Below are 84,261 nucleotides of genomic sequence, written 5' to 3'. Positions count from 1 at the left end.
ACGCCGTGCGCGGCTTCGACGGCCAGATGACCCTGGCTGCGGAAGACGGCTGGACCCTGCGCAATGACCTGTCGCTGAACCTGGGCAACCTGGGCCAGCAGCTATACGCGGGCCTGGATGCGGGCCGCGTCGGCGGCCCGGCGGCGCAATACCTGGCCAGCCGCACCCTGGTGGGCGCGGTGGCCGGCCTGCGTGGGCGCATCGCCATGCCGTACGTCAACGCCAGCTACGACCTGTCGGCCGGCTGGCCGCTGAAAAAGCCCGAAAACCTGAAGACCCAGAGCACGGTCTTCGCCGCCACGCTGATGTTCGAGTTCTAGGCCGGACGGGGCCTGTGAGTCCCGTCCGCCGTCCGATACGTTGCTTCACGCTTACCGAGAGTTGCCTCGCCATGTCCAAGCTTCGCTCCGCAGTTGTCTGGTTGGTGCTGACCACGCAGATCTGGACGCCCGTGCTGGCGCAGACTCTGCCCATCTCCGTCGACAAGAACGTGTCGGGCCAGAAGCCCGTGGTGGGCGTGACCAACGGCGTGCCGGTGGTCAACATCGCGCCGCCGTCGGCCGGCGGGGTGTCGAACAACCGCTTCACCCAGTTCAACGTCGGCCCCTCGGGCGTGGTGCTGAACAACAGCGGCGCGGCCAGCCAGACGCAGGTGGCCGGGCAGGTGGCGGGCAATCCGATGCTGGGCAACCAGCGCGCCACCACCATCCTGAACCAGGTGACGGCGCCCAATCCGTCGCAGCTGATGGGCATGCTGGAAGTGGCCGGCAACCGCGCCAACGTCATCGTCGCCAACCCGGCTGGCATCACCTGCAACGGTTGCGGCTTCCTCAACGCCAACCGCGCCACGCTCACCACCGGCAAGCCGGTCATCGGGCCCGATGGCGCGCTGGGCTTTGACATCACCGGCGGCCGCCTGGGCATCGAAGGCGCCGGCCTGTACGGCGCCAACCTCAGCCAGCTCGACCTGATGGCGCGCACGCTGGAACTGAATGCACAGGTCTGGGCCAACAACCTCAACGTGGTGGCGGGCGCGGCCCGCGTGGGCTATGACGGCATCGACGTCTCGGCGCTGACCGGCGCCGGGGCCGGCACCGGCGTGGCGCTGGATGTGGCCGCGCTGGGCGGCATGTACGCCAACAGCATCCGCCTGATCGGCACGGAAGCCGGGGTGGGCGTGAACATCGGCGGCAACCTGGCGGCGTTGACCGGCACGCTGACGGTCAACGCCAACGGTGACGTCAGGATCCTGCCCTCGGGCCGCCTGCAGGCCGCCACCGGCCTGACGGTGCAAAGCGCGCGCGACATCGTCAACGACGGCACGGTCGCCGCGGGCGGCGCGCTCGGCTTGAACGCCGCCGGCAACGTCGCCAACAACAACGCCATGTCCTCGGCCGCCACTGTCAGCATCGTGGCGCGCCAGTTCGAGAATCGCGGCGGCCTCACGGTCGGCCTGCAGGCCGACGGCTCGATCAGTCCGCTCGGCGCATTGAGCGCGCAGGTGGACCAGTTGCTCAATCCCGGCACCTTGGTGGCTGGCGGCGATGCGACCATCACCGCGAAGGCGTTGGGCCTGTCGGGCGGCAAGTTCGTCGCCGGCGGCGCCTTGAGCGTGGACGCCACGGGCGCCGTCACTAATCGCGACGGCTCGGTATATGGCGGCTCGGTGGCGCTGCGCGCGGGCAGCCTGGACAACACGGGCGGCAAACTCACCGGCGGCGTGGCGCTCGTCGGCCAGGTGACGGGCGCCATCGACAACACCGGCGGCACGCTGGCCGGCGCCGGCGCGGTGGACCTGCGCGGCCGGTCCGTGGTCAACGCGGCGGGCGGCGTGGTCTCGGGCCAGAGCGTGGCGCTGCGCGGCGCCGACGGCATCGACAACCAGGGCGGCTCGGTGCAGGCCAACGACGCCTTGCGCGTCGAGACGGCCGGCGCGATCGACAACCGTGGCGGCAAGCTGCTCGGCGGCAGCGCCGACCTTCAGTCGGCCAGCCTCGACAACCGCGGCGGCATCGCCCAAGCCGACGGCAAGCTCGCCGTCACCAATAGCGGCGCCTTGCAGAACGAGGGCGGCGGCCTGTATGGCGGCACGGCCGACCTCAAGGCGGCCAGCCTCGCCAACACCGACGGCAAGATCGCCAGCGGCGGCGCGCTGGATGTCACCACCCCCGGCGCGATCGACAACACCGGCGGCACCATCGCCGCCCAAGGCCTGGCCTCGCTGGACGCGCAGCGCCTCGTCAACCGTCGCGGCATCGTCGCCGCCAGTGGCCTCACGCTCAAGACGCAGGGCCTGCTGGATAACAACGCCGGCCTGATCCAGGCCGACAACGCGCTGATCCTCAACGCCGGCAGCCTGAGCAATCGCGATACCTTCGCCAATGGCGTCGCCGGCGCCCTCGGCCTGATGGGCAAGCAGGTCACGCTGAACGCCGGTTCCATCGACAACCAGGACGGCCGCATCGGCGCCGGCCAGGACCTCGGCGTGACCACGGGCGCGCTCGACAACGCGCGCGGCAACGTGTCGTCCGACGCCAACGCCAAGCTCGCGTTCGGCAGCCTGGCCAACACGGGCGGCGCCCTGACCGCCGGCACTTCGCTGGAACTGGTCACCGGCAACCTCGACAACGATGGCAAGATCCATTCGGGCCAGGACCTGAAGATCACCGCCGATACGCTGACCAATCGCGCCAGCGGCGAACTGATCGCGGTACGCAACAACGAGCTGGTCATCGGCGGCCTGCTGGCCAACGCGGGCCTGATCGACGGCGGCTACACCCGCATCAATGCCGGCAATCTTCTCAACACCGGCCGCATCTACGGCGATCGCATCGGTATCAAGACGCCGCTGCTGCAGAACGAGCCCAACGCCGTCATCGCCTCGCGCGGCGACATGGACCTGGGCGTGGGCACGCTGACCAACCGCGAACATGCGCTGATCTACGCGGCGGGAGATCTGCGGATCGGCGGCACGCTGGACGCCGGCGGCAAGGCGACCGGACAGGCCGCGCTGCTGTCCAACGAATCGGCCACCATCGAAGTCGAGCGCAATGCCGACATCGCCGCGGCCAGCATCCAGAACCGCAACCTGCACTTCGCCAGTGAAAGCGTCGAGGTCAGCCGCGAAGCCAAGTGGTTCTATCGCCTGGACGGCACCACCGACATCGTCGACGGCGAAGGCATGTGGTTCTGCAACACCGTCAAATCCATCTGCGGCCGCGACCCGAGCTGGATGGGCCAGTACGACGAGCGGCGCCTGTTGATGCCGTCGGCGCGTTATCCGGAAAGCCAGTACGGGCCGCCGTTCGACTACAGCAACATCCAGGAAGACCAGCAGGGGCGCGCGGGTGTCAGCGCGCCGATCGGCCTGGCGTATATCCCCGAGTATTCCGGTTGCAGTGGCGGAGATGCGGGCGAGTGCTACACCAATCCTCCTCAGTTCCTGTACAAGCCCGACGCCAAGATCTGGTCGGTCTTCGAGGTCGAGCGCCCCAGCGGTATCCGGCGGCCGCCATCGCCCGACGACTGCGGCTGGCGCTGCCCCGCGGATCTGGCCCAGCAGCAGGCCCAGTACGACCACGACCTGGTGCTGTACGACACGCTGAACGAGAAGATCAAGGACTTCAACGCCGACTTCCGCAACAACCGCATGATCAAGGATTTCACCTTCTACGAGGTGACCCAGATCACGCGCGAGACTCGCATCACAGAGAGCGATCCGGGCAAGATCATCGTCGGCGGCAACGCCCGGCTTGCCGGCAACATCGTCAACGACAAGAGCCGCATTCTCGCCGGCGGCACCTTGAAAACCGAGGGTGGCACGCTGAGCAACGTCGGCGCCGAGGGGCTGCGCACGGTCGACCGTGTCGGCACCATGGCCTACACCTACGAGAAGAACGACTCCCGAAAGTACAACCGTTCCGACTACAACGCCACCGTACTGGCCGAACGCATCGAGACCGGCCTGGGCGACGCGAAGGGCGGCGCCGCGGTCGCGCCGTCTGGCCAGACGCCGGGCGCCAGCACCGTCGTCCAGGCGTTGCCGCCGGCAACGCTGACGCGTATCACGCTGCCCGGCAACCAGACCATTGCCGTCGTCGTGCTGCCGCCGACCCTTCCGACCAGCAAGCTGTACCAGGTCGTCACGGCGCCCAGCGCGCCTTACCTGATCGCCACCGACAGCCAGTTCATCGGCTCGCGCACCGTGGTGTCCAGCGATTTCCTGCTGGAGAAGCTGAACCAGGACCCTAGCCACATCCTCAAGCGCCTGGGCGATGGCTTCTACGAGCAGAAGCTGGTCGCCGAACAGGTCATGCTGGCGACTGGCCAGCGCTTCGTCGGCGACTACACCGACAACGAAACCCAGTACAAGGCACTGCTTTCCGCCGGCGCAGACTTCGCCGAAAAATACGGCTTGGCGCTGGGCACCGCGCTGACCGAAGAGCAGATGCGCCACCTGACCAGCGATATCGTCTGGATGGTGGAGCAGACCGTCACGCTGCCCGACGGCACGCAGCAAAAGGTGCTGGCGCCGCAGGTCTACCTGGCCGTCAAGCCGGGCGACCTGCGCGGCGATGGCACGCTGATTGCAGGACGCGACACGCAGATCAGCACGACGGGCGACGTGGTCAACAGCGGCACCATCGGTGCGCGCAACGCGTTGGTGGTCGATGCGCAGAACGTGCGCAACACCGTGGGCACGATCCAGGGCAAGACCGTCAACCTGAATGCGCGCAATGACATCGATAATCTGGCGGGGTTGCTCAAGGGGGATGCGGTCGCGCTGACGGCGGGCCGCGATGTCAACCTGACTTCCAGCACGCAATCGAATGTTCGCGGCGGAATCAGCAACACCATCATTGATGGGGTGGCGCGCGTCGATGCTGGTACGTTGAACGTGCAGGCGGGCCGCGACGTCAACGCGCAGGCGGCGGCCATCGCCGCCACCGGCGACGCCAGCATCCGCGCCGGCAACGACATCAACCTGACCGCCGCCGGCACGAGTTATGGGGAGTCGTTCAACTTCGGCAAGAAGAACCGGTCGGAGATGCGCACCACCGAAGATGTCGGCACCCGTATTGCCGCCGCCGGAAACCTGACGTTGATGGCCGCGCAGGACATCAATGCCATTGCCGCGCAAGTGTCTTCCGACAAGCAGTTGGCGGTGGGGGCGGGGCGCGATATCAATGTGCTGGCGGGGGATTCTAGCGGGTATACGTATAACGAGATTTACTACAAGACGAAGGGGTTCTGGTCCAGCAAGACGACGCATCGAATCAAGGAGGCGTCTTGGACACAGGCGGTGTCTTCCACCTTTACCGGTGATAGCGCCGTGCTGATGGCAGGACGAGACCTTAACGTGGTTGGCTCCAACGTGGCCGCGCAGAAAGACCTGGTCATGTCGGCCGACCGCAACGTCAACATCGTCGCGGAGCAGAACACGGCCAACGACTACCAGTACGAGAAGATCAAGAAGTCGGGTTTTGGCGCGCTGGGTGGCATCAGCTATGGCTCGCGCCAGACGACGGATTGGGTAGATACCAAGCGGGGGCTCAATACCGGCAGCACCATTGGCAGCGTAACGGGTGACGTCCTGATCAATGCGGGCGGCTCGCTGAATGTGCTGGGTAGCGATGTGTTGGCGCGTCAAGGCGACATCACCATGATTGGCCGAGACGTCAGCATCGTGGGCGGCTTCGACACTATGCGTCAACGTGAGGTGCATGAGGTCAAGCAGTCTGGATTCACCATTACGGCAAGCACGCCGGTTGTCAGTGCCATGCAGACTGGTGCACGTATGGCTGAGGCTTCAGGCAAGTCGGGCAACGCCGTCATGGCGGGTCTGGCCGGCGCGACCACGGCGCTTGCGGCCAGCAACGCCTACGATGCGGTGAAGGCGGCCGGCGCTATTGAAAACGCCACCGCTATCGATAAGGCGGGCGGCGGTAGCATCAAAGTCAGTTTTGGCAGCAGCAAAAGCAGCAGCACCACTGATCGAAGTTCCTCCACATCCGTGGGCTCGAACATCGCCGCGGGCAATGATCTGACGATTGTCGCCAAGGGGGCCGGCAGCGCGTCGGATATTACGGTTTCCGGCTCCAACCTGTCCGCCGGCAACAATGCGGTGCTGAAGGCCGATGGGGGTATCCTGCTGCAGGCAGCCAGGAATGTCTTCGAGCAGAAGACGGACAGCAAGAGCAGCGGGTTCAATATCGGTATCGGATACAGCACCGGTACCTCCAATGGGTGGACGCTGGAGTTGGGCGCATCCGTCTCCCGTGGCAACGAGAATGGTCGGGATCAGAGCTGGACCAACAGCTTCGTCACTGCGGGCAACGTGCTTGCCCTGCAATCAGGTGGTGATACGACGCTCAGGGGCGCGTCAGGCAAAGCCGAGCAGATTTTGGCTTCGGTTGGCGGCAACTTGTTGCTGGAGAGCTTGCAAGACACCAGTACTTATACCTCCAAGCAAACTAGCGGCGGCGTGAATCTTACGGTATGCGTCCCGCCCTACTGCTATGGCCAGAGTTCGGTTTCCGGCAACTTCGGCACCGGCAAGATGAACAGCAATTTCAAGTCTGTCACTGAACAGACGGGCTTGTGGGCGGGCGACGGCGGGTTCCTGATCGACGTCAAGAACAACACGACCTTGATCGGCAGCGTCATCGTCAGCAGTGACAAGGCTGTAGCGGAGGGCTTGAACAAGCTCAGCACGGGCACCCTGGTCACGCAGGACATCAAGAACTCCGCCAGCTACAGCGCCAATCAGATTGCGGTAGGCGGTGGCTTCGGGTTTGGCGGCGGGGCCTCGAAAGAAGGTTCGGCGGGTCTGGGCACCACCAAGGGCAACCAGGTGGCCGGCGGCGCGAGCAAGGACGCAGGCACTTCCTTGGCGTCGAGTGGGGGCTTTTCCGCCAATCTACCGACGGTGGTTGCGGCCGGCGGCAATAGCAGTTCCACGACCCAAAGCGCCATCAGTGGCGGCACCATCATCATCCGCGAGGAAGAAAGACAGCGGGCGCTGACAGGCAAGACTGCGGCGGAGACGATTGCGGCGCTGAATCGGGATACGTCGGATACGTTGAACGCGCTGAAGCCGATCTTTGACAAGGAGAAGATCGAGGCGGGGTTTGAGATTGCGTCGGAGGCCAGCCGGCAGTTGGGGCAGTTCTTGACGAATCGGGCTAAGGAAATCCAGGACGCCAAGCAGCGCTCTGAAGACCCGCGCTTGTCTTATGCCGAGCGCATCCAAGCCGCGAAAGAGTATGCAGATCTGGAAGGTAAATGGGGGGCTAGAGGAACGTACAGCCAGTGGGGCACCATCATCCTGGGTGCGGCAAGTGGCAACGTAATGGGAGGCACAGGTCAGTTCGTTCAGGCGGCCGCCGTAAATTACCTGCAGACGCTGGGCGCTGCGCAGATCAAAGAGTTGAGCCGGGAACTAGGTGGCGAAGGCTCGGCTGGGCATGCGGCGTTGCATGCCGTGCTTGGCTGCGCGGGAGCTGCTGCTCAAGGAGCCTCCTGCGGAGCGGGTGGTGTGGGCGCGCTATCAGGCGTGGTGCTGAGCAAACTGCTGGAAAACCTGGAGGGAGATGGTGGTAAGAATCTATCTGCGGAGGATCAGCAGACCCGCGTCAATCTGATAACCAGCATTGTTGCCGGCATTGCCGCGGCCATCGATCCGAATGCGGTCAGTGCCGCCCAAGTCGCGGCACGTATAGAACTGGAGAACAACAGCCGCTACATGAACCGCGATAAGGTTGGGCGGCTGAAAGCCGAACTGACTAACGATCTGTTGAGAACGTGCGGTACCGAGGCTAGCTGCTTTCAGGAGGGGTTTGATCGAGCAGACCGGATGGCGTCGGCCTACGATGTGGCGCTGATGCTCAGCCATTACCCGCAATTGACAAAAGAGAAGGCGGATACGCTTGCTCAGGCAGTGCTGGATCTTGCTCCGGGGGTTTCAAATGCGAGTGCGTTGTATGAACTGGTGACAGGAAGGACGGCGACGGGTGAAGAAGCGAACAGGTTCTTCTCTTCGTTGGGGTTGGTGCCTGTTGTTGGGGGGATGCTGAAGAAGGGGGGACAGGCGCTGCATGTTTTCGCTGATGTGGGGAAGGCGGTTGATGTTGGTAAAGTCGGAGGGAGAGCCGGAGCCGCAGTAGCAAATGGAATTGAGATTGCGCCGGGAAAATTCGATTACCTATTTGGCCGAGTTTCAAGTAATGCGCATAATGCGGCTCGTTCCAATCAGCTAGCACTTGAAATGAAGCGGCTGGGCATTCCGGATACCGCCGCGGGTAGGCAAATGCTCTCCGAACATTTGGCACAGTCAGTGAAATCAGAGGGGAATGTGTCGCGCACATTTTCAAATCAATATGGAAATTTTGAGGTGCGAGAGTCGTTTTTTATAGGGCCCTCCGGGAGTGCGACAAAGTTCGAAAGCACATTTCAAGTGCTTGAGGATGGTACGCGCCGGCTCAGTACGGTTATCCCGTTTAACTAAAGGCATTTAATATGAACTTTCCTAGCGCATTCGATTTCTTGGAGACCTTTGGCCTCGAGCCTATAGAAGAGGATCCTAGTCTCGCCTATTGTAGGTACGTTAAGCAATCGAGTGACGGCCTTCAAGAACTCGATATTTCATTTAGCGGGGTGGCCGAGTCATTTCAGGTAATTTTTCGATGCGGTGGCAAGAGTGTAGTCACGCTTTCGTCGGAGAAAGTTAAAATGGTTCAGGTTCGACGTGATCAATCGGGCGTCGGGCTCCATGTTTCTTTCGATCTCAATGATGTAAGTTCGGAGGCGCTAATTACTCTAGAGCCCGATTTGCATTGCAGGTGGTGGCTCTTGCGCAGTTGAATGGAGTGCCGCGCCGCCTACGGTGGAGTTGGCCGAATTTCGGAAGCGAAGAACGGTAATGCGAAAAATAAGGACTTACGACTGTAATTTGGACTTTCCAGGGATGGAAGAATATTAAATGTTGTGCTCGCTAAATAGAACGCAAGCCTTTAAGGACCAGTAGGCGAGAGATGCGAAGAGTTCTGAAATAATCTCCAGTTACTGCATGAGTCAAGGTGAACGCGTGCTAGAGCCTTTATCACAGAAAGATCATGGGGGAGACACGATTGCTGTTCATCCTACCCGCGGGTTTCAAGGCCAGGGCCTCAGTGAATCGTCATGGGAAAAGTCTGATATCGCCTCCCATCCTCAATTACCTTGCGCCCGCTCAATGCATCCCCCTTCTCGCCGAAGATAAGGCGGCTCATGACGCTCGACAAAGCGCGACCAATCTCGATTCTCTAGGCTTTTTACAAGGGGCAAATCAATCGTTGTCGCCCCAGTTGAAGGAGCCAAGCATGAACCTGGACGAATCGATCCAAAAACACGCCGAGTGGAAACTGAAGTTCCGCGCCGCCATCAGCCGCAAGGAGCAGATTGACGCAGACACCATCGGCAAGGACAATTGCTGCTAGCTAGGAGGCTGGCCCTGGCGGAGAGGGAAATGGGCACGGGAACCGCCTATTCGCAAGCCTCTACCGCGGTCGGCGCGGCGGTCATCGCCTTCAAGCGCCATTTGTAAGGGGTAGCCTCCCCGGGCGCCTGCCGCGAGGCAGGCGCCACCTCGCGTTTACACCGGCCATTCCCCCAACCGATACGCCGAATCCCAGAACATCCACTCCAGCTGCGCCGCATGCGTGTACGCCCGGTGCATCTCATCCCGCGTCTGCGCCGACGCCTTCTCGGCCGCCTGATCCACCGACGCAATCACTTCACGCACCAGCGCGTGGAATTCATCCCCGGCATACGTATCGATCCAGGCCCCATACGGATTCGGACGCGTCGCCCGCGAGTGGATGTCGCGCCCGATCTCGGCATAGATCCAGAAGCACGGCAGCAGCGCGGCCAGCGCCACCGGATACGGCGCGCTCCAGGCCGTGGCGATGAGGAAGCTGGTGTAGTGATGACTGGCGGGCGACAGCGGCGTGCGGGCGAACGTCTCGGCGTCGATGCCGAACTGCTTCATGAAGCCTTCATGCAGGCTGCGCTCGACCACTACGGCGTTCTTGGCGGCGTCGGCGAACTGCACCACGCCGTCGGCGTGGTCGGCCTTGGCGGCGGCGACCGCCAGGGCGCGGCCGAAGGCCAGCAGGTAGTGCGCGTCCTGAATCATGTAGTGGCGGAACGCCTGTTCGCTGAGCTGGCCGTTGGCCAGTTCCTGGTTGAATGGCATGGTGCGCGTTTTCTCGTACAGCGCGGCGTTGCGCGCCCAGGCGTCGGTGCTGAAAGGCATGGCATTCCTCAAGGCAGGGTCGAACGGTGCGCCAGGGCGCGCCGTGGTGGTGGCCCCAAGGGTATCAAGACTGGCGCGCGGGGAGCGTGGCGCGGCGCTGGCAGCGCCCAGGGTATTCATTAATTGAGAATCATTGTTAATATGGCCGTCCTTTTTGCCTTGACGCGACGTTCGGCCCCATGCCTCGCCCCACCAACCCCCTGAAAGGTTGGCTCGCCTATTACGGCGAGCTGGTGGGCTCGTGGGCCAAGCGCAATTCGCGTCCTTGCGACGCCGAGGATGCGGCGCAGGACGTGATGGTGCATCTTTTGAGCGATGGTAATGTGGCGGCGGTTGCACCCAAGTCCTATCTGTACCGGGCGACGCAGAATCGGCTGATCAGCGAGATCCGGCGGCAGGAGCGGCATCCGCAGACTTCGCTGGAGATGCTGGCGGCCGAAGACCATCCACTGCTGCAGGATCCCGAAGCGGGCGTGCGCGCGCGGCAGTTGGCCGAGGCGCTGGAACAGGCGCTGGCGAGCCTGCCGCTGAAGAAGCGGCAGGCCTATGTGTGGCACAGGCTGGAAGGCTATTCGCAGCCGGAAATCGCGCAGCGCATGGGCCTGGCGCTCAATACGGTTGAACGCTATATCATGGACGCCACCCGTGAAATGCGCGAACAGCTCGAACGTTTCTGCCCGGATTGACCCGCCGCGCGATGACTGAATCCCCCTACCCCGACACCCTGCGTGACCCGCGCGATGCCGCCGCGTACTGGTTCGCGCGCGTTCGTTCGGGGCGGATGGATGCCGCGCAGCAACAGCGCTTCGAGGCCTGGCGGCAGGCGGACCCGGCGCATGAGCGGGAATACCAACGGGCCTGCGGCCTCTGGAATGGGTTTGCGTTGGTGGATCCGGCCAGGTTGCGGGCGCTGGCGGCCGAACCGGTGCCGCCGTCCGTGCGCCGGTCCCGGTTACGCAAGCCTTGGGTGGTTGGCCTGGTACTGGCGTGTGCCGTGGTCGTTGCCGGCGTGGCGCTGCCGCAGTGGTTCATGGGGACGCCGGTGTTCAGCCAGCAGTACGCGACGCAACCGGGCCAGCGTATGCAGGCATCGCTGCCGGACGCCTCCGTGGTGGATCTGAACACCGCTACGCGGTTGTCGGTGCGCCTGTTCGAAGATCGCCGCGTTGTCGAGCTTCAGGCGGGCGAGGCCACTTTCACGGTGACGCCGGATCCGCAGCGGCCTTTCTACGTGGAGATGGGCGCGGCCACCGTGCGCGTCACGGGCACGCGCTTCAATGTGCGCCGCGATGGCGAGATGGTGCGGGTGGCGGTGGATTCGGGCACCGTGGCCGTGCAGTCCGGCCACTGGTGGAATCGCAGCCAGGTGGTGCTGACTGGCGGCCTGGGCACGCGCACGCTGGCGCAAGGCGGGTTGTCGCCGTCGGAAAAGGTGGCGGTGTCGGACCTGTTGGCCTGGCATGCGGGCCGGGTGGTGTTCCGCGACCAGGCGTTGGCGGATGCGGTGGCCGAGATGAACCGCTATGGCCGCATGGACATGCGCGTCGCGGACGTGGCCGTCGGGCGCATCCATATTTCCGGGGTGTTCAGCGTGGACGACCCGCAAGCGTTTCTCGATCTCCTGCCCGCGATCGCGCCGGTGCGGGTGCAGATCGCGGCCAATGGCGTCGCGACGATCCTGGCACGTTGATTTGGCTGGCACGACAGCGTGCGCCGGGTTGTCGGCGTGAGGCGCTGGCCGGTGCGGCAAATGCCGTCCGCGAAGCGTTTCATTTAGTTTCAAATGACCGGCGATTTTTCATCAGGGATTGGGCGCGCCACGGCGTCCTGGGGATAGGCGTGTCGATCAGCGCCGCTTCATATCGCCACGTTCGCGGGCCGTTCAGGCCCGCCGGCGCCGATCCCAGGAAAAATCATCAGGAAAGTTCGTTCCGTGAACCGTTCAACCATTGGATTCCACTCATCGCCGCGCAGGTTGGCGTCTGCCCAAGGCCTGGGTGCGCTGGCCTTGTCGTTGTTGCTGGGGGCGGCCTTGTCGCCGGCCGCGGCGCAGGAAGCGGCGCTGCAGCTCAGCATGCCCGCGCAGTCGCTGGAAAGCGCGCTGGTCGATCTGGCCACGCGGGTCTCGTGGGATCTGGCGTATTCGCCGGATGCCGTGCGCAATCTGCGTGCGCCGGCCGTGTCGGGCCGGCTGACGCCGGACGAGGCGTTGCGCGCGTTGCTGGCGGGCTCCGGCCTGGTGTTTGAAAGAACGGGCAACCGGGTCGCCCTGTCGCGCGGAGCCGGCGATGCCAGCGTGGTGATGCAGAGCATCACGGTCGTGGGCAAGGGTAATGAGTTCACGGAAGGCACAGGCTCGTACACCACCGGCGCGATGAACACGGCGACCAAGCTGCCGCTGACCATCCAGGAAACGCCGCAGTCCGTCAGCGTGGTGACTCGCCAGAAGCTGGACGACTTCGCGATGCAGACCATCGATGACGTCGCCAACAGCACCACCGGCGTGACCGTGAACCACTGGAGCAACGATCGCTCGCGTTATTTTTCCCGCGGGTTCACGATCAATACCTTCCTGCTGGACGGGATGCCCGTGACCTACGAGACGGACACGTCCACCTACAGCACGACGGCCATGTACGACCATGTGGAAGTGGTCCGGGGGCCGACCGGCCTGATGACAGGCATGGGCGATCCGTCGGGCGCCATCAACTTCGTGCGCAAGCAGCCGACCGACGTGGCGCAGTTCATCGCCACCGCGCGCGCGGGCAACTGGGATAACTTCTCCGGAGAATTCGATGCGAGCGGCCCGTTGAATGACAGCGGCTCGATCCGGGGGCGCTTCGTCACGTCGCAGCAGTCGCGGCAGTATTTCACGGATGGCTATAGCAGCCGCAAGCATCTGTACTACGGTGTCGTCGATATCGACCTGACCTCGCGCACCACGCTGAGCCTGGGCGGCCATTCCAACACCGAGGACAATCCGGGGTCGGAATGGATGGGGGTTCCCACGGCCCCCGACGGTTCGCCGCTGGATATCCGGCGGTCACGGCGGTTTTCGCCCTCATGGAGCTATTGGGACAAGAAGGAATCGAGCCTGTTCGCCGAGCTCAAACACAAGTTCGACAGCGGCTGGGTGGTCAAGGCCGCCGCCCGCTCCGTCAATGCGTCCTCGGCGCTGGACGGCGCCTATTTCGTCAGTGGCAGCTATGACGCGCAGGGCAATATGCTTTACGACGTGATGGGCGGCCGCTATGACTACGACAAGAAGCAGCAGAGTTTCGACGTGTCGGCGCAAGGGCCGGTCAAGCTGTTCGGCCGCTTCCACGACATTGCGCTCGGGGCGAGCTACCGCAAGGATACGTGGCACGACGACGGCTACAGCTACCTGGATTCGCCGACCGGCTACTACATGCTGGGCGGCGTCAATCCGTACACGTGGAACCCGGATTCGATTCGCCGTTCCGACTTCGTGAAGGACACGCTCTGGAGCCGCGACCAGCGCTCGGCACTGACGTCGGCCTACGCCACCGGCCGTTTCCGCCTGGCGGACCCGCTCAGCATGATCCTGGGCGCGCGGCTGGATTGGTTCGACTTCGACAACAAGCAGTTTCAAGGCGCCTGGAGCAGCCATCGCAAGTTCAGCGAAGACAGGCACTTCACGCCGTACGCCGCGCTGACCTATGACCTGAACGACAACCACTCGGTCTACGCCAGCTATTCCAGCATCTTCAAGCCGCAGTATTACCTGGACACGTCGGGCACGGTGCTCAAGCCGGTGGACGGCACCAACTATGAAATCGGCCTGAAGGGCAGCTATCTGGACGAGCGCATCAACGCCGCCATCGCGGTGTTCTCGACGACGCAGTCCAATCTGCCGCAGGCGGTGACCGATATCGCGTCGTGCTTCGTCGCCACCAATTGCTATCGGGCGGTGGGCGAGGTCAAGAGCGAAGGCGTGGAGATCGACATCAATGGCGAGCTGCTGCCGCGCCTGAACGTGGGTATTGGTTACTCCTACACGCGCGCCAAGGTGTCTTCGGGCGGCATCGACGGCGCCGCGGGTCAGCCCTATGCCAGCTATGTCCCGCAGCATCAGTTGAAAGTCGCCGCCATGTATCACCTGCCGGGGGCGTACGAGAAATGGCGGATCGGCGGCGCGGTGCGGGCGCAGAGCAAGACCTCGACGCAATCGTTGACGAGCGCGGAGGGCTACGTGGTCAAGCAGTCGCCGTTCACGGTGGTGGATCTGGTGGCCGGCTACAAGGTGAACCGGCAGCTGGATATCCAGTTCAACGTCAACAACCTGCTCGACAAGCGCTATTTCGAGTCGATGCAGGGCAACAACGGCGGCAATTACTACGGTACGCCGCGCAGCTTCCTGCTGACGACTCGCTATCAGTTCTAGCGGCATGGCTGGCTGCGCATCGCGACAGCGATGGCGCAGTCAGTTGTGGCGGCATCATCGCCGGCGCAGAGCCTGTCCGCCGGCATTCGCGCGAGGATCAGACGTCGTCGAAATAGAACGCCTTGTCGATCTTCGCTTCGAGCGCCAGATAGGTGGGCGATTCCTGCCAGTTCTGAGTGAAGCCGATCAGCAGCAGCACGCCGACGGCCGCGCCGATGGCGCCGATCCAGCCGAAGCCGAAAGCCAGCATGAGCAGCGGTCCCGCGCAGACCAATGGCAGCCACCATTGCAACAGCAACTTCAGCAGCATGCCCAGGCAGAAATAACCGACGATCAGCGCCACGATGATGGCAATGACGATCAGGAATTCCATGGCTTTCAGGCCGCCAGGATGCGGGCTTTCTGCTCGGCGAACTCCGCCTCGGTCAGCACGCCACGGTCGCGCAGGCTGGCCAGCCGCTCCAGCTTGGCGATGATGTCGTCGTCGGGTCCGGCGGCCCTGGTGGCGGCGGGCTGCTGCATGAAGCGCGCCTTGCGCGCCTCGATGGCCTGCTGCACGCGGTTGGTGAACCGCATGACGGTTTTCTTCCAGACATTGCGGATCTGGTAGCTGCCGGCGCTGTCCTGGATGGAGATGCTGCCGAACATGATGCCGGTTTCGCCGGAGACGGCGTTGACCTTGTCCAGGTCGATCGCGGTCTGGCGCAGACCGTAGACCAGGCCCTTGTCCAGGAAGATGATGCGCCGGTCGGTCAGGGTGATGAGCCAGGTGTTGTTGTTCATCATGCCGCTGGTGAAGGCGAGCACTTCCTCGCCGTCGTGCAGCACGTGGGGCAGGTGATTCAGTTCCTTCTTGGTGAAGAACTGGTCGTCGCCCATTTCCTGGGCGATGGCGTTGTAGCGCGCCTTCAGTTCCTCGGGCGACGCGTTTTTATAGTCAAAGGCCATGCACGTCCTTGCATCCGGTTATGGCATTGGCAGCCAAGAGCGCGCCTATCTTAAGCCAGGGGCGAGGGATGCGGATGCGCGGCAGGGAAAAACCCCCGCACCGGCGGTGCGGCGAGGAGGTTTCGCGCGTGTCGATTGTCGATCCGCGAGGCATCAGGCGCCTTATTGCATGTACCACCCATGGCTGACCACGAACGATTGCCCAGTGAACGCCGCGCTGGGGAAGGTCGACAGGAACAGCGCCGTCTGCGCCACGTCCTCGACGGTGGTGAAGACGCCGTCTACGGTGTCGCCCAGCATCACTTTCTTGACCACGTCTTCCTCGCTGATGCCCAGTTCCTTGGCCTGTTCGGGGATCTGCTTTTCGACCAGCGGGGTGCGCACGAAGCCGGGGCAGATGACGTGCGAGCGCACGTTGTGCTTGGCGCCTTCCTTGGCCAGCACCCGCGCCAGGCCCAGCAGCGCGTGCTTGGCGGCGACGTAGGCGGACTTGAGCGGCGAGGCCTCGTGCGAGTGTACCGAGCCCATGTAGATGACGACGCCGCCGCGGTCGTCCTTGTACATGTGCTTGAGCGCGGCCTTGGTGGTGAGGAAGGCGCCATCGACGTGGATGGCCTGCATCTTCTTCCAGTCGGCGAAGGCGAAGTTCTCGATCGGGTTGACGATCTGGATGCCGGCGTTCGAGATCAGGATGTCGATGCTGCCATAGGCGGCGGCGACGCGGTCGATGCCCTGGTTGACGGCGTCTTCGTTGGTGACGTCCATGGCCACGCCCATGGCCTTGCCGCCGGCCTGTTCGATTTCGCGGGCGACGGCGTCGGCGCCGGCCTGGTTCAGGTCGGCGATGGCGACCGCGGCGCCCGCGCGCGACAGGGTCAGCGCGATTTCCTTGCCGATGCCGCTGGCGGCGCCGGTGACGACGGCGACTTTTCCGTTCAGATTGCTCATGCTGGGAACCTCCGGGTAAGGACGCCGCGAGCCGGGATGCGCCCGCGGATGCGAGGGGCATGACTTCGATGGTAGCGCGCCAAAATGAGAGCGGCCTGAACACGAACAGCCGGTAACCATCTATGTCATTTGCTTCGCGCCGCAAGGGGACATTGCCGATCACGGCCCGCTGCGCGAGAATCCGCGGCAGTCGGTGTCGCCGCGAGGGCGTTTATCCGGATTTCTTACAGAGCGAAGGCAACCGTGTCATCAGTCAAGGCGGGTCGGGTGGGCAGGAACGTAGCGGACAAGTGGGCGCGGCGCATGGCGACGTCCTTGCTGGTCCTGGCGGCAGGCGCGGCGCAGGCCGCCCACGTCGTGGTGGACACCGGCCATACTCCCAAACAGCCGGGCGCGACCGGCGCCAGCGGCCGGGTGGAGTATCTGTACAACCTGGATCTGAGCGGTGCGGTGGCGGCCGACCTGACGGCGCTTGGGAATCGCGTGACACGGGTATCGGCCGACGGCGCCGAGGTGCCGCTGGGCCGCCGCGCCCGGATCGCGCCCGATGCTGATTTCTTCCTCTCGATCCACCACGATTCGATGCAGCAGCAGTACATCGACGCCGGCCGCCAGCGCGAATTCGCGGGGTTCGCCCTGTTTGTCTCGCAGCGCAATCCGCGCTACGAGGACAGCCTGCGCTGCGCCCAGGCGATCGGCGAGGCGTTGCTGGCGGCGGGCGAAAAGCCGTCGCTGTATCACGCCGAACCCATCGCCGGTGAAAACCGGCCGTTGCTGGACCGGCGCCTGGGCGTGCACCGCTACGACGGGCTGGCGGTGCTCAAGACCGCCACCATGCCGGCGGTGCTGGTGGAGGCGGGCGTGATCGTGAATCCGGACGAGGAGGCGCGTCTTGCCAAGCCGGAGACCATCCAGCGGCTGGCGCGCGCGATTGCCGGCGGCGTGCAGGCCTGCCAGGCGCGGTAGCGCCACTCGCGGGCCCCGGAAACTGGTGATGGCCGGCGAGATGGATAAAATCCCGGATTCGAGGGGGCGGGCCGCGCCGCCCAACGCGGGGATGACGGCGCGAACCGGAGGCGATCCGGCCCGTGGCATGTGTTCCGAGGACAAGGACTGATGATGCTGAAAAGAAAACTGACGACCCTGGCCATGGGCCTGGCACTCACGCTGACGGGCCTGTCCATGGCGCCCGCCCAGGCCCAGGCGCCCGCGCAGCAAAAGGAAGAGCCCGAGCGCTATGGCCCGTTCTTCTACCTGCCCAGCGAGCCGAACCTGCTGATCTACGTCGGCGCGGTCAGCGCCAACGACCTGCTGCACATGAAGAAGGCGTTGCGTGAGCATCCGACCATCTCCACCCTGATCCTGCAGAACAACGGCGGCGGCCTGGTGCATATCGGGCTGGTGGTGGCCGAGGAGGTCTACGAGCGCGGACTCAACACGTACATCCCCAAGGACAGCTACTGTGCCTCGGCGTGCGCGTTCGTGTTCTTCGCCGGCCGCCAGCGCCTGGCCGAAGGCCGGCTCGGCGTGCACCAGATCACCGCGCCGGAGATGACGGGCGAACAGGCGCAGTTCGGCGTGTCGGATATCGTCACCACCCTGCCCAAGTATGGCGTGTCTGCCGACGTGTTGGGCATCATGTTCAGCACGCCGTCCAAGGAGATGTATTTCTTCTCGCCGCAGGAGATCATCAAGTACGGCATCAATCGCACCGGCAATGTGAAGACGGCCGCCAACGAGCCGCAGCAGGGCGGGCAGCGTCCGGCGCCGGCGCCCACGCCGGCCGCCGCGCCCGCGCCGCAGGCCCAGGGGCCCGCCGACGACACCCGTCTGCCGCCGCGCAAGCCGGCCGCGCCCGATGCCGCGTCGGCGCCGTCGGGCCCGCCGCCGGTGGCCAATCCCTACATGACCAAGGATCCCGCGCCGGCGCCGCTGTCCGACGAGCAGCGCGCCATCAACGCCGCCACCCTGATGATCCAGGCGGGCAGCGGCACCAATGACGAAGCAATGAATTTCACCCGCGAGTTCTACGCGGATACGGTCGACTACTTCAAGAAGTCGCGCCCGAAGTCGGAGATCCTGGCGGACAAGAAGGCCTATTTCGCGCGCTGGCCGGTGCGGCGTTTCGTGGTCGATCAGAATTCGCTCAGGGCCAAGTGCCAGGACCAGATGTGCATGGTCAAGGGCCTCTACGATTTCAAGGTGTCGAGTCCGGAACGCGGCAAGACCGCGACCGGCACGTCCAATTTCACTTACGTTCTTGACCTGCGCAACCGCTACCGCATCGTCATGGAAGACAGCGAGGTCGTCAGCCGCTGAGGCGGCGGCCCGGGAGCAGCACAATGAGTTTCGGCAAGCGCGCGGCCCAACTGCTGGGTCTGGTCGGGATCAGCGTCGTATCGGCATCCGCGTCGGCGATCAATTGCCAGAAGGCCGGCAACCCGGCCGAGAAGCTGATCTGTTCGGATCGCGCGGCGGTGGCCGCCGACGCCGAGTTGAACCGGGCCTACGCCGCCTTGCTCAAGCAGGCGCCGGACGCGGAGATCCGGACGATGCTGGTGGACAGCCAGCGGCGCTGGGTGGCGGCGCGCGATCTGCGGCTGGAAGGCCTGGCGTCCGATCCCGAATCGTTGCCCGGCGACAAGACGCCGGCCGCGGTCGCGGCCGATCTGATCCGCGCCCGCGCCAGCGAGTTCAAGGAACGCAGCAAGGGCGACAACCTGCCCCGGATGATCCGCGTGGCGTTGGATCAGCGCGAGTTCCGCAAGCAGTTCACCGGCGGCCCGTATTCGGGCTATGACGCTTCCTGCGACGTGCTGCCGCCGGACTACAAGTATTACGCCTGCTTTGCGACGCGCCACTACCAGAACCATGACCGCGTCTGCAGCACGGACGAATACTGGGCCACCGGCTCGGTCTACGTCCAGCGCTACGTGGCGAAGGTAATGGACAACAAACCGGTGCCGGTGGCGTCTTGCTCGTACAACGGCAACGACGAAAACTGCCCGGGTAGCATTGCCGATGATGCGCGCTGGAATACCGGGCCGAAGGTGCGCGCGGCGACTTATCCGTCCAAGCCCTTGCCCCAGGTCGATGGCGAGGTCGACGACAGCGACGATTACGACTGGATCAAGGCTTGCCTGACGGACAGCAACTTCCCGCTGTCCCTTCCGACCTCGCCGGGCCGCTAGCGCGCCGCCCCGCGCGCGGGGCGATCCGCCCAGGCCGCTGCGCGGCGCTGCGGAATGTTGGCGGGCCTAGCCCGCGGCTCGCGACGAGCGCCTGCGGTGGCGCCGGGCGCAGTCCTGTAGCGCGTCGCGCAATACCACCGCCTGGTTGTGCTCGGTATCGCGGGCGCCGTACAGCAGGGTCAGCGGCCGTTCGCCGGCGGCTTCGAGCAGGGCGGCCATGCGGGCCTGCTGGTCGGGTTCAGCCAGTTCGGCCAGGTATTTTTCGCGGAACGTGTCCCAGCGGTCGTCGACGTGGCAGAACCACTTGCGCAGTTCGGCGCTGGGGGCGAGATCCTTGGCCCATTCGTCCAGTTCCAGGTCGGCGCGGCGCAGGCCGCGCGGCCAGAGGCGGTCCACCAGGGCCCGGTAGTGCCCATCGGGCCCGATGCCTTCATAGACGCGTTGCACGGAAATGGCGGACGGCTTCATGGCGGCTCCTGTCACGGATGCCACCAGTCTACCCCGGCCAAGTACCGTCCTAGGCGGCCGCCTTGGCCGCGGGCACGGCGGCGCCGCCGGCGCGCAGCAGCAGGAACCCCACGACCGCCGAGGCCAGCGAGCCGGTCAGGACCCCGATCTTGGTGGCATCGACCGCGGCCGGATCGGTGAAGGCCAGCGCGCCGATGAACAGGCTCATGGTGAAGCCGATGCCGCACAGCAACGCCACGCCGTACAACTGCGTGAAACTGGCGTGGCGCGGCAGGCTGGCGACTCCCGACTTGATGGCCAGCCAGGCAAACCCGAACACGCCCAGTTGCTTGCCCAGGAACAGACCCAGCGCCACGCCCAGCGGCACGGGTTGCGCCAGGCTCGACAGGCCCATGCCGGCGAACGACACCCCGGCGTTGGCGAAGCCGAACAGCGGCACGATCAGCAAGGCCACGGGCTTGTGCAGCGCGTGCTCCAGCGCGTGCAGCGGCGAGTGCGCGCCGGCCTGGCCCTGGTTCTGCGGACGCAGCGGAATGGTCAGCGCCAGCGCGACACCGGCCAGGGTGGCGTGCACGCCAGACTTCAGCACGAAATACCAGAGCACCACGCCGATCAGCAGATAGGGCGCCAGGCGCAGCACGCCGGCCCGGTTCAGGCAGACCAGGCAGGCCAGCAGCGCGCCGGCCATGGCGAGCGCGAACAGATTCAGTTGGGACGTGTAGAACAGCGCGATGATGACAATGGCGCCGAGGTCGTCCAGGATCGCCAGCGCGGTCAGGAATACCTTCAGCGAGGTCGGTACGCGGCTGCCCAGCAGCGCCAGGATGCCGAGCGCGAAGGCGATGTCGGTGGCGGCCGGAATCGCCCAGCCCCGCAGCGTATCGGGGCTACCCAGGTTGATCAGCACGTAGATCAGGGCCGGTAGCGCCATGCCGCCGAGGGCGGCGATGCCCGGCAGCACGATGCGGGCCGCGCCCCGCAATTGGCCGTCCAGCACCTCGCGTTTGATCTCCAGGCCGACCAGCAGGAAGAACACCGCCATCAGGCCGTCGTTGATCCAGTGCAGCACGGATTCCTTGAGCACCACAGACCCGGCCTGGAACCCCAACTTGGCGCCGAGCACCTCGAAATAGCGGGGCGCGAGGGGGCTGTTGGCGATGATCAGGGCGACCACGGCGGCCAGCATCAGGACGTAGCCGCCCAGCGCTTCCGAGCGAAGAAACGCCTGCAGGAAAGAGGTGGGCCGGGACGGGTGCGGGGCCTGCAGGGTCAATATTCGCTCCTTGATTGTTGCGATGCAGCATAAAACCTGGATATTGAATATTACCTGAATTCAGACCAGTCTTACGCATAAAAGGCGTTGATTTCTATAGGATTTGACTCTGTTCGGTGCGCAAGCCGATTCCCGGCTTCCCATTCCGAATCAGTCATTCAGTACCGCTGGAGATCACGCCTTGTCGCCGCTTTATGTCTTGACGTACCACCCGCAAGCGGACGGCCCTGGCCGGATGGTGGAGGTGCGGCTGGAGGCCATGGCGACGCCGGGGCCGGCCTATCGGTTGGCCCATTTGCAACCTAGCAACCAAGTGCGGGACTGGGCAGCCCAGGGGGCGCGGTTCGGCCTGTCCGTTGTCGGGGCCATCCGTGTCTGGCTGGGCGGCAGGCTGGTTGCCGGCGAGGATCCGCGCGATGGCGCTCCGCCCCTGTCGTCCGACGATTGCGCCTACCTGGGGGCGTACCTGGCCTGGCAGCGAGCCACCTGGCAGGAAGGGGGAGCCATGCCCGGGCCCGATGGTGCGCCCGGCGCCGCGCCCGATGGCGCCAGGCCGCGGCTGCGCATCCTGCATACCGAGGCGGCGACGTCATTCGGCGGACAGGAATACTGCATCTACAAGGAAATGCTGGCCATGCGCGAGCGGGGCCATCATCTGGAAGCCGTCTGCCAGCCACGGGCGGAATTGGGCGTGCGTCTGCAACAGGCCGGCTTTCGCGTGCACACGATGCCGATGGACGGCACGGCCAATTTCTGGAGCGCGATCGCCACGATTCGCCGGCAACTGCGCCGCACGCCCTTCGACGTCGTTCATACCCACAGCCGGCGCGACACCGTGCTGGGAGCCATTGCGGCGCGCCTGGCGGGTACGCCGTTGATCGTGCGGACCCGTCACCTGGCCAAGCCGATCCATTCGCTTTATGCCTATACGTGGCTGGCGCACGGCGTGATCGCCGTCAGCGATTTCGTGCGGCGCCAGTTGCTCGACGGCGGCGCTTCGCCGGACCGGATCGCCATGATTCATTCACCGGTCGAACCGCTGAGCGCGGACGACGGCAGCCGCGTCCGGCGCGAGCTTGGCCTGGCGGCCGACACGCCCGTGATTGGCTGCGTCGCGGCGATGCGTGCCGATAAGGGCCTGGCGGACTTGCTGGACGCCTTCAAGCGCATCAGCGCCCGCCACTCGCGGGCGCACCTGGTGGTGGCGGGCGACGGCGAACCGCTGTTGTCGTTGTTGCGGGAGCGCGCCGTGGCGCTGAACCTGGCCGGCCGGGTTCATTTCCTGGGCCGGCGTGACGATGTCGGCGATGTCATGCGGGCATTCGATGTTTTCGCGCTGCCGACCCGCAGCGAAGCGCTGGGTACGGTGTTCATCGAGGCCGCGGCGCTGGGGCTGCCGGTGATCGGCGGCGATGTGGGCGGGGTGCCGGAGACCCTGTTGCCCGGTGTCTCGGGCCTGTTGGTGCCGCCGGGCGAGGTGGTGCCGTTGGCGCGGGCGCTCGATGAGCTGCTCAGCGATGCGCCGCGCCGGCTCGCCATGGGCCGGATGGGCCGCGCTTATGTCGAGAGCGGCCGTTTCAGCCCCGCCGTCACGGCCAGCCAGGTCGAGTATGTCTATCTGCGCTGGCTGGCCACCCGCGGCTGGCGGGCCGGCGGCGGGCGGTGACGCCGGGCCGGCGCGTTTCCTGCCGCTGTCTCAGTGCCACAGTAGCGCGTTCATGGCCTCGACCAGCCGGTCGCGGTAACGCGGCAGCAACGCGCGCAGGCGTGCCTGGCGCGCGTGCCAGTCGGCGGACTCGGCACCCGCGGCGATACGCGGGGCCGCCCAGATCGGGTCGGGGAAATGGCGGTCGCCGCGCCAGCGCGGGATGACGTGCCAGTGCAGGTGCGGCACCATGTTGCCCAACGAGGCCAGGTTGATCTTGTCGGGCGCCAGGATCGCCTGCTGCGTTTCCTCGACCACATACACGGCCCGCATCAGCAGGTCGCGGCCATGGGTCGACAGGCTGGTCATCTCGGCCAGATGGGCGTTCCACACCACCCGGGTGAAGCCCGGGTAGTCGGGGTCGTCGACCTCGATCAGGCGCAGGTGCGGACCGCGCCACAGCAGCGTGCCGCCGTCGGTTTGGCACAGCGGACAGTCCGGATCGCGCGCGCTCACGGCAGCACCTTGCGGTATTGGACGAAGCCGGAGCGGTCGGCGATGCGGTCGTACAGTTGCATGGCGGCGGCGTTGGTCTCGTGGGTCAGCCAGTAGACGCGGGCGCAGTTGGCGGCCGCGGCCTGGGCGTAGACGTGTTCGATCAGCTTGCGGCCCGCGCCGGTGCCGCGGGTGCCGGGCTCCACGTACAGATCCTGCAGGTAGCAGTAGTCGCCGGCCGTCCAGGTCGAGCGGTGGAAGATCCAGTGCACCATGCCGACCGCCTTGCCGCTGTCATAGGCCAGTGCCGCGTGCATCGGTTCGGCCGGGTCGAGGAAACGGGCCCAGGTGTTGCGGGTGACGGCATCGGCGATGTCGACGCGATAAAAGTCCTGGTAGCCCTTCCAGAGCGGCAGCCAGACATCAAAATCGGCGGCGACGGCGGGGCGGATTTCGGCGGAGCTCATGGCTCGGGGCCTCCTGCGGGTCAGAGTTGATTTTCCAGGGTTTCGACGATGTGCCGCAGCACTTGCGGGCGAGCGTAGCGCTTGTCGTTGGCCGACACCAGATGCCACGGCGCGTGCTGCACGTCGGTGCGCGCCAGCATCTCATTGGTGGCGGCGGCGTATTCCTTCCACTTGTCGCGGTTGCGCCAGTCGTCGGGGGTGATCTTGAAGTTCTTGAACGGTGATTTCTCGCGGTCCTTGAAGCGTTCGAGCTGTACGTCCGCGGTGATCGCCAGCCAGAATTTCAGTACCAGCGCGCCGTTGCCGGCCAGTTGCGCTTCGAAATCATTGATTTCGGCGTAGGCGCGGCGCCATTGCGACGGCGGGGTGATTTTCTCGATCCGTTCGACCAGCACCCGGCCGTACCAGGATCGATCAAAGATGGCGATGCGGCCGCGCCGCGGCACATGGCGCCAGAAGCGCCAAAGATAGGGTCGCGACAGTTCATAACTGTTGGGCGCGGCCACCGGCGTGATGTCGAACTGGCGCGCGTCCAGGGCGTGGGTGATGCGGCGGATGGCGCCGCCTTTGCCGGCGGCGTCCTGGCCCTCGAACACCAGCACCAGCGAGCGTTCCTGGAATTTCTTCGAGCGCGCCGCGCGCGCCAGCCGGCCTTGCAGCAGACCGAGTTCGGATTCGTAGTCGTCGCGATCCAGCTTGGCGTCGTAATCCAGCTGGCCGAGCCGGTCGAGGATGCGGGCCGGGCTGGTGTGGGCCACGAACGACGGCGGGATGCGCGGCACGGTCTGCTGGCGCAGGGCGGCCAGGACCGCCTCGGCGGTGCGCGCGGCGCGCATGTTTTCGTCGGCGCTGGGAATCACCACCCAGGGCGCGTGGCCGCTGTCGGTGTGGTTGATGACCACCTGGCCGCTGTTGCGGATGCGATCGTATTTTTTGTGTACCTTGAGATCGATCGGGCTGACCTGCCACGACGTCTCGGGGCTGGCCAGCAGGCGCTCGGCCCGCGCCCGTTGGGCGTCGGACGACAGGTGGAACCAGAGCTTGAGGATCTGCACGCCCTCGGCCGCCAGCATCGCCTCGAAGCGGCGGATGGCCACCGACTGCGCTTCGATGCTGTCCTGGTTGGGTTTCTTGCGGGCGGCTTCGCGGATCAGCGGCGTGTACCAGGAACCGAAGACGATGCCGGTGCTGCCCTTGGGCGGCAGGTCCTTCCAGTAGCGCCACATCGGTGGCCGTTCCAGTTCATCGCCTTCCGGCGGGCCGTAGGCCAGCGTCCGGATATGGCGCGGGTCCATCCATTCGTTGAGCAGGTTGACCGTGGCGCCCTTGCCGGCGCCGTCAATGCCGGCCACCACCACCAACAGGGATTTCTCGGCCTTCCGCAGGCGCTGGTACTGCGCATTCAGCAGCGCCACGCGCAGGCGTGCCTCGAGCGGCTTGAAGGCTTCCTTGGGCAGGACTGGGTCGGCTTCGGCTTCGGCGAACATGGGTTTCCGTCTGATCGGCAATCGGATGACCGGCCGATCTTGCGGGATATCCCGGCGCCGCGCAAGTGCGTTGCCGAGCGGGCCGTGGCAGGCGCCGGCCTAGAGGGCGTTGACCGGGATCTTGAGGTAGCGCACGCCGTTGTCTTCGGCCGGCGGGAAATGACCCGCGCGGATGTTGACCTGGATGGCGGGCAGGATCAGCGTGGGCATGGACAGGGTGGCGTCGCGCCGGGTGCGCATGGCGACGAAGTCGTCTTCGCTGATGCCGTCGCGCACGTGGATGTTGCCGGCGCGCTGCGCGGCCACGGTGGTCTGCCAGGCTGCCTCGCGGCCGGCGGGGGGATAGTCGTGGCACATGTACAGGCGGGTGTCGCCGGGCAGGCTCAGCAGGCGCTGGATGGAACGATAGAGCTGATGCGCGTCGCCGCCGGGAAAGTCGCAGCGCGCGGTACCCACATCGGGCATGAAGAGGGTGTCGCCGACGAACACCGCGTCGCCGATGCGATAGGCCATGTCGGCGGGGGTGTGGCCGGGGACATGCATGGCGCTGGCGGCGAGGGCGCCGATGTGGAATGTTTCGCCGTCGGCAAACAGGTGGCCGAACTGGGAGCCGTCGAGCTGGAATTGCGGCTCGAGGTTGAAGATCTTCTTGAACACGCCCTGCACGGTGCGGATGCTTTCGCCGATGGCGATGGTTCCGCCCAGTTGCCGTTGCAGGTAGGGCGCGGCGGAAAGGTGGTCGGCGTGGGCGTGGGTTTCCAGCAGCCACTGGGGGCGCAGGCCGTGCTCGCGCACATAGGCGACGACGCGGTCGGCGCCTTGAGTGGCGGTGCGGCCCGATTTGGGATCGTAGTCCAGCACCGGATCGATGATGGCACAGGCGCCGCCGGGGGCGGGTTCGTGCACGACGTAGGTAACGGTGGCGGTGACCGGGTCGAAAAAGGCTTGGATCTGTGGCGTCATGGTGGTCGCCTCGGCCGGAGAACGGCGGGGTCGATGGAACAATATATATTTTTCAATAATATTGTTGGATAGTTTATTAGTCAATATAATGATCAAACTCCTTGCCGTCGATTGGCCCCCATCAAATGAATGCTCCCCTTACCCCATGCGAAGTCGCCGCGCTGCGCGCATCCGCCTCGCAGGCCTGCACCTTGCTCAAGGCGCTGGCCAACGAAGACCGCCTGCTCCTGTTGTGCCAACTGGTGCAAGGCGAGCGCAATGTCGGTGAACTCGAGTCCCTGACCGGCATCCGCCAGCCGACCCTGTCGCAACAACTGGGCGTGCTGCGTGACGAGGGCCTGGCCACCACCCGCCGGCAGGGCAAGTACGTGTACTACCAGCTGGCCAGCTTCGAGGTCAGCCAGGTCATGAAGACCCTGTCCAGCCTGTACTGTGGCCGGACCCTGGCGGCGCTGGCATCATGATCGACACCACTGCATTCACGCCCTGGAGCGCGCTGGCCGGCGGCGCGGTCATCGGTGTCGCCGCCGTCCTGATGATGCTGGGCGCGGGCCGCATCGCCGGCATCAGCGGCATCCTCGGCGGCCTGTTGCCGCCCGATCGCAATGCCGCCTGGCGCCTGGCGTTCCTTGTGGGGCTGTGCGCCTCACCCTGGCTGTATCAATTGGGTAGCGCGCTGCCGCCGATCGTGGTGGACGCCGGCAATGGCCGCCTGATCGCGGCCGGCCTCCTGGTGGGGATTGGCACCCGCTACGCCTCGGGGTGTACCAGCGGCCATGGCGTTTGCGGCCTGGCGCGCGGGTCGCGCCGTTCCCTGGTGGCGACCGCGCTGTTCATGGCGGCCGGCTTTGCCACCGTATATGTCGTGCGGCACATGATCGGAGCCTGACATGGTGGCCTTGTTCGCATTTCTCGCGGGACTGGTATTCGGGCTGGGATTGATTGTCTCCGGCATGGCCAACCCCGCCAAGGTGCAGGGGTTCCTGGATCTGGCCGGACGCTGGGATCCGTCGCTGGCCTTGGTGATGGGCGGCGCGCTGGCCGTGACGGCCGCGGGTTTTGCCTGGCTGCGCCGCCGCCGCGTCAGCCTGTCCGGCGAACCGCTGCAATGGCCCACGGCCACGCGCATCGATCCGCGGCTGGCGTTGGGCAGCCTGGCGTTCGGCGCGGGCTGGGGGCTGGCGGGTTTCTGTCCGGGGCCGGCGCTGGTGGCGGCGGCCGCTGGCGTGCGCGAGGCCCTGGTCTTCGTGGCGGCCATGGCGGCCGGCATGGCGCTGTACTCGGTGATCCAATTTATGACGAACCGGCCGCCCCGGACTGGTCGCTAGAAGGGAGACAAGCATGCAGACGGCAGCACAGGCGCGACGTGATTTCGACGTGGTGGTGGTGGGCGGCGGTTCGGCGGGCATCGGCGTGACCGCCAGCCTGTTGCGGCGTCGACCGGATCTGCGGATCGCGGTCATCGAGCCGAGCGATCAGCACTACTACCAGCCGGCCTGGACGCTGGTGGGCGGGGGCGCGTTCGACGTGGCCAAGACCGTGCGGCCGACGCGCGCGGTGATGCCGGCGCGCGCCGCCTGGTTGCAGGGCGCCGCGGCCGGTTTCGAGCCCGAGGCCAACCAGGTCCGGCTGGCTGACGGCAGCGCGGTCGGCTACCAGCAGCTGATCGTGTGCCCGGGCTTGCGGCTGGCCTGGGACAAAGTGGAAGGGCTGTCCGATACCCTGGGCCGCAACGGCGTCAGCTCCAACTACCGCTTCGACCTGGCGCCCTACACTTGGGAACTGGTGCGCGGACTCAAGGGGGGCAAGGCGTTGTTCACCCAGCCCGCGATGCCGATCAAGTGCGCCGGCGCGCCGCAGAAGGCCATGTACCTGGCGTGCGACCACTGGCGCCGCGGCGGCGTGCTGGATCGTATCGAGGTGGAGTTCGACCTGGCCGGCGCGGTGCTGTTCGGCGTGCCGACCTTCGTGCCGCCGTTGATGCGCTATGTCGAAAGCTACGGTATTTCGCTGGCCTTCAATTCGGCGCTGGTGGCGGTGGACGGGCCGGCGCGCAAGGCCTGGTTCGACGTCAAGGATGCCGAGGGCGCGGTCACCCGGGTGGAAAAGTCGTTCGACATGCTGCACGCGGTGCCGCCGCAGGTGCCGCACGACTTCCTGCGCCAGAGCGCGCTGGCCGACGCGGCCGGCTGGTGCGAGGTCGATCCGGCCACGCTGCGCCATGTGCGCTATGGGAATATCTTCGGGCTGGGTGATGGCATCAGCACCCCCAATGCCAAGACCGCGGCGGCGGCGCGCAAGCAGATCGTCACCGTGGCCGAGAACCTGCTGGCGGTGCGCGAGGGCCATGCGTTGCCGGTCACGTACGACGGCTATGGCTCCTGCCCGCTGACGGTCGAGCGCGGCCGCATCGTGCTGGCCGAGTTCGGCTATGGCGGCAAGCTGCTGCCCACGTTCCCGCTGGATCCGACCGTGCCGCGCAAGAGCGCATGGTTCCTGAAGGCGACGATGCTGCCGTGGATCTACTGGAACGGCATGCTCAAGGGCCGCGAATGGCTGGCCCGTCCGCTGGGTAACTGACCTTCGCCGTTGCCGCGGATGAGGCGGTGTCGCGCCCGGGCTTTGCCGGTCCCGGGCGCGCGCCTTTCTTCTTCTTATCCTTGCTATTCGTAGGTGCGGATGTCGTCGATGACCTTGCCGTCGTTCGGCAGGGAACCGGCCTCGGCCCATTCGACGTCGCCGCGCAGCTTGGTCACGTCGCGCACCGATTCGGCGATGCGCGCGCCCAGGTCTTCGCCGCGCACGCGCGATTCCACCCGCAACACCATTTTGTCCGACCCCGTGGTGCCGCTGATCACCAGACGCGCCCGCAGGATTTCGGGATGGCGGCGCACCACGTCGGCCACCTGCGAGGGATGCACGAACATGCCGCGCACCTTGGTGGTCTGGTCGGCGCGACCCATCCAGCCCTTGATGCGGGTGTTGGTGCGGCCGCAGGGCGAGATGCCGGGCATGACCGCCGACAGGTCGCCGGTGCCGAAGCGCACCAGCGGGTAGTCGGGATTGAGCGTGGTGACCACGACTTCGCCCACTTCGCCGTCGGGCACCGGTTCGCCGGTGCCGGGGCGCACGATTTCGACGATGATGTCCTCGCCCAGCACCAGGCCCTGGCGCGCGGGCGTCTCGAACGCGATCATGCCCAGGTCGGCGCTGCCGTAGGCCTGGTAGCCCTCGATGCCGCGCGCCGCCAGCCAGTCGCGCAGCGACGGCGGAAAGGCCTCGCCGGATACCAGGGCGCGGCGCAGTGAATCCAGTTTGACGCCGAGCTCGTCGGCCTTTTCCAGGATGATCTTCAGGAAACTGGGCGTGCCGGTGTAGCCGCTGGGCGCCAGATCCTGGATGGCGCGTACCTGCTGTTCGGTCTGGCCGGTGCCGCCAGGGAACACGGTGCAGCCGACGGCGTGCGCGGCGGTTTCCATCATCGAGCCGGCCGGCGTGAAGTGGTAGGAAAAGCAGTTGTAGGCCAGTTCGCCAGCGCGAAAGCCCGCCGCGTACAGCGCGCGGGCAAAGCGCCAGTAGTCGGCGCGCGCGCTCTCGGGTTCATAGATCGGGCCGGGCGAGGCGAACACGCGCATGGCTTGGCCCCAGCCGATGGCCGAGAAGCCGCCGAAGGCCTTCTGCGCGCCGGCGGGTTGCGCGGCCTGCTCGCGGCTGTGCTGCTGGCGTTCCAGCAGTTCGTGCTTGCGCAGCACCGGCAGCCGCGCCAGCGCGGCGCGCGAGGTGACCGTGGCGGGGTCGATGCCGCGCAACTGCTCGGCAATTGCCGGCGCGCGGGCGATGGCGCGGGCGATGGCGCCGGGCAGGGCCGCCATCAGCTCGCGCTCGCGTTGCTCGGGCGCTCGGGTTTCCAGGACATCGAAAAACTCGGACATGGGATCGCACCCTCTCGTGTGCCGTACTGCGGTGTCGTTGCCGGCGGCGGGCCGGACCGCGCCGGCGTCGCCGCATCAGGGATCAGGCCAGCCAGCGTTTGCGGCGGCGGTAGAACTTGTTGTCGCGGAAACTCTTGCGTTCGCCGCTGGAAATGCCCAGGTAGAACTCTTTGACGTCCTCGTTCTGGGCCAGGTCCTGCGCGGCGCCGTCCATCATCACGCGGCCGTTCTCCAGGATGTAGCCGTAGTCGGCGTAGCGCAGCGCGATGTTGGTGTTCTGCTCGGCCAGCAGGAAGCTGACGCGCTCGCGCTGGTTCAGGTCGCGCACGATTTCGAAGATCTCCTCGACGATCTGCGGCGCCAGTCCCATGGACGGTTCGTCCAGCAGGATCATGTTGGGGTTGGCCATCAGCGCGCGGCCGATGGCGGTCATCTGTTGTTCCCCGCCCGAGGTGTAGCCGGCCTGGCTGGCGCGGCGCTGCTTCAGGCGCGGGAAATACTGGTAGACGCGTTCGAGCGCGGCGCTGGTTTCGCCCCGGCTGAGGTCGCGGGTGTAGGCGCCGGTCAGCAGGTTTTCCTCGATCGTCAGGTGGGCGAAGCAATGGCGGCCCTCCATCACCTGCACCACGCCGCGCTTGACCAGCTCGGCCGGCGACAGCTTCTCGATGCGCTGGTCGCGGTACTGGATGTGGCCCTTGGTGACGTCGCCGCGCTCGCCCTTGAGCAGGTTCGAGATGGCGCGCAACGTGGTGGTCTTGCCGGCGCCGTTGGCGCCCAGCAGGGCCACGATCCGGCCTTCCGGCACCTGCAGGGACACGCCCTTGAGCACCAGGATGACGTGGTTGTAGATCACCTCGATGCCGTTCACATCGAGCAGCACCTTGGGGGTGTCGGCGGTAGTAGCGGTAGTCGTTGCTGCGGTCATGGCGGTTCCTGCGGCTTGGTGGCGGCCGCCGCCCCGTTGGGGGCGCCGGCCGCCGGTTCACATCAGTTCTCGCAAGTGCGGGGCGTGATGTTCTTTTCCTTGGCGTACTTCGCCGCGGCTTCCTTGACCATCGGGTCCAGCAGGGTCTTGTCGGCCTGGTACCAGTCCGAGACGACCTTGAACTTGGCGCCGTCCCACTGCACGATGCGGGCCCAGTCGTCACCCTTGTGGTTGCTGCAGGAAGTCTTGACCGGACGCATGATCTGGCCAAAACCGAGCTGGTTCAGGCGTTCCTGCGTCAGGTTCAGGTTCTCGAAGCCCCAGCGCACCTGGTCGGGCGTGAGCGCCTTGCCCTTGCCGAACTTCTCCTGCGCCGTGCGGATCGCTTCGACCTGCAGCATCGAGATCATCATGCCGCGGGTGTGGGCGATGGTGCCGAGCGTGGTCTTGCCCGTTTTGTCCGAACCCTGACCCTTGTCGTAGACGTACTTCTTCAGGTCGTCATAGACCTTGTCGTGGTCGGCGCCGCTGTTGTGAATGGTGATGGCGTTGTAGCCCTTGGCGACATCGCCCAGGTCTTTCACGTCGCCTTCCGAGCCGGCCCACCAGATCGCGTACATCTTGTCGCGCGGGTAGCCGCTGGCCTGCGCTTCGCGGATGGCGGTGGGCGTCATGATGCCCGCGCTCCACAGCAGCACGTAGGCCGGACGGGCCTGGCGGATCTGCAGCCAGGTGGACTTCTGTTCCACGCCGGGGGCGGTCACCGGATACAGCAGCAGCTCGAAGCCTTCCTTGGCGGCGCGCTTCTGCAGCAGCGGAATCGGTTCCTTGCCGTAGGGCGAGTCGTGGTAGACCAAGGCGATCTTCTTGCCCTTGAGCTTGTCCATGCCGCCTTCTTTCTTGGCGATGTCCTGGATCATCACGTCGGCGGCGGTCCAGTAGGTGCCCAGCAGCGGGAAGTTCCACTCGAACACGCTGCCGTCGACCGATTGCGACAGGCCGTAGCCCATCGTCTCGACCGGCACCTTGTCGACCATGGCCTTGTCGCTGACCGCGAAGGTGATGCCGGTCGATTGCGTGTCGAAGCCCGAGGCGCCGGTGCCCTTGCCCTTCAGGCGCTCGTAGCATTCCACGCCGCGGTCGGTGGCATAGGCGGTTTCGCATTCCTCATAGGTGATCTTGACGCCGTTGACGCCGCCGTCGCGCTCGTTGACCAGCTTCAGGTAGTCGAGCTTGCCGTCGGCCCAGGGAATGCCCAGCGGCGCGAACGACCCGGTCCGGTACACCAGCAACGGAACGAACTGCTCTTCCGCCGCCATTGCCGGCGTGGCCACGGCGCCCACGGCGCCGGCTGCGGCCACCAAGGCTGCCGCCAACTTCAGGTTAAGACGCTTCATCTCCATTTACCTCCTGCGTGGTGTTTGGGTCATAAACCCTCGGACACCGGGGTTGGCCCGGTCTGGAGCCGGGTATTCAGGATGTCGGTCGTGGCGCGCATACCGCTACTGCCGACGTTGATCACAACGGGAGCCAACCCTTCCAGGCCGCGGCGGATCCGGCTTTGCCGGTCGCCAGCGGCGCCCCCTTGAGGGGGAGGCGCCGCAGGCGCTTCGGGGGTGGGCCTTATCATCAGTGGGGGAAGGGCCAGATGCGAAGTTTCTCCTTGCCGATGCTCCACAACCGCGCCAGCCCGTGCGGCTCGGCGATCAGGAAGAACACGATCAGCGCGCCGAACACCATGTGCTCGACGTGCGCGGCGGTGTCCACCGACAACGACAGGCCCAGCATGTGCGGCACGTTGGTCAGCGCCACCGGCACCAGCACGATGAAGGCCGCGCCGAAGAAGCTGCCGATGATGGAGCCGAGGCCGCCGATGATGACCATGAACAGCAACTGGAACGATCGGGTCAGGTCGAAGGCCAGCGGCTCCCACGAACCCAGGTGGATGTAGCCCCACAGCGCGCCGGCCACGCCGACGATGAACGAGCTGACCGCGAACGCGGTGAGCTTGGCGTACATCGGGCGGATGCCGATGACCGAGGCCGCCACGTCCATGTCGCGGATCGCCATCCACTGGCGGCCGATGGCGCCGCGCACCAGGTTCTTGGCCAGCAGGCTGAAGATCACCACCAGAATCAGCACGAACAGATACTTTTCCAGCGCGCTCTGCACCGGCAGGCCGAAGGCGGTCAGCGGCGGCACCGAGACGTTGCCGGACGACGAGTAGTTGGTAAAGAACGGGATGCGCAGGAACGCCCAGTCGACGAAGAACTGCGCCGCCAGCGTGGCCACCGCCAGATACAGGCCGCGGATGCGCAGGCTGGGAATGCCGAAGATGACGCCGACGAGGGTGGCGAAGCACCCGCCCAGCAGGATCTGGATGATCAGCGGCATGCCCGGAAAGCGCACGCCGAAGTTCCAGGCGGCATATGCGCCCACCGCCATGAAGGCGCCGGTGCCCAGCGAGATCTGGCCGCAGTAGCCCACCAGGATATTCAGGCCGACGGCGGCCAGCGACAGGATCAGGAACGGGATCAGGATGGCGCGCAGCAGGTAGTCGCTGGACAGCGCCGGGATGGCGATGAACGCCACCGCCAGCAGCAGCCAGATGAAGACGCGGTCCTGGCGGATCGGGAAGATCTGCTGGTCGGCGCGATAGCTGGTCTTGAATTGGCCGTTTTCGCGATAGAACATGTTTTTATCCCAGAGTGCCTGCGGTCAGACGCGGTCGATGATCTTCTCGCCGAACAGCCCTTGCGGACGGAACAGCAGGAACACCAGCGCCAGCACATAGGCGAACCAGATTTCGATGCCGCCGCCCACCAGCGACCCCAGGTAGACCTCGGACAGTTTTTCGCCCACGCCGATGATCAGGCCGCCCAGGATGGCGCCCGGCACCGAGGTCAGGCCGCCCAGGATCACCACCGGCAGCGCCCGCAGCGCCGCGGTCGAAAGCGTGAACTGCACGCCGAACTTCGAGCCCCAGATGATGCCGGCAACCAGCGCCACCAGGCCGGCGACGCTCCAGACGATGACCCAGATGCGGTTCAGCGGAATGCCGATGGACTGCGCCGCCTGGTGGTCGTCCGCCACGGCGCGCAGGGCGCGGCCGGTGGAGGTGAACTGAAAGAACAGCGCCAGCGCGGCCACCAGCAGCGCGGCGATGACGGCGGCGGTCAGGTCTTCGAGGTTGATGAGCAGGCCGCCTTCGAACACCGAGTCCAGGATCATCAACGGGTCTTTCGGCATGCCGACGTTGATGGAATAGACCGAGCTGCCGAACGCGATCTGGCCCAGGCCGTCAAGGAAATAGCTGATGCCCAGCGTGGCCATGAGCAGCGTGGTGGCTTCCTGGTTGACCAGGTGGCGCAGCACGAAGCGCTCGATCGCCACCGCCAGCAGGAACATCACGATGGCGCTGACGATGAACGCCAGCACGTTGGCCAGGATCATGTTTTCGAAGCCGAACCAGCGCGGTATCCACTCCGAGAAGCGCGCCATCGACAACGCCGCCACCAGCACCATGGCGCCCTGGGCGAAGTTGAACACGCCCGATGCCTTGAAGATCAGCACGAAGCCCAGGCCGATCAGGGCGTAAAGCATGCCGCTCATCAGGCCGCCGAATAAGGTTTCCAGAAAAAATCCCATGTCTCGTCCGCCTTAGTGCGACACGCCCAGATAGGCTCTGATTACATCTTCGTTGGCACGAACCTCGTCCGGCTTGCCGTCGCCGATCTTCTTGCCGTAGTCCAGCACCACCACGCGGTCGGAGATGTCCATGACCACGCCCATGTCGTGCTCGATTAGCACGATGGTGGTGCCGAATTCGTCGTTCACATCGAGGATGAAGCGGCTCATGTCCTGCTTTTCCTCGATGTTCATGCCGGCCATCGGCTCGTCCAGCAGCAGCAGGCGCGGCTCCATGGCCAGCGCGCGGCCCAGGTCGACGCGCTTTTGCAGGCCGTAGGGCAGGCGCCCCACGGGCGTCTTGCGATACGCCTGGATTTCGAGGAAGTCGATGATGTTCTCGACGAACTGGCGGTGCGCGATCTCTTCGCGTTCGGCGGCGCCCAGGCGGAAGGCCTGCGCCAGCAGTCCGCACTTCATGCGCAGGTTGCGGCCGGTCATGATGTTGTCCAGCACGCTCATGCCCTTGAACAGGGCCAGGTTCTGGAAGGTGCGGGCGATACCCATCTCGGCGGCGCGGCGCGGGTTCATGCGCGAGAAGCGCTCGCCGCGAAACTGGATGCCGCCTTGCTGCGGGGTGTAGACGCCATTGATGACGTTCAGCATCGAGCTCTTGCCCGCGCCGTTGGGGCCGATGATGGCTCGGATCTCGTGCTCGCGCACATTGAAGGAAATGTCCGTCAGCGCCTTGACGCCGCCGAAGGACAGCGAGATGTTCTGCATGTCCAGCATCACGTCGCCGATGCGCTGGTCGCGGTCGTTGTTGCTCATGGTCTCTACGCGGCTCGGGCGGTGATGGCGGGGAATGTCTTGACCGGGCGGATCTTCAGGTCGGCGGCGATCTTGCCGCTGCGGCCGTCCTCGAACTTCACTTCGGTCTCGATGAACTGGGATTGCTTGCCTTCGAACAGGGCGTCGATCAGCACGCCGTACTTCTGCGCGATGAAGGCGCGCCGCACCTTGCGGGTGCGGGTCAGTTCGTCGTCATCGGGATCCAGTTCCTTGTGCAGGATCAGGAAGCGGCTGATCTGCGAGGCCGACAGCTTCGGATCGGTGGCCAGGTCGGCATTGACCTGTTCGACGCACTCGGCGATCAGCTGATAGACCTCGTCCTTGCCGGCCAGGTCGGTGTAGCCGGCGTAGGGCAGGCCGCGGCGCTCGGCCCAGTTGCCCACGGCTTCCAGGTCGATGTTGATGAAGGCGCACACGTCCTGGCGGCCGGCGCCGAAGGCCACCGCTTCCTTGATGTGCGGGAAGAACTTCAGCTTGTTCTCCAGGTACTTGGGCGCGAACAGGCTGCCGTCGGCCAGCTTGCCGACGTCCTTGGCGCGGTCGATGATCTTGAGCTGGCCGTCGGTGTCCAGGTAGCCCGCGTCGCCCGTGTGGAACCAGCCGTCGGCGCTGCGCGCTTCCTGCGTGGCGTCCGGGTTGCGGTAGTACTCCTTGAACAGGCCCGGGCTCTTGACCAGGATCTCGCCGTTGTCGGCCACGCGGATCTCCACCCCGGCCACGGGCGGGCCGACGGTATCGTCACGCACCTGGCCGTCCGGCTGCACGCAGACGAACACCGAGGTTTCGGTGGAACCGTAGAGCTGCTTGAGGTTGATGCCGATGGAGCGGTAGAACACGAACAGGTCGGGGCCGATGGCCTCGCCGGCGGTATAAGCCACGCGCACGCGGCTCATGCCCAGCGCATTGCGCAGCGGGCCGTAGATCAGCAGGTTGCCCAGCGCGTAGCGCAGGCGGTCCCAGGCATTGACGGATTCGCCGTCCAGGATGCGGGTGCCGACGCGGCGCGCCAGCTTCATGCAGGCATGGAACAGCTTGCGCTTGAGATAGCCGGCGTCTTCCATGCGGATCATCACATGGGTCAGCAGCCCTTCCAGCACGCGCGGCGGCGCGAAGTAGTAGGTCGGCCCGATGTCGCGCATGTCGATCGAGACGGTATCGGGCGATTCCGGGTGGTTCACGGTGAAACCCGTGACCAGCAACTGCGTGTACGAGAACATGTTCTGCCCGATCCAGGCCGGCGGCAGGTAGGCCAGCACGTCCTCGCGGTCGGTCAGCTTCTCCATGTCGGACACGGCGCGGGCGCGGTCGATCAGCGCGTGGTGCGTCAGCACCACGCCCTTGGGCTTTCCGGTGGTGCCCGAGGTATAGAACATCGCGGCCGCGTCGTGCGGCTGCACCGCGGCCACCGCGCGGGCGAAGAAATCGGGGTGTTGCGCGGCGTAGTCGCGGCCGATTTCCTCCAGCTTGTCGTACGACAGCAGCATCGCATCGGTGTAGTGGCGCAGGCCGCGCGGGTCGTCATACACCACATGCTTGAGCGCGGGGCATTGCTCGCGCACTTCCAGCATCTTGTCGACCTGTTCCTGATCCTCGACCACCGCCACGCTGATCTCGGCGTCCTGCAGCACGTAGACCATTTCCTGGGCCACGGCGTCCTGGTAGAGCGGCACGGGGATCGCGCCGAGCGATTGCGCGGCCATCATGGCCATGTACAGGCGCGGACGGTTCTCGCCGATCACGGCCACGTGCATGCCAGGCTGGATGCCCAGCGCGGCGAGCCCATGGGCGACCTGGCGCACGTGCTCGGCCACTTGCGACCAGGTAAGGGTTTGCCAGATACCCAGGTCTTTCTCACGTATGGCGGGCCGCGACCCGCGTACGTCGGCATGCGCGAACAGCAGCGCTGGAAAAGTATCCAGCGCCGCCGGCATCTGTGCGGATGCGGGCGATGAATGTGCCACGTTGTCTCCTCCGGTTTGGGCACATCGGCCCCGAGCCGCGAGACGCGGCGCGTGGGAGATCGCGCTTGACCAGTTGGTTTTAGATTTACGGCAGCAGTTAAGGTATAAGGTTGGGTTGCTACCAACTGTCACCATCGCGACATTCAAGGAACTTTTAGGGTATTCCCGATGCAGCTATCCGACTCCCTGCAACTGGCCGCGGCCTGGTTTCGCGTACTCGACGCCGAGCAGCAAGCGCGCGTCGAGCGAGACCTTTCCGTGCAGCAGGTTGCCGCCGGGTCGATCATAGAGCGCAAAGGCGAACTCGCCCAGGCATGGATCGGCGTGCTGGCCGGCCTGGTCAAAGTCTCGGTGGGCAATGCCGAAGGCAAGGTCGCCTCGCTGACGGGCGTGCCCGCTGGCGGCTGGATCGGCGAGGGTTCGCTGCTCAAGCGCGAAGTTCGCAAGTACGACATCGTGGCGCTGCGCGATTCCGTCGTCGCGCGCCTGCCGGCCGCCACCTTCGACTGGCTGCTGGATACCAGCATCCCCTTCAACCGCTACCTGCTGCACCAGTTGAACGAGCGCGTCGCCCAGTTCATCGGCAAGGCCGAATACGACCGCCTGCTGGATCCGGACGCGCGCGTGGCGCGCTGCCTGGCGGAACTGTTCAATCCGCTGCTGTACCCCGGCATGGGCATGCGCCTGACGATTACGCAGGAAGAGGTCGGCTATCTGGCGCGGGTCTCGCGCCAGCGCGCCAACCAGGCGCTGCGCAAGCTGGAAGAGGCGGGGCTCTTGAACGTCGAATACGGCGCCGTGCGGGTGCTGGACCTGGACGGCCTGAAGTTGTACGGCTCGGATCGCGGCGCGGTCGAAGGCGAGCACGCCGCCTGAACCCCGCCCAGGGGTAGCCGCGGTTCCTGCCGTGCCGCGGCATCGCCTTCGCAAGCATGCCGCAGGCAACGACGCCGGGCGTGCTCGATCGGCAGTAAAAAAGCTTGACGATAAATAGCGCGCTATTTAATATTGCGCAATGAAATACAGATCCCAGTCCAAAAGCGCGTTCAACCCGCTGCTGCTCGACAGCCAGCTTTGCTTTGCCCTGTACTCGACCTCCCTGGCGATGAACAAGGTGTATCGCAAGCTGCTGCGTGGCCTGGATCTGACGTATCCGCAGTACCTGGTAATGCTGGTGCTGTGGGAACGCGACGAAATCACCGTCACCGACATCGGCGAACGCCTGTTCCTGGATTCGGCCACCCTTACGCCCCTGCTCAAGCGGCTCGAGGCGGCGGGCCTGGTCACCCGGACGCGGGCCGAGGAGGACGAGCGCCAGGTCATCGTCACCCTGACGAAACAGGGGCGGAGCCTGCGTGAACGGGCCGAAGCCGTGCCGCACGCTGTCGCTGCCGCGGCGCAATGCTCGTTCGACGAAGTGCAGGACATCATGCGCGCCTTGCACGAATTGCGCGAAAAGCTGGTCAGCAGTCTTTGATTGTCAGTGTTTGAGGCGGATGATGGCAGCCACCGTCATTCCCGATTAAAGATAGCGCACGATGAAATTGTGTGCTATTTAATTAGTAAAGGCCGCTGCGGGAAGGGTCCCGCCAGCCTGGTAGTCCAACCTTCATCCAAAAGGAACGCACCATGTCGATCGAAAAAGTCCTGTACCGCGCCCACGCCCACGTCACCGGCGGCCGTGAAGGCACCGGCGTCTCCAGCGACGGCAACCTGAACGTCAAGCTGACCACCCCGAAGGAGCTGGGCGGCGCGGGCGCCGCGGGCACCAACCCCGAACAACTGTTCGCCGTTGGCTACTCCGCCTGCTTCATGGGCGCCATGAAGTTCGTCGCCGGCCGCGACAAGATCGCCATGCCCGCCAACGCCACCATCGACGGCTCGGTCGGCATCGGCCCCATCCCCACCGGTTTCGGCATCGAAGCCGAACTGAAGATCTCGCTGCCCGGCATGGACCGCGCCGAAGCCGAAAAGCTCGTCGCCGCCGCCCACATCGTCTGCCCCTACTCGAACGCCACCCGCGGCAACATCGACGTCACCCTGACCATCACCGTCTAAGCAAAGCGCGCGTGCGCGCGCACAAAAAAAGCAAAGGCAGGATTGCGTCAAGCGCAATCCTGCCTTTTTTTAACCGCCCCACTCCCAAGAGCAGGCGACCCATAAACCCACTCTCTACCGCCGCGCAGCGTCATCCGCCAACGCATAAACACCATGTAAGCTCAAAAAGGCCGCCCGCGCGGCCGCCTTTGGGCGGGCCCCGCAAGACCTTTGGCGATAAGCAATCGCGCCATAAAAACGCCAAGCACGCTACCCGTCCCAGCAACGCAGAAACCAAAGTAATCGCGAGCACGGCGGGGCGGCGGCCGGTGGCGGGCGGGGCGTGTAGATGCGCCCGAGGGAAACCGTAGGGAGCCGAAGGCGTACGAGGTTGACGATGGGGCAGTCCGGAGCGAAGGCTCCGGACCGCAATCGTAGCCCCGCCCGCCACCGGCCGCCGCCCCGCCGTGCGTCTCAAGAACTCAACCCATGACGCCAGCAAAAAGCCCTCAGTGCGACCCCCCAAGATAAGCCGCCACCACAGCCGGATCATGCTTCAACTTCTCCGCACTCCCATGCACGGAAATCCGCCCGTTCTCCAACACATACCCATAATCGGCCACATTCAACGCCGCCGCCGCGAACTGCTCGACCAGCAACATCGTCACCCCTTCCTCCTTGAGCCGCGCAATGATCCGGAAAACCTCTTCCACCAGGATTGGCGCCAGCCCCATGGAAGGTTCATCCAGCAACACCAGCTCCGGATTGAGCATCACCGCCCGCGCCATCGCCAGCATCTGCTGCTCGCCGCCAGACAGCGTTCCCGCCAGCTGATCGCGCCGTTCCTTTAGCCGAGGAAACAGATCCATCGCCCGCCCCAGGTCCGCCTGCACGTCGCCCTTGGGCCGGCTCCCCGTCAAACGCGGAAACGCGCCCAGTAGCAGGTTGTCCGTGACGGACAGCGTCGGAAACACCCGCCGTCCTTCCGGTGAATGCGCCAGCCCCAGCCGCGCGATCCGATGCGACTCCAGCCCGTCGATGCGCTTGCCACCCAGCGTGACTTCGCCCGCCGTCGGCCGGATCATCCCCGACAGCGCCCGCATCGTCGTCGTCTTGCCGGCCCCGTTCGAGCCGATCAACGTCACCACCTTGGCCTTCGGGACTTCCATGCTGATGCCATGCAGCACCTTCACCTTCCCGTAGCCCGCTTCCAGATTCTTGATCGATAGCATGTTGTCGTCCTTGGCGTCAGGCGGGCGCGCCGCCCAGATACGCCTCGATAACCTTGGCGTTGCTCTGCACTTCGGTGGGCAGCCCCTCGGCGATCTTCTGGCCGAAGTCCAGCACCGACACGGTGTCGCAGACCCCCATCACCACGTCCATGTGGTGCTCGATCAGAATCAGCGTAATGCCGTGATCGCGCACCTTGCGGATGATGGCCAGCAGCTCGACGATGTCGGGCGCCGTCAGCCCGGCCGCCGGCTCGTCCAGCAGCAGCAACTGCGGGTCCAGCGCCAGCGCGCGGGCGATCTCCAGCAGACGCTGCTTGCCATAGGGCAGGTTGCGGGCCTCTTCGTTGGCCATGCCGTCCAGTCCCACGAACTCCAGCAGCGCCAGCGCGCGGGCGCGGGCGCCTTGCTCCTCGCCCTTCCACTTCGAGGTGCGCAACGCGATGCCCGCCAGCCCCGTGGTGAAAGTGTGGTGCAGGCCCACCAGCACGTTCTCCAGCGCCGTCATCTCCCCGAACAACTGCACGTTCTGGAAGGTGCGGGCGATGCCCGTGGCCGCGATATCGGCCGGCGCCAGGCCCACCAACGATTTGCCCGAGAACTCCACCGAGCCGGCCGTGGGCACATAGATGCCCGTCAGCACGTTCATCATGGTGCTCTTGCCCGAGCCGTTCGGCCCGATCAGGCCGTGGATGGTGCCGCGCTTGACTGTCAGGTCGACCTGGTTCAGCGCCTTCAGGCCGCCGAACTGCATCAGCACCTGCTTGGCCGCCAACAGCGTCTCGCCGTGGCCGCGCGCCGCGTCGGGTACCGCCTCCTGTTCTTTGACCAGTTCCTTCTTGACCGTCAGCGCCGTGCGGCGGGTCGAGAAGAACAGGTTGCGCACGAAGCCGACGATGCCGTCGGGCAGGTAGTACACGACGAACAGGATCATGGCGCCGAAAATGGTCAGGCGCCAGTCGGTCACCGCGTCCAGCCAGTACGAGAAGACCGCCAGCAGAATCGTGCCGATCACCGGCACCGCCACCCGGCGTGCCTCGGTGCGGCCCTTGGAGATGGCGATGGCGCTGCCCACCGTCACCAGGATCGCCACGCCCAGCGCGATCAGGCGGAAGGTCGAGATATCGTCCAGCATCTTGGGCAGCAGCACGATGATCGACGCGCCCAGCAGCGCGCCGGTGCGGCTCTTGCGCCCGCCCATGATGATGGCCAGCAGGAACAGGATGGTCAGTTCGAAGTTGTAGGTGTTGGGCGAGATGTATTGCTCGGAATACGAGTACAGTGCGCCCGCCAGGCCGGCGAAGCCGGCGCTGATGACGAAGGCGAACACCTTGTGCCGGTAGACCGAAACCCCCATGCAGTCGGAAGCGATCGGACTGTCGCGCAGGGCCTCGAACGAGCGGCCCAGGTGCGACTTCAGGATCCGGTGCACCACGATCAGCGACAGCACCAGCAACGCCGCCACCAGCCAGAAGTACTCGCTCTTGGTCAGGATGTGTCCGCCGATCGACGGCTTGGGGATCTTGATGCCGAGCGGGCCTTCGGTCATGAAGGTCATCTCGTTGATCAGGATCTGGATGATGGTGCCGAACGCCAGCGTCACCATCGCCAGATACGGCCCGGTGACCCGCAGCGCTGGCAGCGCCAGCACTGCGCCGAAGGCCGCCGCGATCAGGATGGCCGCAGGCAGCGTCACCCAGATCGGCATCTGCAGGTGGAAGAACAGCACGCCGGCCACGTACGAGCCGATGCCGAACAGGCCGGCGTGGCCCAGCGACACCTGGCCGGTATAGCCCACCACGATATCGAGCCCGAACAGCAGGATCGAGTAAATCATGATGGTTTCGATCAGGTGCAGGTAATACGTGTTGGTCACGCCCAGCGGCACGGCGGCCAGGCAGGCCACGGCCACGATGGAAAGCAGAAGGTGCAGGGGTTTCATCGCTTACACCTTCTTGATCGCGGTCTTGCCGAACAGGCCGGCGGGCTTGAAGGTCAGTACGAGCAGCAGCAGGACCAGTCCCGGCACGTCTTTGTACCCCGTTGAAAGATAGAAACCGGTGGTGGTTTCGGCGATCCCCAGGATCAGCCCACCCACCACCACGCCCATGCCGCTGGACAGGCCGCCGATGATGGCGACCGCGAAGGCCTTCAGGCCCAGCACCGCGCCCATGGTGGCGCCGGTCAGCGTCAGCGGCGCCACCAGCACGCCCGCGAAGGCGGCGGTCAGCGACGACAGGGCATACGAAAAGGTGATCACCATGCCGGTGTTGATGCCCATCAGGCCGGCGGCGTCGCGGTCGTTGGAGGTGGCGACGAAGGCCTTGCCGTAGATGGACTTGCGGTTGAACACTTCCACCAGCAGCATCATGGCCAGCGCGCCGAACACCACCAACAGCTCCATCGGCAGCACGTTGGCCCCCAGCACCTGGATCGGCGCCTCGGGCAGCGGCGAGGGGAAGCGCAGGTCGTCGCGGCCCCAGACGTTCTCGGCCACGTTCTTGAAGATGATGCCCAGCGCGATGGTGGCCATGATCCAGCCGAATTCGGAGCGCGTCTTGATGGCCGGCCGCACGCCGACCCGCTCGACCAGCACGCCCTGCGCGAAGCCGAAGAGGCAGACGATGGGAATCATGACCCAGTAGTTCACGCCCAGGCCGACCAATGTGAGCCCGACCAGCGCGCCCAGCATCAGGGCTTCGCCCTGGCCGAAGTTGAGGGTGCCGGATGTGGCGAAAGTGAGCTGGTATCCGAACGCGATGACGGCATAGATCATGCCTAGCGCGATACCGCTATAGATGAGCTGTAGAAGAATCATGGTGTGTGTCGTGAGGCGCTGTGTTCCGTCCCAACCCCCTTGGGCAGAACGCGGTTGTCAGGCGACTGCATGCCGGCGTCCCCATGCGGGGACGCCGGCGGCGGCGGCCGGGCAGCCGCCGCCGCGCTGCTTCGGACGAGCCTAGTTGGCCTTGACCACGCGGCCGCCCTTGACCTCGCCGATGACCACTTCCTTCGCGGTGATCGCGTCGTGGTTGTCGTGAGTGAAGGGCTTGTTGTAGGTCATCACCACGCCTTCGACGGGCGTTTGCAGGTTCTCGAGCGCTTCGCGGATCTTCGGGCCTTCGGTGGAGTTGGCCTGCTTGATGGCCGCGGCCAGCAGGAAGATCGAGTCGTAGCCCTGGGCCGCCGACACCGGCGAATCGATGCGGTTGTTCTTGGGCTTGAACTTGGCCAGGTAGGCGTCGATGAAGGCCTTGCGCTTGGGCGTGTCCGGGTCCTGGATGAAGGTCTGCGGCATGCGCGCGCCCTCGCCGTTGGCGCCGGAGTTGTCGATGTAGTTGGCCATCGACAGCGTCCAACTGCCGATGATCGGCACCTTCCAGCCCAGCTTGGCCATGCCGTTGGCGATCTGCGCCAGCTCGGGGCCGATGCCGTAGGTCAGCACGGCTTCGGCGCCCGCAGCCTTGGCCTTGAGCAACTGGGCCGTCATGTCGACGTCCTTGATGTTGAATTTCTCGACGGCCACCGGCTTGATGCCCTTGGCGTCCAGGGCCTTTTCCAGATCCTCGCGGCCGAGCTGGCCGTAGTTGGTGGAGTCGGCCAGGATCGCGACCTTCTTGAAGCCGCGGCGGGTCACGGCTTCCTCGACGATCATCGGCGCCTGGATGCTGTCATGGGCCGCGTTGCGGAACACGTAGTTGTCCGGGTATTCCGGCGCCTTGAACTGGTGCGTGATGACGCTGCCGGTGGCGACGTTGTTGAACACCGGGATCTTGGCATCCTGGTAGAAGCGTTGCGAGGCCAGCGCCACGCCGGTGTTGATGTAGCCGACGGTGGCGGTGACCTGCTCCTTGTTGATCAGTTCCTGGGCGATCTGCACGCCGCGCTCGTTCTTGGCTTCGTCATCGCGTTCCACCGCGACCAGTTGGCGGCCGAGCACGCCGCCGCTCTTGTTGATTTCCTCGATGGCCAGGCGCACGCCGTCGCGCATGCTCACGCCCATGGAGGACGAGCCCCCGGTGTAGGGGCCGGCCACGCCGATCTTGATGGGGTCGGCGGCGTAGCCCGCGGCCGATACGGCAAAAGCAAGGGTTCCTGCAAGCAGCTTCAAACGAAAATCCATGGATGTCTCCGTTGTAATTGGTAGAACTGCGTGGAAAACCGTGTGCCGGCGCCAGGCGGCGAGGAAAGAAGGGGGGTGGCGCGCTCCTGTTGCGTGTTGTGACTGTCTGCTTAATCGCTTACGCGAATCTGACCCGGCGGGGGTTTTCCGTGTAAATACCTAGTACGGGCGCACGGGTTACAAAGCTGGGCATTGCGGTGCAGCATGGGGCAGGCAGGGAAGGGCAAGGGCCCTTGCGCGCGCCGGCCGGCGCGCGCGACCGCGTTCGGCGCATCCTAGCCACGGCTGCGCCATGGTGCGCGGAATTTCCTTCCGGGCAGGGCTGGAAATTTATTCCGGCTGGGCCGCCAGGCCGCGTGGCCATTGGGCGGCGCGTTGGCAGACGCCGGCCAGCCATAGGGAAAACGCTTGGACCGCGCCGCCGGGCGGGCGCGAGGTTTCGGTGCACAGGTAGTACTGCGATTCTCCGGCGGTCTCGATATCGAGCACGCGCAGCAATTTGCCTTCGTCCAGCCATTCGGCCGCCAGAGTGCGGCGGGTCAGCGCGATGCCCTGGCCGGCGCGGGCGGCCGCCAGCATCATGCCCAGATCCACCAGCCAGACGCCGCGCGTCGGTTCCGGCCAATCCAGTCCGGCGGCCGCCAGCCAGGGGCGCCATGGCTCCATCGGGCAGCGCAGCAGGGCGGCGCGCGCCAGGTCTTGTGGTTGCCGGAACGGGCCGTGGGCGTCACGATAGGCGGGCGAGCAGACCGCGAACACCGGGTCGGCGGTCAAGGGGCGGGCATGCAGTCCGGGGTAGCGGCCACTGCCGAAACGGATCCAGACGTCGGCATTCGGCGGCATGATGTCCAGGTACGGAATGGACAGCATGATTTCCAGCTCGACCTCGGGGTGGGCGGCCGTGAAGCCCGGCAGGGCGGGGATCAGCACCTGGCGCGCGAAGGTCGGGGTGGACACCACGCGCAGCGGTTCCGGCTTGGGCTCGCCGCGCTTGTGCAGCGAGGCGTCCGACAGCAGGGCCAGGGCGGTGCGCACCTGTTCCAGATATTCGCGTCCGGCCGCGCTCAGGGCGATGCCGCGGCTGCTGCGGATGAACAGGGTGACGTCGAGTTGCGCCTCCAGCGCGGCAATGCGCTTGCCAATGGCGCTGGCGGTGACGAACAATTCTTCGCTGGCGCGCTCGAACGAGCCGAGCCGGGCGGCGGCTTCGAACGCCTGGATGGCGGCCAGCGGCGGCAGGCGCACGTCTTTGGAGGGAGAAGGTCCGCGCATGATCGTCTGGCGGGCCGGCCATGCGCCCGACGAAGAAGTGGCAACCCGGCGATTATAAAAGTGCGGGGCCGGGCAGCCCGTCCCCGTATTCCCTCAGCACTTGGGCAATGACCACCCGGTAGCGGTCCAGCCAGCGCGATTGCGCGACCTTGGCCTGCTGGTGGGCAGGGTGGTGGATCAGGGCCTGCAGGGCCAGGAGCGAATTCCAGTAATAGACGTTGGCGTACAGGCCGCGCGCGGGATCTTCCCACGCTTCCTCGCCCAGGTAGCCGGGGGTGGCCCGGGCCGCCTCGGCAACGGCCTGGTCGAGCCGGTGGAAGTCGTCGTCGAACTGCTTCTTGGCGAAGATGAAGGTGGCGGTGTAGCGGGCCGGCCCCGGATGGGCGGGGCCGGCGGGACAGGCGGTGGCGTCCGGCACGGCCATCAGACCCCCTTGAGCGCCAGGCTGACTGCCAGACCGGCCATCACCACGGCGATGACGCCGTCCAGCACGCGCCAGGCCGAGGCGCTGGCGAAGAAGCGCGCGAACAGGCGCGAACCGATGCCCAGCACGGCCAGCCACAGCAGGCTGGCGGTGAAGGCGCCGGCGGCGAACGCCATGCGGGCGTCGTCGAAGCCGTGGGCCAGCGAGCCCACCACCACCATGTCGAGCCAGAAGTGCGGGTTGAGCAGCGAAAAGCCCAGCGCGCCCAGCATCGCGGCGCGGCGCGAGGGCATCACGTCGCGCGCGGCGGCCAGGCCGCCGCTGGCGGTCCAGGCGCGACGCGCCGATTGCAGCGCGTACCAGGACAGGAAAGCCACTCCGAACCACAGCACCGCGGTGGTCAACCACGGGAACCAGGCGGTCAGCGCCTGCAGGCCCGACACGCTGGCGAAGATGAAGATCGCGTCGATCAGCGCGCAGATGGCGACCACCGATAACAGGTGCGCGCGCATCAACCCTTGCCGCAGGATGAACGCGCTTTGCGCGCCGACGACGGCGAACAGGCCCAGCCCGGTGGCCGTGCCGCTGGCCCAGGCGGTGAGAAAGAGAGGGGATGACAACGTGGCGAACATGACTGCGAACCTTTTGACTGCAACGCCTTGTGGCGGCGCTTGGGTACCGGGCCGGCAGCGTTGCGCATACCGGCAATGTCACATTTTCGCTTGCGGCCGATATGAAATAAAGCTAATTTTCCTTCACTATATTAAGTAAAACTAATCTTATGAAAATCGATCATGGCAATCTGCGCGCCCTGGCCGCGGTGGTGCGGGAAGGCAGTTTCGAACGCGCCGCGCTGGCGCTGAGCGTGACGCCGTCGGCGGTGTCGCAACGGATCAAGGCGCTGGAGGATCGCATGGGCCGGCTGCTGGTGCAGCGCACGGTGCCGGCGGCGGCCACGGCCGATGGCCAGGTGCTGGTGCAACTGGCCGAGCAGACCGCGCTGCTGGAACATGATGCCCTGAACCGGCTGGGCGTGGCGGACGACGACGTGCCGCATGCCAGCATCCCGATCGCGGTCAACCACGACAGCCTGGAAACCTGGTTCGTCGAGGCGGCGCTGCAATTTTCCAGCCGCACCCGCGCCACGCTCGACATGCAGTCCGAGGATCAGGACCACACCGCCGCGCTATTGCGCAACGGCTCGGTGCTGGGCGCGGTGACGACGCTGGCCGATCCGGTGCAGGGTTGCCGCATCCACGCGCTGGGCAGCATGCGCTACGTGGCGACCTGTACACCCGCGTTCCACAAGCGCTACTTTGCGCAGGGCGTGAACGCACAGACACTGGCCCAGGCGCCAGTGCTGGTGTTCAACCGCAAGGACGCGCTGCAGGCGCGCTTTGCGCACAAGATATCCGACCCGGCGCCGTGGCAGCCGCCGGTCTGGTGGGTGCCGTCCACCCGCGCCTTTGTGCAGGCCACGCTGGGCGGGTTGGGCTGGACCATGAATCCGCTGCCGCTGGTGCAGGAACACCTTGACGCAGGTCATCTGATGTTGCTGCGGGGCCGCGCCTGGGAGGATGTGCCGCTGTACTGGCAACATTGGCGGGTAAACTCCGAAGCGATGGAAGCATTGACCGACTCGGTTCTGTCAGCCGCCCGCAGCCTGGTCCGGCGGCGTTAACCCCTAGGAGAACATTCCCAATGAACATCCGCAAGTTCGCCGCTGTCGCCGTCCTGGGCCTGTGCGCAGCCGGTTCGGCCTGGGCCAAGGATTACAAGGTGGGCGAGGTCGAGGTCGACGATCTCTGGGTGCGCGCGTCCGCCCCGGGGCAATCCAATGGCGCGGGCTATATGGACATCGACAACGGTGCCAAGTCGCCTGATCGCCTGTTGTCGGTGACCTCCGAGGCCGCCGAACGTGTCGAGCTGCATACCGTCGAGACGGCCAACGGCGTGGCCAAGATGCGCCAGGTCGAGGGCGGCATCGCCCTGCCGGCCAACGGCGAGGTCAAGCTCGCCCCGGGCGGGTACCACGTCATGTTCATCAAGCTGAAGGCGCCGTTCGCCGAGGGCGCCACCGTGCCGGCCACGCTCAAGTTCGAGAAGGCGGGCGAGGTGGCAGTGCAGTTCAAGGTCAAGCCGGCCTCGCACAACCCCGGCATGAGCCACGACCACGGCGCGATGAAGCACTGATCCGGGCGGCATCGGCTGCGCGTCGGCGCGGCCTGTTCGCCGCCCGCGCCTGGCGCGCCGGCCCGCCGATCAGTACAGGCCTTGCTGGCGCATCGCGTCCGCGACCTTGACGAAACCGGCGATGTTGGCGCCGTCCAGGTAGTTAACGTACTCGCGCTCGCTGTGGCCGTGACGCACGCAATTTTCGTGGATGTCGCGCATGATGGCGTGCAGGCGCGCATCGACTTCCTCGCGGGTCCATGACAGGCGCGCCGAGTTCTGGGCCATTTCCAGGCCGGACACGGCCACGCCGCCGGCGTTGCTGGCCTTGCCCGGAGCGTACAGCACGCGGGCCGCGATGAAGGCCTTGGCGGCGTCCAGCGTGGCGGGCATGTTGGCGCCCTCGGCCACGCATTGCACGCCGTTCTTGATCAGCGTTTCGGCATCGGCCAGTTCCAATTCGTTTTGGGTGGCGCAGGGCAGGGCCACGTCCACCGGCACGTGCCAGGGGCGCTTGCCGGCTTCGTACACCAGGCCGAACTGGCGGGCGTAGCTATCCAGGCGGCCGCGCAGGTCGTTCTTGACGTGCATCAGCGCCACCAGCTTCTCGTGGTTGAAGCCGGCCTCGTCGACCACCGTGCCGTTCGAGTCGGATACCGTCACGACCTTGGCGCCCAGCGCCATGGCCTTTTCGATGGCGTACTGGGCCACGTTGCCCGAGCCCGAGACCGATACGCGCAGGCCATCGAACGACTTGCCGACGCGCTTGAGCATTTCCTCGGCGAAATAGACGGTGCCATAGCCGGTGGCTTCGGGGCGGATCAGGCTGCCGCCGAAGGTCAGGCCCTTGCCCGTGAAGACGCTGGCGGTGGAGTTCGACAGTTTCTTCATCATGCCGGCCATGAAGCCGACTTCACGCGCGCCCACGCCGATATCGCCGGCCGGCACGTCGGTGTCCGGGCCCAGGTGGCGGTACAGCTCGATCATCAGAGCCTGGCAGAAGCGCATCACTTCGGCGTCGGACTTGCCCTTGGGATCGAAGTCGGAACCGCCCTTGCCGCCGCCCATGGGCAGCGTGGTCAGCGAGTTCTTCAGGGTCTGCTCGAATGCCAGGAACTTCAGGATCGACAGGTTCACCGAGGGGTGGAAACGCATGCCGCCCTTGAACGGGCCGATGGCCGAGCTGTGCTGGATGCGGAAAGCGCGGTTGACCTGCGCCTGGCCTTTGTCATCGGTCCAGCACACGCGGAACTGGATCACGCGTTCCGGTTCCACCAGGCGCTCGAGCAGGGCGTGCTCGGCGTAGTGGGGGTGCTTCTCGATGAAAGGCCAAAGGCTCAGCATCACCTCCTGGACGGCTTGCATGAATTCCGGTTGCTGCGGATCGCGCACGGCGACGCTACGCAGGAAGTCGTCCAGACGCTGCACTTTCAACATGATCTCCTTGGGGGCGCTTCGAATGAGTGCGGAGATGCGCCAATCTGGGGCGTCGAGTCTCCGTTTTGGTGCGGATCGCACCGGCTTGGTGCGGGATTGTAGGGCTAATTTGTTGCCCTGCGCAAAGCGGAAAAGTGCGCCATCATCTTGATATCAAAGCGCTTTTTCCTATTTTTATTGGGGACGCATATTGCTTTTCAGAAGAGGCTGAAACCGCGGGCTTTCATAGTGAACGCCATGGAGCCTTGAATTCACAGGGAAAATTAATACGTCCCCATTAATATTCGGTTGATTGGCGTGGCGCGCGGTCACCGTGTCATAGGGAAAACAGGCGACCTGATGGGGGAGTGTCCTGGATTTTCAGCCCCCACGCCACGTTATGTGTCCCTTATTATTTTTTGCGGCAGATCATGCGCGGACGGCGGAACGCGGGTGCCGCCGCCTGGGTTCAGAGCGTGGCGTCGTAGTCGATGGTCAACGGCGCGTGGTCGGAAAAGCGCTCGTCCTTGTAGATGGCGACGCTACGGGCGCGGGCGGCAATGCCCGGCGTGGCGATCTGGTAATCGATGCGCCATCCGACGTTCTTGGCCCAGGCCTGGCCGCGGTTGCTCCACCAGGTGTATTGGTCGGGACGGTCGTCGATGGTGCGGAACACGTCGACGAAGCCGCGCTTGTCGAACACATCGGTCAGCCAGGCGCGTTCCTCGGGCAGGAAACCGGAGTTCTTCAGGTTGCCCTTCCAGTTCTTCAGGTCGATTTCCTTGTGGGCGATGTTCCAGTCGCCGCAGATGACGAACTCGCGGCCGGTCTTTTTGTGCTCGTGCATCAGTTCGTCGATCCACGGGCCGAAACGGTCCAGGAAGCGGTATTTGGCCTGCTGGCGTTCGTCGCCGCTGGAACCCGAGGGCAAATAGGCGCTGATGATGGACAGGTTCTTCCAGTCGGCGCGGATGACGCGGCCTTCGGGATCGAATTCCTCGCAGCCCAGGCCGATGCTGACGCGCTCGGCCGCGTCGCGCAGGTAGATGCCGACGCCGCTGTAGCCCTTCTTGACGGCGTGGTGGAAATGGCCGGTGTAGCCGGGCGGGTGGCGCAGGTCGTCGGTCAGGTCCTCGTCCGACACCTTGATTTCCTGCAGGCACAGCACGTCCGCGGCGTGTTTTTCCATCCAGGGTTGCAGGCCCTTGCGGAAGGCGGACCGGATGCCGTTGAGGTTGATCGACGTGATGCGCAGCAAAGCGGGACTCCTGTAGAGCGGCCGGGGGTGGCCGTAACGATGCCAGGAATTTAACCGACTCGACGACGCTGCCCGGGAATCGCCCTGACAACGGATAAAATGCCGGGGTCTGCCACCTCCCGGATCCTTCCAGCATGTCTGCCGCCCATCCCGCCGCCTCCGCCACCTCGCTCGATTTTGTCCGCTTCGCCTTGAACGAAGGCGTGCTGCGCTTCGGCAGCTTCAAGGTCAAGTCCGGCCGTATCAGTCCCTATTTCTTCAACGCGGGCCTGTTCAACAGCGGTTCGTCGGTGGGCAAGCTGGCCGGCTTCTACGCCCAGGCGTTGCTGGATTCCGGCGTGGCCTTCGACATGCTGTTCGGCCCGGCCTACAAGGGCATCCCGCTGGCCACGGCCACCGCCGTCGCGCTGGCCGGCCATCCGGCGATGCAGGGCCGCAGCGATGTGCCGTTCGCCTACAACCGCAAGGAAGCCAAGGATCACGGCGAAGGCGGCACGCTGGTGGGCGCGCCGCTCAAGGGCAAGGTCGTCATCATCGACGACGTGATCACCGCGGGAACCTCGGTGCGCGAATCGGTCGAGATTATCCGCAACGCCGGCGCCGAGCCCGCCGCCGTGCTGATCGCCATGGACCGCATGGAACGCGCGGGCGCCGATGATGCGCTGTCGCCGCATTCGGCGGTGCAGGACGTTGCCAAGACCTACGGCATCCCGGTGGTGGCGATTGCGTCGCTGGCGGACATCATGGCGCTGCTGCAGGACGACGCCGCGTTTGCCGAGCACCGCGATGCGGTGCAGGCGTACCGGACGAAGTACGGGGCGAAGTAAGCGCGAGTCCGGCAAGGCAATGCCGGCCACCGTATCGCATGACAGGTTCTTCAAGCCTGTTGACCGGCTCATGCCCAACGACCCACAGGCCGCTCGCCTGTGCCGCCTGCGCCGGACGTTTGTCGAACGTGGCCAGCGCAGCGCCGCGCCATAACGCGAGTTCCAGGTACGAGGCGTCGTAAACGGTAAGCCCGTGTTCGCGGGCGAGCCGCTCGACGCGCAAGGTACCTTGAGCCACTTCCGTTGGCCAGATCTGCGGGACAAGGACGGCTTCGCCGTTCAGGTCGTCCAGGATGCCAAACGCCTGTTCGCTGCAGGTTTGACTGGGCAATCGCAGCCAGCTCAACGCGACCGAGGCATCAAGCACGAGCTTCATTCGCGGACCCCTTTGACGGCGTACCACCAGGTGGCTTCGTCGGTGTACGGGATACCCGGGAACCGTTTCAGTTCTTCTATCGCATTGTGACCCGCTTCGGTCATCAGGGGATTGACCCGCCTGAGCTGCGCTTGCGCCAGACCGTCATGGGTGATGACAACGAACACACCATCGTTTGCGGCTTGGATCATTTCGTCGAGCCGATCCGCAACTTGTTCGCGTGGATGGATAGGTAGGGGGCGTTCATGGCCAAATCTCCAGTCGAAATCGACCAGACCATTCTTGGCCAAACAAAAAGCCGCGGCAAGATGCCGCGGCCTTCGGTTCGGTCTGATACCGCGCCGGCCCCCGTGACAGCGGGCCGGCCGGGGATCAGCTATCCAGCTTCTGCTTGAGCAGGTCGTTGACCTGCTGCGGGTTGGCCTTGCCGCGCGCCGCCTTCATGATCTGGCCCACCAGCGAGTTGAACGCCTTCTGCTTGCCGGCGCGGTATTCCTCGACGATGGCCGGATTGGCCGCCAGCACCTCGTCGATCATGGCGCCGATGGCGCCGGTGTCGCTGATCTGCTTGAGGCCCCGGGCTTCGATGATGGCGTCGGGCTGACCGCCGTTCTCACCGGCCCACATGGCGCCGAACACTTCACGCGCGATCTTGTTGGAGATGGTGCCGTCGATGATGCGGTTGATCAGCGCGGCCAGGGCCGGCGCCTGCACCGGGGATTCGGCGATGGCCTTTTCTTCCTTGTTCAGGGTGGCGGCCACTTCGCCCATGATCCAGTTGGCGGCCAGCTTGGCCTGCCCGGCCGGCAGCGCGTGCGCCACGGCCTCGAAGTAAGCGGCCAGGTCGCGGCTGACCGTCAGTTGGGCGGCGTCGTAGGCCGGCAGGCCGTACTCGGATTCGAAGCGGGCGCGCTGGGCGGCCGGCAGCTCGGGCATGGCGGCGCGGACCTCGTCCACCCATTCGCGCGAGATCACCAGCGTGGGCAGGTCGGGATCGGGGAAGTAGCGGTAGTCGTGCGCGTCTTCCTTGCTGCGCATGCTGCGGGTTTCGTCGCGGTCGGCGTCGTACAGGCGGGTTTCCTGGACCACCGTGCCGCCGTCCTCGATCAGCTCGATCTGGCGCCGCGCCTCGTAGGTGATGGCGCGTTCCAGAAAGCGGAACGAGTTGACGTTCTTGATCTCGGTGCGGGTGCCGAATTCCTTCTGGCCGACCGGGCGCACCGAGACGTTGGCGTCGCAGCGGAACGAGCCTTCCTGCATGTTGCCGTCGCAGATGCCGAGCCACACCACCAGGCTGTGCAGGGCACGGGCGTAGGCCACGGCCTCGGCGGCCGAGCGCATTTCCGGTTCGGTGACGATTTCCAGCAGCGGCGTGCCGGCGCGGTTCAGGTCGATGCCGCTGGCCGGCGCGCCGTTGGCCAGGGTGAAGTCGTCGTGCAGCGACTTGCCGGCGTCTTCTTCCAGGTGGGCGCGCGTCAGGTTGACGGTTTTTTCTTCCTCGCCCACGAAGAACGACAGCGAGCCGCCCACCACCACCGGCAGCTCGTACTGGCTGATCTGGTAGCCCTTGGGCAGGTCGGGGTAGAAGTAGTTCTTGCGCGCGAACACCGAGCGCGGCGCGATCTCGGCGCCGACCGCCAGGCCGAAGCGGATGGCGCGTTCGGCGGCGCCGCGGTTCATGACCGGCAGGCTGCCCGGCAGCGCCAGGTCGACCTCGTTGGCGTGGGTGTTGGGCGCGGCGCCGAATTCGGTGCTGCTGCCAGAAAAGATCTTGGAGTCGGTGGAAAGCTGGGTGTGCGTTTCCAGGCCGATGACGATTTCCCAGTTCATGCTTAGGCGTCCTGCTGGGCCGGCGTGGCCTTGTGCCACGTCGTGACTTGTTGGTAGCGGTCGGCGATGGCCAGGAGGCGGCCTTCGTCGAAGTAGTTGCCGATGATCTGCAGGCCGACGGGGCGGCGGCCTGCGCCGCCGGGCCGCCCCAAGGCGCTGGCAGCCCCCTCGGGGGGCAGCGAGCCTGGCGAGCGTGGGGGCGTCTCTCCTGCGCCCGCGCCGGTGCCGAAGCCGCACGGAACCGACATGGCCGGCAGCCCCGCCAGGCTGACGCCCAGCGTGTAGACGTCGGCCAGCCAGTCGGCGGTGGGATCGTCGCGGTTGTCGCCGATGTTCTTGGCCACCGTCGGGGTCACCGGGCCCATGATGACGTCGCACTGGCCGGCGAAGGCGCGCTGGAAGTCCTGGGCGATCATGCGGCGCAGGCGCTGGGCCTGCAGGTAGTAGGCGTCGTAGTAGCCGTGCGACAGCACGTAGGTGCCGATCAGGATGCGGCGCTTGACCTCGTCGCCGAAGCCTTCGGCGCGCGAGCGGCTGATCATCTCGTTCAGGTCGCCATACTGCGCGGCGCGGTGGCCGTAGCGCACGCCGTCGTAGCGCGCCAGGTTGCTGGAGGCTTCGGCGGGAGCGATGACGTAGTAGGCGGGGATGGCCAGCTCGGTGCGCGGCAGCGACACCGGCACGCGCACGGCGCCCAGGGCCTCGAACTGTTCCAGGGCGGCCTGCACCGCGGCGGCCACGTCCGGCGCCAGGCCGGCGCCGAAGTATTCCTCGGGCACGCCGATGCGCAGGCCCTTCAGGGGCTGGCTGCCGGCGGCGTCGAAACCAGCCTGCGCGGCGTCGAAGTCGCGCCGCACGCGGCCCGGTTGGTTGGCGGCGCCGTCGCATTTTTCCAGGCTGGTGGCGTCGCGCGGGTCGAAGCCGCTGATGACGTCCAGCAGTTCGAGCAGGTCGCGGCTGCTGGGGGCCAGCGGGCCGGCCTGGTCCAGGCTGGAGCCGAAGGCGACCATGCCGTAGCGCGAGACGGTGCCGTAGGTCGGCTTGATGCCGCTGACGCCGCACAGCGCGGCGGGCTGGCGCACCGAACCGCCGGTGTCGGTGCCGGTGGCGGCGGCCACCAGGCGGGCCGCCACGGCGGCGGCCGAACCGCCCGACGAGCCGCCGGGCACGGCGGCCGGATCCCAGGGGTTCTTGACCGGGCCATAGGCCGAGTTCTCGTTGCCCGAGCCCATGGCGAACTCGTCGCAGTTGAGCTTGCCCAGCGACACGGCGCCGGCGGCCTGCAGGCGCTCGACCACGGTGGCGTCGAACGGGCTGACGTAGCCGTCCAGCATCTTGCTGCCGGCGGTGGTGCGCCAGCCGCGGGTGACGAAGGCGTCCTTGTGGGCGATGGGCACGCCGGCCAGCGGGCCGGCCGTGCCGGCGGCCAGCGCGGCGTCGGCGGCGCGCGCCTGGGCCAGTGTCAATTCGGCATCAATATGTAAGAAAGCGTTCAGGCCGCGGGCCGCTTCGGCGGCCGCCAACGCGCTTTGCGCCAGATCGACGGCGCTGACCTGACGTTGGGCGAGGGCCGCGCGCAGGGCGGCGATCCCCTCGAATTGGGTGTGCAGGGCGGGTTGGGTCATGGCTTAGTCGAGAACCTTGGGAACCAGGAAAAGGCCGTCCTGGGCGTCGGGGGCGTTGGCCAGCAGTTCGGCGCGGCGGGCCTCCGAGGCGGCTTCCGTGACGGCGTCCTGGCGCAGGCGCAGCACGATGTCCTCGTGGGCCGACAGCGGGTGCGCCAGGGGTTCGACGCCCTGGGTATCGACGGCCTGCAGTCGTTCGATCAGGTGGAGGATGCCATTGAGTTCGGCCTGCGCGTGGGCGCGCTGATCCGGGGTCAGTTCGATTCTGGCCAGCCTGGCAATGCGGGCCACATCTGTGTCATTGAGCGCCATGGGGATTGCAAATATCGAGAAGCGGAGGCCGAGGGGCGGGACTGGGCAGTATGCACATGCCAAACCCGTTACAAAGCTTGAATAGCCTGCATTTATGCGCTATTTCCGGGGAAATTATAAGTTATGATTCACGGTTTAATCGCCGTGATGACAGGCGGACCCGTCCCTTTTCGGGCCCTACGCCCCGCGGCATGAACCCAATTCCCCCCAGAATTTAGCTGAGCTCCCATGTTCGGATTCCTGCGCAGTTATTTTTCCAGCGATATGGCGATCGACCTCGGTACCGCCAATACGCTGATTTACGTCCGCGGCAAGGGCATCGTGCTCGATGAGCCCTCCGTGGTCGCGATCCGTCATGAAGGCGGGCCTCACGGCAAGAAGATCATCCAGGCCGTCGGCCACGAAGCCAAGCAGATGCTCGGCCGCGTGCCCGGCAACATCGAGGCCATCCGGCCCATGAAGGACGGCGTCATCGCCGACTTCACGGTGACCGAGCAGATGCTCAAACAGTTCATCCGCATGGTGCACCCGCGCAACATGCTGGCGCCCAGCCCGCGCATCATCGTCTGCGTGCCCTGCGGCTCCACCCAGGTCGAACGCCGCGCCATCCGCGAATCGGCCCTGGGCGCCGGCGCCTCGCACGTGTTCCTGATCGAAGAACCCATGGCCGCGGCCATCGGCGCCGGCCTGGCCGTGTCCGATGCCAGCGGCTCCATGGTCGTGGACATCGGCGGCGGCACCACCGAGGTGGCGGTGATTTCGCTGGGCGGCATGGTCTACAAGGGTTCGGTGCGCGTCGGCGGCGACAAGTTCGACGAGGCCATCGTCAACTACATCCGCCGCAACTACGGCATGCTGATCGGCGAACCCACGGCCGAACTGATCAAGAAGGAAATCGGCTCGGCGTTCCCGGGTTCCGAAGTCCGCGAAATCGAAGTCAAGGGCCGCAACCTGGCCGAAGGCGTGCCGCGCAGCTTCACGGTCTCGTCCAACGAGATCCTGGAATCGCTGACCGATCCGCTCAACCAGATCGTGTCCGCCGTCAAGATCGCCCTCGAACAGACGCCGCCCGAACTGGGCGCCGACATCACCGACAAGGGCATCGCCCTGACCGGTGGCGGCGCGCTGCTGCGCGACCTGGACCGCCTGCTGCAAGAAGAAACCGGTCTGCCGGTCGTGGTGGCCGACGATCCCCTGACCTGCGTCGTGCGCGGTTGCGGCGAGGCGCTGGAACACCTTGAGAAACTGGGCGCCATCTTCATCAACGATTAATCCTGCCCGCCAGCCCGGAGCCCCGCTTTTCCACGGCTCCGGCCGCTGCGGGGGCTGCGGGCGCGGGCGCCCGGGCTGAGATTCATGCAACGACAAGGGACTCCTCCCCTATTCAGGCGCGGCCCTCCGGCAGAGGTGCGGCTGGTCATCCTGGTCGTCCTGGCACTGGCTTTGATCATCATGGATTCGCAATGGCGCATGCTGGAACCGGCGCGCCGGGCGATGTCCGTGGCGCTTTACCCCTTCCAGCGTGCCGTCATGGCGCCGCGCGACCTGGTGCAGCAGGTCAACGAGTGGGTCAACGCGGCCAACCTCATCCGCACTGAAAACGAAGCCCTGCAGCGCCAGCGCATCGAATTGGCCCAGGTGGCCTCGCACGCGGCGCAACTGGCCGCCGAAAACGCCCAACTGCGCCGTCTGCTCGGCGTGACCGACACCGTGGCGCAGTCGGCCGTGGTGGTGGAGGTGCTGTACGAGCCCACCAACGCCTTCAACCAGCGGCTGGTGTTCAACAAGGGCAGCAAGGCCGGCCTGGCGCCGGGCATGCCGGTGATCGACGAAGGCGGCGTGGTCGGCCAGATCGTGCGCGTGACGCCGATGACGGCCGAGGCCGCCCTGGTCACCGACGAACAGGTGTCGATTCCGGTGCAGCTGTTGCGCAACGGCCTGCGCCTGATCGCTTTTGGCGGCAACTCTCCCGGCAAAATGGAAGTCCGTTACCTGGCGGCCAATGCCGACATCAAGGAAGGCGATACCATCGTCACCAGCGGCGTCGGCGGCCTGTTTCCCGCCGGTCTGCCGGTGGCCAAGGTGACCTCGGTCGAACGCGACACCGCCTCGGGCTTCGCGCGCGCCGTCTGCGAGCCGCTGGCCCACCCTGAACGCTATCGCCACTTCCTGGTCCTGCAGGTGGATGTGGAACGCGCCGAGTCCAACCGTCAGGAGGTCGATTCCGGTGGATCGGACTAACCAACAATCATCCGGCCAGCCCCGGCGCCGCCTGGGCACGCCCAGCAATGTGCAGCCTGAGCGCCTGTCGGGCCCGGCGCACGGTGTCTTCGTCTGGGGCACCATCCTGCTGGTCTGGCTGGTGTCGCTGCTGCCGTGGCGCCTGTGGCAGGGCGCGCCCGACGTCCTGATCCTGATCATCGCCTTCTGGTGCGTGCACGAGCCGCGCCGGGTCGGTCTGTTCACCGCCTTCTGCTTCGGCCTGCTGATGGACGTGCATGACGCCGGCCTGCTCGGCGAACACGCGCTGTCGTACACCCTGGTTGCATACGGCGCCGTGGTGCTGCACCGCCGCCTGCAGCGTTTCGACCTCTGGAGCCAGGCCATGCACATGCTGCCTGTGTTCCTGATCGCGCGTTTCATCACCCAGATCATCCACGCCTGGCTGGCCGGCAAGTGGCCGGGTTGGGACTGGGGCATCAGCGTGGCCATCACCGCCGCCCTGTGGCCGCTGGCTGGCTGGGTGCTGCACTTGCCGCAGCGCGGTGCCGACGACGCCGAATCTTCCTCCGCCTGACGGCGGCGCCGCGTCTCATGTTCGAATTCAAGAAAACCGGCCAGCAGCAGAAGCAGCGTTTCCGCCTGCGCGCCTGGGTGGGCGGCATCTTCGCGCTGGCCTGCTTCGGCGTGCTGGTGGGCCGGTTCTGGTACCTGCAGGTCGACCGCTACGAAGGACTGTCCGAGCGCGCCGATCGCAACCGTATCGCGGTGGTGCCGATCCCGCCGCGCCGTGGCGAGATCCTCGACCGCAACGGCGAGGTGCTGGCGCGCAACTACCGCACCTACACGCTTGAAGTGGTGCCGGCCCAGGCCGGCAACATGAACGCGCTGTTCGAGCGCCTGACGCAGGTGGTCTACATCAGCCCGGCCGACCAGCGCCGCTTCAAGCGCCGCGCCGCCGAATCCAGCCGCTACGCCAGCCTGCAACTGCGCAACAACCTCAACGAGACCGAGGCGGCCTGGTTCGCCGCCCACGCCTTCCAGTTCCCCGGGGTCGAGCTGCGCGCCCGCTGGGTGCGCGAGTACCCGCAGGGGCTGTCCGCCGCCCACGTGGTCGGTTACATCGGCCGCATCGCCGAGGGCGACAACGAAGAACTCGAGCGCACCGGCCAACTGGGCAACTATCGCGGCACCGACGTGATCGGCAAGAAGGGCATCGAAAAGACCTGGGAAGAAGCCCTGCACGGCCGCACCGGCCTGGAAGAGGTCGAGGTGACCGCGGGCGGCCGTCCCATGCGCACCCTGCGCCGCATCGACCCGGTGCCCGGCTCGGACATCATGCTGTCGATCGACCTGGGGTTGCAGAAGGTGGCCGAGGAAGCCTTCGAGGGGCAGCGCGGCGCGCTGGTGGCGATCGACCCCGATACCGGCGAAGTGCTGGCCTTCGTATCGCAACCCTCGTTCGACCCGAATCTGTTCGTCGACGGCATCGACGTGGACAACTGGCGCATGCTGAACGAGTCGCCGGACCACCCGCTGATCAACCGCCCGCTGTACGGCACCTATCCGATCGGCTCGACCTACAAGCCCTTCGTCGGCCTGGCGGCGCTGGAGCTGGGCAAGCGCCGCGCCACCGACCGCATCTCCGATCCGGGCTATTTCGAGTTTGGCGGCCAGAAATTCCGCAACGCCGGCGGCGCCGCCTACGGCATGACCGACATGCACAAGGCCATCGTAGTGTCGTCGGACACGTATTTCTATTCGCTCGGCCCCGAGATCGGCGTGAACGCGCTGCACGATTTCACCAAGCAATTTGGTTTCGGCCAGATCACCGGCATCGACCTCGAAGGCGAAAAGCGCGGCGTGCTGCCGTCCACGGAATGGAAGCGCTCGGCCTACAAGGACAAGGACCGCCAACGCTGGTACGCCGGAGAAACCATCTCGGTGGCCGTGGGCCAGGGCTACAACGCCTTCACTTTGCTGCAACTGGCGCAGGGCACTTCGACCCTGGCCAACAACGGCCTGTACCGCCGCCCGCACCTGGTGCACGCGGTGCGCGACCCGCGCTCGGGCGTGGCCAAGCCCACCGAGTCCGCGCCCGATTACCGCATTCCGCTCAAGCAGGCCAATGTCGACGTCATCAAGAACGCCATGGCCGACGTGGTTCGCGCCGGCACCGCGCGCCGCGCCTTCGCCAACGCGCCCTACCAGGCCGCCGGCAAGACCGGCACGGCCCAGGTTTTCAGCCTGCGCGGCGGCCACTACCGCGCCAGCGCCATCGACGAACGCCTGCGCGACCATGCGCTGTTCATGGGCTTCGCGCCGCTGGAACATCCGCGCATCGCGGTCGCGTTGATCGTCGAGAATGCCGGCTGGGGCGCCAGCGTGGCCGCGCCGGTGGCGCGCAAGGTGTTCGACTACTGGCTGGCCAAAGACCGCCAGGACAAGATCCAGCGCCCGGACCGCAATGCGTCGACCGCATCGGTTGATAACATCACCTCCGACCTGGTGCGCCAACAATGAAGCGTCTCGGCCTGATCCTGCTGCGCGTCTTCACGGCCTTCGACTGGCCGCTGCTGGCCATTTTGCTGATGTTCGCCGCGCTCGGCCTGACCGTGATGCACTCGGCGGTGGGCGGCACCGACTGGCGCTTCGCCGAGCAGTCGCGCAACTTCATCATTGCCTTCTTCGCCATGTGGATCATGGCCCTGATCCCGCCCAAGTGGCTGATGAAACTGGCGCTGCCGTTCTACGTGGTCGGCGTGGTGCTGCTGCTGGGCGTGGAATTCTTCGGCGAGACCAGCAAGGGCGCGACCCGCTGGCTCAACCTGGGCGTGACCCGCATCCAGCCCTCCGAGATGATGAAGATCGCCGTGCCGATGATGCTGGCCTGGTATTTCCAGCGCCACGAGGGCGCGGTGCGCATCCGCGACTTCCTGGCCGCCGCCGCGATGCTGGCGGCGCCGTTCGGCCTGATCGTGCTGCAGCCCGACCTGGGCACCGCGCTGCTGGTGTTCGGCGCCGGTTTCTTCGTCATCTACTTCGCCGGCCTGTCGTTCAAGCTGCTGGTGCCGGTCATGCTGGCCGGCATCATCGCCATCGGCACGCTGGTGTACTACGAAGACCAGCTATGCGAACCCGACGTCAGTTGGGTGGTGCTGCATGATTACCAGAAGCACCGCGTCTGCACGCTGCTCAACCCCAGCTCCGACCCGCTCGGCAAGGGCTTCCATACGATTCAATCGATGATCGCGGTAGGCTCGGGCGGCGTCTACGGCAAGGGCTACATGAAGGGCACGCAGACTCACCTGGACTTCATTCCCGAGCGCACCACCGACTTCATCTTCGCCGTCTACGCCGAGGAATTCGGCCTGTACGGCGGCATCGCCATCCTGGTGCTGTACGGCCTGATGATGGCCCGCGGCCTGACCATCGCCTCGCGCGCCTCATCACAGTTCGGGCGATTACTGTCCGGGGCGCTGACGATGATGCTGTTCATCTACGTGTTCGTGAATGTGGGGATGGTGACGGGGATCCTGCCGGTCGTCGGCGTGCCGTTACCGTTCATGAGTTATGGCGGCACGGCGTTGTTCACCATGGGGATCGCGTTCGGGATCATGATGAGCATCAGCCGGCATCGGTCGGTCAAGAGCTGAGCTTTTTTCTTCGTAGGCCGCCCGGGGCGGTGTTCGCTGTGCGCCAATTTCTCGACGCCACACATCGCGTATGCCCAAAAAGGCCGCCCGCGCGGCCGGCTTTGGGCGGGCCCCGCAAGATCCTCCTATTCCCCTCCGTTGCTGGCCAAAACGCCAAGCACACAGTCCGCCCCTGCAACGGTGAAACCGAGATGACGTGAGCCCGTTGCGTTGGCGGCCGGGGACGGCGGGGCGTGTAGATGCGCCCGAGGGAAACCGTAGGGAGCCGAAGGCGTACGAGGTTGACGCAGGGGCAGTCCGGAGCGAAGGCTCCGGACCGCAATCGTAGCCCCGCCGTCCCCGGCCGCCAACGCAACGGGCGGCTCAAGAACCCTCAAGCCGCCCGCAAACACAAACACCCGACAAACCTTCAAGGCAACGCGTCAGCCACCCCAAGGTCCACAGCCAGCTTCTTCAACCCCTCCCAGATAGGCGGAGCGAATTCCAGCGAGTCGGCGTTCAGCTCCCGGTTGCGCGCTTCATACTCGCCCGGGTACTGAACCCCATCCACGCCCGGTTGCGGCGGGCAGGCATGCAGATAGTCGATGAACGCGCCCACTTCCATCGAGCGCCAGTCCGTATTGAAGTCCACCTGCGGATCCAGCAGCAGCGCGAACATGTTGTTCGTCGCCACCCCGTTGCGCGGATGCTCCGGCTGGATTGTGCCGCCGCCGGACAGCACGCCCGCCAGCAACTCGGCCACCAGGCCCATCGCATAACCCTTGTGGCCGCCGAACGGCAGCAGGGCGCCCGGCGGATCGGTGAACAGTGCGCCCGGGTCCGTGGTCGGATTGCCTTGCGCATCGATCAGCGACCCCGGCGGCGCCTGCTCGCCCTTGGCCGCCAACACGCGAGCCCGGTTGACCGCGATCGAGCTGGTCGCCATGTCGACAATGAACGGCGGACGGCCGCCCGGCAGCGGACCGGCGAAACACAGCGGATTGGTCGTCAGGCAGGCGCGCGCGCCGCCGAACGGCGCTACCGTGGGCGCGCGGTTGACCACGTTGGTGAAGGCCAGCAGGATCAGCCCCTTGGCCGCCACCATCTCGCCATAGTGGCCCATGCGGCCCAGGTGATGGCTGCGGCGCAGCGTCAGGATGCACTGGCCGTGCTCCTGGGTGCGCTCGATGGCCTTCTCGATCACCACCTTGCCGACATACTGGCCCAGGCCGTTGTGGCCGTCATAGGCCAGCATGGCGCCGCGGTCGTTGAGCAGCTCGGGGCGGCCGTCGGCCTGCGCCAGGCCTTCGCCCAGCACCCGCCGGTAGTTGGTCAGGATCGACAGGCCGTGGCTGGTGTAGCCGACGCGGTCGGATTCCACCAGGTGCTCGGCCACGTCGCGGGCGATGTCTTGCGGCACACCTTGCGCCATCAGCACGCGGCGGCCGTACTCATTGGCTTGGGCAATGGAGATCTTCATGTTGCGACCTCGTTACAGCCAGCCCAGCCAACGCCAGTAGGTCATGCCCATCAGCATCATCAGCGCGTAGCCGATGAGGGTGACCAGGATGCCGACCTTGGCGAACTGCTTGGCGTTGAAGGTCTCCGTGCCCAGGCACACCATGTTCTGCGGCGCGTTGATCGGCAGGATGAAGCCATAGCTCACCACGAAGCCCAGCAGCATGGTCATGCCCAGCCGGCTGAAGTCGCCTGGCAGCGTGGCCAGCACCGAGATCAGGATCGGCAGCATCGCCGAGGTCAGCGCGGTGGCGCTGGCGAACCCCAGGTGGATGATGATGAGGAAGGCCGACAGGATCGCAAAGATCGCCAGCGGGCCGAGGTGGTCAAGACCCGTGTGCGCCACCACCTGGTTGCCCAGCCACTGGCCGGCCTGGGTGGTCAGCAACGCCGTGCCCAGGCTGATGCCGACGCCGAACACGATCACGGTGCCCCATGGGATGCGCGACTGCACGTCTTTCCAGGTCATCACGCCAAAGCGCGGCAACAGCAGCAGCACCAGGCCGAAGTAGGTGGTCGAAGTGGTGTCGAACTTGTGCAGCTTGCCTTCGGTCGACCAGAACAGCAGCAGCATGATGGACACGGCCATCAGGCGTTTCTGCGCACCGGTCATGGGGCCCAGTTCAAGCAGCGATTTCTCGACCGCTTCCTTGCCCCCCGCGATGCTGTCGCTTTCCGGCGGCAGCAGCTTGAGCACGATGATGATCAGCACGGCCGACATGATCAGCGACCAGGGGGCGCCGGCGATCAGCCAGTCCGACCAGGCCACGCGCTGGCCCAGCATCTTTTCCATGAAACCGACCGTCAGCAGGTTCTGCGCGGCGGCGGTCTGGATGCCGACGTTCCAGATACTGGTGGCTTGCGCCACGATGATCATGATGCCGGCGGCGATGTTCGAGCGCTTGTCCACGCCGAAGGCCGCGATCACGCCCATCATGATGGGCACCACGGCGGCGCTGCGGGCGGTGGCGCTGGGCACCACCAGGCTCAGCACGATGGTCACGGCGATACATCCGATCAGGATGCGGCGCGTGCTGGTGCCGACCTTGGACAGCGTCACCAGCGCGATGCGCCGGTCCAGTCCGGTGAAAGTCATGGCCGCGGCGATGAACAGGGCACCGGTGACCAGCGCCAGCGCCGAGTTGGCGAAGCCGGTCAGAGCCATGCTGATGGCCGCCGACGTGCCATACATGACCTGAGGATCCTTGATGGTGGGCGCGGTGCCCAGCAGGAAGGCCATCAGCGTCGTGATCATGATTGCGCTGGCTTCGTAGGACACGGCTTCCGTGATCCACACCACCACCGCGAATGCCAGGATGGCCAGCATGCGATGGCCGGCGACCGGCAGATCGGCGGGCAACGGCAACATCAGCACGCCGATCATGACGAGGAAGCCGGCCACCAGACCGATCGGTATTTTGGTTTTCTTCGGGGCTTGCGGGGCAGGGACAGCGGTTTCCGCAGTCATATCCATCTCCGGTTGAGGTCAAACTGACGGCATTCTGCTGCCGAGCCTGTGGCTCGATCAAAGCGAAGTGCCGCCGCCACAGAATGATCGTGACGGCATTAAGGAAAACCCGTATTGATACGTGTCAATTCGAGGGTCGATCGTGCTTGTCGGAAACCTGTTCGCGGGATTATGCTCGTTCGCCCGCGATCACCGCAACCCTGATACTGTTGCGTAAATACAAACAAATGGCGTGCTAAAAGCGATTGTTGCCCATTAATTCGTTCGTGTTATGACGCGAATCGAAGTCAACCCAACGCCAGGCGCAACTGTTCGTCCAGGTGCTGCGTAGGCGCAACGCGCCAGCCGCTCTGGGCGTAGCGCAGCCACCGCCCCAGCACCAGATGCGTCAACAGGCTCGCGTGCGCGGCCACGTTGGCCTCGGGCGGCAGGCCGCCGTCGGTGACGGCGATGCGCAGCGACTGTTTCAACGAGGCCTCGATGCGGTCGTTGATGTGGTTGATTCGTTCCTGCAGACGGTTGTCTTCGGTGACCAGGGCGTCACCGGTCAGTACCCGCGTCATGCCCTTGTTGCGCTCCGAGAACGTCAACAGCATCGACACCGTCTGGTGCGCCTGCGACAGGCCATAGGGTTCGGCCGCGGCGATCTGGTTCACCAGCGTGAAGATGGTGGTCTCGATGAACTCGATGAGTCCTTCGAACATCTGCGCCTTGCTGGCGAAATGCCGGTAGAGCGCGGCTTCCGAGACTTCCAGGCGCGCGGCCAGCGCCGCCGTGGTGATGCGCGAGGCGTGCGGCTGCTCCAGCATCTCGGCCAGGGTCTGCAGAATCTGGGTCTTGCGCTCGCCGGGTTTGCTCGCCATGGACGGGTCTGGTGTTACGCAGGCAGGGGGGAAGGGGGGGCGCTAGCCTCGCAAGGGACGCCGGCGCAGCAGCAGATCACTGACGCAGTTTACCCGCAAGTCGACATACGACGGCCGCTGCGCGTGGCCGCGCGAAAACGGCGTTCCCGGATGGAACACATGCACCGTGCGCAGCCCGGCGCGGCGGGCGCCGCGCAGGTTGGCCAGGGTGTCCTCGACCAACACCGCCTGGCGCGCCGGCACGCCTTCGCGCGCCAGCACGTAGCGCAGCAGCGCGGGCGAGGGCTTGGGACGGAATTCGCCATGCAGGCGCATGTGCTCGATGGCCCACAGGCTGTCGAACTGGCGCAGGATGCCCAGGCGCCGCAGCACGGCGCGCGCGTAATGCAGCGGCGCATTGGTCAGCAAGACCTTGCGGCCGGGCAGTTGCCGCAGCTTGTAGGCCAGCGCCTTCTCGGCGCGTACCAGCGGGTCGACGTCGAAGTCGTGGCTGCGGTGCAGGAACGCGTGCGGATCGACGCCGTGGTGGCGTACCATGCCGATCATCGTTGCGCCGTAGCGTTGCCAGTACTGCTTGCGCACGGCGTTGGCGGTGTCGATGTCGACATCCAGCGCCTCGGCCACCGCCATGGTCATGCCGTGGTCGATCCGCGGAAAGATGGCGTGGGACGTGTCGTGCAGCGTATTGTCCAGGTCGAACAGCCACAGGCGCCCTGGGGCGCCCGTGGCAGTGCGGCGCGAGCGGCGCTGGCGCACCGCCGGCCGCAGCAGGGTGCGCAGCGCCCGCATCAGTGCGAGCTGATCATCGTGCCAACGCCTTGGTCGGTCAGGATTTCCAGCAGCAGGCAGTGCGGCACGCGGCCGTCGACGATGTGCACCGAGTTGACGCCGTTCTTGGCGGCATCCAGCGCCGACGAGATCTTGGGCAGCATGCCGCCCGAGATGGTGCCGTCGGCGAACAGTTCGTCGATGGTCTGGGCCGACAGGCTGCGCAGCAGCTTGCCGCTCTTGTCCAGCACGCCCGGGGTGTTGGTCAGCATCAGCAGCTTTTCTGCGCCCAGCACCTCGGCCATCTTGCCGGCGACGACGTCGGCATTGATGTTGTAGGCGGTGCCGTCCTCGCCGTAGCCGATGGGCGAGATGACCGGGATGAACTGGTCGTCCTGCAAGGCCTTGACCACCGCCGGCTCGACCAGGGTGATGTCGCCGACGAAACCGATGTCGATCGGCTCGGCGGGGTTGTCCTTGTTGGCCATCAGCTTCTTCTGGGCCTGGATCAGTCCGCCGTCCTTGCCGGTCAGGCCCACGGCCTTGCCGCCGACCTCGTTGATCATCATGACGATGTCCTGCTGGACCTGGCCGCCCAGCACCCATTCGACCACTTCCATGGTCTCGGCGTCGGTGACGCGCATGCCCTGGATGAAGGTGCCCTGCTTGCCGATGCGGCGCAGCGCGTCGTCGATCTGCGGACCGCCGCCGTGCACCACCACCGGGTTCAGCCCCACCAGCTTGAGCAGCACCACGTCATGCGCGAAGCTGCGCTGCAATCGCTCTTCCGTCATGGCGTTGCCGCCGTACTTGACCACGATGGTTTTGCCGTGGAATCGTCGGATATAAGGCAGCGCTTCGGAGAGCACCGCGGCTTTGACAGCGGGAGACGAGACGGCAGCAGGGTCAGGGGTGTCGGTCATGGCAGCTAAGTCGGCAATAAGTAGAGGTATGAAAGTTAGAGGTTGAAAGCCTGCGCCGGCGCGGGCGCGATGGCATTGCCCCCCGTGGGGGCGTGGGGTCCCGCAGTAAAAAAATGCCTGCACAGGAACGCGTCGGCAACGCGGTAGCGCAAGCATACGACGGATTGTAGACCGCACGGGTTCCTTATGCTTTAAACCCATGTTGATATGCCCGACAAATAACCGGCATTGGGGTAAATTGGGGGCGTTTTCGCAACGGAGCGCCCCTCATGAGGGGGTGTCTCCATACCGGCTGGGCATTTGCCCCCAATTTCTACCTATAAAAGAGGCAACTCATGCGTTTGAATTTCGTCCGTTCCGCCCTGGTGGCGTCGGCTCTGCTGGTGGCAGCCACCGCCGCCCACGCCGAAAAGATCGTGGTCGGTGCCACCCAGGTGCCGCACGCCGAGATCCTGGAAGTGGTCAAGCCTCAGCTGGCCAAGGAAGGCGTGGAACTCGATATCAAGGTGTTCAACGATTACGTGCAGCCCAACCTGCAACTGGCCGACAAACAGCTCGACGCCAACTTCTTCCAGCACAAGCCGTACCTGGATACCTTCAACAAGGATCGCAAGGCCACGCTGGTGCCGGTCGCCCTGGTGCACGTGGAGCCCTTCGGCGGCTACTCCAAGAAGATCAAGAGCCTGTCCGAGCTGAAGGACGGCGCCACCGTCGCCATCCCGAACGACCCGTCCAACGGCGGCCGCGCGCTGGTGCTGCTGCAAAAGCAGGGCATCATCAAGCTGAAGGATCCGGCCAACATCCTGGCGACCGCCGCCGATGTCACCGAAAACCCCAAGAAGCTGAAGTTCCGCGAACTCGAAGCCGCCATGCTGCCGCGCTCGCTGGACGACGTCGACCTGGCGCTGATCAACACCAACTACGCGCTGGAGGCCGGCCTGGTGCCGACCAAGGACGCGCTGTTCATCGAAGGTTCGGATTCGCCGTACGCCAACATCCTGGTGACCCGTTCGGACAACAAGGACGCGCCGGGGATCAAGAAGCTGGTCAACGCGCTGCACTCGCCCGAGGTGAAGAAGTTCATCGTCGAGAAGTACAAGGGCGCGGTGGTGCCGGCGTTCTGATCGCGATGCGGGCCTGACTCGGTGCTCGAACCGCCCGCGCCCGCGGGCGGTTCACGGCCAGAGGCGCGACCGGGTTCAGCCCGCGGCCAGCGCCTTTTCGACGGTGGCGTGGAATTCGGCCACGTCGTACTCGCCCAGGTAGCGCTTGATGATGCGCCCCTGCTTGTCGATCAGGAAAGCCGTGGGCGTCAGGCGGATATCGCCGAAGGCGCGGGCGATGTCGCCCTTGGTGTCCAGCGCCACCGGGAACGGCAGCTTGCGGCTTTCGGTGAAATTCAGCACGTAGTTGGGCGGATCGTAGTTCATGGCCACCGCGATGGCCTCGTAGCCCTTGCCTGCGTATTCGTTGTAGGCGGAGATGGTCTCGGGCATCTGCTTGACGCAGGTGACACAGCTGGTGGCCCAGAACTTCACCAGCACCACCTTGCCGCGCAGGTCCTGCATGGAGAAGGTCTTGCCTTCCAGTGTGGTGAAGGTGACGTCCGGGGCGGTTTGCGCGGGGCGCAGGGTGAACCAGGCGCCGACGCCGACCGCCACCAGGACGGCCAGGGCTACGATGGCTTTTTTCATTTGATGGGCATGGCCTCTACGGCGCTGCCACCGCTGCTGGGCGCGCTGCTGCCGCTGCCGGCAGCGCCCGCGCCGCTTTCGATGGGGGCCTTGGTTTCCGTGGTGGTCGACTTGCCGCCGCTGTTCGACAGGCGAATCGCTTCCTCGCGGCTGATGATCTCGAACAGTTTTACCACTTTTGCCACGCCGCCGACGTCGGCCACCGCGTTGGCGGCGTAGTCGCCCTCGGCCTGCGTCACCTTGCCCATGAGGTAGACGACGCTGTGGTCAGTGGTGACGGCGATGGTGCCGGAAGGCACGTACTTGGTGTTGAGCAGCGCGGTCTTGGCCTTGGAGGTGAGCCAGGTGTCGTTGGAACGCACGCCGAAGGACGCGATCGGGCCCACCGTGAGCTGGTTGATCACCTGCTTGACGTTCTCGACGCTCTGGGCGATGGCGGTGGCCTGCGACTTGGCCTCCTCGGTGGGGACGTCGCCGGTCAGCAGCAAGTGGCCGCCGTAGGCCATGGCGTTGATGCGCGCTGTGTCGCCGAGCTTGTCGGAGATCTGTTTCTGGGCCTTGAAGGCCATGTTCTGGTCTTCGAGCTGGATGCCCGAGGTGCGCCGGTCGGTCACCACCACGGCGGTGGTGGCGGCCGCGCCGCCCACGATCAGCGGCGCGCAGGCCGACAACGACAGCGCCGCACCGGACAGGGCCGCGGCGAGCAGCAGGGGGCGGGCGGCGGTTCGGACGTCTGAAATCATTCGGTGTCTCCAAGCAGAAGAGCGTCAATGCCGTCGCAAAGCGCATGCAACAGCAGTATATGGACTTCCTGGATGCGCATCGTGCGATCGCTGGGAACACAGAGATGGACGTCCATCGGCGTAATGAGTTCCCCCATCACGCCGCCGCCCTTGCCGGTCAGGGCCAGCACGTGCATTTCGCGGCTGGCGGCCGCCTCCATGGCGCGGACCACGTTGGGCGAATTGCCGCTGGTGGAAATGGCCACCAGCACGTCGCCGGCCTGGCCGAAGGCGTTGACCTGGCGTTCGAAGACCTCGTCGAAGCCGTAGTCGTTGCCGACGGCGGTCAGGATCGAGGTGTCGGTATTGAGGGCGATGCCGGCCAGGGGCAGGCGTTCACGTTCGAAGCGGCCCACCAGTTCGGCGATGAAATGTTGCGCGTCGGCGGCCGAGCCGCCATTGCCGCAAGCCAGAATCTTGCCGTTGTTGGCCAGGGCGCCAAACAGCACGTCCACCGCGATCGCCAGCGGCTCGGCCAGCACGTTCATGCTTTGTTCGTACGTGGCCATGGCGTCGCGGAAGTGCGACGTCATTCGAGAGGTCATATCCATGGGCGCGATTATCTCACGGGCGGGCCGGAATCAAGCCAGCTCGAACGCCGCGCGCAGCCACTGGACCTGGCCGCCGTCGAACACGACCGCGTCGAAACGCGCGGCCGGCGTGACGCCGCGCCAATAGTGCCGGGCCAGCCGCGGCAGCCAGTGCGCCGCGGCGCGCGCCAGCCGCGCCTGCTTGGCGCGCCCGATACTGGCGGCGGCGCCACCGTAGGCGTTGCTGCGGCGCGAGCGCACTTCGACGAACACCAGGGTGTCGCCGTCGCGCATGGCCAGGTCGATTTCGCCCGCCGGGCAGGCGAGGTTACGCGCCAGCACCACCAGGCCGGCGCCCTGCAGCAGGCGCAGCGCGGCATCTTCGTGGCCGTCGCCAATGCGCTGGCGCGGCGAGCGCCTGGGGGCGGCAGCGTCAGCCGGGGGAGCGGGCCGTCGCGCGGCGCGGCGCCGGCGCCTGGCGGCCCGGCGGCGCGCCGCCAGGGCGAGTTCGAAAGCAAAGGTGTCATCCATCATGGCCGATCCGAAACGCGGGGCGATGGCGGCTACACTGGCATGGTTTTCCGCGTAAGTAGGCAACAATGAATCAGAATGTCTCACCCCCGGTGGCCGGCGACGCCTGGGCCCGCGTCGCTGAACGCGTGGCCGGGCAGCATTGGCCCGCCTCGACGCTGTATGTGGTGGCCACACCGATCGGCAATCTGGGCGACCTGGGGCTGCGCGCCTGGCATGCGCTGCAGCGCGCCGACGTGATCGCGGCCGAAGACACCCGCGCCAGCCGTACGCTGCTGGACGCCTGGGGCGTCAGCACGCCGCTGATGGCGGCCCACCGGCACAATGAAGCCGCGGCGGCGCAGGCCATCTGTGAACGCCTGGCCCAGGGCCAGCGCGTCGCGCTGGTCTCCGATGCGGGCGCGCCCGCGGTCAGCGACCCCGGCGCGCGCGTGGTGCGTGCGGTGCGCGCGGCCGGTTTCGCGGTGGTGCCGGTGCCGGGCCCGAGCGCGGTGATCGCCGCGTTGATGGGCAGCGGCGTCACCACCGACGAGAATCCGGCCTATGCCTTCGCGGGGTTTCCGCCGTCGAAGGCGACGGCGCGCCAGCGCTGGCTGCGCACTTGGTGCGCGCTGCCGGCGCCGGTGGTGATGTTCGAGTCGCCGCATCGGCTGGCCGCGACGCTGGCCGACCTGCTGGACGTGTGCGGACCCGCCCGCCTGTTGACCGTGGCGCGCGAGCTGACCAAGCGCTTCGAGGAAATCGCCACCTTCCCGCTGGGCGAGGGCGCGGCCTGGCTGGCGGCGGACGCGCATCGTGAGCAGGGCGAGTTCGTGCTGATCGCGCACGCCGCGGCCGGCGACGAGCACGACGAAGACGCCGACCCGCGCGCCGACGCCTTGCTCGATGCCTTGCTGGAGACGCTGTCGCTGCGCGACGCCTCCAAGGTCGCGGCCAAGGTCACCGGCCTGTCGCGCGACGTCCTGTACAACCGGGCCCTGGCCCGCAAGAATGCGTAAGTCATGATCTATACCGCAGAGACCCGCAAGCGTCCCGGCGAATCCGGAGAGCCGATCTTCTACCGTGACATGCCCACGCCGCTGGGCGAAATGCGCCTGGTCGCCAGCGCCAAGGGGCTGCGCGGCGCCTGGTTCACCGACCAGACCCCGCTGCCATCGGCCGAAGGCTGGACCCGCACCGAATCCGATCCGATCCTGGAGCAGGCGCGGCGCGAGCTGGATGAGTGGTTCGCCGGCCAGCGCCGCGATTTCCAGGTGCCGCTGGATCCGGTGGGCACGCCGTTCCAGCACGAAGTCTGGCGCGCGCTGTGCAAGCTCGAATTCGGCCAGCTCGCCAGCTATGGCGAAATGGCGCGCAGCGTGGGCCGTCCCAAGGGCGCGCAGGCCATCGGCGGCGCGGTGGGACGCAATCCCGTCATCATCATCATCCCGTGCCATCGCATCATCGGCGCCGATACCTCGTTGACCGGCTTTGGGGGCGGCTTGCCGCGCAAGCAAGCCTTGCTCAGGCACGAGGGCAGCCAGTACCTGAGCCGCAACCCGCGCGCGCGCCGGGTCTGTGACGGCCAGGCGCAGTTGCCGTTCGAGCAACCCTCGTTCGATTGGCCGCCGGCGTAGCGGGCGTGCGCCGCGTTATTGCGCGGCGATGCTGGGCGTGATGCCGAGGCGGTCGGACACCAGTTGCACCGCATTCAGGGCGCTCTGGCGATCCGGATAGGGGCCGATCTTGACCCGGTACAGGTTGTTGGCCTGCTCCACCGCGGCCGGGGGCGCGCCAGCGGCGCCCAGTTGCGTGTTGATGCGGCTGACCAGCGATTGCGCGTTGGCCGGCTGGCTGAACGCGCCCACCTGCAGATAGACGCTGCCGGCGACACCCGCCTGGCGCACCGGCGCACTGCCCGGCGCGGGCGCCGGTTGCTGCGCCAGCGGCTGGGGTTCCAGTGCCACCGGCGCGGCGGCGACGGGCGTGGCCACGGGCGTCGAGCCGGTCGCCGAGGCAGGCACGGGGGCCGGCGCGCCCTGCGAGGCCAGGCGGCGGATCTCGTCAGGCAGGATGCTCTCGACCACCACCTGGCCGCTGCCCGGCCCGATGATGCCCAGCTTGTAGGCCGCCACGTACGACAGGTCCATGATGCGGTCGCTGTGGAAGGGGCCGCGGTCATTGACCCGCACGATGATGGTCTTGCCGTTCACCAGGCTGGTGACCCGCGCGTAGCTGGGGATCGGCAGCGTGGTGTGGGCCGCCGTCATGGCGTACATGTCATACGGCTCGCCGATGGAGGTCGAGTTGCCGTGGAATTTCTTGCCGTACCACGAGGCGATGCCCTGGCGCTTGTAGGGCTGGCCGCTGGTATCCGGCACGTAGCGCTGGCCGAACACCACGTACGGACGATTGGCGCCGCTGGCGTAGGGTTCGATGCGCGGCACCGCATCCGGCACCTGATCCAGGTTGGCCGGCGGATTGGCGTCCGGGCCGTCGTCCTTGTAGTAACCCCCCCCTTTTTTGCGTCCCCCGGTGGAAGAGCAGCCGGCCACGGCAATGGCCAGCAACAGCATCATCAGGATAGAGAGCGGACGGGACTGGATCATGCGGATTCGTCGGGCAGTTGGGTGCGATGGCGCACCAGCAGCGGGTCGTGGTCGGCGAAGCGCTTGGCCAACTGTTCGACCACATAGACCGAACGGTGCTGGCCGCCGGTGCAGCCGATGGCGACCGTGAGGTAATTGCGCGTGTCTTGCGTGTACTGTGGCAGCCAGCGATTCAGGAAGCCGGCGATGTCGTCGATCATCTGGCCCACCTGGTCATAGCCCGCCAGCCAGGTGGCGACCGGTTCGTCGCGGCCGGTCAGCGGACGCAGATTGCGGTCGTAATAGGGATTGGGCAGGCAGCGCACGTCGAACACCAGGTCGGCGTCGCGCGGCACGCCACGCTTGTAGGCGAACGATTCGAAGGTCAGCACCAGCGGCGCGCGGTCGGCCTGGATCAGGTCGCGGATCCAGGCGCGCAGTTGTCCGGGCGTGAGCTCGGAGGTGTCGATGACGTGTTCCTGCTCGCGCAGCGGCGCCAGCAGTTCGCGTTCGAGCGCGATGCAGTCGGTCAGGGACGGCGCGGTGCCGCCGCGCTGCAGGCGGTCGGTCAGCGGATGGCGGCGGCGCGATTCGGAATAGCGTTGCACCAGGGTATCGGTGCTGGCGTCCAGGAACACCACGCGCAGGCTGGTGCCCATGGCGCGCAGGGCGGTGACCACGTCGGGCAGTTCGGCCAGTTCGCCGGGCGAGCGCACGTCGATGGCGACCGCCACGCGTTCGAGGCCGTCATCGCGGGCGTTGGCGATGAACTCCGTCAGGAACCGCACGGGCAGGTTGTCGACGCAGGTGTAGCTGGCGTCCTCGAGCATGCGCAGGGCAACGGACTTGCCTGAGCCTGAGATGCCGGTAACGAGGACGACTTTCAACATGGACATGATTGTGGCACGCTTTTGCAGGAGGATACCGGCGGGTTGGCATCTGATATGGCCGTAAACTGCGAATCTGCGCCTGTACCGTTTTGCCGGCCCTGGCTTAAGCTCTGGGCACCCGCACCGACCGATTCACCTACGCGCCCCGCCGCCATGCGCCTTCGGGGGTTGGAATTCGACTTAGTGTTAACTGGCCCTAGATGTTAGCCCTCATTTTCTTTCGTCGTGTTTCACTGACCCGGTTTTGGGCAAAAACCCGCCGCCTGGCGGCCGCCGCTGTTGTCTTTTCCGCAGCGCCCGCGCTGGCCCAGGACGCGCCCCAGGCATTGCAGCCGGGCACCATGGCGGCCCGGGTGGCGGCCTGTACGGCCTGCCATGGCGAGCAGGGTCGCGCCGGCGCCGACGGCTATTACCCGCGCCTGGCCGGCAAGCCGCAAGACTATCTCTATCATCAGTTGCTCAATTTCCGCGATGGCCGGCGCCAGTACCGGCCCATGTCGCACTTGCTGACCGGCCTGCCGGACGCCTACCTGCAAGAGATGGCGGCGTACTTTTCGGCGCAGCACGCGCCGTATCCGCCACCGGCGCGCGCCGACGTGTCCGCCGCCACGCTCGAGGCCGGCCGCCAACTGGCCCTGTCCGGCGACCCCGCCCGCGGCCTGCCGGCCTGTGCCGCCTGTCACGGCGCCGCATTGGGCGGCGCGCTGCCCGTCATTCCCGGCCTGCTGGGACTGCCGCGCGACTACATCGGTTCGCAGATCGGCAGTTGGAAGAATGGCCTGCGCCGCGCCGCCGCGCCCGATTGCATGGCCGACGTCGCCAACAAACTCACCCCCGAGGATATCGGCGCCCTGGCGGCCTGGCTGTCGGCGCAGCCGGTCGCCGCCAGCTATGCCCCCGAGCCCGCAGGCACCTTGCGCCTGCCCGCCGAGTGCGGCAGCCAGGCGCAGCGTTGAGGGGGCGCCGGATGAAACTCATGAAGCGACTCCTGGGAATGCTGTTGGCGCTGGCCGTGGCCGCGGCGGGCGCGTTGTATTGGCTTGGCACGCGCGACGATGCCAGCACCGGGCCGGCCGCGGCGCCGGCCGACCCGCAGCAACGCATCGAACGCGGGCGCTACCTGGCGCTGGCCGGCAATTGCGCGGCCTGCCACACCGCGCGCGGCGGCCCGGCATATGCGGGCGGCACGCCCATCCCGACGCCGTTCGGCACGATCTACGGCCCCAACATCACGCCCGACGAGAAGACCGGCATCGGCGCCTGGAGCGCGGACGATTTCTGGCAGGCGCTGCACAACGGCAAGTCGCGCGATGGCAGGTTGCTGTATCCCGCCTTCCCGTACACCGAGTACACCCGCGTCACGCGCGCCGACGCCGATGCGCTGTTCGCCTACCTGCGCACGGTGACGCCGGTCAATCAGCCCAGCCGCGCACCGGAACTCGATTTCCCCTACGATCAGCGCATCCTGCTGGCGGCCTGGCGCGCCCTGTATTTCCGGCCTGGCGTGCAACCGCCCGATCCCGGCCAGTCCACGCAGTGGAATCGTGGCCGCTATCTGGTCGAAGGCCTGGGTCATTGCGCCGCCTGCCATGCGCCGCGCAACAGCCTGGGGGCGACACGCGCGGCCGACGGCCTGGCTGGTGGCATTATTCCGATGCTGGATTGGTACGCGCCGCCCTTGACCAATGATCCGCAGGCGGGTCTGGGACGCTGGTCGGCCGAGGACATCGTGGCCCTGCTGCGCACGGGCATCGCGGCGCATTCCAGCGCTAGCGGGCCGATGGCCGAGGTGGTACTGGGCAGCACGCAGCACCTGAGCGACGCCGATGCGCTGGCGATGGGCGTGTATCTGAAATCGCTGCCCGCGACCGCGGCACCGGCGGCAGCGGCGAGCGCCGCGGTCGCGCCGGCGGCCATGGCGTTGGGCGGCAAGATCTACCGCCAGCAATGCGCGCAATGTCACCAGCCGCAAGGCGAGGGCAGCCCGGGCGCCTGGCCCGCATTGGCCGGCAACCCGACCGTGACGGCGCCGTCGCCACTGAACGCGATCCGCATGGTGCTGGACGGCGGGTTTGCGCCGGCCACCGAGGCCAACCCGCGTCCTCACGGCATGCCGCCCTTCGGCCAATCGCTCAATGACAATGACGTCGCCTTGCTGGTGTCCTACATCCGCAACAGTTGGGGCAACCAGGCCGGCGGCGTGACGCCGCTGGAGGTCAAGCGCGCCCGCGCCGCCGCGACCCGCAACTGATCAGGACGGCCGCGCCGCCGAGCCACAGGCGGCGCGCGCCATTGCGCCCAGGATGCGGATGGCGTCGGCCTGGGCCTCATCCCACGGATGGCCATAGTTCAGCCGCAGCGCGTTGTCGAACTGCCCGTTGGCCGAGAAGATCGGCCCCGGCGCCACGCTGATGCCGCGCGCCAGCGCCTGCCGGTGCAAGGCCAGCGCATCCACCGCCGCCGGCATTTCCAGCCACAGGAAGAAGCCGCCCCGCGGGCGCGTCACGCGGGTTCCGGCGGGAAACTCGCGCGCGATCGCATTGGCCATCAGTTCCTGCTGTGCCTGCAGCGTTTCGCGCAGCCGGCGCAGGTGGCGGTCATAACCGCCTTGCTCCAGGTACTCGGCCAGCGCGCCCTGGGCCGGACTGGATGCCGACAGGGTGGACGACAGCTTCAGGCGCTGCACGCGTTGCGTATAGCGGCCGGCGCTGGCCCAGCCGATGCGATAGCCCGGCGCCAGGCACTTGGAGAACGAGGAGCAATGCAGCACCAGTCCGTGCTTGTCGAAGGCTTTGGCAGGCACCGGCCGGGCCGCGCCGAAATACAGTTCGCCATAGACGTCGTCTTCGATCAGCGGGATCTCATGGCGCGCCAGCAGCTCGACCAGTTGCCGCTTTTTTTCTTCGGGCATCAGGCTGCCCAGCGGATTCTGGAATTGCGTCATCAGCCAGCAGGCCTTGGGCCGGTGGCGCTGGATCGCCGTTTCCATCGCGCCCAGGTCGACGCCGGTGCGTGGATGCGTGGGCACTTCCAGCGCCTTCAGGCCCTGGCGTTCCAATGCCTGCAATGCGCCATAGAAGGTCGGGGCCTCGACGATGACCGTATCGCCGGGTTGGGCCACCGCCTGCAGGCACAGGTTGAGCGCTTCCAGCGCGCCGTTAGTCACCACGATATCGTTGGCCGGCACGTTGATGCCGGCGATCAGGTAGCGCAGCGCGATCTGCCGGCGCAGTCCCGGGTTGCCGGGAGACAGGTCTTCCATCGTGTCCAGCGGATCCTGGCGCTTGAGATGCGCCGCCATGGCCTGCGCCAGCCGAGGCAGTGGGAACAGCAAAGGGGAGGGAAAGGCCGAGCCCAATGGGGTGACGTCGCGGTTGCGCGCCGAATCGAGGATGTCGAAGATGCGCTCGCTGATCGCCAGTTCGGTCGATTCGCCGTCGGGACAGGAGGTGTCGGGCTCCGGCGGCAGGCTGTCGTCGCGCGCGGTGACGTAGTAGCCGGAACGGGGCCGGGCGCGGATCAGGCCGCGCGCTTCCAACAGGTAGTAGGCCTGGAATACCGTCGACGGGCTGACAGCGCGGCTGGCACAGGCCTCGCGTACCGAGGGCAACTTGTCGCCCACGCGCAGCACGCCGTCGCGGATCGACTTGGCGATCTCGTTGGCAAGTTTCTCGTACAGGCTCACGGTGCCGGGCAGCGCCGCGCGTTCACTTGCTGCTTTGCAGGATCGCCATGGCCTGGCGTTCCATGAATTCGCCCAGGGTGTCGATGCCGCGCAGCTTGAGGATGGTGTTGCGTACCGCGGCCTCGACCAGTACCGCCAGGTTGCGGCCGGCGGCCACCTGCAGCATCACTTTGCGCACCGGCAGGCCCAGCATGTCCTGGGTGATGTCCTGCAGCGGCAGGCGTTCGAACTTGTCCTGCGCGGTGGCGCGCACCAGGTGCACGATCAGCTTCAGGCGCATCTTGCGGCGCACCGAGGTCTCGCCGAAGATGGTGCGGATATCGAGCAGGCCCAGGCCGCGCACTTCCAGCAGGTTCTGCAGCAGTTGCGGGCAGTGGCCTTCGATCATGTTGGGCGCGGTGCGCGAGAATTCGACCGCGTCGTCGGCCACCAGGCCGTGGCCGCGCGAGATCAGTTCCAGCGCCAGTTCGCTCTTGCCCAGGCCGGATTCGCCGGTGATCAGCACGCCCAGGCCCAGCACGTCCAGGAACACGCCGTGCACGGTGGTGGTGGGCGCGAGCTTCTTGCCCAGGTAGATGCGCAGCAGGTCGATCAGTTGCGCGGCCGCCACCGGGGTGGACAGCAGCGGCACCTGGTGCTGGTCGCACTGGTCCACGAGGTCCTGCGGCGGCGTCAGGCCGTCGGCCAGCAGAATCGCGGGCACGCCACCGATCAGCAGCTCGTCCATGTGGTGCATGCGGCGGCGTAGGTCGAAGCGGGTGTAGTACGCCAGTTCTTCCTGGCCGAACACCTGGATGCGCGACGGGTGGATCAGGTTCAGGTGGCCCACCAGGTCGGCGGCCGCCATGCCGTCATCGGGAATCGCGCGGTCCGCGGCGCCTTGGCCGGAAATCCAGTTGAAGGGGATTTTGTCGGCGTTGTCGTCGACGAGTTCCTGCACCGTGAGCATGGCAGCGTTTCCGCGAGGGGTCAGAGTTGGCCGGTGGTGAGCATCTTGTGCACGATGGCCGGATCGGTCTCGGTGGCCAGGGCCTCGCGCAGTGCCTTGTTGGACATCAGTTGCGCCAGTTCGGCCAGGATGTCCAGGTGTTGCTGCGTGGCGGTTTCGGGCACCAGCAGGCACAGCAGCATCGAGACCGGCTGGCCGTCTGGGGCGTCGAACGCGATCGGCTGGGCCAGGCGGATGAACGCGGCCAGCGCCTGTTCCAGGCCCTTGACGCGGCCATGCGGCACGGCCACGCCCTGGCCCAGGGCGGTCGAACCCAGGCGTTCCCGTGCAAACAGGCTGTCGAACACGAGCGCGCGTGCCAAGCCGTGGTTGTTTTCAAAGAGGAGGCCGGCCTGTTCGAACGCGCGCTTCTTGCTCGTGGCGAGCATATCGAGGACGACGTTGCCGGCGGGAAGGATGCGCGACAAATGATTCATCGGGTCATTATAGGGTTATATGACGCACTGCAAAAAACTCCGGTGGGAGGCGCTCGTGCCGCGGTCCGCACCCTTCTGGATCAGGCCGCCGGTCTCGACACGAGAGCGACAGCATAGACCGATCGCGCGGGATTGTGGGCATTCTTCGTACGCAGGCGGGTATACCAGCACGGTATGGCGTGGCTGCCGGGAGCGGATATTCAGGGGGAGGGGCCAGACCCATCCACGGGCACGGGCCGCGCAATGGGGGACAAGGAGGAGGGGAGTTTGCCGATGCCCCGGCTGGACTGTGCGTCTAGCGGGACACCGGGACTTAGGCAGGATTCAAGAATCGCTGTTTCTGGGCTCGCACGGCGAGCGGGTCATGAAGCGCGGTGTTACTGGGTTGGCGAGAGGTTCGCCGCTTGCCGCTTCACGGACTCTGCCGAGTGGCTTCGTACCTTGTCCTTGTGCTTGATGACCTGACGGTCGACTTTGTCAGCAAGAAGGTCGATCGCGGCGTAGAGGTTTTCATCGGTTGCTTCACAATGAATGTCCTTGCCACTAAGACGCATGGTGATTTCGGCTCTATGCCGCAGGGGCTCTACTGAGAGCATGACCTGGGTATCGATGACGTGATCGAAATGCCGCAGCACTCGCGCCAGTTTGTTCATGACATATTCCCGGATGGCCGGGGTGACGTCGAGGTGACGACCGCAGATGCTCAGGTTCATAGTGTGCTCTCCTTCTAAAAGAGGAAAAAATGGTGCGCGGAAGGCGCGGTGGGGTCGTTAGGCGTTCTCCTTGTTCGAGAGGTTCGTTTGATACTAGTGTATAGACTCGGGCCGATAAAACAAGCTGACCTAGCGCAAGTTCATGGCATTTTCATGGCGGCCGCCCAGGGGCGCGCCCGGGCTCGCGCGGGGGCCCTGGGACTTTCCCCTATCCGGGGGGTTACATGCGGAAGTGTTCGCCCAGGTAGACGCGCCGCACGGCCGGGTCGCCGACGATTTCGTCGGGGTGACCGTCGGTCAGCACCTTGCCTTCGCTGATGATGTAGGCGCGGTCGCAGATGCCCAGCGTTTCGCGCACGTTGTGGTCGGTGATCAGCACGCCGATGCCGCGGCCCTTCAGGAAGCGCACGATGCGCTGGATCTCGATCACGGCGATCGGGTCCACGCCCGCGAAGGGCTCATCCAGCAGGATGAAGCGCGGGCTGGTGGCCAGGGCGCGCGCGATTTCGACGCGGCGGCGTTCGCCGCCCGACAGCGAGATGGCGGCGTTGCTGCGGATATGGCCGATTTGCAACTCTTCGAGCAGCAGCTCCATCTGCTCATTGATCTTGGGCGTGGACAGCGCGCGGCCATCGGGCCCCAATTGCAATTCGAGCACCGCGCGGATGTTCTGTTCGACCGTCAGGCGCCGGAACACCGAGGCGTCCTGGGGCAGGTAAGACAGGCCCATGCGGGCGCGCTTGTGGATCGGCATGGCGGTGATGACCGAGCCGTCGATCTCGATGCGGCCGGCGTCGGCCGGCACCAGGCCCACGATCATGTAGAAGCTGGTGGTCTTGCCCGCGCCGTTGGGGCCGAGCAGGCCGACCACTTCGCCGCTGGAAACGGACAGGGACACGTCCTGCACCACCGTACGGCCGTTGTAGGTCTTGCGCAAGCCGGTTGCGCGCAGGCTGCCCTGCTTGACGCCCGAAGGGGCGGAGGTCACGGGAGTCTGCACAGAGGGTTGGTTCATCGTGGCTGCGTGTGGATGACGTGGGAGGCGCTTCAGCGCCCCTTCTTCGATTCTTGTTGCTTGCGGCATTCGGCCACCGCGGCGTCCGACTTGGCGCGCGGCTCGGCCACCGAGCGCACGCGGCCGCCGGCGGCCGCCGAGTTCGGGCCGCCCTGCGCCTCGTAGGTGCCGCTCTTTTCGTTGTAGCGTACGCGATCGCCGCGGATGGTGTCGAAAGGCTTGCCGCAGACGTAGCGAATCACCACGGCCTGGCCGATCAGGTCGAAGGTGCTCTTGGTGCCGTCGTATTCGGCGCGCAGGCCCTTGCCTTCGATCAGTTCGTAGGTCTCGGGACGTTCCTGGCGGATGGTCACCACCTTGCCTTTGTTGGCGGTGGCGGTGCCGTACTGGTTGCCGGCCGCATCCTCGTGCATTTCCAGCGTGTCGGAGGTCAGCGTCATCAACCCGCGCGTCATGTTGACGTTGCCGGTGAACACGCTTTGCTTCTTAACGTCGTCGTAGTGCAGCGTGTCCGACAGGATCGTCGTGGTGGGCTCTTCGGCGGGCGCGGTCTTGCCTGAGCCGGCGGCAGCCGGCTTGGGGTCGGCCGCGAGCGCCGGCGCCATCGCCGATGCCATCAGCAGCACCGCGCCCAGCAGGCGCGTGGTGGGGGCAATGCGAATCCGGAGGTCGGTCATGGTTTCTTCTGGTCAGAGGAGTTGGCAGGGGTTTCGGCGGGACGGCGCGACTTGTTTTCCGTGCCGGCGATTTCCACATCGGTGGAGGCCGATACCTGCAGTTGGCGTGTCTTGTTGTTGTAGTGCATGCCCTTGCCGTTCATGCGCGAACGGCCCTTGATGACCTCGGCCGGCAGGTCGGTGTAGACCACGTCGTCGTCGGGCAACAGGATCAGTTGCTGGCTGCGTACGTCCAGCACGTCATTGTTGGCGTCGGGTTGGCGATGCACGTGTGCGTCGCCGTTCATGACGATGCGCTTGCCGCCCTGTTCCATGACGGCCGTCTTGGAAACGCCCACGGTGATCGGGCTGGCTTCGCGCTGGCCGATGGCCCGCGGCTGGGTGATGTGATAGGAGTCGTCGTCCGGGAAATGCTCGGCGTATTCGCCCTCCAGCCGGTTGATGGGACGGCCGGTGGGGTCGGTGCGCAGCATCACGAAATTACGCGACCAGGCATCCATTTCGTGCGTGACGCGGCGCGGCGGATCCGTCTGGATCGCGCGCTGCGCGTAATCGGCGGCCCAGTACGTGCTGGCGACGAGCACCAGCAGCAGGAACAGCGCGATCAGGGAAGGAAAACGATCTTTCATTGGTATGCGAGGGGTAAGGGGGCGCGCTTACTGGATGGCGCCCGGGCCGAGCAGCCCCGGCGCCGCCAGGAAACCGCCCAGCCGGCCCTGGGAGGCCAACAGCAGGTCGCAGCATTCGCGCACCGCGCCACCGCCGCCCGGTTGCGTGGCGATCCAGTGGGCCGCCTGGCTGACATAGCCGGGCGCGTTCGGCACGCTGGCGGCGAAGCCCGCGCGTTGCATCGCCGGCAGGTCGATGATGTCATCGCCCATGTAGCCGGTCTGGTTCAGTTGGACCGCGCTGCGCTGCGCAAGTTCGGCCAGCGCCGCGCCCTTGTCGCGCACGCCCTGCATGATCTCGGAAATGCCCAGCTCGGCGGCCCGGCGCGCCACGATGGGGCCGGACCGGCCGGTCATCAGCGCCACCTTCAGGCCGCCTTCCATCAGCAGCCGCAGCCCGTGGCCGTCCAGCGCATGGAAACGCTTCTGCACTTCGCCGGTCTCGCCGTAATACAGGCTGCCGTCGGTCAGCACGCCATCGACATCGAAGACCATCAGGCGCACGGCGGCGGCGCGTTCGCGCACGGCCGGCGCTATGCGGGCCAGAACCAGGGCTTCGGCGGGGTGGGTGATCGAGGGGGGGAGGGTCATAGTCATACCACTTTGGCGGCCATCAGGTCGTGCATGTGCAAGGCGCCGAGCAGGGCGCCGTCGGCGTCCAGCACCAGCATGTGATTGAGCCGCAGTTCGTCCATCTGGCGCGCGGCTTCGACGGCCAGCGCGTCCGGGTTGATGCTGCGCGGCGAGCGCGTCATGCCGGCCTCGACGGCCAGGCTGCGGATGTCGCCGTAGCGCGCGATCAGGCGGCGCAGATCGCCGTCGGTGAAGATGCCCACCGGGCGGTGCTGCGCGTCGCTGACCACCGTCATGCCCATGCCCTTGGCGGACATGACTTCGAGCGCCTGCG

80 protein-coding genes (1 of these 80 cut by a window edge) are annotated in these 84,261 nt (G+C 66.1%); 29 read left to right on the top strand and 51 right to left on the bottom strand.

Going from position 1 to position 84,261, the window contains the following annotated elements; all coding sequences use genetic code 11:
- Both ACN6O8_RS17550 and ACN6O8_RS17545 read left to right on the top strand, forming a co-directional pair.
- A partial coding sequence (locus ACN6O8_RS17550) for a ShlB/FhaC/HecB family hemolysin secretion/activation protein (RefSeq protein ID WP_427992286.1) occupies positions 1-320 on the top strand: 320 nt, incomplete at its 5' end.
- A gap of 71 nt (positions 321-391) precedes the next feature.
- Entirely contained in the window at positions 392-8,506 is an 8,115-nt protein-coding gene (locus tag ACN6O8_RS17545; RefSeq protein WP_427992285.1) for a hemagglutinin repeat-containing protein, read from the top strand.
- Between the two features lie 1,125 nt (positions 8,507-9,631).
- On the opposite strand, the gene tenA is transcribed toward ACN6O8_RS17545, so the two are convergent.
- On the bottom strand, positions 9,632-10,294 hold the full coding sequence (gene tenA / locus ACN6O8_RS17540; protein WP_427992284.1) for a thiaminase II: 663 nt from the start codon (positions 10,292-10,294) through the stop codon (positions 9,632-9,634).
- 179 nt (positions 10,295-10,473) lie between these two features.
- Between tenA and ACN6O8_RS17535 the strand changes: the two genes are divergently transcribed.
- The 3 genes from ACN6O8_RS17535 (at position 10,474) to ACN6O8_RS17525 (ending at position 14,699) form a co-directional block, all read left to right on the top strand.
- Positions 10,474-10,980 (top strand): RNA polymerase sigma factor, encoded by a 507-nt coding sequence (locus ACN6O8_RS17535; protein WP_427992283.1) that lies wholly within the window; start codon positions 10,474-10,476, stop codon positions 10,978-10,980.
- 11 nt (positions 10,981-10,991) lie between these two features.
- The gene (locus ACN6O8_RS17530; protein ID WP_427992282.1) at positions 10,992-11,984 is read left to right on the top strand and encodes a FecR family protein; all 993 of its coding nucleotides are present in this window, start codon (positions 10,992-10,994) and stop codon (positions 11,982-11,984) included.
- Between the two features lie 285 nt (positions 11,985-12,269).
- Positions 12,270-14,699, top strand: a complete 2,430-nt coding sequence (locus ACN6O8_RS17525; RefSeq protein ID WP_427992281.1) for a TonB-dependent siderophore receptor — start codon at positions 12,270-12,272, stop codon at positions 14,697-14,699.
- A gap of 97 nt (positions 14,700-14,796) precedes the next feature.
- Here ACN6O8_RS17525 and ACN6O8_RS17520 read toward each other — a convergent pair whose 3' ends face one another.
- The 3 genes from ACN6O8_RS17520 to ACN6O8_RS17510 all read right to left on the bottom strand — a co-directional run bounded on the left by ACN6O8_RS17520 (position 14,797) and on the right by ACN6O8_RS17510 (position 16,595).
- On the bottom strand, positions 14,797-15,072 hold the full coding sequence (locus tag ACN6O8_RS17520; protein WP_427992280.1) for a hypothetical protein: 276 nt from the start codon (positions 15,070-15,072) through the stop codon (positions 14,797-14,799).
- 5 nt (positions 15,073-15,077) lie between these two features.
- Complete coding sequence (locus tag ACN6O8_RS17515) at positions 15,078-15,647, bottom strand: PH domain-containing protein (protein ID WP_427992279.1); 570 nt, start codon at positions 15,645-15,647, stop codon at positions 15,078-15,080.
- A 162-nt stretch (positions 15,648-15,809) separates the two neighbouring features.
- A complete protein-coding gene (locus ACN6O8_RS17510) occupies positions 15,810-16,595 on the bottom strand; it encodes a 3-hydroxybutyrate dehydrogenase (RefSeq protein ID WP_020925942.1) in 786 nt (261 codons plus the stop codon).
- Between the two features lie 303 nt (positions 16,596-16,898).
- Here ACN6O8_RS17510 and ACN6O8_RS17505 point away from each other — a divergent pair, with 303 nt between their 5' ends.
- The 3 genes from ACN6O8_RS17505 (at position 16,899) to ACN6O8_RS17495 (ending at position 19,786) form a co-directional block, all read left to right on the top strand.
- Positions 16,899-17,561 (top strand): N-acetylmuramoyl-L-alanine amidase family protein, encoded by a 663-nt coding sequence (locus ACN6O8_RS17505; RefSeq protein ID WP_427992278.1) that lies wholly within the window; start codon positions 16,899-16,901, stop codon positions 17,559-17,561.
- A gap of 150 nt (positions 17,562-17,711) precedes the next feature.
- The gene (locus ACN6O8_RS17500; RefSeq protein ID WP_427992277.1) at positions 17,712-18,914 is read left to right on the top strand and encodes a hypothetical protein; all 1,203 of its coding nucleotides are present in this window, start codon (positions 17,712-17,714) and stop codon (positions 18,912-18,914) included.
- A gap of 23 nt (positions 18,915-18,937) precedes the next feature.
- Entirely contained in the window at positions 18,938-19,786 is an 849-nt protein-coding gene (locus ACN6O8_RS17495) for a lysozyme inhibitor LprI family protein (protein ID WP_427992276.1), read from the top strand.
- Between the two features lie 66 nt (positions 19,787-19,852).
- Here the strand turns inward: ACN6O8_RS17495 and ACN6O8_RS17490 are convergent, their stop codons facing one another.
- Positions 19,853-20,254 (bottom strand): DUF488 domain-containing protein, encoded by a 402-nt coding sequence (locus tag ACN6O8_RS17490; protein ID WP_427992275.1) that lies wholly within the window; start codon positions 20,252-20,254, stop codon positions 19,853-19,855.
- Positions 20,255-20,303: 49 nt separating this feature from the next.
- Positions 20,304-21,527, bottom strand: a complete 1,224-nt coding sequence (gene nhaA / locus ACN6O8_RS17485; protein ID WP_427992274.1) for a Na+/H+ antiporter NhaA — start codon at positions 21,525-21,527, stop codon at positions 20,304-20,306.
- A gap of 505 nt (positions 21,528-22,032) precedes the next feature.
- Here nhaA and ACN6O8_RS17480 point away from each other — a divergent pair.
- Positions 22,033-23,193: a glycosyltransferase gene (locus ACN6O8_RS17480; RefSeq protein ID WP_427992292.1), complete on the top strand. Its 1,161-nt coding sequence runs from the start codon at positions 22,033-22,035 to the stop codon at positions 23,191-23,193.
- A 30-nt stretch (positions 23,194-23,223) separates the two neighbouring features.
- Here ACN6O8_RS17480 and ACN6O8_RS17475 read toward each other — a convergent pair whose 3' ends face one another.
- The 4 genes from ACN6O8_RS17475 to ACN6O8_RS17460 form a co-directional block, all read right to left on the bottom strand.
- Positions 23,224-23,688: an HIT family protein gene (locus ACN6O8_RS17475; protein ID WP_427992273.1), complete on the bottom strand. Its 465-nt coding sequence runs from the start codon at positions 23,686-23,688 to the stop codon at positions 23,224-23,226.
- Positions 23,685-24,134 carry an N-acetyltransferase family protein gene (locus tag ACN6O8_RS17470; protein WP_427992272.1) on the bottom strand — a complete coding sequence of 150 codons (450 nt, stop codon included), beginning with the start codon at positions 24,132-24,134 and terminating at the stop codon, positions 23,685-23,687. The genes ACN6O8_RS17475 and ACN6O8_RS17470 overlap by 4 nt, the downstream gene beginning before the upstream one ends.
- Positions 24,135-24,154: 20 nt before the next feature.
- Positions 24,155-25,621 (bottom strand): polyphosphate:AMP phosphotransferase, encoded by a 1,467-nt coding sequence (gene pap / locus ACN6O8_RS17465; protein ID WP_427992271.1) that lies wholly within the window; start codon positions 25,619-25,621, stop codon positions 24,155-24,157.
- A 99-nt stretch (positions 25,622-25,720) separates the two neighbouring features.
- Complete coding sequence (locus ACN6O8_RS17460) at positions 25,721-26,584, bottom strand: MBL fold metallo-hydrolase (RefSeq protein ID WP_427992270.1); 864 nt, start codon at positions 26,582-26,584, stop codon at positions 25,721-25,723.
- Positions 26,585-26,709: 125 nt separating this feature from the next.
- Between ACN6O8_RS17460 and ACN6O8_RS17455 the strand changes: the two genes are divergently transcribed.
- Genes ACN6O8_RS17455 through ACN6O8_RS17440 form a run of 4 tightly spaced genes read left to right on the top strand, consistent with a single transcriptional unit; the run spans position 26,710 to position 29,164 of the window.
- Positions 26,710-27,048, top strand: coding sequence for an ArsR/SmtB family transcription factor (locus tag ACN6O8_RS17455; protein ID WP_427992269.1), 339 nt, complete (start codon positions 26,710-26,712; stop codon positions 27,046-27,048).
- The gene (locus ACN6O8_RS17450) at positions 27,042-27,473 is read left to right on the top strand and encodes a YeeE/YedE family protein (RefSeq protein ID WP_427992291.1); all 432 of its coding nucleotides are present in this window, start codon (positions 27,042-27,044) and stop codon (positions 27,471-27,473) included. The genes ACN6O8_RS17455 and ACN6O8_RS17450 overlap by 7 nt, the downstream gene beginning before the upstream one ends.
- Before the next feature lies 1 nt (position 27,474).
- Positions 27,475-27,912, top strand: a complete 438-nt coding sequence (locus ACN6O8_RS17445) for a DUF6691 family protein (RefSeq protein WP_427992268.1) — start codon at positions 27,475-27,477, stop codon at positions 27,910-27,912.
- A gap of 13 nt (positions 27,913-27,925) precedes the next feature.
- Positions 27,926-29,164 carry an NAD(P)/FAD-dependent oxidoreductase gene (locus ACN6O8_RS17440; protein WP_427992267.1) on the top strand — a complete coding sequence of 413 codons (1,239 nt, stop codon included), beginning with the start codon at positions 27,926-27,928 and terminating at the stop codon, positions 29,162-29,164.
- A gap of 83 nt (positions 29,165-29,247) precedes the next feature.
- Here ACN6O8_RS17440 and ACN6O8_RS17435 read toward each other — a convergent pair whose 3' ends face one another.
- The 7 genes from ACN6O8_RS17435 to ACN6O8_RS17405 form a co-directional block, all read right to left on the bottom strand.
- Positions 29,248-30,516, bottom strand: a complete 1,269-nt coding sequence (locus tag ACN6O8_RS17435; protein WP_427992266.1) for a phenylacetate--CoA ligase family protein — start codon at positions 30,514-30,516, stop codon at positions 29,248-29,250.
- Between the two features lie 82 nt (positions 30,517-30,598).
- Entirely contained in the window at positions 30,599-31,441 is an 843-nt protein-coding gene (locus ACN6O8_RS17430) for an ABC transporter ATP-binding protein (protein WP_427992265.1), read from the bottom strand.
- Positions 31,442-31,503: 62 nt separating this feature from the next.
- Positions 31,504-32,844 carry an ABC transporter substrate-binding protein gene (locus tag ACN6O8_RS17425; protein ID WP_080977525.1) on the bottom strand — a complete coding sequence of 447 codons (1,341 nt, stop codon included), beginning with the start codon at positions 32,842-32,844 and terminating at the stop codon, positions 31,504-31,506.
- Between the two features lie 226 nt (positions 32,845-33,070).
- A complete protein-coding gene (locus ACN6O8_RS17420) occupies positions 33,071-34,135 on the bottom strand; it encodes a branched-chain amino acid ABC transporter permease (RefSeq protein ID WP_427992264.1) in 1,065 nt (354 codons plus the stop codon).
- A gap of 24 nt (positions 34,136-34,159) precedes the next feature.
- Positions 34,160-35,089, bottom strand: a complete 930-nt coding sequence (locus ACN6O8_RS17415; RefSeq protein ID WP_054497936.1) for a branched-chain amino acid ABC transporter permease — start codon at positions 35,087-35,089, stop codon at positions 34,160-34,162.
- Between the two features lie 12 nt (positions 35,090-35,101).
- Positions 35,102-35,899: an ABC transporter ATP-binding protein gene (locus ACN6O8_RS17410; protein ID WP_427992263.1), complete on the bottom strand. Its 798-nt coding sequence runs from the start codon at positions 35,897-35,899 to the stop codon at positions 35,102-35,104.
- A 5-nt stretch (positions 35,900-35,904) separates the two neighbouring features.
- Positions 35,905-37,881 carry an AMP-dependent synthetase/ligase gene (locus ACN6O8_RS17405; RefSeq protein ID WP_427992262.1) on the bottom strand — a complete coding sequence of 659 codons (1,977 nt, stop codon included), beginning with the start codon at positions 37,879-37,881 and terminating at the stop codon, positions 35,905-35,907.
- A 168-nt stretch (positions 37,882-38,049) separates the two neighbouring features.
- Here ACN6O8_RS17405 and ACN6O8_RS17400 point away from each other — a divergent pair, with 168 nt between their 5' ends.
- The 3 genes from ACN6O8_RS17400 to ACN6O8_RS17390 all read left to right on the top strand — a co-directional run bounded on the left by ACN6O8_RS17400 (position 38,050) and on the right by ACN6O8_RS17390 (position 39,939).
- Positions 38,050-38,757 (top strand): Crp/Fnr family transcriptional regulator, encoded by a 708-nt coding sequence (locus ACN6O8_RS17400; protein WP_427992261.1) that lies wholly within the window; start codon positions 38,050-38,052, stop codon positions 38,755-38,757.
- Between the two features lie 139 nt (positions 38,758-38,896).
- On the top strand, positions 38,897-39,358 hold the full coding sequence (locus tag ACN6O8_RS17395; protein WP_427992260.1) for a MarR family winged helix-turn-helix transcriptional regulator: 462 nt from the start codon (positions 38,897-38,899) through the stop codon (positions 39,356-39,358).
- Positions 39,359-39,510: 152 nt separating this feature from the next.
- Positions 39,511-39,939, top strand: coding sequence for an organic hydroperoxide resistance protein (locus ACN6O8_RS17390; protein ID WP_024070675.1), 429 nt, complete (start codon positions 39,511-39,513; stop codon positions 39,937-39,939).
- A gap of 488 nt (positions 39,940-40,427) precedes the next feature.
- Here the strand turns inward: ACN6O8_RS17390 and ACN6O8_RS17385 are convergent, their stop codons facing one another.
- The 7 genes from ACN6O8_RS17385 to ACN6O8_RS17355 form a co-directional block, all read right to left on the bottom strand.
- Positions 40,428-41,150 (bottom strand): ABC transporter ATP-binding protein, encoded by a 723-nt coding sequence (locus ACN6O8_RS17385; protein ID WP_427992259.1) that lies wholly within the window; start codon positions 41,148-41,150, stop codon positions 40,428-40,430.
- Between the two features lie 16 nt (positions 41,151-41,166).
- Positions 41,167-43,089 carry an ABC transporter permease subunit gene (locus tag ACN6O8_RS17380; RefSeq protein ID WP_427992258.1) on the bottom strand — a complete coding sequence of 641 codons (1,923 nt, stop codon included), beginning with the start codon at positions 43,087-43,089 and terminating at the stop codon, positions 41,167-41,169.
- A 3-nt stretch (positions 43,090-43,092) separates the two neighbouring features.
- A complete protein-coding gene (locus ACN6O8_RS17375; protein ID WP_427992257.1) occupies positions 43,093-43,965 on the bottom strand; it encodes a branched-chain amino acid ABC transporter permease in 873 nt (290 codons plus the stop codon).
- Positions 43,966-44,106: 141 nt separating this feature from the next.
- Complete coding sequence (locus tag ACN6O8_RS17370) at positions 44,107-45,270, bottom strand: ABC transporter substrate-binding protein (protein WP_427992256.1); 1,164 nt, start codon at positions 45,268-45,270, stop codon at positions 44,107-44,109.
- Between the two features lie 330 nt (positions 45,271-45,600).
- A complete protein-coding gene (locus ACN6O8_RS17365; protein ID WP_427992255.1) occupies positions 45,601-46,542 on the bottom strand; it encodes a LysR substrate-binding domain-containing protein in 942 nt (313 codons plus the stop codon).
- 52 nt (positions 46,543-46,594) lie between these two features.
- Complete coding sequence (locus tag ACN6O8_RS17360) at positions 46,595-46,966, bottom strand: antibiotic biosynthesis monooxygenase family protein (protein ID WP_427992254.1); 372 nt, start codon at positions 46,964-46,966, stop codon at positions 46,595-46,597.
- Positions 46,966-47,598, bottom strand: coding sequence for a LysE/ArgO family amino acid transporter (locus ACN6O8_RS17355; RefSeq protein ID WP_427992253.1), 633 nt, complete (start codon positions 47,596-47,598; stop codon positions 46,966-46,968). The genes ACN6O8_RS17360 and ACN6O8_RS17355 overlap by 1 nt, the downstream gene beginning before the upstream one ends.
- A 149-nt stretch (positions 47,599-47,747) precedes the next feature.
- Here ACN6O8_RS17355 and ACN6O8_RS17350 point away from each other — a divergent pair, with 149 nt between their 5' ends.
- Positions 47,748-48,647: a LysR family transcriptional regulator ArgP gene (locus ACN6O8_RS17350; RefSeq protein WP_427992252.1), complete on the top strand. Its 900-nt coding sequence runs from the start codon at positions 47,748-47,750 to the stop codon at positions 48,645-48,647.
- Between the two features lie 20 nt (positions 48,648-48,667).
- Positions 48,668-49,159 (top strand): copper chaperone PCu(A)C, encoded by a 492-nt coding sequence (locus tag ACN6O8_RS17345; RefSeq protein WP_427992251.1) that lies wholly within the window; start codon positions 48,668-48,670, stop codon positions 49,157-49,159.
- A gap of 69 nt (positions 49,160-49,228) precedes the next feature.
- On the opposite strand, the gene gdhA is transcribed toward ACN6O8_RS17345, so the two are convergent.
- Positions 49,229-50,575, bottom strand: a complete 1,347-nt coding sequence (gene gdhA / locus ACN6O8_RS17340; protein ID WP_427992250.1) for an NADP-specific glutamate dehydrogenase — start codon at positions 50,573-50,575, stop codon at positions 49,229-49,231.
- A 448-nt stretch (positions 50,576-51,023) separates the two neighbouring features.
- The gene (locus ACN6O8_RS17335) at positions 51,024-51,812 is read right to left on the bottom strand and encodes an exodeoxyribonuclease III (protein ID WP_427992249.1); all 789 of its coding nucleotides are present in this window, start codon (positions 51,810-51,812) and stop codon (positions 51,024-51,026) included.
- Positions 51,813-51,946: 134 nt separating this feature from the next.
- Here ACN6O8_RS17335 and pyrE point away from each other — a divergent pair, with 134 nt between their 5' ends.
- Positions 51,947-52,639: an orotate phosphoribosyltransferase gene (pyrE, locus tag ACN6O8_RS17330; protein ID WP_427992248.1), complete on the top strand. Its 693-nt coding sequence runs from the start codon at positions 51,947-51,949 to the stop codon at positions 52,637-52,639.
- Here pyrE and ACN6O8_RS17325 read toward each other — a convergent pair.
- The 5 genes from ACN6O8_RS17325 to gatC all read right to left on the bottom strand — a co-directional run bounded on the left by ACN6O8_RS17325 (position 52,554) and on the right by gatC (position 56,782).
- Positions 52,554-53,015: a type II toxin-antitoxin system VapC family toxin gene (locus ACN6O8_RS17325; RefSeq protein ID WP_427992247.1), complete on the bottom strand. Its 462-nt coding sequence runs from the start codon at positions 53,013-53,015 to the stop codon at positions 52,554-52,556. The genes pyrE and ACN6O8_RS17325 overlap by 86 nt on opposite strands.
- Positions 53,012-53,305: a hypothetical protein gene (locus ACN6O8_RS17320; protein WP_427992246.1), complete on the bottom strand. Its 294-nt coding sequence runs from the start codon at positions 53,303-53,305 to the stop codon at positions 53,012-53,014. Before ACN6O8_RS17320 ends, ACN6O8_RS17325 begins: the two co-directional genes overlap by 4 nt.
- Before the next feature lie 82 nt (positions 53,306-53,387).
- Positions 53,388-54,845 (bottom strand): Asp-tRNA(Asn)/Glu-tRNA(Gln) amidotransferase subunit GatB, encoded by a 1,458-nt coding sequence (gene gatB, locus ACN6O8_RS17315; RefSeq protein WP_427992245.1) that lies wholly within the window; start codon positions 54,843-54,845, stop codon positions 53,388-53,390.
- A gap of 2 nt (positions 54,846-54,847) precedes the next feature.
- Positions 54,848-56,470: an Asp-tRNA(Asn)/Glu-tRNA(Gln) amidotransferase subunit GatA gene (gatA, locus tag ACN6O8_RS17310; RefSeq protein WP_427992244.1), complete on the bottom strand. Its 1,623-nt coding sequence runs from the start codon at positions 56,468-56,470 to the stop codon at positions 54,848-54,850.
- 3 nt (positions 56,471-56,473) lie between these two features.
- Positions 56,474-56,782 (bottom strand): Asp-tRNA(Asn)/Glu-tRNA(Gln) amidotransferase subunit GatC, encoded by a 309-nt coding sequence (gatC, locus tag ACN6O8_RS17305; RefSeq protein ID WP_427992243.1) that lies wholly within the window; start codon positions 56,780-56,782, stop codon positions 56,474-56,476.
- A gap of 228 nt (positions 56,783-57,010) precedes the next feature.
- Between gatC and ACN6O8_RS17300 the strand changes: the two genes are divergently transcribed.
- The 5 genes from ACN6O8_RS17300 to rodA all read left to right on the top strand — a co-directional run bounded on the left by ACN6O8_RS17300 (position 57,011) and on the right by rodA (position 62,658).
- The gene (locus tag ACN6O8_RS17300) at positions 57,011-58,054 is read left to right on the top strand and encodes a rod shape-determining protein (protein ID WP_006216320.1); all 1,044 of its coding nucleotides are present in this window, start codon (positions 57,011-57,013) and stop codon (positions 58,052-58,054) included.
- Between the two features lie 84 nt (positions 58,055-58,138).
- On the top strand, positions 58,139-59,023 hold the full coding sequence (gene mreC / locus ACN6O8_RS17295; RefSeq protein WP_427992242.1) for a rod shape-determining protein MreC: 885 nt from the start codon (positions 58,139-58,141) through the stop codon (positions 59,021-59,023).
- Positions 59,010-59,579: a rod shape-determining protein MreD gene (mreD, locus tag ACN6O8_RS17290; RefSeq protein ID WP_427992241.1), complete on the top strand. Its 570-nt coding sequence runs from the start codon at positions 59,010-59,012 to the stop codon at positions 59,577-59,579. The genes mreC and mreD overlap by 14 nt, the downstream gene beginning before the upstream one ends.
- 17 nt (positions 59,580-59,596) lie before the next feature.
- Positions 59,597-61,525: a penicillin-binding protein 2 gene (gene mrdA, locus ACN6O8_RS17285; RefSeq protein ID WP_427992240.1), complete on the top strand. Its 1,929-nt coding sequence runs from the start codon at positions 59,597-59,599 to the stop codon at positions 61,523-61,525.
- The gene (gene rodA, locus ACN6O8_RS17280; RefSeq protein WP_427992239.1) at positions 61,522-62,658 is read left to right on the top strand and encodes a rod shape-determining protein RodA; all 1,137 of its coding nucleotides are present in this window, start codon (positions 61,522-61,524) and stop codon (positions 62,656-62,658) included. The genes mrdA and rodA overlap by 4 nt, the downstream gene beginning before the upstream one ends.
- A 409-nt stretch (positions 62,659-63,067) precedes the next feature.
- Here rodA and ACN6O8_RS17275 read toward each other — a convergent pair whose 3' ends face one another.
- The 5 genes from ACN6O8_RS17275 to argB form a co-directional block, all read right to left on the bottom strand.
- Positions 63,068-64,117, bottom strand: coding sequence for an Ldh family oxidoreductase (locus ACN6O8_RS17275; RefSeq protein WP_427992238.1), 1,050 nt, complete (start codon positions 64,115-64,117; stop codon positions 63,068-63,070).
- Positions 64,118-64,129: 12 nt separating this feature from the next.
- Positions 64,130-65,623 carry a DASS family sodium-coupled anion symporter gene (locus ACN6O8_RS17270; protein ID WP_427992237.1) on the bottom strand — a complete coding sequence of 498 codons (1,494 nt, stop codon included), beginning with the start codon at positions 65,621-65,623 and terminating at the stop codon, positions 64,130-64,132.
- Between the two features lie 287 nt (positions 65,624-65,910).
- The gene (gene slmA, locus ACN6O8_RS17265; protein WP_427992236.1) at positions 65,911-66,486 is read right to left on the bottom strand and encodes a nucleoid occlusion factor SlmA; all 576 of its coding nucleotides are present in this window, start codon (positions 66,484-66,486) and stop codon (positions 65,911-65,913) included.
- 42 nt (positions 66,487-66,528) lie between these two features.
- Positions 66,529-67,275 carry a pyrimidine 5'-nucleotidase gene (locus tag ACN6O8_RS17260; RefSeq protein ID WP_427992235.1) on the bottom strand — a complete coding sequence of 249 codons (747 nt, stop codon included), beginning with the start codon at positions 67,273-67,275 and terminating at the stop codon, positions 66,529-66,531.
- On the bottom strand, positions 67,275-68,177 hold the full coding sequence (gene argB, locus ACN6O8_RS17255) for an acetylglutamate kinase (protein WP_427992234.1): 903 nt from the start codon (positions 68,175-68,177) through the stop codon (positions 67,275-67,277). The genes ACN6O8_RS17260 and argB overlap by 1 nt, the downstream gene beginning before the upstream one ends.
- A 335-nt stretch (positions 68,178-68,512) precedes the next feature.
- Between argB and ACN6O8_RS17250 the strand changes: the two genes are divergently transcribed.
- Positions 68,513-69,301, top strand: coding sequence for a MetQ/NlpA family ABC transporter substrate-binding protein (locus tag ACN6O8_RS17250; RefSeq protein WP_427992233.1), 789 nt, complete (start codon positions 68,513-68,515; stop codon positions 69,299-69,301).
- A 75-nt stretch (positions 69,302-69,376) separates the two neighbouring features.
- On the opposite strand, the gene ACN6O8_RS17245 is transcribed toward ACN6O8_RS17250, so the two are convergent.
- The 4 genes from ACN6O8_RS17245 to ACN6O8_RS17230 are packed head-to-tail and all read right to left on the bottom strand — an operon-like array spanning position 69,377 to position 71,714.
- Positions 69,377-69,871 carry a peroxiredoxin family protein gene (locus ACN6O8_RS17245; RefSeq protein WP_427992232.1) on the bottom strand — a complete coding sequence of 165 codons (495 nt, stop codon included), beginning with the start codon at positions 69,869-69,871 and terminating at the stop codon, positions 69,377-69,379.
- The gene (locus ACN6O8_RS17240) at positions 69,868-70,614 is read right to left on the bottom strand and encodes a BON domain-containing protein (RefSeq protein ID WP_427992231.1); all 747 of its coding nucleotides are present in this window, start codon (positions 70,612-70,614) and stop codon (positions 69,868-69,870) included. Before ACN6O8_RS17240 ends, ACN6O8_RS17245 begins: the two co-directional genes overlap by 4 nt.
- Positions 70,611-71,204, bottom strand: coding sequence for a phosphoheptose isomerase (locus ACN6O8_RS17235; protein WP_006389868.1), 594 nt, complete (start codon positions 71,202-71,204; stop codon positions 70,611-70,613). Before ACN6O8_RS17235 ends, ACN6O8_RS17240 begins: the two co-directional genes overlap by 4 nt.
- 30 nt (positions 71,205-71,234) lie before the next feature.
- Positions 71,235-71,714 (bottom strand): YraN family protein, encoded by a 480-nt coding sequence (locus tag ACN6O8_RS17230; RefSeq protein ID WP_427992290.1) that lies wholly within the window; start codon positions 71,712-71,714, stop codon positions 71,235-71,237.
- A gap of 68 nt (positions 71,715-71,782) precedes the next feature.
- Here ACN6O8_RS17230 and rsmI point away from each other — a divergent pair, with 68 nt between their 5' ends.
- Positions 71,783-72,712 carry a 16S rRNA (cytidine(1402)-2'-O)-methyltransferase gene (gene rsmI / locus ACN6O8_RS17225; RefSeq protein ID WP_427992230.1) on the top strand — a complete coding sequence of 310 codons (930 nt, stop codon included), beginning with the start codon at positions 71,783-71,785 and terminating at the stop codon, positions 72,710-72,712.
- Positions 72,713-72,715: 3 nt separating this feature from the next.
- Positions 72,716-73,330 carry a methylated-DNA--[protein]-cysteine S-methyltransferase gene (locus tag ACN6O8_RS17220; RefSeq protein WP_427992229.1) on the top strand — a complete coding sequence of 205 codons (615 nt, stop codon included), beginning with the start codon at positions 72,716-72,718 and terminating at the stop codon, positions 73,328-73,330.
- 15 nt (positions 73,331-73,345) lie between these two features.
- Here the strand turns inward: ACN6O8_RS17220 and ACN6O8_RS17215 are convergent, their stop codons facing one another.
- Both ACN6O8_RS17215 and rapZ read right to left on the bottom strand, forming a co-directional pair.
- Positions 73,346-74,302: a septal ring lytic transglycosylase RlpA family protein gene (locus tag ACN6O8_RS17215; protein ID WP_427992228.1), complete on the bottom strand. Its 957-nt coding sequence runs from the start codon at positions 74,300-74,302 to the stop codon at positions 73,346-73,348.
- Positions 74,299-75,171 (bottom strand): RNase adapter RapZ, encoded by an 873-nt coding sequence (rapZ, locus tag ACN6O8_RS17210; RefSeq protein ID WP_263914907.1) that lies wholly within the window; start codon positions 75,169-75,171, stop codon positions 74,299-74,301. Before rapZ ends, ACN6O8_RS17215 begins: the two co-directional genes overlap by 4 nt.
- A 200-nt stretch (positions 75,172-75,371) precedes the next feature.
- Between rapZ and ACN6O8_RS17205 the strand changes: the two genes are divergently transcribed.
- Together ACN6O8_RS17205 and ACN6O8_RS17200 are read left to right on the top strand one after the other, a co-directional pair.
- Positions 75,372-76,127 carry a c-type cytochrome gene (locus ACN6O8_RS17205; protein ID WP_427992227.1) on the top strand — a complete coding sequence of 252 codons (756 nt, stop codon included), beginning with the start codon at positions 75,372-75,374 and terminating at the stop codon, positions 76,125-76,127.
- Positions 76,128-76,138: 11 nt separating this feature from the next.
- On the top strand, positions 76,139-77,422 hold the full coding sequence (locus tag ACN6O8_RS17200; RefSeq protein WP_427992226.1) for a c-type cytochrome: 1,284 nt from the start codon (positions 76,139-76,141) through the stop codon (positions 77,420-77,422).
- Here the strand turns inward: ACN6O8_RS17200 and ACN6O8_RS17195 are convergent, their stop codons facing one another.
- The 9 genes from ACN6O8_RS17195 to ACN6O8_RS17155 all read right to left on the bottom strand — a co-directional run.
- Positions 77,423-78,856, bottom strand: coding sequence for a PLP-dependent aminotransferase family protein (locus tag ACN6O8_RS17195; protein WP_427992225.1), 1,434 nt, complete (start codon positions 78,854-78,856; stop codon positions 77,423-77,425).
- Positions 78,857-78,878: 22 nt separating this feature from the next.
- On the bottom strand, positions 78,879-79,805 hold the full coding sequence (hprK, locus tag ACN6O8_RS17190) for an HPr(Ser) kinase/phosphatase (protein WP_006216298.1): 927 nt from the start codon (positions 79,803-79,805) through the stop codon (positions 78,879-78,881).
- Between the two features lie 20 nt (positions 79,806-79,825).
- Entirely contained in the window at positions 79,826-80,281 is a 456-nt protein-coding gene (locus tag ACN6O8_RS17185) for a PTS sugar transporter subunit IIA (protein WP_427992224.1), read from the bottom strand.
- A 377-nt stretch (positions 80,282-80,658) separates the two neighbouring features.
- Positions 80,659-80,994, bottom strand: a complete 336-nt coding sequence (hpf, locus tag ACN6O8_RS17180; RefSeq protein ID WP_049076874.1) for a ribosome hibernation-promoting factor, HPF/YfiA family — start codon at positions 80,992-80,994, stop codon at positions 80,659-80,661.
- Positions 80,995-81,214: 220 nt separating this feature from the next.
- Positions 81,215-82,009, bottom strand: coding sequence for an LPS export ABC transporter ATP-binding protein (lptB, locus tag ACN6O8_RS17175; RefSeq protein WP_076469712.1), 795 nt, complete (start codon positions 82,007-82,009; stop codon positions 81,215-81,217).
- Positions 82,010-82,041: 32 nt separating this feature from the next.
- The gene (lptA, locus tag ACN6O8_RS17170; protein WP_427992223.1) at positions 82,042-82,686 is read right to left on the bottom strand and encodes a lipopolysaccharide transport periplasmic protein LptA; all 645 of its coding nucleotides are present in this window, start codon (positions 82,684-82,686) and stop codon (positions 82,042-82,044) included.
- Complete coding sequence (gene lptC, locus ACN6O8_RS17165; RefSeq protein ID WP_054419996.1) at positions 82,683-83,315, bottom strand: LPS export ABC transporter periplasmic protein LptC; 633 nt, start codon at positions 83,313-83,315, stop codon at positions 82,683-82,685. The genes lptA and lptC overlap by 4 nt, the downstream gene beginning before the upstream one ends.
- A 27-nt stretch (positions 83,316-83,342) precedes the next feature.
- Positions 83,343-83,951 carry a KdsC family phosphatase gene (locus ACN6O8_RS17160; protein WP_427992222.1) on the bottom strand — a complete coding sequence of 203 codons (609 nt, stop codon included), beginning with the start codon at positions 83,949-83,951 and terminating at the stop codon, positions 83,343-83,345.
- Positions 83,948-84,261, bottom strand: the 3' end of a protein-coding gene (locus ACN6O8_RS17155; RefSeq protein ID WP_427992221.1) for a KpsF/GutQ family sugar-phosphate isomerase. The gene runs 676 nt beyond the window's last position; the window shows 314 of its 990 coding nt (coding positions 677-990); its start codon lies off the right edge, out of view; it ends in the stop codon at positions 83,948-83,950. The genes ACN6O8_RS17160 and ACN6O8_RS17155 overlap by 4 nt, the downstream gene beginning before the upstream one ends.

This window comes from Achromobacter sp., from assembly GCF_050285565.1.
In the GTDB taxonomy this organism is placed as follows: domain Bacteria; phylum Pseudomonadota; class Gammaproteobacteria; order Burkholderiales; family Burkholderiaceae_B; genus Achromobacter.
Note: the sequence above shows the minus strand (reverse complement) of the source record. Positions and strands in the feature narration are given on the sequence as shown.

Coding starts and splice junctions, on each gene's coding strand:
- ACN6O8_RS17430 (WP_427992265.1), bottom strand. CDS start 31,441: ATGACCGCAGCAACGACTACCGCTACTACCGCCGACACCCCCAAGGTG.
- ACN6O8_RS17505 (WP_427992278.1), top strand. CDS start 16,899: ATGGCGACGTCCTTGCTGGTCCTGGCGGCAGGCGCGGCGCAGGCCGCC.
- gatB (WP_427992245.1), bottom strand. CDS start 54,845: ATGAACTGGGAAATCGTCATCGGCCTGGAAACGCACACCCAGCTTTCC.
- ACN6O8_RS17350 (WP_427992252.1), top strand. CDS start 47,748: ATGAAAATCGATCATGGCAATCTGCGCGCCCTGGCCGCGGTGGTGCGG.
- ACN6O8_RS17415 (WP_054497936.1), bottom strand. CDS start 35,089: ATGGGATTTTTTCTGGAAACCTTATTCGGCGGCCTGATGAGCGGCATG.
- ACN6O8_RS17510 (WP_020925942.1), bottom strand. CDS start 16,595: ATGAGCAATCTGAACGGAAAAGTCGCCGTCGTCACCGGCGCCGCCAGC.
- ACN6O8_RS17245 (WP_427992232.1), bottom strand. CDS start 69,871: ATGAAAAAAGCCATCGTAGCCCTGGCCGTCCTGGTGGCGGTCGGCGTC.
- ACN6O8_RS17520 (WP_427992280.1), bottom strand. CDS start 15,072: ATGGAATTCCTGATCGTCATTGCCATCATCGTGGCGCTGATCGTCGGT.
- rapZ (WP_263914907.1), bottom strand. CDS start 75,171: ATGTTGAAAGTCGTCCTCGTTACCGGCATCTCAGGCTCAGGCAAGTCC.
- hpf (WP_049076874.1), bottom strand. CDS start 80,994: ATGAACCTGAGCATCTGCGGTCGTCACCTCGACGTCACCCCGGCCATC.
- ACN6O8_RS17420 (WP_427992264.1), bottom strand. CDS start 34,135: ATGTTCTATCGCGAAAACGGCCAATTCAAGACCAGCTATCGCGCCGAC.
- ACN6O8_RS17445 (WP_427992268.1), top strand. CDS start 27,475: ATGGTGGCCTTGTTCGCATTTCTCGCGGGACTGGTATTCGGGCTGGGA.
- ACN6O8_RS17455 (WP_427992269.1), top strand. CDS start 26,710: ATGAATGCTCCCCTTACCCCATGCGAAGTCGCCGCGCTGCGCGCATCC.
- ACN6O8_RS17230 (WP_427992290.1), bottom strand. CDS start 71,714: ATGGATGACACCTTTGCTTTCGAACTCGCCCTGGCGGCGCGCCGCCGG.
- ACN6O8_RS17395 (WP_427992260.1), top strand. CDS start 38,897: ATGAAATACAGATCCCAGTCCAAAAGCGCGTTCAACCCGCTGCTGCTC.
- ACN6O8_RS17410 (WP_427992263.1), bottom strand. CDS start 35,899: ATGAGCAACAACGACCGCGACCAGCGCATCGGCGACGTGATGCTGGAC.
- ACN6O8_RS17490 (WP_427992275.1), bottom strand. CDS start 20,254: ATGAAGCCGTCCGCCATTTCCGTGCAACGCGTCTATGAAGGCATCGGG.
- ACN6O8_RS17515 (WP_427992279.1), bottom strand. CDS start 15,647: ATGGCCTTTGACTATAAAAACGCGTCGCCCGAGGAACTGAAGGCGCGC.
- rodA (WP_427992239.1), top strand. CDS start 61,522: ATGAAGCGTCTCGGCCTGATCCTGCTGCGCGTCTTCACGGCCTTCGAC.
- ACN6O8_RS17385 (WP_427992259.1), bottom strand. CDS start 41,150: ATGCTATCGATCAAGAATCTGGAAGCGGGCTACGGGAAGGTGAAGGTG.
- argB (WP_427992234.1), bottom strand. CDS start 68,177: ATGACCGACACCCCTGACCCTGCTGCCGTCTCGTCTCCCGCTGTCAAA.
- ACN6O8_RS17205 (WP_427992227.1), top strand. CDS start 75,372: ATGTTAGCCCTCATTTTCTTTCGTCGTGTTTCACTGACCCGGTTTTGG.
- ACN6O8_RS17160 (WP_427992222.1), bottom strand. CDS start 83,951: ATGACTATGACCCTCCCCCCCTCGATCACCCACCCCGCCGAAGCCCTG.
- ACN6O8_RS17355 (WP_427992253.1), bottom strand. CDS start 47,598: ATGTTCGCCACGTTGTCATCCCCTCTCTTTCTCACCGCCTGGGCCAGC.
- ACN6O8_RS17470 (WP_427992272.1), bottom strand. CDS start 24,134: ATGAGCTCCGCCGAAATCCGCCCCGCCGTCGCCGCCGATTTTGATGTC.
- pap (WP_427992271.1), bottom strand. CDS start 25,621: ATGTTCGCCGAAGCCGAAGCCGACCCAGTCCTGCCCAAGGAAGCCTTC.
- gatC (WP_427992243.1), bottom strand. CDS start 56,782: ATGGCGCTCAATGACACAGATGTGGCCCGCATTGCCAGGCTGGCCAGA.
- ACN6O8_RS17370 (WP_427992256.1), bottom strand. CDS start 45,270: ATGGATTTTCGTTTGAAGCTGCTTGCAGGAACCCTTGCTTTTGCCGTA.
- ACN6O8_RS17500 (WP_427992277.1), top strand. CDS start 17,712: ATGATGCTGAAAAGAAAACTGACGACCCTGGCCATGGGCCTGGCACTC.
- lptA (WP_427992223.1), bottom strand. CDS start 82,686: ATGACCGACCTCCGGATTCGCATTGCCCCCACCACGCGCCTGCTGGGC.
- ACN6O8_RS17270 (WP_427992237.1), bottom strand. CDS start 65,623: ATGACTGCGGAAACCGCTGTCCCTGCCCCGCAAGCCCCGAAGAAAACC.
- hprK (WP_006216298.1), bottom strand. CDS start 79,805: ATGCTCACGGTGCAGGAACTCGTCGACGACAACGCCGACAAAATCCCC.
- ACN6O8_RS17440 (WP_427992267.1), top strand. CDS start 27,926: ATGCAGACGGCAGCACAGGCGCGACGTGATTTCGACGTGGTGGTGGTG.
- ACN6O8_RS17325 (WP_427992247.1), bottom strand. CDS start 53,015: ATGAAGCTCGTGCTTGATGCCTCGGTCGCGTTGAGCTGGCTGCGATTG.
- ACN6O8_RS17535 (WP_427992283.1), top strand. CDS start 10,474: ATGCCTCGCCCCACCAACCCCCTGAAAGGTTGGCTCGCCTATTACGGC.
- ACN6O8_RS17495 (WP_427992276.1), top strand. CDS start 18,938: ATGAGTTTCGGCAAGCGCGCGGCCCAACTGCTGGGTCTGGTCGGGATC.
- ACN6O8_RS17480 (WP_427992292.1), top strand. CDS start 22,033: ATGCCCGGGCCCGATGGTGCGCCCGGCGCCGCGCCCGATGGCGCCAGG.
- ACN6O8_RS17300 (WP_006216320.1), top strand. CDS start 57,011: ATGTTCGGATTCCTGCGCAGTTATTTTTCCAGCGATATGGCGATCGAC.
- ACN6O8_RS17345 (WP_427992251.1), top strand. CDS start 48,668: ATGAACATCCGCAAGTTCGCCGCTGTCGCCGTCCTGGGCCTGTGCGCA.
- mreC (WP_427992242.1), top strand. CDS start 58,139: ATGCAACGACAAGGGACTCCTCCCCTATTCAGGCGCGGCCCTCCGGCA.
- ACN6O8_RS17375 (WP_427992257.1), bottom strand. CDS start 43,965: ATGATTCTTCTACAGCTCATCTATAGCGGTATCGCGCTAGGCATGATC.
- ACN6O8_RS17200 (WP_427992226.1), top strand. CDS start 76,139: ATGAAACTCATGAAGCGACTCCTGGGAATGCTGTTGGCGCTGGCCGTG.
- slmA (WP_427992236.1), bottom strand. CDS start 66,486: ATGGCGAGCAAACCCGGCGAGCGCAAGACCCAGATTCTGCAGACCCTG.
- ACN6O8_RS17400 (WP_427992261.1), top strand. CDS start 38,050: ATGCAGCTATCCGACTCCCTGCAACTGGCCGCGGCCTGGTTTCGCGTA.
- ACN6O8_RS17215 (WP_427992228.1), bottom strand. CDS start 74,302: ATGATCCAGTCCCGTCCGCTCTCTATCCTGATGATGCTGTTGCTGGCC.
- ACN6O8_RS17460 (WP_427992270.1), bottom strand. CDS start 26,584: ATGACGCCACAGATCCAAGCCTTTTTCGACCCGGTCACCGCCACCGTT.
- ACN6O8_RS17240 (WP_427992231.1), bottom strand. CDS start 70,614: ATGATTTCAGACGTCCGAACCGCCGCCCGCCCCCTGCTGCTCGCCGCG.
- lptC (WP_054419996.1), bottom strand. CDS start 83,315: ATGAAAGATCGTTTTCCTTCCCTGATCGCGCTGTTCCTGCTGCTGGTG.
- ACN6O8_RS17360 (WP_427992254.1), bottom strand. CDS start 46,966: ATGGCCGTGCCGGACGCCACCGCCTGTCCCGCCGGCCCCGCCCATCCG.
- ACN6O8_RS17260 (WP_427992235.1), bottom strand. CDS start 67,275: ATGCGGGCGCTGCGCACCCTGCTGCGGCCGGCGGTGCGCCAGCGCCGC.
- ACN6O8_RS17250 (WP_427992233.1), top strand. CDS start 68,513: ATGCGTTTGAATTTCGTCCGTTCCGCCCTGGTGGCGTCGGCTCTGCTG.
- rsmI (WP_427992230.1), top strand. CDS start 71,783: ATGAATCAGAATGTCTCACCCCCGGTGGCCGGCGACGCCTGGGCCCGC.
- ACN6O8_RS17425 (WP_080977525.1), bottom strand. CDS start 32,844: ATGGAGATGAAGCGTCTTAACCTGAAGTTGGCGGCAGCCTTGGTGGCC.
- ACN6O8_RS17530 (WP_427992282.1), top strand. CDS start 10,992: ATGACTGAATCCCCCTACCCCGACACCCTGCGTGACCCGCGCGATGCC.
- ACN6O8_RS17365 (WP_427992255.1), bottom strand. CDS start 46,542: ATGCGCGGACCTTCTCCCTCCAAAGACGTGCGCCTGCCGCCGCTGGCC.
- ACN6O8_RS17380 (WP_427992258.1), bottom strand. CDS start 43,089: ATGAAACCCCTGCACCTTCTGCTTTCCATCGTGGCCGTGGCCTGCCTG.
- tenA (WP_427992284.1), bottom strand. CDS start 10,294: ATGCCTTTCAGCACCGACGCCTGGGCGCGCAACGCCGCGCTGTACGAG.
- mrdA (WP_427992240.1), top strand. CDS start 59,597: ATGTTCGAATTCAAGAAAACCGGCCAGCAGCAGAAGCAGCGTTTCCGC.
- ACN6O8_RS17220 (WP_427992229.1), top strand. CDS start 72,716: ATGATCTATACCGCAGAGACCCGCAAGCGTCCCGGCGAATCCGGAGAG.
- gdhA (WP_427992250.1), bottom strand. CDS start 50,575: ATGTTGAAAGTGCAGCGTCTGGACGACTTCCTGCGTAGCGTCGCCGTG.
- ACN6O8_RS17390 (WP_024070675.1), top strand. CDS start 39,511: ATGTCGATCGAAAAAGTCCTGTACCGCGCCCACGCCCACGTCACCGGC.
- ACN6O8_RS17275 (WP_427992238.1), bottom strand. CDS start 64,117: ATGAAGATCTCCATTGCCCAAGCCAATGAGTACGGCCGCCGCGTGCTG.
- ACN6O8_RS17185 (WP_427992224.1), bottom strand. CDS start 80,281: ATGAATCATTTGTCGCGCATCCTTCCCGCCGGCAACGTCGTCCTCGAT.
- ACN6O8_RS17545 (WP_427992285.1), top strand. CDS start 392: ATGTCCAAGCTTCGCTCCGCAGTTGTCTGGTTGGTGCTGACCACGCAG.
- gatA (WP_427992244.1), bottom strand. CDS start 56,470: ATGACCCAACCCGCCCTGCACACCCAATTCGAGGGGATCGCCGCCCTG.
- ACN6O8_RS17235 (WP_006389868.1), bottom strand. CDS start 71,204: ATGGATATGACCTCTCGAATGACGTCGCACTTCCGCGACGCCATGGCC.
- pyrE (WP_427992248.1), top strand. CDS start 51,947: ATGTCTGCCGCCCATCCCGCCGCCTCCGCCACCTCGCTCGATTTTGTC.
- lptB (WP_076469712.1), bottom strand. CDS start 82,009: ATGAACCAACCCTCTGTGCAGACTCCCGTGACCTCCGCCCCTTCGGGC.
- ACN6O8_RS17435 (WP_427992266.1), bottom strand. CDS start 30,516: ATGTCCGAGTTTTTCGATGTCCTGGAAACCCGAGCGCCCGAGCAACGC.